The organism is Prevotella sp. HUN102 (genome assembly GCF_000688375.1).
GTDB lineage: Bacteria > Bacteroidota > Bacteroidia > Bacteroidales > Bacteroidaceae > Prevotella.
In genome coordinates, this window is sequence record NZ_JIAF01000004.1 from 1,670,173 (window position 1) to 1,785,515 (window position 115,343).

The following is a 115,343-nucleotide window of genomic DNA, read 5'->3' on the forward strand; positions in this document are numbered from 1 at the left end:
TGCGCTGGAGTTCACTTTGAGTAAGGCCAGAAGAATCGGCTCTATACTCACGAACTCGTCGCCCATCTTCTGAGAAATATCCATCGTTTCCTGCATTACCTTATTCGCTTCGTTGGAGAAGTAAGGCTGTCCGCCGGAAACCTTTGGTAAATGATGGATTTCATTCTGAACGGCAGTTTCCAAAATCTGCGCATTCATTCCGAGTTTCTGAAAAACGTAGTTTACCACGTCCTTTCCCTTATCCATTACCCCGGCCAATATATGAACCGGTTCGATGGCCTGCTGTCCGTTGCGCTGAACAAGGTTTACCGCGCTCTGAACAGCCTCTTGTGCCTTGATTGTAAATTTGTCGAATGTCATAATTAAATCTCCTTTCTTAGTCTCCTTGTCGCTCTGTCATCGGTAAGAGCTGCTCGGAGGTTATGTATTTTATGTTCTGATAGCTATTAGTCAAAGGGTGTGCCTCATACGTAAATTTGACAAAATGGCATAATTGCAAGACAATTTGTCTTACGTTTGCGATTCTTGAATGATTTCTCCATCCGTCCATTGTCTTTTAAAGTTCATTCATCGAACTGAATTTATAGGATGCTGAAAACAATTAAGTTGTATTTATAACACTCTAAAATACATTAAGCTCTATGAGCTGTATAATTAACTGATAATCAGTTGGTAAAAGATTGGTTTTCAAATGTGCGAAGAATGCGTTCCATTCTTCGCAAGAATGCAGCGCAAACGTGCGAAGATTGTTCTGCATTCTTCGGTTATTTGCAAATAGTGTTTCCGCCAGCCTGCAATGTGATAGTTTTTCAGCTAAGTTAATGCTGCTGTTTTTTGCATAAATAAGCGAAAATTGTGAGAGAGAAAACTAACAGGCAGAATTAATTCATTCAAATCAGGTTGTTTAAATCTTTTTTTCTATCTTTGTAATCAGCATATTATAAATGAATTGAGGAGAGAATGATATGTATGAAGGAAAAGCCAAATGCGAAGTACTGAAAAGTATTCGGCAGAAGATTGCCGACAGTAACGGAATCCGATACACACCTTGTGAATGTCGCCACGAGGGCGATTGTCCGGGCAGTTGCCCTGCCTGCGAACAGGAGATTCGCTACATAGAGAATGAATTGAGAACACGCAGAAAGCAAGGCAAACTGCTGAAGATTGCAGGTGTGGCAGCCGGAGTTACGGCTATCCTTTCACCGATTAGCATACACGCGCAAAATGTAGGGCAACCAAGTCCATTAACACCGGTTTTGCGTTCACAATTAGAGACTCTGAAAGTTGTGGATTTCTCCAACGGAAGCGAAGATGCAGTTGTGGTTCGGGGATTGGTGTTGTTTGCATCTGATAGTTTGCCTGTGGCAGGTGCTTCCATTATCTATGATAAAACTAAAGGTGTAGCGACAAATATCGATGGGCTGTTTGCAATCAAAGTGCCTCACGATGCAGAACTGCTGTTCAAGTATATCGGCTGTGCAGATAAAACTTTAAAGGTAAATGAGCTGAAGAATCTGGATTCGACAGTTGTTTATATAGATGAACTTGAGTCTGTTTTATGTGGCGAGGTAGTTGTTGTTAAAAATTACGATGATATATATTATCGGAATATGAACAGCAAACCTAAATCTCATAAAGAGAAAAACAAGGACGAATGAAAGCCCCACTTATCGGCATAAATCGGCATAGACTGGCGACGGATGGAGTGGGAGTAACCACGCTTGTGGCTTTCCACGGTTGTCCGTTGCAGTGCAGATATTGCCTGAATCCTCGATGTTTACAGGCTGACGGCATTTGGCGCACCATCACTCCCGAAGAATTATATGGCGAAGTGGAAATAGACGATATTTATTTTGTGGCAACAGGTGGCGGCATCTGTTTCGGAGGTGGCGAGCCTTTGCTGTACGCCGACTTCATAGAGGCATTCTTTCGGCTTATGAATCCTGAATGGAAACTTGCAATCGAAACTTCGCTAAATGTTCCTCTCTCATTCCTCAGACGTGTTTCCGCACTTGTGGAAACTTTTATCATAGACGTGAAAGATATGAATGAGGATATTTACAAGGCATATACGGGAATTGCGAATTGTAGAGTGATTGACAATCTTAAATGGATGGTTGCAAACAATATGGCAGACCGTTGTATAATTCGTCTTCCGCTGATTCCCAGTTACAATTCTGATGAAGACAGAAATGCAAGCGAGGCAGTATTAAAGGATATGGGATTCAAATATTTCGATAGGTTCAATTACGTCAAATCCACGTTTGTTCTTTAGATAATCGAAGCAAAAGGGAGGTTGTCTGCAAGGAATGCAAGATACTGACCATAGCAGAATGTTGTGTAAAATGGATAGAATTTTCTACTGTTGTAATGAGATAGATCTGGAAAGTTGAGCAGCAAATAATTCTAAAATATCACAATATTTATTTTGTTTTTTTTTCAAATTCAACTATCTTTGCACATATTTGTATATGGTGTGGAAGGACTTTTAGGAGTTTTCGGCACATAGAACTCTTGACGAAAGAATAAAATGAGAAAACATATTGTACACATCCTTTGGGGAATACTGATTTTTGTTGTGGGTTTTACCAGTATCTTCTTTATCTCAGTATGGAACGGATGGATTGGCTATATGCCGGATATGGAGGAATTGTCGAACCCTATCGACAAATTCGCCTCACAGGTGTATTCTGCCGACGGCAAGCATATTGGCACTTGGAATCAAGACAATGCCAATCGCATTGCTATTGATTACAACAATCTTTCTCCTCACTTGGTTCACGCATTGGTGTCTACGGAAGATGAACGGTTCTATGAGCATTCAGGAATCGACTTCATTGCCTTGGGACGTGCCGTGGTAAAGCGTGGCGTGATGCGTCAGGCGAGTGCAGGTGGTGGCTCTACCATCACGCAACAGTTGGCGAAGCAGGTTTATTCCGAGAAAGCACACAGTACGCTTGAGCGTTTATTGCAGAAACCTATTGAGTGGATTATTGCCATTAAGTTGGAGCGTTACTTTACCAAGGAGGAGATTCTTGCGATGTATTTCAACTACTTCGATTTCCTTCATAATGCTGTCGGAATCAAGCGGGCAGCTAATATTTACTTCGATAAGGAACCACGGGAACTTACCGTGACGGAAGCTGCGACGCTTGTTGGGCTTTGTAAGAATCCATCTATGTTTAATCCACTTCGCTATGAAGACCGTTGCCGCAACCGTCGCAATGTGGTTCTTTCGCAGATGCTGAAATGTGGCTACATTGCTCGTGAGGAATACAATGAATTGGTTCAGCGTCCATTGGGTATCAAGTACACGAAAGCTAAGCCGGTTGATGGTTCCGGAGATTATTTTCAGGCATTTCTCCGTCAGTATATGATGGCAAAGAAGCCTGAAAAGGAAAATTATCCGGAATGGCGCAACCGTGAATTTGTAATAGATTCCGTGGCTTGGGAACAAGATCCGCTTTACGGATGGTGCAACAAGAATCAGAAGCGTAACGGCGAGAACTACAATGTGAACACGGATGGTCTGCGAATCTACACTACCATTGACACACGTATGCAGCAATATGCCGAACAGGCAGTTAGAAAGCACGTTGGTGGTTATTTGCAGGGAGAGTTCAACAAGGCCAACCGATACAAGAAGAATGCACCGTTCTCTTCAAATATCTCCAGAGAAACCATCAAGGCTATCTTGAATAGGTCGTGTAAGCTGAGTACTCGTTATCTGACGTTGAAAGCACAGGGCGCAACCCCAGAGGAAATTCAAAAGAGTTTCCGTACGCCACACGAAATGACATTGTTTACCTATCACGGAAATGTAGACACGGTAATGACACCGATTGACTCCATCAGATATTACAAGTCGTTTCTCCGTTCGGGATTTATGAGTATGGAAGTTCATACGGGTGCTGTGAAAGCCTATGTTGGCGGTATTGATTACGAGCATTTCAAATACGATATGGTAATGAGTGGTCGGCGTCAGGTCGGCTCTACCATCAAGCCATACCTTTATGCACTTGCAATGCAGAATGGTATGACACCTTGCAGTACTGCTCCTAACGTGCAGCGCACTTATGGCGGATGGACACCAAGAAACGGTTCACGCGCAAGATATGGCCAGAACGTGCCTCTGCGATGGGGATTGCAGCAGTCAAACAACTGGATTTCAGCCTACCTTATTAATTTGTTAGGTCCATCGCAGTTTGTGAATATTCTGCACGACTTCGGATTCAACAATCCTGACATCGACAAAAATACTTCACCTGTTCTCTGTCTCGGTCCATCTGAACTGTCAATCGGAGAAATGTGTAGTGCCTACACAACTTTTGGTAATGATGGTGTAAGATGTGCGCCGATGTTTGTAACGAAGATTGAAGACAGCCACGGCAATGTTATCGCAAAGTTCCAACCATTGATGAACGAAGTTATCTCTTCTGAAAGTTCGTATAAAATGCTTGATATGCTTCAGGCGGTGGTTGATGGTGGTACTGGTAGCAGGCTCCGTACACGCCACGGACTGAAGGGACAGATTGCCGGTAAGACTGGTACAACCAATAACAACTCTGACGGTTGGTTTATGGGACTAACTCCTGAACTTGTTAATGGTGTATGGATTGGAGGAGAAGACCGTGATATCCATTTTGATAACAATGCAATAGGGCAGGGAGCTACATTGGCACTCCCTATTTGGGGATATTATATGAATCTTGTCTACGATGACAAGACGCTGCATTATAATCCAAATGCGAAGTTTGAAATACCAAAGGACTTTGATTCGTGTGAATCTGTGGATTCAATATCTATCAACGGCATTCAAGAAATATACTTCTAATGCTGTATTTTACCTTCTCATTATGAAAAAGTGTATAAGATAGTGAAAATTAGAGAATATGATAAATTAAGATACAAGACAAATTATTAATAAGATAAAAGATATATACTGAACCTTTTAATGCTAATATCAAACAATAAAAACATCAATAATTTTCTCAAAACAACTAATCTTTACAGACAGGCTCGTGAGAGTCTGTCTGTTTTTATCCCAAATCGGTCATTAGAATTTTTGATAGAAAAATGTCATAATATGCTAACAGAATCGCGCGAAATACAGTATAGCCGTTAACCATGGTGCGCATATTCTACTGGTTCCGTTGCAAAAAGAAAGTGGTTTTTAAAATGACCGATTTGGGTTTATAGTATTTAAGGAATGAGGATGGTAGCTTGTATGAAGAAATTGTGTTTAAAATCCTTGCAATTCATTTATACGCATATCTTTGATTTATGGTAAAAACTGCTTTTAGGCGTAATGGACATTTGGTAGGCTGAAACCTTTGAAATGTCCTTTATTTATTACCTTTGCAGCATTTGAAAACTTATGAATAAAAAAACTGTATATTCTGTAACGGCTCAAATGTTAAAAAGAACGGTCATCGGCGCGGCTTCCAAATGTACAGTTGTCGGGACTGTGGTAAACAATTCCAAGGGGGAAAACGCATTAAAGACATAACCCTTTGGAACGAATATCTGACTGATAAACGGACCGTTTCAGAGCTGGCCATTATCCACAAATGTTCAGAGCGGGCAATACGCCGCCATCTGGGATTGGTAGCGGACAGTTACAGTCCTGTCTATCCCGAGTCAGCCGTCATCATCATTGATACGACATACTTCTCCCGCAGCTTTGGTGTTATGTTGTTTATGGATGCGGAATCCGGAAAGATACTTCATCGCAAGTATGTCAGGAACGAAACGGACAGGGATTATCTTGGCGGACTCAACCATATAGAAGAGTTTGGAACAGAAATAAAGGCAGTCGTATGTGACGGGCACACAGGACTCCTGCAAGCTGTAAACTCCTATCCTGCACAGATGTGCCAGTTCCATCAGTTGCAGATAATAAGGAGGTTACTCACGAAAGCCCCACATCTGACTGCCGGTATAGAGTTGCTGAAATTAGTACAGAGTATGTTCCCGATGAAGAAAAATGAGTTTATATCGCTGTTTAACAAATGGTGTGAGGCCAGGGAGGATTTTCTCAATGAAAGAACGGTGTTGGTATCCGGGAAAAACACCTATACGCACAGAAGGCTAAGAACGGCAAGAGGCTCTATAAGAATGCATCTCAAATGGCTTTTCATCTATGGGGAACATCCTGAATTGAACATTCCTAATACGACAAACCGCTTGGAAGGATTTAACGCACAAATCAAAAGGGCACTACTAAATCACAACGGGCTGAATGAAAGAAATAAGAAGAAATTTATTGACGGGTTTCTCAATACGAAAAAGTAGGCTGGATTATCCAGCCTACCAAATGTCCATTACGCCTGCTTTTATTGTGGCTCAAAATCGGTTATAAAATGTGGTTACCTGAATGGTGACGCCCGTTGGTATTCTGAATGCTGCCTAACGCAGATAAATGAGGTGTATTTATTTTTATCCATCGAAGTTTATCAGGTTATAAATGTACCATTGGGGTAATAGGATTACTAAAACGACAGCCCACTTCAGATATTAAAAGAGGCTGTCGTTATTTTTAGTCAATATGTATAATCATTGCCGTCCACTAAAAATCGCTAAGCGTTCTTTGAAATATTTGAAATATAGTTAGTTACAGAGATTTTCAAGGTGCGACGATTTGATTTAGTATCTTTGCAGTCCAAACAGATGACTGCATATGAACAAGCCCAAATACGTTTTCTCCCAATTGGTCGCTTTTATGGATTCAGACAAGTTCCGTCACATCGTTGATAAGTATGGCGGTAACCGCTATGTGAAGCACTTCACATGTTGGAACCAGCTCCTTACACTCATGTTTGGCCAGTTGAGCAATCGTGAGAGCATGCGAGACTTGATTGTCGCCATAGAGGCACATCACCAGAAGTGCTATTATCTCGGACTTGGCAAGCACGTGACCAGAAGTAATCTGGCTAAAGCCAATACAAATCGTGCCTGTCGCATCTTCGAGCAGTATGCCTACTACCTTGTGAGTAAGGCCAGGCGCAAACGGGCTGCGAATATCTTCAAACTTGACGGTAATGTCTATGCTTTCGATTCCACGACCATCTCGCTATGCCTGAATGTGTTTTGGCGGGCCAAGTTCCGCAAGCATAAGGGCGGTATCAAGATACATACCCTATATGACCTGGAGACTCAGATTCCCGCCTTCTTTCATATCACCACAGCATCAGTGCATGACTCCAAGGCGATGGGGGAAATCCCCATTGAGACTGGTGCTTACCACATCTTTGACCGTGGCTACAACAACTTCAATGAGCTCTATCGCATACATCGTGCAGAGTCGTTCTTCGTTGTCAGGGCCAAGACCAATTTGCAGTACAAGTGCATCAAGTGGAGACGCAGGCTGCCCGGGGGAATAATGACAGATGCTGAGATAGAGCTGACCATCTATGGCAGTCAGAAAGGCTATCCAGAACATCTTAGGCTTGTACGATTCTTCGATGAGGAGCAAGGCCGTGAGCTCATGTTCCTGACTAACGCAATGGAACTGACCGCACTGCAGGTTTCCGACCTCTACAAGAATCGTTGGCAGATAGAGCTTTTCTTCAAGTGGCTCAAGCAGCACCTCAAAATCAAGAAATTTTGGGGAACAACTGAGAATGCTGTCAGAATACAGATTTACTCCGCCATCTGTGCCTACTGCCTCGTTGCCATTGTGCAATATGATATGCGATTGGATAGAAGCACTTATGAGGTGCTGCAAATCCTCAGCATGTCACTTACAGACACAACAAATCTCAGAGTTCTCTTCGACAAAACTATATTCAAAAATGACAAAGACCGAAGTGGTTCAGGTGAACCTAATTTATTTAATTTTTAAACTCGTCTGTTTTTAGTGGACACTAGTGATGTATAATTTCAATTAAGAAAAATCTTCCATCTGATGAGGCTCCCAATTCTTGATTTCTACATTTAGTTTCTGTATTTTATTTCTTTTGAAATCAACAGGATTCTTTACGGTAACACTATACTCATAATAAGTATCTGAAACTGTTTCTGTTTTGAATGTAACAACAAATCCATTAATAGTTTGAGCAGGCATCACAACATAGTATGCAGTTCCTTCCGTGAAGGGAGCACCATATTCTTTTTTTACTATTATGCTACTCTCGCCATTTGTGTCAATAACACAATTGCCATCTGGTCCGATTACAGCCTCACCAGCAATTTTATTTTCACGTTTGGTGCTCGCTATGCTTATTTGTGTTATTTTTTTTCTATTTTCCTGGCTCAAACCTGCTGCATATTTGAAAGTAATCTTCAGCATACTGCAAGCATTTTTGAATTGCAGATTATTATCTGTTAAAGAAAGGTTGGCATTCGTCAATGTAGCAACGGCAATGCTTGCTTCATCTACCATATTGTTATCTTTTACAACTTGATAGGAGGATAAGTTGGTATGAAACTTCCCGTCAGAATAGGTAGCATATTCATTATAGGGAAACAATGCTCGATATGTTGTAGCCTAGGTGGTACTTCCTGAAAATATAGAGGAGTGGCCTGCATTCTGTGCTATAAACTTATCAGGGTTGTCTTGTTGTCCTTCTGGAAAGATGGCAATGGCATCATCGGCTAACCAGCCTACGGAGAAGCCGTCGTCTTGCAGCGTGGTGCGTGTGTTCTTTTTAGTAATTTTACTGTTTGTTTCTATTTTATCTTGTACAGCTGTAAATTGCATTGGAACTTTTGAATTTGCAATATCTTCAGTCTCATCGTTGTTGCACGAGATAGTAAGTATCGATGCTGCTAAAGCCAAGACAAGAAACTTGCTATTAGATTTTATTTTCATATTCATAATGTTTATTTTGATTTTATTCTATGTATAGTTAAAATTGGTCAATTAAACCTTGATTTTGTTTTTGCTAATACTGTAAAGGGTGTTCAAATTAGCCTTTAATAAAATTACACCATAGACCCTTCCTCAAAAAAAGCACCCTCTTCAGCCTGCAAATCTTCCCCTTCTTCCCAAGTTTCAGTGTTTCCACGTGGTGGTGATCCTGTTAATACTTGTGTTGAACTCTCAACCGAAATAATATTTATTTCGGGATTTGAATACTTCTTCTTTTTCATTTTCTAAAATTTAATTAGCCAGAACTCTTATAAGTTTGGTAGGCTTTGTTGAGTCAATATATACGCCAGTTCGGGATAATAAATCTTAAAAAAGTTCCAGTTGTCTTTTATCTTCCAAATATACTGACAGCCCATCCGGTTTATTTTCAAAGAAACAATACGCCGCCAATGCCGAGCATAAGTTCATGATGAAATTATGTATCGACCTGTGTCTTGAATGTACAAGGTTTGCCTTGTTTTTCAATAACTCATTTATACACTCTATTATATATCTCTTTCGTAGTATGATTTTATCATACACAGGCATAAGTTTGTTTTTCATCTTTGCTTTCAGTCCGTGTACAAGATGTATTCCCTGCTCAAAGAGTCCCTCAAAGAGTTCCCGCTTGATATATCCCCTGTCTGCGAATACTTTTCCATAGAGTACTTTTGTAAAAACAGACCATACCCTTTGAGCTCTGTCGTCCACGTTGGCAGGTGTAAGACAGAATGAGACCTCTGCAAAAGTCCTTTTGCAGAAGACTTTGAAATATATAACTTATTGATAATCAAATATGACGTTTTTGAGCACATGGGGTTTTGCGGAGGTCTCAGAATGTTATGATCTCTCCTGTGTCATTGCAAAGCAGATGCAGTTTGAAGCCATGGCACCATCCCATTGTACCCTTTCCGCTCTTGGCAAAGCCCTCAAAAACCCTATTGAAATATCTTCTTACATTATGGCATACAGGCATCATAGTACTATCGACAAAGCTGATTCCCGTGCATTTGCCAAAGGCGTAAAGCTTCATAAAAGTAAGCATTGTAAAGAACTCTCGAGGCATAAGTTCCACAAAGCGATTGTAGGATACTGCGGTGGGAAAACATCGGGCAAGATGAATTTTCACAAAGAACAGATAATAATGTTTGAAGTTTCGGAAAGTCCCAAAATGGCAGCATAGCAAAATGGTCATAATCTCACTTTCACACATACGCTCCTTACGGTGTCTGACATGTCTGTAGCCTTCGTCTGTGGGAGCTATTTGAAGGTTTTTATTCAATTCTGCGCCTAAATTCTTGCAAAACTCATCAATAACACAGAAAATTTCTATAACTTTGTCTTCGGTAATCATCGCTTATATTGTTTGTAATTAATTGATGTTCAACTGTAAAGTTACAAAAAATAAGCGAGATTACCAACATTTTCAACAACTTTCTTATCCCGAACTGGCGTATATATAATATCTAAATGGGGATACAAAGATAGACGGAGTAAATAAAACACCCAAATTGTTTTATTTATTTTAACGTTACGGGGGGAATTAATAAATATTCGTTATATTTTATTGATGATTTATCTATAATGATAATTAGCATCTGTCTCTGGTATGGCTAGCTAACTCTGAAACTTGTCTGCAAAGAAAATGAAAAATTAAGGAAACCACAATTTAATAGATTTATCTGTATAATTATACGTATGGTTGAATAATTTATCATTTTGTAATCTATTGGGAATCAAATGTTTATAAATGATTTTATTTGTGCGACAAATGCTCTGCAATCTTCGGATAAATGATTTGCATTTGTCGAACAAATACAAGCTATTTGTCGCACAATTTGAAAGCAACGGTATGTGCTCTGTTTTCTTGAATAAAAATGTATAAAGATGCACGGAGCAATAAGTGGTTGAAGAACGAACTCATAAACCAGAATTCAGGATAAGATGATAAGGAAATCTCTTTCGGCGAAATGCCGCTTTGCTAAAAATGTTCTTTAGATTCGATTGGCAAGATTTGCTATCAAGACGGCAGATAATCCCGCGGTTTCTGTGCGTAGTCTGCTTTTCCCCAACGTTACGCTTTCGTATCCGTTTTCGATAGCTTTCCTTACTTCGCTGATGGAAAAATCTCCTTCCGGACCTACAAGGACTGTAATGTCGCCTTGAAAATCTTTCTTTGTCAGTTCTGTGAAGAAGTCTTTGCGCTCAATTTCGTTATAGCAATGACAGATATACTTGCTGCCCTTCAACTCTTTCGTTATAAAAGCATCGAAGCTGAGCATTTCATTCACAATCGGTTTCCAAGCTTTTCGGCTTTGCTTCATTGCTGAAACCACGATACGCTCGACTCTTTCAGCTTTCAGCACCTTTCGTTCTGAGAACTGACAGTTGAGAAATGATATTTCGTTGAATCCCACTTCTGTGACCTTTTCCACCATCCATTCCATTCTTCCCATATCTTTCGTGGGGGCAATGGCAAGATGGATATGTCCTTTCCAAGTTGGTTCTTGTGGAAGCTGCTGCTTGATTTCGTAAAGACAGTGCTTGGAAGACGTCAAACTGACTTCTGCCTGAAAGAAATTGCCCACTCCGTCCATCAGAAATATTTCATCCTGTGGCTGAAGGCGCAGCACCTTTATTGCGTGTCTGGCTTCGTCTTCAGGAAGTTCATTTGACGAACCTGCGTTCGGAACGTAGAAATATCTGGCTTCTTTCATCGGATTCTCTGTTTTTAATCTTGTTTGTTGTCGTTTTTCTTGCGTTTTTGCAACTCGTCGCGAAGGTTTGATGCCAATTCGTAATTCTCGTCTTCGATGGCTTTTTCCAACGCATTCTCAAGCATTGCAGAACTCAAGGCATTGACCGGGAGTGCCACTCGTGTCTTGCCTGATTCGTATGGAACGCTCTGCCGTCCGAAAAGTTTCTCTTCCATATAGATGTCCAACTGTGCGATAGATGCCAGAAGGATTCCGTCCGAAGCTCTGATTTTGGTCATTTCAAGCGTGTTTTTGTTAAGAAGAACAGCCTGATATTGTCCGTCGAGGATGGAAGTGAAGAAGACTTCGTAATGTTCTGCATCCATATCCGGGTTTATCCAGCAGAGCACTTCGGGGAGCAACCGATGCGTGATGGGTGCTTTACCAATGCGCAGGCTGAATTCGTATTCGGTATGTCTGTCGCAGATAATGGCAATCTGCTTTGTTTCAGCTTCATCAGTTAGCACGAGGAGACCCATCTCTGAGCCTCCTACAATTTCTGTAATGCCTTTGAATATGATTTTTATCTTGTTCATTGAGCTTTCTTTGGACGGAAGATTAGTGCAAAGCTAACTCCAACTACCATTGCATAGCTGGCGAAGATAAACCAACAGGACTGCCAATCAACAACGGAGATACTCTCTCCACCCACTTCTTGAATTTGTGTAAAGTGATTGACAATCCATTGTGCCAAAAGCGTACCTGCCGTTGCACCAATACCGTTTGTCATCAACATAAACAGGCCTTGCGCCGACGAGCGGATGGACTCGTCTGTACTCTTATCCACGAACAAAGACCCCGATACATTAAAGAAGTCGAACGCCACTCCGTAGACAAGCATCGAAAGGATGAAGAGAAGAACACCCGGCATACCCGGATTTCCTAAGCCGAACAGTCCGAAACGAAGCACCCAAGCAAACATTGCAATGAGCATTACGTTCTTGATACCATAACGGCGCATAAAGAATGGAATGAGCAATATGCAGCAGGTTTCGCTGATTTGCGACAGACTGATGAGAATATTTGCGTGCTGAACGGCAAATGAGTTGGCGTATTCAGGATTAGAGCCGAAACTGAACAGGAACGGATTGGCGAATGAATTGGTAATCTGCAAGCTCACTCCCAACAACATTGAGAAGATAAAGAAGATAGCCATCTTCTTTTCCTTGAACAATGCGAATGCCTTCAAACCAAATGCGTCTACGAGGCTCTTCTTTTCTTTGGAATGAGATATGGGGCAGTTGGGCAAAGTAAATGAATAGAAAAAGAGAATTATACTTACAATACCAGATGTTACGAACTGGAACTGATTGCTCTGGAACCCCAAAAGGTCTACCAACCACATTGTTATAATAAAGCCGATAGTACCGAATACGCGGATTGGTGGGAAGTCTTTAACTGTATCCATACCTGCTTTAGTAAGTCCTGTGTAGGCAACGGAGTTGGTCAAAGCCAATGTAGGCATATAGAAAGCTACGGATAAAGAATAAAGCGTGAAGATGATGGAAAATTCAACTCCTGTTTCTGCTGCACTTGTGCCATACCACGCCGTGGCAAACATAAACAGACCTGCCAATAAATGGCAAATTCCCAAAACTTGCTGTGCAGGAATCCATCTGTCTGCCACAATACCCATCAGGGCTGGCATAAAAATAGAAACGAATCCTTGCATAGAATAGAACAAACCGATGTTTTCGTTGAAACCAATGTGGCCAAGATAGCGTCCCATTGACGTAAGGTATGCACCCCAAACTGCGAACTCAAGGAAGTTCATCAGTGCTAAACGTACTTTTAAATTCATATTTTTAGTTTCTTTTATTTTGGACAAAATTACTGAAATTCTAAGAAACTACCAAAAATAGGGAAAGGAATATTGGCAAATGCTGAATGAAGTGAAAAGCATATATAAAAAAATTGATTGTCTCACGACAACCAATCTTTATTAACCTTAATAATCTAATACCATGAAAAACACGTTGCAAAGTTACGGAATTCATCCGAATTTGCAAAAGTTACAAAGAATAATGGTGTAAAATTAACTCTCTTTAAAAGAGAATCCATCCCATTTAAACTTTCTTTGTTTTATGATGGCTTTTAGCCTGTCTTTTTCTGCCTTGTTCAACAAGAGAAAACTGTAATCCGCCAATACGCTGTTATCAGTCGGGTTTAGTTGTATTGTTCTTAGTTTTATGTCTCCAAGTTGTTGAAGTTCGTTGAATTTTTCTATTGACATCGTGTCCGGCTTCTCTATGGTTGGCTTCAAATTATCTTCAAAAGCCAATTTCTTCCATTCCTTATCATATAATTCCAGTTCGTTCTCAGCCTCCGGGCTAAACCACGTTTTGACAACTGCAATTGTTGAAGCATCCAAGAGTTTTATCTCAAGTGCTGAAGCATTGCTGAGTTTCGCCTTGATGTAATTATCCGTCAGTAAGCTGATACGGGTTGTGTCTCCTATAAGATTTCTTACTTCCGATTTCATATTCATCCCAACATAGTCTGCCAGTTCAGTACGCAAACTTCTGTTCAGATAAGGGACGATGGAGTCGGGCATATTGATCCACACTTCTCTCATATTCTGTGCGTATGCAGCCAATGAGGTTATGCTGACGAATAATATTAATAATGTCTTCTTCATTTCAAATTATAAAAAGCGTAATACTGCTATCGGAATGCAATATTACGCTTTTTTTATGGATTGACCAAAGATTGGGTATTAAAAGACCTTATATATTAAACGAGATAAGCAAGGAAAGATGGAAAAAACACATGTTAATTCCTGAATGCCTGTTTGAAAGGTCTACCAATCAGACGAAATCTTAGAATGGACCAAAGGTCATATCGCAGCGATTTTTGTACGCTGCAATGGTAAATAATCTGGCACCATCCTTGTCGTAACCCACAATGAATTTACCATCGTCAGGGTCTTCGGATGCAGTGATCTTGTAAATAGCTCCATACTTCTTGCCCAAGGCATTCATTCTGGCCACACTTTTCTTGCTGTCACCGCAATAAGATTTCAAACGCATAATATACATTCTTCCTTTTGAATCAAACTGAAAGTCAGCCTCATTGTATGATTCTCCGTCAATTGCAATGTTTTTGTAAACAATCTTGTCGTTTGTAGTGGAGACTGGTTCTCCAAACTTTGTTTTTAGCAATTCAACAGCTTGTTCCTGAGCAATCATAAACTGAATACCATCAATGGAACGTTGTGCGTGTACGTTCATTGCAAACACAATCAGGATCATTAGTCCAAATAATTTTCTCGTCATCTTGTAAAAAAAAGTAAATTTAAAATGTAGTGCAAAGATACATCATTTTTTATATTAAATGACAATAAAAGCTTCTTTTCTGGAAAATAAATAAACTCGCTTGTATTATGAAATGATACAAACGAGTTTATTGGCAGATTAGCTTATCTTCACAAGTTCTTGGAGATTATCGGGAACTGCAAAGCTTTACCCATATTATGATTGCTATAAAATATTCTCTATGATTAAAGAGCTTCCTTGCCGTTTTTGATTTTCTCAACATAGGCATCAATGACTGCAACGGCAGTAATGTTTACAATATCGCGAACCGAACTCTCAAAGTCAGTGAAGTGGATTGGTTTGTTGAGTCCCATCTGGATAGGACCGATGACCTCTGTTTCAGGACTTAATGCTTGTAAGAGCTTGTAACCACTATTGGCAGAAGAGAGGTCAGGGAATATCAATGTGTTTACATCCTTGCCTTTCAGACGAGTGAATGGATATTTCTCATCACGGAGTTTTCTGTCCAAAGCAAAATTAACCTGCATTTCTCCGTCGATAGCTAAGTCTGGATATTTTTCCTGCATCATATTTACTGCCTCGTGGACATACTTGCAGGAACCAGTTGAGTCTGCACCGAAGTTTGAATAGGAAAGCATTGCAATGACTGGTTCTTCGTTGAAGAATTTCACGGCTTCGCTCGATAGTTTTGCTATGTCGGCCAAAACCTCTGCATTTGGATTCCTGTTGATGAGTGTATCGCCGATATAGTAAACGTCACGTTTGGTATTGAGGATGTGCATTGTGCCGAAATGCCTGAACTCAGGACGAATACCGATTACCTCTTTGGCAACCTTGATGGTGTTGCTGTATTTCGTATATACTCCGGTTATGAACGCATCGGCATCGCCATTCTCTACCATCGACATACCAAAGTAGTTGCGTTCATACATCTTGTCGTATGCTTCATCGAAAGTATAACCTTCCCGTGCACGTTTTTCAGCCAAGTGTTTAGCGTAAATAGCCCGACGTCCCTGTTCGCTGTCGGCACGCATATCAATGATTTCAATGCCCGACAAATCGAGTTTCAGACGGTTTGCCACACGATTCAAGCGGTCTGGATTGCCTAAAAGGATAGGATAGCAGATACCTTCCTGTTTTGCCTGAACGGCAGCTTTCATCATTGTCTGATGAGCACCTTCTGCAAACACAACTCTTTGTGGGTGCTGGGCAGCCGTTGCGTGAATATGGCGTGTCAGTTTGGTTTCCTGTCCGAGCATCTGACGCAGGTTTTCCTTGTATTCCTCAAAGTTCCTGATAGGAATGCGTGCTACACCACTGTCCATAGCAGCCTTGGCCACGGCGGCACTCACTTCTGTGATGAGGCGTGGATCGACTGGTTTCGGAATGAAATATTGAGGGCCGAAAGTAAGGTCGTTCACATTGTAAACCTCATTTACAACATCGGGCACCGGTTGTTTAGCGAGTTCGGCAATAGCGAGCACGGCTGCCATTTTCATTTCCTCGTTGATTGCCTTTGCGTGTACATCGAGCGCACCACGGAAAATGTATGGAAAACCAATAACATTGTTGATTTGATTTGGATAATCTGAACGTCCGGTAGCCATCAGTACGTCAGGCCAGGCTTCAATTGCCTCTTCAAATGAAATCTCTGGTACGGGGTTGGCAAGGGCAAACACGATAGGATTCTCATTCATTGAACGGACCATATCCTGAGAAAGGATGTTGCCTTTGGACAGACCTACGAATACGTCGGCACCCTTGACGGCTTCTTCCAACGTATGGATATTGCGACGGTCAGTTGCGAACAGTGCTTTCTGTCCGGAAAGGTTAGGACGGTCAGAGGCAATGACGCCCTTTGAGTCGAGCATTACGATGTTTTCACGTTTTACTCCTAATGCCATATACAGCTTGGTGCAAGAAATAGCTGCTGCACCTGCGCCATTTACTACGAGTTTTACATTTTCAATGTCCTTTCCTGCAACTTCCAATGCATTCTTCAGACCGGCTGCCGAGATGATGGCAGTGCCGTGTTGGTCGTCGTGCATAACAGGAATGTCGAGCGTGCGCTTCAAACGTTCTTCAATAATGAAACATTCTGGAGCCTTAATGTCTTCAAGATTGATTCCACCGAATGTGGGTGCAATCTTCTCTACGGCCTCACAGAATTTGTCGGGGTCCTTTTCGTCTATCTCAATATCGAAAACATCGACACCACCATAGATTTTAAAGAGAAGCCCCTTGCCTTCCATTACAGGCTTGCCGCTCATTGCGCCGATGTTGCCAAGTCCGAGAACGGCGGTGCCGTTGCTGATTACGGCTACAAGGTTTCCCTTGTCTGTATATTTATAAACTTCGTCTGGGTTCTGCTGAATTTCAAGACAAGGATAAGCAACGCCGGGCGAATAAGCCAGACTCAAGTCAGTCTGAGTGCTGTATGATTTTGTTGGTGTTACTTCTATCTTGCCGGGACGGCCATTATTATGATATTCTAATGCTGCCTCTTTTGTGATTTTTACCATTTTCTTACGTATAAATCTATTCTTATTTCCTATGCACAAAAGCATAAAGTATGTGCAAAGTTACTAAATATAACTTTAATTTAAGTGATATTTTGAAAGATATTTCGTAAATTTGTCTACAAATTATTAAACCAGTTGCAAGATGCACGTAGAGAATATATATAGACAGGAATTAAAGGATAAAATACTTCAATCTGCTACATTGATGTTCTATAATAATGGAATCCGTAAGGTAAAGATGGATGACATTGCCAACAACTTGAAAATCTCAAAAAGAACCTTGTATGAAATTTACGAAAAGAAAGAAGACTTGCTTTTTGAGGTTTTGCAGCGTGTTGAGAAGATAAACATTCAGCGATTGGAGGAATTTGACAAACCGGGTACTAACGTTATCGACATTATAATTGAGGCACTTCGTCTGAAATCCGAGGAGTTCAGTAAAGTTAATCCGGAGTTTTTACAGGATATGGAGAAATATCCAAAACTCATAGAATATATAAAGGCAAAGCATAATCGTCAGGGCTTACAGGCTATCGACTTTCTGAATCGCGGCATAAAGGAAGGCTATTTTCTGTCAAATGTAAACTTTGAAATCGTGAATATTCTTGCAGATGCAGGAGGACATTATATAATGAGTAACTTCCTTTACAACAAGTACAGCTTCAAGGAAATATTTAAAACTTTCGTTATGCTCTATGTTCGTGGTATATGTACGGCAAAGGGAGTGGAACTTTTGGATAAATCTATCGATAAGTTGTAGAGCATTATACAATAAAAGAGGCTTTCGTCATAGCTGACGAAAGCCTCTTTTTGTTTCTTGTGGGTTCGCTATGTGCTCAAAATCAGGGCTGCAAAATCGGAAGTTAAATATTCGTTGGTGGAATTAATGTTTTGCCTGCACGCCTTTAAGTCCTTATGCTTTTCACTCATATTTTCAATGGAATTACATCATTTCTGCACATAAGAAACAGTAATGAGTGCAAGCAAATGAAAACACGATTTACAAGTAACCGAAGATTGCACGGCATTCTTCGCACAATTAGCGTGTATTCTTGCGAAGAACGGAATGCAATCTTCGCAAGAGTGAATGACGGCTGTTTATCCTTTGATTTTCAATAATTTACAAACGTTATCAGAATCGGCTTTTTACGGAGTTTGAAATGCAGCCTGATCCTGATTTTCCTTTACTTGCTAAGTTTCTCTTTTGCTTCGGCAAGTGCTTTTACCCAATCGGTATCGAGGGAGAACTGTGTGAGATAATCTTCGCGGTTGAAGTAGGCAAGCACAAGTTCCTTGTCGTTGTCATTGTATAATGGATGATTGACGCTGGCATCACGGAAAATCTTCATCACTCTGTTTTGCCCTTTCAGCGTGGTCGCCTTTGAATACTCTTTCGTGAAAAGATTCACGTAGTCATACATATAATACGCCATTGAGTCCAGTTGGTTGTTCAGGTGTCGGACATCCTCTGCACTATGCTTTGCAGTGGAATCTGAAAGTTCCGCCAATGTCCGGGAAACCAGATACGTGATTGCGTCTACCTTGAAAGCTGCCAGTTTTCTTACACCTGTTTCCTCCGAAGGATTGGATGCTGTCTTATAGGAACTATTGTAGATTTGTTCGTGAACTCTCTGAGATTGAGCGTTAATTCCCATCAGACATACGAATGAGAATGCTATTGCTAATACAATTTTCTTCATACTTTTTTTTATTGTTTGTTTTTATTTTTTGAGTTTATGTTCAATATGACGATGATTGCCCGTCATTGTTTAATACTGCTTAATTTAATCTTCCAATAAACTTTTCAGCTTGATTGGCAACGTGCTGACGATTGTTATTTACCTTCGTGAAATCTACTTGCTGATTCTTGATTTATTTTTCAATGCAAAATCTTTCCACGAACTGAAACGCTTGGCGTCGGTTTCGGGTCTGCTCGATTGGAGATAATGGCAATAGGCTGCACCGAGTGCGTCTGTTGCATCCATAAACTGCGGCATATCGTTGTCTTTCAGATTCAAGAGTCTTTGCAGCATATCGGAAACCTGTTCCTTCGATGCACTTCCGTTACCAGTTATTGCCATCTTGATCTTCAATGGAGCATACTCGTGTATGGGAACATCTCTCTGAATGGCAGCCGCTATGGCTACACCCTGCGCTCTTCCGAGCTTCAGCATTGACTGAATATTCTTGCCGAAGAAGGGGGCTTCAATAGCCATTTCGTCGGGCAGAAACTCCTCTATTATGCCAGTTACGCGTTCAAAGATTTTGCCCAGTCGGAGATAAACGTCCTTTTCCTTGCGCATATCTATGACACCCATCACGACGAGTTCTGCCTTGTTGCCGACAACACGGATTATTCCATAGCCCATCACGTTCGTACCCGGGTCTATTCCCAAGATTATTTTTGACGGTATGTTCTGCATTCTCAGCGGTCCATATAAGGATTATGAGCCAGTTCAAAGCCTAAAGTAGTCTGTGGCCCGTGCCCGGAATAGAGAATTGTTTCGTCAGGTAACTGAGAAAGCTCTCGTAAACTACTGATAAGCTGGAACATATTGCCGCCCGGAAGGTCGGTTCTTCCCACACTTCCTCTGAACAATGTATCGCCGGTAAAAGCTATCTTTTCCTCTTCACAATAGAAGGTTACGCCTCCGCGAGTGTGTCCCGGAGTTTCTATAACTTGAAGTTCGTGTGTTCCGAACTTTATCTTTTCCTTTGTTTGGAAGTAATGTTTTACCTCTGGAAAAGCATAGCCTACGGTCAGTTGCAGCAAATCCATAGCCTGCTGTGGAAGACTATTCATCAGGTCGGCATCCTTCTGCGATACTTCCGGAGACAATCCGAACTCATCATAAATGGTGTTGATGCCAAAATGGTGGTCGATATGTCCGTGAGTGCCCAGAAGGTGGACTGGTTTCAATCCTCCTTCCTTAATGAACTTCACGATTGCTTCCCGTTCCACATCGTAGTATGCACCGCAATCTATGATAACACATTCTTTTGTTTCATCCCAAAGGAGATAACAGTTCTCCTCGAGCATATTGCAAGAAAATCTTTTAACTTCTACCATTTCTATTAGTTGAGGGTTGAAAAATGAGAGCTTTTAAGGCAATACCTATTGAGTTAGATTCTCATTTTCAATAATGTTTGAGACTGTCAAACTGAGATATAGGAACTTTATGCATTCAACTCTCAACCGTTTCATCCCGGAATATAAATCAAATATTTCTCCTTGAACCACTCTTCGTCAAACCATTGAGAAAGCTCGCTGATTTCTGCTATCTTGTGGAACGGCTTCACTTCCTCGGTCAGGTTTCCACCTTTAAGCACAATCACACCATTGGCAAGAGCGTTGTGTTCGTCTTTTGCAATGTTTTTCTTAACGATTTTCATCAGGTCGGGCAGAGGCATAACAGCTCTCGACACGATAAAATCAAACTTGCCTTTTTCTTCTTCGCCACGCTTGTGCTGTGCAAGAACATTCTCCAGACCAATGGCTTCTGCCACTTCGTTCACTACTTTAATCTTCTTTCCTGTGCCATCTATCATCTTGAAGTTGGCATCTGGAAACATAATGGCTAACGGAATACCCGGGAATCCGCCACCTGTGCCGAAATCAAGCACGTTGGTATCACGCTTGAAATTGATAAACTTTGCAATGGAGAGCGAATGCAGTATATGATGTTCGTAAAGATTCTCAATGTCTTTTCTTGAAATCACATTGATTTTGGAGTTCCAATCCATATAGAGTTCATACAAGGCATCGAACTGTTTGTGCTGCTCTATTGTGAGATTGGGAAAATATTTGGCAATAATATCTGTCATATTTCTTATAGTTCAAGTGTAACTTTTGTTTCATCCACATTGATTTCGCCGGGATTATAAATAAACGTTACGGAGTCGTCATATAGAATGAAGTTTTTGGTAGGGTAGGCATCTATGTCTACAAAATATCCTTTTGCTTTGAGGCTGTCCTTTTCCGTATCAATATTCTTTGCTATCTGCTCAAGAATATCATCGGTCAGGTCTTTCAGGTCGTTGCCGAACTCATCGCTGAGCGACACTCGTTTACCAGTTTTCAAATCAACATTGTTTGCCAACGTGTATTTATTCGTTACGTCGCCGGTCTTTATCGTGATGTCCGATAGATAAACAATGTTTTCTCCCTTGCCTGCAATAAGTCTTGTCTTAATATCCAACGCCCAATCCAATTGACTGTATTCCTTTTCCCGTTCGTCAATATACTTAGCCATTTCTATATATTCAGTGGCATATCTGCTTACCAATTCGGGAATAGCCTGTTCGGGAGACAAAGGTTCGTAGCTGACGGCAAAGTAGTTGGGTTGAACTGTTCCCATACGCAAGAGCGAATCATTCACGGTCTGATATTGTTTACCCTTCAGATAGGTAAAATCAACGCTGATTCTGCATTGCGCTCCATCCTTGAACGGCACAATACTGTCAATGACTATGTGCCCAAGAGGAATAGATAATTCCTTTGGTTTATCCTGTTTCTTGCCACAACTGAATACAGTTGCAATGGCGAGAAGGAATGTAAAATACGCTAAATACTTTTTAATCATTTTATTTCGTCGCAAAGTTACTAACTTTTTTTGTAACTTTGCCCACCAATTAGGAATTAATAAGGAAATGATTAAAGCGTGTTTGTTTGATTTGGACGGCGTAGTGTTCGATACCGAACCTTTATATACCATATATTGGGGACAGATTGGACGAAAGTATCATCCCGAAATAGAAGGTTTTGAATACAAGATAAAAGGTCAGACGTTGGTTCAAATCTATGAGAAATACTTCCCGGGAGAAGACGCCGTGCAGACGGAAATAACAAAAGGACTGGATGAATACGAAAAGAATATGAGCTACATCTATGTCGATGGTTTTGAGAAGTTTGTTCGTGAACTGAAAAAACAAGGCATAAAAACAGCCATTGTAACCAGTTCCAATCTTGCAAAGATGGAGATAGTCTATCATCATCATCCTGAACTGAAGTCTTATTTCGACCACATTTTTACGTCAGAGGATTTCAAGGCGAGCAAACCCGATCCGGACTGCTATCTCACAGGTGCCGCGGCTTTCGGATATAAACCGAGCGAGTGCGTCGTTTTTGAAGACAGTTTCAACGGTTTGAAATCCGGATTGGCGGCAGGCGCACGTGTGATAGGGCTAAGCACCACCAATTCAGAGGCTTCGATAAGGGAATATACTCAGGAAGTAATACCGAATTTCATTGGTTTTAGCCTGAATCAATAAGGCATTTTCCCCGAGCATCACAGCTTAATAGAATCATAGTCTACAAAATATTATTACTATAAATGGGATATTTATCAACAGATAAAAAGAAGATAACTGCAAATATTTTCTTGCAGATGAAGGCGGCAGGCGAGAAGATAGCGCAAATGACAGCCTACGATTATACTACTGCAAAGATTCTTGATCAAGCCGGAATAGACAGTATCCTGATTGGCGACTCTGCATCCAACGTAATGGCAGGCAACGAAGACACGCTTCCAATTACCTTGGAGCAGATAATTTACCACGCGCGCTCCGTGGCACGTGCGTGTTCGCATTGCCTTGTAGTCTGCGATATGCCATTCGGAAGCTATCAGGTAAGCAAGGAAGAAGCCATTCGCAATGCCATCCGTATAATGAAAGAGAGTGGAGCGGACGCTTTGAAGCTGGAAGGCGGCGTGGAAATAGCAGATACTATAAAGGGAATTATCAATGCAGGCATTCCCGTTGTAGGCCATCTTGGACTGACTCCACAGAGCATTCACAAGTTTGGAGGCTACGGGCTTCGTGCAAAAGAATCATCAGAAGCCGAAAAACTGATACAGGATGCACTGGCATTGGATACCGCGGGAGTATTTGCAATAACGCTTGAAAAAGTACCTGCCGAATTGGCAAGCAGAGTTACAAAGATGGTAAAGGCTGCAACGATAGGTATTGGCGCAGGCTCCGGAACCGACGGACAAGTTCTCGTATATGCCGATGCCTTGGGAATGACGCAGGATTTCAAACCAAAATTCCTTCGATATTTTGCCGATGTGAAGACTTGTATGACAAATGGTGTTCAAGACTACGTGAAATCTGTGAAAGATTCTACCTTTCCCAACGAGTCTGAATCATATTAATGTCTGTTGTTAATAATCAGACAGAGGGCTGAACGCCTGAGTTATTTCAATCATTAAACCACTTCTTAAATCATTTATCTGCCAGGTTCTTACTCATTCAGGAGAAAGTTGGCGAACGATTTTGAAAAAGTTGGCGAGCAATCTTGAAATTGCTCGCCAACTTTTTTATGATTGCTCGGTATCTTTTTCCCCATTATTACAATAGGTGCAAAGCCGACTTAGCTGCAGCTACTTCTTCAAAGTAATGAGAATAGAGCTGCTGCCGTCCTTTCCTTTCTCCACACGCATTTCCTTGATGGTGTTTGGGTCAATCTTGTTTAGCTCTTCCTTTGCCACCTTTTTGCCGTCAATGAATATATTGTCGGGCATTTTTCCATTTACCTTTGCTGATGTGGAGGGAACAAATTTCTTGACAGGCGCAACCTCTTTTTTGTCGGAATTGTCTTTCTTCATCATCACTTTGAATGGCTTTCCATTCGCAGGGACCAAGACTATTTCCGACGCATAGCCGATGTAAGATAGTTCAAGTTTGTCGGATGGCTTGACTCCTGACAATTCAAAATCGCCATCTACGTCTGCAACGGCACCTTTACCGTTGCCAATTATCCTTATAGTGGTGCCCACAAGTGGCAGACCGTCTGCTGCATCATATACAGTTCCTTTCACATCAACGGTTTTGTCGTCTTCGGTCTTGGCTTTCATCGTTATCACAACAACACCATTTGCCCCCTTTTCGCCATATATGGCAGTAGCTGATTCCCCTTTCAGCACATTGACAGATGCAATGTCATCGGGATTGATGTCGTCAATGGATTTTACTTCAACACCGTCTACAATGTAAAGAGGTGTCTTCTTGTCGTCTTGCTGACTTTGCTCCACGGCACTCGTTTCGTCGATGATGGCTTTGGCTTCTTCAGTGGTAGTTGCCTGTGGTGCTTCAGCCTTTATGCTTTGCTTTACTTCTTTTGCATTACTCTCTTCATTTGCAGGTAGATAGGTAATGTTGGTCACTGTGCGTGCATTAACCATCAACGCAAGTGCAACGATTGGGAGAACGAACAACGCCTTGTATGTCCGTTTATCGGAAGATTTAGATTTTAACATCATAGTAATTCTGTTTTTAAGGGTACTGTGATTGAAACTGTTGGCAGCGGAGTACCCACCGATGCCAGTAGCTTTTCGGATTAATAGATATTGATATTGACGCGCATTAATCCCTTTAGAGAGCACAGCCTCGTCAGCTTGGTATTCGTGTATGGCACGTAAGTCGAGCCGGAGCATCCAGATGGCTGGATTGAACCATTGAAAAGCTGTGAGAATGTCGGTAAGCACCACGTCCACCGTGTGCCGATGGGCGATATGGCCTCGTTCGTGTGCGAGAATTGCAGCATCGTTTTCCTCGTAATCCTTGCGTGAAAGAATAACGGTTTTATACCAACTTGACGGTGGTATGGGCTTGTCGGCCACGGCTATTCGCGTACCGTCAGCCTGATGATGCAGTTCGCTTTCAGATATAAGACGACGAACTTGATAGATTGAATACAACGTGCGACCTAAAACGAAAGCAAATCCAGTCCAATAGAGGATGGTGCCGACCGTAATCCACCAAGGAGTTGATGGGATTTCTGCAACTTCTGCTGTTGAAACTGCTGCCACAGTCTTAACCGTGGGGGCTGCCATCTCGATATTTTCGTGGAAAGTAATGATGCAGAAAGGCAGAACAAAGGAAAGCACAGCCGTAGCGAGCAGCACGATTCTGTTAAGCCGATGGAATGTTTCCTTCTGCAACAGGAGGCGGTAGAACATATAGAAAAGTGCAGTCCATCCTCCAACTTTCAGTATATAGATCAGGAATATTGTCATTTATTCATTCTGATTTGATTCTATTTGCACTATGAGTTCCTTCAGTTCTTCGACGGATATCTTTTCCTCTTTAACAAACGAAGACACAGCATTGAGATAAGAGTTGTCGAAGTAGCTCTTTATAACGCCCGCAATACTTGTCTTGCCGTATTCCTCTTCGGTAACGGCAGCAAAATACTGGTAGGTGTTGCCATATTGCTTGTGGTCAAGGAAACCTTTCTTCTCGAGCATACGCACGATGGTGGAAAGCGTATTGATGTGTGGGCGTGGTTCGTTGTAGAACTCTTGCAGTTCGCGCACGAACATTGCCCCCTTTTGCCAATACAAATCCATAATCTCGCGTTCCTTGTTTGTCAGTTTCTTCATTTTGTCTGCGTTTAAATTAAAACTTAAAATTCGCTAATTATCAATGCGTCGTCAAATATCACTGCAAATATAACTATAAAAACAAACAGGTGCAACTAAAACTATTAGTTATTGTAAATTATTAACGATTAAAGACTAATTGCCAATTGTCTCGCTAATCAGTGAAACAGGCAGTTAGTCTTTAAATCACGGATAATCCTATCAGTTTTCACGGAAACCCACAATCAGGAAGAAAAGGGCAGGGAAAGCCCTCTGCTATTCTTCAATTTCCATCTTGTCTTTATACATTTCCTCCAGATTTATCGGCGCAACGGTCTTTTGTTTCTGCTTGTCCTTCTGTGGATGGTTGTCGATGGGTACGCCCGGTTTCTTATTTTTGTCTGAAACAGGTTGGCCGGATATGACAACTGTTTGAATCTTTGCAGAATCATTCTGCGCCATCGGCTTTGATTTCACGGCTGACGAATCCGAAACTCTGCTGCCGTGCAATGAGTCTGAAACGGCAACTGGAGGCAGATTCGGCGTGTTGATGATAATGGAGTCGAGCGAAATCTTACTCGTTATTCGGCGCAGACTATCTTCTTGCGCCTTGGCTAAGCGCAAACTGTCGGCACGCAGCTTGGCATCTATCTTTGCCTGACACCCTGCCCGCATTCGTTGCACCTGTGCCAGACGTGCCTCTACGTCGTCAATGTTTCTGTACTTACGGTAATAATCTTCCGAAAGCGCATAGAAGTCGCGCGCTTTCTCCCAATTTTCAGCAAACATATAGCAGAAACCGAGCCGATAATATATCTCGGCTTTCTCGCGGTCGTAGCATACTTGCAGCGCATTCTCGTAATGTGGAATCGCAGCCTTGTACTGTTTCAGATTGAAATGACTTTCGCCGGCTGCAAAAAAATAGACCGAACGCTCGTGGGGAGCCAGCATCGAGAGCTTTGGAATCACTTCGTCGAGATATTTCGCCGCCGCTTTATAGTCCCATTCGTGGTAATAGCACAAACCGATGTATGCCCTGAACCTGTCGTTCAGCTTATACTGCTTGTCCAAACGCTGAAAAATCAGCAATGCCTCCTGATACTTTGCCGATGTGAAATATTCAAGAGCCTTGTCCAATTGCACCGGATCCGGGTCTTTCGACTGAGCACGCAGAGAGAGGGAAAGGGAAAAGAACAACACAAGCAACAGTCCTCTGGCTATATTTTTGTTTAATAGAGTGGGAGAGAACGTGCGCATTTGCTGCTGGAACAACTGCAAAAAACGCTTTCTATTCCTTTGCACACCTATTATATATGATAGTTCATCACTCATAATTCTCTAATTTGCTTAAAAAACAATACACAATATATCTCTTGCTGAATACATTCACACCTCTTGTGATTATAGAGGAGTGAAAGGAACAGGTTTCTTGATGATTTCTTCGCCCAAACTCAGCAAGTCAATGTCAATCAGTACGATAGCCTTTTGGTGGTTTTCGTGCGAATCGCCCATCTTTCGTTCGATTTCCTTGAACATACGTTTCAATTCCTCTTTTGTAAGTTCGGTATCGAAAATGCCGAGGCAATTCAGAAACTTGTCTGAAACCACTCCGACAGGCTCGGTCCATTGCGCTTCGGTAAAAGATATTCCGTGCAGCAATCCTTGCAGTATTTCCTTTGCCTTGGCAATGTTTTCCACTTGATTAATGTTTGATCCTAAAGAAATGATAGCCTTCATCATACTGCAAATATAGAAAATTTCTTCCAATTATTGGTCAGTTACGATAAAAACCTAAATACTTTACGGGTAAATTTTTCGCTTGCTATCTCGTATCTCTGTGTTTGAGGTCAGCTCGAACTAAAAGATTTTGTGCATTGTTTTGTAAAAATTGAATACCCGAAAAACGTACCTCAAAGATTGTTGTTTTAGAAAAAATCAAGGATTGATTCTGTTGTTGGAATTGCATTTTGGGAGGATAGGATTTCATTTGTCCGAAGATAGCTTTGCATTCTTCGGACAAATGAATTGTGTTCTTGCTATAAACGTATCGTGTTTATCGTAAGAATGGGAGCAAAATATGTGAAGTATAATGAAGAAAATATATCAACAAGTCGGATATATTGTTCTAATCGTAACGCTTTAAAGAGTTTTGTAATGCACAAAACCATTGATAAGTTTGTAAAATGCTTATAATAAACCTATTATCATTGCACGCTCATAACTCGCATATTTGAAAAATAAAAATCATTTGCCGAAAATAATCGAATTTTGAAAGGCGTTTTGTAAATATTATTCATATCTCTAATGAATATATTTTGCAAAACTGTTTGATGATTTTTGCAAAAACTAAGGACTATTAGATTTGTATTAGTCTTAATTGCTTTTAAAACTTATTTTTATCGCCACCTTAACTATAATGGCAATAAAGATAGATTAATGTGAGAAGTAAAAGAACGGCTATGAATCCTTTGCCTATCCGGACGGCCTTTCTGCCGAATATGTCGATAAACATTTGCGTGGGGTCGCTGCTTCTACTGGGCAGAAGCGTCCATTTCCAATCAAAAATCAGTCCTATGATATAGAGGACAACCAGAAATATGGCAACAAGGAGTCCATATTGTGGGTGTTCTTGAAGATAGGAGAATAGTTTTCCGAAGAAGTCATTCAGTTGTTCCATAGTCTTTGAAGGGTTAAGGAGGAGCGTTCATTTGCTCTTTAAAGAAAAATAAACGCTCCTGTCTTTCAGTATTATCAATATTTTAGTCTGTCTCTTGATTCAAATATCAGGAACGAAATCAGATATTGGCAATGCTCATAATGTTTGAGAAGACGCCGGCGGCAGTTACAGATGCGCCTGCGCCATAGCCTTGAATGAGCATAGGATATTCCTTGTAACGCTCGGTTGTTAAGAGTATGATATTGTTTGAGCCTGCGAGATTATAAAAAGGATGCGAGGCGGCTACTTCCTGTAAAGCCACTTTGGTGTTGCCGTGCTCCATTGTAGCCACGAATCTCCATCTTTTATTGTCTTTTGCAAGCATCTGGCGTTTCTTTTCAAACTCTTCGTCAAGTTCAGGGAGTTTCAGCCAGAACTCATCCACACTTCCTTCAAAAAATTCGTTGGGCACGAATAGTTGCTTCTCTACGTCTTCCTGTTCTACGCAGTAGCCTGCTTCGCGGGCCAAGATAACCAGTTTTCGGATAACATCTTTACCGCTAAGGTCGATACGTGGGTCTGGTTCGCTGTATCCTTGTTCTTTGGCGTGCTTCACAGTTTGGGAGAATGGCACTCCGGCATCAACTTCATTGAATATGAAATTGAGTGTTCCAGACAATACGGCCTCGATTTTCTGGATACGGTCGCCTGAAATTCTAAGATCGTTGATAGTGCCGATGATGGGAAGACCTGCACCTACATTTGTTTCAAACAGGAATTTAACGCCACGCTGTAAGGCAGTGGATTTCAGATTTTTGTAATTAGCGAACTTGCTTGAGGCTGCAATCTTGTTTGCCGTAACCACGGAGATGTTGTGTTCGAGGAAACTGTGATAGAGTTCGGCTACATTCTCGGCTGCCGTGCAATCCACGAATACGGCATTGAAGATGTTCATTGACAGGATTTTGTCTCTGAGGATTTCCGGAGTGGAGGGTTCGCTCTTTTCCAGTTCTTCGTGGAAGTTCTCCAAATCAAGCCCGTCTCTGTTGAAAATGGCGTGCTTTGACGATGCAATACCCACGACATTGAGCTTGAGGTTAGACCGTTCTTTCAGTTCTTCGTATTGATTCTTAATCTGTTCGATGAGTTTTCCTCCAACTGTTCCTACGCCACAGATGAACAGGTTGAGGACCTTATATTCCGAGAGGAAGAATGAATCGTGGAGCACATTCAGTGCCTTGCGCAATGACTGACCTTCAACAACGAAGGAAATGTTTGTTTCGGCAGCACCTTGCGCACAAGCTATGACGCTGATACCTGAACGGCCGAGCGTGCCGAACAGTTTGCCGGCAACACCCGGTGCGTGTTTCATATTCTCGCCAACGATAGCCACGGTGGCCAATCCACTTTCAGCAATCATCGGGAACATACGTCCATCTTCTATTTCAAGCTTGAACTCTTCGTTCAGCACACGAACGGCTTTTGCGGCATCTTCATCTTTCACACCGATGGATGTATTGTTTTCGGATGAAGCCTGAGAAACGAGGAACACACTGATGCCGTTGTCTGCCAATGAAGTGAATATGCGCCTGTTCACGCCCACTACACCCACCATTGAAAGACCGGTTACGGTTATCAATGTGGTGTCCTTGATGGAAGAAATTCCCTTGATGGGCTTCTGGTCGTTCGCTATCTTGTTCTTGATAACCGTTCCTTCATTGTCAGGATTAAAGGTATTCTTTACTCTTACTGGAATATCCTTCACGCAGACAGGGTAAATGGTTGGTGGATAAATGACCTTTGCACCAAAATTGCAAAGTTCCATAGCTTCCGTATACGAAAGTTCGTTAATCGTATATGCACTTTTGATGACGTGGGGATCGGCTGTCATAAATCCGTCCACGTCTGTCCATATCTCCAATACCTCAGCATTGAGAGCAGCGGCAAGGATAGAGGCTGTGTAATCACTTCCTCCACGCCCCAAGTTGGTAATGTCGCCCGATTCTCTGTCTTTGGCTATGAATCCCGGAACAAGCGAAATGCGGGGAAGTTCCTTGAAAGTTTCAACAACGAGCTGGTTGGTAAGCTCTGAATCCAGACTGCGTTTGCCCTGAATTTCTTCTGTCTTGATAAACTCGCGTGAGTCAAACCATTTTGCACCTCTTATTAGCGTTGCAACGATGTTTGAACTAAGGCGTTCGCCATAGCTGACGATTGTGTCTTGAGTTTTCTTGCTTAAATCGTGAATCAGGAAAACACCATAATATATTGATTGTAATTGTTCGAATAAGGAATCAACAATGCTGAACAATTTTTCTCTGTCGTCTCTGTCGGTAATGATGGTGTCAATGAGCTTATGATGGCGTTCCATCATCTTTTCATATTCTGTTTTCCATTCTTCATTACCGTTTAAGGCCAATTGTGAGGTGGCAATCAATTGATCCGTAATTCCACCCAAAGCGCTCACAACAACAATAATGGACTGTTTCTTCGCCTCCTTCTCTACAATGCTTTTTAGACTTAAAATACTCTCTACGGAACCTACGGACGTTCCGCCAAATTTCATTACCTTCATTCTATATAATTATTTGTTATTATCCCATTTCCCCCATAACAATTGGGGTGAAACAAAACTTGGTTGCAAAAATACTAAGAAATATCGCAAGTGTCAACGGAATGTGAATATATTTGAGTAAATTTGTAGCAAAAGAATAATTAAAAAAAGGATTACAAAGAAGGGTATGGAAATTTGAAATGACAGGCTTTCGTTTACGGTTAAATAATAGCTGTGCAAGGCTGTTTTGTGTTAAATGGAAACCTTGTTTTGGCTTGGAGAATAATGCTCTGCCTGCTCTTGTTTGTCAGTCTCTTGACACTTATAATTAACTATGATACAGGAATATCAGATTCGGGTAGTGCCACAGGTGGCAGTGAATGAAGAAAATATAAAGGAATACCTCGCAGAGGAAAAAGGCATTGATGCAAGAACTATTAATTGTGTGCGCACCTTGAAGCGTTCAATCGACGCCAGACATCGCGATATCTATGTAAATCTGAAAGTACGTGTGTATATTAATGAACTTCCACAGGATGATGCTTTCGTAAAAACTGAATATCCTGATGTTAGTTCTGCGCCACGGGTTATTGTTGTAGGTGCAGGGCCGGGAGGTCTTTTTGCGGCTTTGAAACTTGTGGAATTGGGACTTCGCCCGATTGTTCTGGAACGTGGTAAAGATGTAAGGGAGCGCAAGAAGGACTTGGCGATGATTACTCATACGCAGAAAGTTGATTCGGAATCGAATTACTGCTTCGGCGAGGGTGGGGCAGGTGCATATTCAGATGGTAAACTTTATACCCGGAGCAAGAAACGTGGTTCGGTAGATAAGATATTGAACGTATTCTGTCAGCACGGCGCATCAACGAGCATTCTTGCCGATGCGCATCCTCATATTGGTACGGACAAGCTCCCTCGGGTAATTGAGAATATGCGTAACACTATTCGTTCGTGTGGAGGAGAAGTGCATTTCCGCACCAAAATGATTTCCCTTATTCTTGATGGAGATAGAGTTGTCGGAGTTAATGCCTTGTCTACGTTTGAAAGTAACGAACCGATACAGAAAACTTTCAATGGTCCTGTCATTTTGGCAACTGGTCATTCAGCTCGTGATGTGTATCGTCATTTCGCCGATGCACAAATAGAAATGGAGGCAAAAGGTATTGCCGTCGGCGTTCGGTTGGAGCATCCCTCTGAATTGATAGACCAAATACAGTATCACAATAAGAACGGACGGGGTAAATATCTTCCGGCTGCTGAATATTCATTTGTAACACAGGCAGAAGGGCGTGGTGTTTATTCATTCTGTATGTGTCCCGGTGGTTTTGTTATTCCGTCAGCTACTGGTCCTGAACAGATTGTTACGAATGGAATGAGTCCTGCTAACCGAGGAACAAAATGGTCTAATTCGGGAATGGTCGTTCAGATTAATCCGGAAGATATTGAGGGAGATGACTTGTTGCGTATGATGGCATTCCAAGAAAGTTTGGAACGTGATACTTGGCAGCAGGGAAATATGAAACAGACGGCTCCCGCTCAGCGTATGGCAGACTTCGTAAACAAACGCTTGTCTTACGATTTGCCTGCCTCCAGCTATGCGCCCGGCCTAATCTCGAGTCCGCTTCATTTCTGGATGCCAGAGTTCATCACTTCTCGTCTGCAACAGGCCTTCAAGACTTTTGGGAAACAGGCCCACGGTTTTCTTACTAACGAAGCTGTGATGATTGGCACGGAGACCCGCACAAGCTCTCCTGTTCGCATTCTCCGCAATCGCGAAACCTTTATGCACGTTCGCCTTCAAGGCCTTTTCCCTTGTGGCGAAGGCGCAGGGTATGCTGGGGGAATTGTAAGCGCAGGCATTGATGGAGAAAAATGCGCAGAAATGGCATCTGAATATATCTCAATTTGTAATTGAGCAAAAGCTACTGTGTAGCTTCAAAATCTCAGTATCTTTTATCGGAATTACGTAGTATCTTTTTCGTCATAATCCACAGATTTGAGAAAATCTTATGAACGAATGTTTCGATGCAACAGAATGAAATCAATGAGCCGTATAATACAAAAGGGATACACAAATGTGTATCCCCTTTTGTTCATTTTTAAGAGAATTTATTCCTCTCCGTCTATTTTCTTTACACGGCGTTCGTGGCGTCCACCTTCAAAACTTGCTTTGAAGAACTCATCCATAATCTTTTCTGCTGCCTTGTTGTCAACAAAACGACCGGGAAGAACGAGTACATTGGCATCGTTGTGCTGTCTTGTGAGTTGGGCAATGTCTTTGTTCCAAGCCAATCCAGCTCTGACACCCTTGTGCTTGTTGAGTGTAATCGCCATACCCTGTCCACTTCCACAAATAGCGATAGCTGGATAAACCTCACCACTTACGACAGCTTCTGCCAATGGATGAGCGTAGTCAGGATAATCACAACTAAGGTCGCTGTTACAACCAAAATCCTTATAAGAGATGTTATGTTCTTCAAGATACTGAATAACAAATTGCTTCAATGGGAAGCCTGCGTGATCGCAAGCAACACCTACTGTTTTAATTTCCATAAGCGTTTAGGTATTAATGAGTCCCTGACCATACACGGTCAAGGACTCAGGTTAAACTATCGTACTAAAAAATCTTTTACTTGCTTGTATACATTCTCTGCTGTGAAGCCGAGTTTTTCATCGAGTACCTTGTATGGTGCAGAGAAACCGAAGCTGTTGAAGCCATATACCATACCATTTGCTCCAACAAGTCCTTGGAGTGTGATAGGAAGACCGGCTGTCAAACCGAAAATCTTTGCATCCTTTGGAAGTACTTCTTCTTGGTATTCTTTTGATTGACGGCGAAACAAACCTTCAGATGGAGCACTTACAACCCTCACTTTAATATTGTCTGCCTTCAAAAGCTCTGCACCTGCAACGCAGGTAGACACTTCGGAACCACTTGCTACAAGAATCACATCGTATTCTGTTTCAGAACCTGCAACAATGTATGCCCCCTTTCTTGCATTTTCATATTCATTGTCCTGTGGGAGATTTTGTATATTCTGGCGAGAGAGAATCAATGCAGTTGGAGTTTCCATATTTTCCATTGCCATCTTCCAGCAAACTGTTGTCTCTTCTGCATCAGCAGGGCGGAATACACGTACAGAATCCTGTCCGGAATGGTTCTGGAGTTTTTCCATCAGGCGAATCTGAGCTTCCTGTTCAACAGGTTCGTGAGTTGGTCCGTCTTCTCCAACACGGAAAGCGTCGTGGCTCCAGATGAACTTGACAGGAGTCTTCATCAATGCTGCCATACGGACAGCAGGTTTCATATAGTCTGAGAATACGAAGAAAGTGCCCATTGCTGTGATTACTCCTCCGTGAAGCATCATACCGATACACATACAAGCCATAGTAAGCTCACTTACTCCTGCTTGGAAGAATGCGCCGGAGAAATCTCCATTAACGATGCTCTTTGTCTTATTGAGGAAGCCGTCTGTCTTGTCAGAGTTTGAAAGGTCGGCAGATGAACAAATCATATTAGGAACTTGCTCTGCGAGGATACCAAGGCAAGCAGCACTTGCACCACGTGTAGCAATATCTACCTTTTGAGTTAGACCAGACCAATCAATCTTAGGTGCTTCTTTGCTGAACCATTCTTTGAGCTGTTGAGCCTTTTCCAGATTAGCCTTTGCCCATTCTGCTTCAGCTTCGTGACGCTTAGCCACAATCTGTTCAAGTTCTTTCTTGCGTTTAGCGTAGAGTTCTTCCACTTCAGGGAATACTACGAATGGATATTCGGGATTACCACCGAGGTTCTTGATAGTGTTATTATAAGCATCGCCACCGAGTGGAGCACCGTGTGTCTTAATGCAATGTTCGTAGCTTGTGCCGTCTTCCTTCAATGCTCCCTTGCCCATTACTGTATTTCCAATGATGAGGGTAGGGCGATTCTTTTCTGTTAGGGCTGCATCCAAAGCTTTTCGGATATCGTCTGCATCGTTTCCATCACAAGTAAGGACATTCCAACCCCAAGCCTTGTACTTAGCTTCAGTATCTTCGTTCATCACGACACCACATTCTGTTGAAAGTTGAATATCGTTAGAATCGTAGAACATAATAAGGTTGTTCAAGCCAAGATTGCCTGCGATGCGTCCTACACCCTGAGAAATTTCTTCTTGAATGCCACCATCAGAAATATAGGCATAAATCTTGTGTTGCATAACCTCGTGTCCGAGTCTTGCCTCTAAGAACTTTTCAGCTACTGCGGCACCAGCGGCAAACGTATGTCCCTGCCCGAGTGGTCCGGAAGTATTTTCAATACCTCTAACAACATCACGTTCTGGATGACCGGGAGTAGGGGATTCCCACTGACGGAATTGCTTTAACTCATCGATTGTGAATTTGCCTTGCAATGCCAAAGCCGAATAAAGCATTGGCGACATGTGACCAGGGTCGAGATAGAAACGGTCTCTGCCTGTCCATTCTGGTTGATTTGGATCGTATACTAAATATTCAGAGAAAAGCACGTTAATAAAATCCGCACCACCCATAGCTCCACCAGGATGACCTGATTTGGCCTTTTCAACCATTGAGGCTGCCAGGATTCGAATATTATCCGCTGCGCGATTCATTAGCTTTTTGTCGTTCATATATATTCTTTAGGTTAAATTATTATTTTACAATTGCAAATATAATAATAAAATAGGAGAAGGCAAAAAATAAATGATAAATTATTTTTATTTTTTGTCTTCTCCCTATCTATATTATATTAAATGTGTAAAAACCAGTTTATCTTCGTGATATTTATTTTAAATTAAATTTAGGAGCCTCTCTGTATGCTTTCAGGTTGAAGCGATAGAGTGCAGCACCTCTTTTGCTCGTAAGCTTATCAATCAGTTCTGTCTTTTCGATATAGTCTATCTGTTTGATTCGTTTTCTGAAGTTACGTTTGTCGATATCCTCTCCAAGCACCGCCTCGTGAACGTGCTGAAGTTGCGTGAGCGTAAACAAATCGGGAAGCAATTTGAAACTTAGAGGTTTGACAGAGATTTGTTCTCTTAATTGATTCAATGCCTTCTGAACCATTTCAATATGGTCGCCGTACAATGGTGGAAGACGGTCGAGTTCAGCCCACATCAGTCCGTATCTGTCCATCAGTGAGGCATCATAATCTCCTACATTGATAAGCGCACAATAGGCAACAGATATTACTCGGTCTCCCGGATCACGGTCAATCTTTCCGAATGCTCCAACTTGTTGCATATATATGTTGTCTATACCTGTGCATTCGTATAAAACTCTATTAGCAGCATCTTTCAGGTTTTCGTCTGCTCTCACAAATCCACCATATAAAGACCATTCTCCAACTCCCGGCTCACCCTTTCGCTTGCCGATGAGAAGTTTTAGTTTGTTGTCTTGAAAGCCGAATATGATACAATCGACAGAAACCAAGAGTTTCTCTGCTCCTTGATAAAATTTATTCATTTGCTATCTGAGGTTTTTAATTATGGCGTAAATTTACAATTATTTTCTATAATACAGATATATAAGTTATTTACAGATAATATCCGTAGGAAAAAGTTTCTACGGATATTTATGAATATTAGATTCTTATTTAGCAAACATTATGTGTGCCTCGACTGATAACGACCAGATAGATTTCAGATGCGTATCCACATTAAGTCAGAATTTTCTCAACAACACCTTCGTGAATTGATTGTAAACTTCATCTTTTAAAAGATTAATGGTGCATCCATCAAAGCCATCACCCATAATGCGTGAGCCGGCAATACCATTTTCCTTAATCAAATCGTTGAGGAAATGAAGTTCCTCGCAGCTTACTCTGTATTCCTTGCTCAAGCCATTGTGGATTTATAAAGTAAATTGCTTTTGGCTGATAAATTCAGTATGGACAAATCCATCTTTGTCCATACTGAATGTGTTTTTTATTCAACAGGAATATCCTTATTGACATTCTTGCTTCCTGCAACTGCGTAGAAGCACATATATGCAATACAAACGAATGGTACGATGTATGAAATGAGGTAGCCTGCCTGATCAGCAACGAAATTCTGGAACAACGGGATGATGCCACCACCTACTACCATCATCATAAAGATGCCCGAAGCCGACGCGGTGTACTTGCCGAGTCCTTCCGTTGCAAGATTGAAGATACTTGCCCACATAATACTTGTGCAAAGACCACAAAGAACAAGCAGAAGGGCACAAACCGGAACAATCTGCATCTCGAAACTGGAGCCGGTAAATACTGGCATTGAAACCGTTGTTTCCTTTCCGAGAACCATTGCAAGTGCGATAAGAACCATTGCAATAGAGGTTGTGCACGTCATCAGGGCCTTGCTGGAAATCTTATCGGCAATGAAGCCGCCAATGAATCGTCCCACAAGCATCAAGAACCAGTAAGTAGCAGCAACAGAACCTGCGATAGCCGTAGCAGTCTTTGCATCCAAGCCGCCACCCTTGCCGGTTACGTCTGAAAGGTAATAAATCAAAGTGCCGGGGATTCCGACTTCAACGCCTACATATACGAAAATGGCAATGACGCCTAACTTGAAATGGCGGAAAGTCCAAGGGGAATGCTCGTAAACAGTATCAGCACCGGTCTTACCCATTTCCGGGTCCTGAATAGGAATGAAACTCAAAATAATAAATGCAAGTGCGAATACACCCATAGCAATGTATAGCACCGGGTTTACCGATACCATAGACGTGTTTTTTGTAACTTCGCCGATAAGCGCACCTACAAAGAGAGGAGTAAGCGTACCAGACAAGGAATTCAATGTGCCGCCCACAAGGTTCAACTGATTGCCACGGTTGCCGCCACCACCAAGAAGGTTCAGCATAGGATTAACCACGGTGTTCAGCATACATACGCAGAAGCCTGAGATGAATGCACCGAGAAGATAGATAACGAAACCCGTAATCTTGGCATCGGTGAAGAAACCCGAACAGAACTGTGTGAGTACGCCGATAAAGCCTATTCCAATACCGATGAGGGCAGTTTTCTTGTAGCCCACCTTTGACAGCATTTTGCCGGCAGGAATACCCATAAAGAGATAGGCGAGGAAGTTCATCATATTACCAAGCATACCCACTGTGTTTGCATTGTCACCTTCAAAGGCACTCTTCCAGATAACTCCGATAGGAGCGGCAAGGTTCGTTACGAACGAAATCATTGCATAGAGGAACATCATTGTGATGATGGCAATGATGCTTCCATTTTGTTTAGTGTTACTCATTATTTAAATCTTATTTTCTTGTTATTACTTTTCTGATAACTCTCACGAAGTTTTTATTTCTCTACGCCAAACTTATAGACCGTTTTCTGTGTGTATTCTCTGTCTGGCTCTATGATAACGGATGGGAAGTAAGGATGATTCGGCGAATCGGGGAAGTGCTGACACTCAAAACAGATAGCACTGCGGCGTGGGAATGTTGCTCCGTGCTGACCGGCATAGCCGTCCGCCCAGTTGTGCGTATATACCTGAACGCCGGGTTCTGTTGTGTAAACCTCCATCGTTCGCCCACTCTTAGGTTCGAGAATCCTTGCAGCAAACGAAAATTCGCCCTCCTCTTTCTTGTTCAACACGAAACAATGGTCGTAGCCGTTTCCTATTCTCAGCTGCTCATTGTCGGAATCAATGTCCCGACCCACCGGTTTTGGCCGACGGAAGTCGAATGGCGTTCCTGCCACTTTCAGTATTTCTCCTGTCGGGATGGAAGTCTCGTCGATAGGCAGATAATAATCTGCATTTACTTCGCAAATAAGGTCGTGAACGTCGGGTGTAGGATTAGCAATGCCCGCCAGTGAGAAGAATCCGTGACTTGTAAGGTTGAGGATAGTTCTCTTGTTCGTCTTCGCCTGATACTTTATAACAAACTCGTTGTCGTTCGTCAGCGTATAAGCCACCCAAACCTCCAGTTCGCCCGTGAATCCACCTTCTCCGTAGGGCGAGGTGTATTTCAGTACAACTGCGTGCTCGCTTACCTGTGTAGCATCCCACACGCGTGCATTGAATGCGCTGTCGCTTCCGTGCAGACTGTTCGGTCCATTGTTGATTGCGAGAATATACTCCTTGCCATTGAGTTGGAAACGTCCTTTGGCAATACGGTTGCCATAGCGTCCAATCAGTGTGGAGAGATAAGGCTCTGGAGAATTGATAACGTCTTGAATGTTATCGTGTCCCTGAATGACATTGGCAAAGTTTCCTTCCTTATCGGGAACCATAATTGCAACTATGGCCCCGCCATAGTTAGTTATAGCCACTTCGCAACCCTGATTATTCTTTAAAATGTAAAGGTCGGTATCCTTACCGTCAATCTTTGTTTGGAAATCCTCACGTTTCAGACCGCACAAATATTGTGCATCTTCGGTATTTGTCATAAAGATCGTTTTTAGTATAATGTATCAAATATCTGCAAAGTAAATAAAAATAAACGATATTAACAAGTACTGAAGCGAAATTGTTCGCCAAAGAGTGTGTTAAAAACAATTAAGTGAAAAGAAGAACGGGAAATAATAAAGTAATCTTGCTGTAATTGGAGGTGTTTAAAATTAAGCGTATCTACTTTACTGTTTATTTGTATCCTAAGCATACAACAATTTTCGCACCTTTTCAGCTAATTTTATTTATCAACCTGCTCATTTGCAACTTCGTATTTCTAAGTTTAATTTCATCTCAATCGGATATTGAATTAACTCGAAATCAATTCCACTTTACAAATGACCGAAGAATGCAGAACAATCTTCGCACAAATGCAATACAATCTTGCGAAGAATGGAGTGCATTCTTCGTAAAAATGGAAATAGATGTGTTGTCAGTTGATTTACAGACACTTACAAGGTGTAAGATGATAGGGTGGAGTTTGACTAAGAATTTAATATTGTGATAAAATTCCTGAATGTCTGCATTGCCTATTTGGTTGTTTTTACTTTCAGCGAATCGGGGTTTATTTTTGTCTTCTTCTTTACCAGATCACTGTTCAGATGCTTGACGATGATTTGCTGACTGCCCTTATAGAAACTTATTTCGTATCTACCGTTAATGCTGTCTTGCTTGATATAAGAGAATAAGTGTGTTGTGATTTTCCAACAGGTATCATTTGCCGCCTTCTCGTTCACGGATGTGTAGAAGTCTTTTCCCGGAATGCTGTCTAACAGGAGCATTGCAGAATAGTTTCCGCCCATTACCGTTTCCTCGTCTGCCGAAATACTGATGCTGTCCGGAATGATGGGTTCTTCTGATTGTATCTTGTAATTTGGAAAAACAAGTCCTGTCACTTTCGCCAAATCAATCTGAACAATCGTATCATTATGAATGGGTTTGAACTTCTCGGCAGCTACGGTGTCGCCTGTTGGTGGGGCATAGGCTTTTCTGTTGGAACAGGAACATATTATGCCAATGAAAAGAAGGCTGATGAATGCCAATGGATAGATGTATGGTTTCGTGTAAAGCATCGTTCTAAATCTTGTTATTAAAATGAATATCGGTCAGGAATCCTTTTGCTTGCTGAGTTTCTTCAGGCGTTTTGATGCGATTGGGTGGTCGGGATATAGTTCGAGTGCCTTTGTGTAGTTATTGACTGCGGCACTTTTCATTCCCTCCTTTTCGCATTCTTTTCCCATCATAACGTATTCTGTTGAGAGTTTTTTAAGGAAATCCTCTCTTTCATCTCTTTCCTTTTTAAGGAGTTCATAGTCTTTTTTCAGGGAGTTTATGATGCCTAATTTCCGTCTGATAAGTCTTTTTACAGAGGGTTTCTCTATATCATACCGGCTATGGATGGCAAGGAAGAAATTGCTGAGAAACTTATCGAAATTGCCGGAATCGAAGGCTTTCACGGCATCATAATACTCTTTGTCGGCTTTGCTCTGATGCAATACTTTCCTGATGGTGTTGTCGTCGTTGTATCGTTTGGCAAAGTTTACCACTTCTGCTTTTACGAATATGTCTTTTCTGCGTATGGGTTCTCGAAGATTGATTCCCTCAAGGCTCGTGCATCTTGAAAGAGCCACGTAGGTTTGGCCTCCGGCGAATACGCCACCGGAAAAGTCTATATCTACATTCTTGAATGTCAGTCCCTGACTTTTATGAATGGTAATAGCCCAAGCAAGTTTGATAGGGTATTGAACATACGTACCTATCAGATTCTCTTCGATTCTCTGTTCGATTTCGTTGAATGAATAGATGATGTTCTCCCAAGTTTCTCTCTGCACTTGCAGGTCAATACCGTCTTCCGTATGCACGTATATGATTCCTTCTTCCTCGTCTATTCCTATTATAATGCCAAGCGTTCCGTTTACCCATTGATGTTCTATGTCGTTCTTAATGAACATAATGTGTGCTCCTACCTTGATTGAAAGTTCAATGGGAGTGGGAAGAGAGCTTTCCAGAAACTCGCCTTTTATGTTTCCGTAGAGTGTGATTGTGTCGCCCGGAAGTTTTTCGAGTTCTTGATTGTTTATCCAATCAACAGAATCTCTTCTTGTTGATAGTGTAATGGATAGATCAGCGTCCGAGTCAATGGTATGCGCTCCGACCTGATTGTTCAGCAATCTCAGTTCATCGTCATAGATTTCATTTGTTCGGATATGGTCAAGTATGGAAATGAATTTTTCATCGTGCTGACGATAAACCTTTTTCAGTTCGATGCTGACAAGATGATAGTTCTGAAATACCTTTGCGTGGAAGAAGAAACCACTCGGGTAATAAGGTTCGAGAAGTCTTCGGTCTTCCTCCTTTATCACGGGTTCCAACTGATAGATATCGCCTACAAAAAGTATCTGCTTCCCTCCGAAAGGCTCGCGCATATTCCTGTTGTATATTCGCAAAACCTTATCAATGAAGTCGATGATATCGGCACGAACCATACTTATCTCATCAATGATAATGAGTTCTACTTCGCGAAGCAGCTTGCATTTTTCGCTGTTGTATTTCAGCGTGCCACGAATGTTGCGTGCCGAATAGCGAACGTCATTGGGTATTAAGGGATGAAAGGGGATTTTGAAAAAGCTATGAAGCGTGGATCCTCCGGCATTTATGGCGGCAATGCCGGTAGGTGCGAGGATAATGTGTTTCTTCTTTGTCGTAGAAGCGATATAATGCAGGAAAGTAGACTTACCTGTGCCAGCCTTTCCTGTCAGGAACAAGGAGTTATGAGTGAATTGGATAATCTGAAGAGCTTGCTGAAACTCTTGATTATCCAAGTCAATCTTTTGTATGTCAATACCTTTTACGGCCATTAATTTCTGATTCTAATCTCTTCTATCTGAGGTCTGTTTATCGGAGGCGTATTGTGTTGTGGCTCTATTGGGACACCGTCTTGTGGATTTTCACTCTGTGGAACCTCCACGTTTCCGTCTTCCTCTAAGCCTTCTTCTATTTGTTCTTCGCCTTCAGCAGGGTTGTTTTCCTCTTCATTGTAAATATCCAAACTGTCAATTTCCGGTTGATAATGGCGTACTTGCTCACACTGGTACATTGAAGGATCGATATCAACATTGGGATTCAATTCCCATTTCGCCTTGTATTTCTTGAAATTCTTGTCTCTCATCAGCGCATAGAGGAACTCTCCACAGATGGGCAATGCGGTTTTAGAGCCTTGTCCTAATGCACCTGTCCGGAAGTGAATGCTTCGATATTCGCCGCCTACCCAAGCTCCGACAACGAGTTTCGGACTTACTGCCATAAACCAAGCGTCGGAATGGTTGTTGGTCGTACCGGTTTTTCCACCCCAGTCTGTATCATTGAAGGTGTATTGCGACAAGGCTTGACTCGTGCCGTGGGCCTCATTCTTGCTTGCTTTCAAAAGTTCTTGCATAAAGAAGGCACTCTTGTATGGCAGAACGTCTTCCGTTTCGTTAGGCCCAAGATATACTTCGTTTCCTTTTTGGTCGAGAATCCTTGTTACTACAACTGGTTCGTGCATCTCACCATTATTGGCAACGGTGCAATATGCGTTTGTCATTTCGAGCAAATTCACATCGCTGCTTCCCAATGCAAGTGAGGGTTCGTCTTCAAGTGGGCTCTTGATTCCCATATCCTGAGCAGTTCGGATAATGTTTTTGATTCCCATTTCCTGTCCCAGACGCACGGCAACTGTATTTACACTCTGTGCAAATGCTGTCTTCAATAATAAAGAATCTCCTGAGAATCTGCCGTTTGCATTGCCCGGAGTCCAAGTATTCACTTGTCCTGTCCGTTTGTCAGGAACCTGCATTGAGATATATTCGTCTCTTCGTTTGTCGCAAGGCGTAAGTCCTTGATTCATTGCCTCAGCATAGACAAAGAGCTTGAACGTTGAACCGGGTTGTCTTTGGGCAGTAACTTTATCATATTTCCAAGTCTTGAAGTCTATATCGCCCACCCAAGCTCTGACAGCACCGGTATGTGGTTCCATTGCAACCATTGAGCAATGCATAAACTTTACCATATATCGTATGGAATCGAGAGAAGACATTTCTTTCTCTATCGTTCCCTTTTCGTAATCAAAGAGCTTAACTCTGTGAGGTTTGTTAAGATAATAGTCGATGCTGTCCTGATTATTGGGGAATCGCTGCTCCAACGCTTTGTAGAATGGTTGGCGTTTTGCAATGTCTTCAATAAAGTTTGGAACAAGATTGCCTTTTTCATCGCGCCAAGGTTCTTGACTTCCCCAATGCCTGTTGAAGTCATTTTGGATTCTCTTCATTTGTTTTGCAGCAGCTTGTTCTGCATATTTCTGCATACGTGTGTCGATGGTTGTATAGATTTTTAATCCGCTGCTGTATAAATCATAATGATTATTCTTCGCCCAATCTTTCAGATAATCAGCTACATATTGTCTGAAGTATTGTGCCTGTCCATCATAATTTTCTTCCATATGAACATCCAACTTAATTGGAATCTGTGATAAAGAATCGTATTCCTCTTGTTCCAGTTTGTTGTGTGTCAGCATATTATAGAGAACCGTATTTCGTCTTCCGAGAGAGTTCTTTGGATTGGAAATAGGATTGTAATAGGTAGTAGCTTTCAGCATACCTACAAGCGTTGCTATCTGTTCGGTAGTCAGTTCTTTAGGCGTTGTATTGAAATACGTTTTGGCAGCAGTTTTTATTCCGTATGCATTGTTGCCAAAGTCTACCGTATTTGCATACATCGTGAGAATTTCCTCTTTGGTATAGATGCGCTCAATCTTCAATGAAATTATCCATTCCTTGGTTTTCATAATAAGCATCTTCACTCCGGGAATACGTCCGAGCAAACCGGAACTGCTGCTGCGTACCTGAAACATATTCTTTGCCAACTGCTGCGTGATGGTTGATGCACCACGGGCACCATTCTTTGTAACAGCGTCCTTTACAGCACCTGCAAGTCCTTCAGGATCAACGCCTATATGGTTATAGAAACGTTCATCCTCGGTGCTGATTAAGGCATCCCAAAACTTAGGATTTACTTCTTTATATTTGATAGGTGTTCTGTTTTCCTTGAAGAATTTTCCTATCAGCACAGAGTCCGCACTGTATATTTCGGATGCAGCAAATGTAGGAGGGGTTGCTATTTCGCTGAAACCGGGCGAACTTCCAAACAGCCAAAGGAAGTTCATATCCACCATTCCGAAGTATATGAAGATAGAAAGAATGAAGGATACGAACCCAATAGCTGATTTAGTGTACCAAGCTCTTCCTTTGTATAGATTCTTATACCAAGGGAAGAAGCCCCAGATGCGTCTAAAAGTTTTCTTTATGAATTTAATCATTTGCTATTCTGTAATTCTAATTGATTTAAGAGATAACGCAAAATTATCAAATTATTCTATTCTTGCAGATTTGAACTGATATAATTTAATATTTCTTCAATATTGTTTGGATTGAACCATTTTACGTCCTGATCTTTCTTGTACCAAGTCATTTGTTTTCGAGCGTATCTTCTCGTGCTGCTCTGTATTTTAAAGATTGCTTCTTCAAGAGTTGTTAATCCGTCAAGATACTCGAATATTTCTTTGTAACCAACTGTGTTAAGAGAGTTTAGATGCTTATATTCATATACGTTCAATGCTTCTTGAATCATTCCTTCGTCTATCATATTCAATACACGTTGGTTGATTCTGTCGTATAATTCCTCACGTGGACGCTCCAATCCAATCTTAATTGTGTTGAACGGTCTTTCTTTTTTGGTGTTTTTACGGAATGACGTATAGGTTTTATCAGTCTGATGGCATATCTCCAATGCGTGAACAACACGGCGGGGATTGTTTCTGTCTACGATATTCCAATGTTCGGGGTCAAGCTCTTTCAGTTCATTGCAAAGGGATTCCAAGCCCTCATCCTGAAGTCTTTTCATCATCTTCTCCCTTACATCATCCCTAATCGTAGGCATATCATCTATTCCGTTGCAGACAGCATCAATATACATCATTGAACCACCTGAAAGAAGGTAGAGTGGGGAAGCGTTGTCTTCAATGATTTTCAACACCTGAGCCTCGTACATACTTGCAGAAAAGTAGTCATCGATATGATGACTACCTACAAAATAATGCTTGATCTCTGCTTGTTGTTCCTTTGTCGGTGCAGCCGTACCTATCGGTAATTCCTCAAAAATCTGACGTGAATCCGCATTGATGACAGGAATATCGAATTTCCTTGCGATAGTCAGCGTTATTTCGGTTTTACCAATTCCGGTTGGTCCGACAACAACAATTAATGTTGGCTTGCTTGACACTGGTTTTACTTGATGATTCCTCGTTTTGAAGCCTGAACAAAGTCGATGATATGCTGAATTTCAGGAATAATTTCCATTGTATCCTTAATCTTCTGGATATTCTCCTCTCTTGTTCCCTCTCCGTAAAGAATACGGTATGCTTCGTGAATCTTGTCTATTGTCTCGTTTGAGAATCCCTTACGACGCAGACCAATAATATTGATACCTGCATAGCGGATTGGTTCTTTCCCTGCTATTATATAAGGTGGAATATCCTGCGAGAAACGACTGCCGCCCTGAATCATTACATTGCCACCGATATTGCAGAATTGATGGCAAAGAACTGATGCTGAGATAATGGCAAAGTCCTCAACAGTAACCTCGCCTGCAAGCTTTGTTGAATTGCCGATAATGATATTTGAACCAATCACGCAGTCGTGGGCTATGTGCATATTCTCCATAAGGAGGTTATTGCTACCGACAATAGTAGTGCCCTTTGAGGCTGTTCCTCTTGAAATCGTTACGTTTTCGCGAATAGAATTGTTGTTTCCGATTTCACAGAGGCTCTCTTCGCCCACGAATTTCAAGTCTTGAGGCTTGGTAGAAATGCTTGAACCGGGGAAAAACTCATTGCTGTCTCCAATTCGTGCTCCCGTATGGATGGTTACGCTATTCAAGAGATGGTTATTGTTGCCAATTACCGTATTATCATCAATATAGCAGAACGGGCCTATTATATTGTTGTCGCCAAGTTTTGCATTTGGATGAACAAATGCCAATGGACTGATTTGATTCATAATATCTAAGGTTTTATTTATTCTTTATAATCTGAGCAGTAAACGTTGCTTCCGAAACCACGTTGTCGCCGACAAACATATAGCCCTTCATTGAGCTGATGCCGTGGCGCACTGGCCCGAGAAGTTCTACTCGGAACAACAATGTATCGCCCGGTACTACTTTCTGACGGAACTTCACATCGTCAATCTTCAGGAAGTATGTAGACCAACGTTCAGGCTCCTCCACTTGCGATAGTACGAGCAAGCCACCACATTGAGCCATTGCTTCAATCTGAAGAACGCCCGGCATAACAGGTTCTTGTGGGAAGTGTCCTTGGAAGAAAGGCTCGTTTGAAGTAATGTTCTTCACGCCGACAATATTTGTTGCGCCCATTGCAATGACTTTATCTACCAACTGCATTGGATAGCGATGGGGAAGCAGCTCACGGATGCGTATGTTATCCATAAGTGGTTCTTCGTTCGGATCGTACATCGGAGCTTGAATCTCGTGTTTACGGATGTCCTTGCGAATCATACGGGCAAACTTGTTGTTTACAGTATGACCCGGACGTGTTGCTACGATTCTGCCTTTTAGTGGCTTGCCAATCAAGGCAACATCGCCAATAATATCCAAGAGCTTATGGCGTGTGCATTCGTTGTCCCACATCAAAGGCTTGTGCTGAATGTAACCGATGTTATTTGCGTCCATATAAGGGACTTTGAGCAAATCTGCAAGCTGGTCCAACGTTGTTTGTTCAACCTGACGCTCGTATATGACAATGGCATTATCCAAATCGCCTCCCTTAATAAGGTTAGCCTGCAACAATGGCATTATGTCTCTTACAAAGACGAATGTTCGTGCAGGTGCAATTTCCTTGGCATAATCCTCAATACGGTCGAGGGTGGCAAACTGGCTGCTGATGAACTTGGAATCAAAGGAACACATCGCCGTAATGGAAAATTCATCGTCGGGAAGGATTGTAATCACAGAACCTTTTCCGTCCTTGAACTCCATCTTCTTGCGAATGATGTAATAGTCCTTTGGTGCAGACTGGTCTACGATTCCTACTTCATTGATTTTATCAACATACATCGTTGCCGAACCGTCGAGAATAGGAAATTCCGGACCATTTACCTGAATCAGACAGTTGTCGATGCCCATAGCATAAAGAGCCGACATACCGTGTTCAATAGTGCTGACTCTCGCATCGCCTTTTGCCAAGACCGTGCCGCGTTGCGTATCTATAACGTTTTCTGCCACAGCATCGATGACGGGCTGACCTTCGAGGTCAATACGCTGAATCTTGTATCCGTGATTGTCCGGTGCCGGATTGAATGTAACAGTCAGACTTAAACCTGTATGTAAACCGACGCCGAAAAGAGAAAAACTTCCTTTAAGCGTCTTCTGCTTTGTTGTCTCCATATATGTTATTTGTTCTTTTTCAGTTCTTCGATTTCTTTTTGCAAAGCATTCAGTTGCTTGTACATTTCGGGCAGTCTCTGGAATATAGCCTGCGACCTGAAGTAAGGGCGCGACTCCATAGGAGGAGTGCCGATAAGGCTCTGATTGCTTTCAAGACTGCTTGGCACGCCTGACTGCGCACCGAGGAACACCTTATCGCCGATTGTGATATGTCCGGATATGCCTACCTGACCACCAAACATACACCATTGGCCAACCTTCGTAGAGCCGGCGATTCCAACCTGAGCACTCATTACCGTGTTTTCGCCAATATCGTTGTTGTGTGCTATCTGGACAAGATTGTCGAGCTTCACGCCTTTACGAATATAGGTGCTGCCCATTGTAGAACGGTCGATACAGGTGTTTGCGCCAATCTCAACATCGTCTTCAATAGTTACGATACCAATCTGCGGAATCTTGTCGTAGCTGTTGGTCTCAGGATTTGGTGCAAAACCGAAACCATCGGCCCCGATTACGCTTCCTGAATGAATGATATTGTTATTCCCAAGTTTGCAATCGTGATAGATACTTACGTTTGGATAGATGATGCAGTTGCTGCCCAGCTTCACGTTTTCCATAATAGTGGCGTGAGGATAAATCTGGCAGCCGTCGCCGATTTCCACACCGTCTGCAATGTATGCAAATGCGCCGATATAAACATTGTTTCCAATTTTTGCCTTGGGAGAAATAAAAGCCAAAGAATCAACGCCTTGCTTCTTAGGCTTCATACTTTCATACATCTGCAGGAGTTTTGCCACGCAGTCACGTGCATTCTTCACACGGATAAGGGTAGCCTTGGCAGGCTTCTCTACTTTAATACTTTCGTCTACAAGCACTACGGAACATTCCGTATCTGCAAGATAATGAGTATATTTTTCATTCGCAAGAAAAGAGATTGCTCCCTTTTTTCCTTCTTCTATCTTTGCAAAGGTATTGACAACGGCGTTTTCATCTCCGTCAATAGTACCTTGTACTAACTGTGCAATTTGCTTAGCAGTAAATTCCATTCTTTATTTATATGGTTACTTATTTTTGCAAAGATAGCAAAAGTTTGTCATATTCGATGATAACAAAAGTAATATTTACAGATTTTTTTGCTTAGGAGTTCAACGTTCAGAATCTCTGACGCCTCGGTAATATCCCTTAAAGTACCGTCTTTGGAAAGGATGCTTATCTGGTCGTCGTGTATGTCGTACATATCTTTTTGGATGGTGTTCACACTCATCAGGTAGTGGGCATCCTCAAAATTGATGTTCAGCTTTTCGCTGATTTTCTGCTTGTAATCGTTGATGGAATCTTCGGAAACAGGACTATCATAAATCTCAACCTTGAAGAGTTTTCTGTTTATAAGGTCCTGAGCCAGTATGGAAAGTATCTTGTCTTCGTGATTCTGCCACACCTTTATGGCACTCCATATATCGTTGTCGTCCAACTGAATGTAATGCTCCAGTGCTTCCGGGTGTGAATTAAAGAAGTCTGAATCTACTTCATTCTCAAGAAAATATGCAAAAGAGGGCGAGGCAAAGAGCTTATGTCCTTTCTTTATCAAATCCTTTGCACGCAGAAGGGTATTGACGAGTATCTTTTCATAGCCTACTGCTGTCTTGTGGAGATACACTTGCCAATACATCAGCCTTCGGGATGTGAGATAGTTTTCTATGGAATAGATGCCTTTTGACTCTACCACCAGCGAATCGTCCACCACGTTGAGCATCTTGATGATTCGTGCTGAACCGATGTTCCCCTCCGTTACTCCCGTGAAGAAACTGTCGCGCCGCAGATAGTCCAGTCTGTCCATATCGAGCTGGCTGCTGATGAGCTGATGAAGGAATTTCTTGGGATACTCGTTCTTGAAAATCTTGATGGCAAGGTTCAGTTCGCCGTTCATATCGCGATTTATCTGATCCATCATCAACAGGGAGATTTCTTCGTGGGAAATGCCTTTTATCAATGTGTTTTCAAGTACGTGAGAGAATGGTCCGTGCCCGATGTCGTGCATCAGGATTGCTGCCTGTACGGCTTCCACTTCACTATCGAATATGAAGACTCCTTTCTGCTGAAGCGACAGCACAGCCTCGCTCATTAGATGAAATGCACCCAGTGAATGTTGGAACCTTGTGTGCTGCGCACCGGGATATACTACCGGAGCCATTCCTAATTGCTTGATGCGTGTAAGTCGTTGCATCAGAGGATGCTTTACAATATTTAGGAGCAGACCGGTGGGTATCTTGATGAATCCGAACACCGGGTCGTTTATTATCTTACATTCATTCATTTGTGAAAAAGTTTACAACCATATTCTATTCCCTGCAACTCACGATGCTTGGTGCAGTAGGCATTTAAATTCCGTTCAGTACATTAAGCTCAAAAAATATTCCAATTATTCTTCGTTCGTAAATCGCTGTAAATCAGATGATAAATTATCCGCTTACATTCTTGCGAAGATTGCGTTCCATTCTTCGCAAGAATGCGATGCAAACGTGCGAAGATTGTCTGCCGTTCTTCGCACATTTGTAAATCGTATGTTTTATGCGTTGATTGTGGGCATTGTTTCGCTGAATTAATGATACAGTTTCGTTGCACGGATTAAGGAAGTATATCAGAACATTGTGCGAAGAGGATTACTCTCATCAGCAAGTATATAATAAAGGTGTAAGGTGTAAATACGTGTTGGAGACGAATTATTTTCGTCTCCAATAGAGTTAATATGTGAACGTTTTAGAGTTTCGCAAGTTCGGCTGCCATTTCTTCTTGCAGTTCCTTTGCCTTGATGCCAGCCGCTTCGGCAAAGTTTTCTTCATTGCTTGCATAGATGATGCCTCGTGAGGAATTGACCAACAGGCCGCAATCCTTGATGATGCCATACTTGCAGACTTCCTGAAGGCTGCCGCCCTGTGCGCCGACGCCGGGCACGAGCAGGAAACTTTCAGGAGCAAGTTTGCGAATGTCTTCAAACATACGTCCTTGTGTTGCGCCTACTACATATATCAGGTTCTCTGGAGTTCCCCATTCCTGAGATTTGGCCAGCACTCGTTCAAAAAGGCGTGTTCCGTCCTTGTCTTCAAAGAATTGGAAGTCCTGACTGCCCTTGTTGCTTGTGAGAGCCAACAGAACCACCCACTTGTTTTCGTATTCGAGGAATGGCGTTATGCTGTCTTCGCCCATATACGGAGCCACGGTAACTGCGTCCAAATCGTATTCCTTGAAGAATGTGTGGGCATACATCTTTGAAGTGTTGCCAATGTCGCCACGCTTGGCATCGGCTATGATGAAGTGCTTGGGATAATTTTCTTTCAGATAAGTTACCGTGTCTTCAAAAGCCTTGATGCCTTTCAGTCCATAGCATTCGTAGAAGGCGAGATTGGGCTTGTAGGCCACGCAGTAGGGTGCCGTAGCATCGATGATGGCCTTGTTGAAAGCGAAGATAGGGTTTTCCTCTTTTAAAAGGTGCTTGGGCACTTTGTTCAGGTCGGTGTCAAGACCTACGCAGAGAAAACTCTTCTTTGCGAATATTTGTTCGATTAATTGTTTACGGTTCATAAAGATTTTATTTTAGGAGTGAAGGTATTGAGACAAAAAGCGATGGGGATGGAAGAATGAAGACAATAACTTGTTGTGGTATGAACCATTCAGTAATATGATTCAGATAAAGCTTTGTTCTCATTCTTGCGTCCCCATTACTTCTCTGTGCTATAATTCGTTTTCTTTCATCTTCTCGGCATTCTCGGCAACGATCAGTGCATCGATCATATCTTGGATTTCTCCGTTCATAAAGCCGGGAAGGTCGTGGGTGGTAAATCCGATACGGTGGTCGGTTACACGTCCTTGAGGATAGTTGTAGGTGCGGATTTTTGCCGAACGGTCGCCAGTGGAAACCAAGCTCTTGCGGCGGTTTGCAATGTCGTCTACATATTTTTGGTGTTCCCTGTCGTAGATGAAAGTGCGCAGTCGCGAGAGTGCGCGCTCCTTGTTTTTGGGCTGGTCGCGCGTTTCCGTACATTCAATGAGAATTTCCTCCACCTCGCCGGTATTGGGATTCTTCCAAGGATAACGCAGGCGCACACCGGATTCCACCTTGTTCACGTTCTGACCACCTGCGCCACTTGAACGGAAAGTATCCCACTTGATGTCGCCCTCGTTGATGTTTACCTCGAACTTGTCGGCTTCGGGGAGTACGGCAACGGTGGCAGCCGATGTCTGCATACGGCCTTGCGTGTCGGTTGAAGGCACGCGCTGAACGCGGTGAACGCCCGATTCGTATTTCAGGATGCCATAAACGCCGTCGCCCGATACGGCGAAGTCTATCTGCTTGAAACCACCCACGGCACCTTCTGATACCGACGTGATGGAGAGCGTCCAACCTTTCTTGTCGCAATATCTCTTGTACATATTGAAGATGTCGCCTGCAAAGAGGGCGGCTTCGTCGCCACCGGTTCCGGCGCGCACTTCCATCTGCACGTTCTTGTCGTCTTCAGGATCTTTCGGCACGAGCAGCAGCTTTATTTCTTCTTCCAACTTGGGTTGGAGTTCTTCGTTTTCGCTCAGTTCCATACGAGCCATTTCCTTCATATCGGGGTCGCTCTCGTTTGTCAATATATCCTTTGCCTCACTGATAGTCGTGATGCAGTTGATATAACGCTTTCGGGCATTCATAATGTCGCCAAGGTCTTTATATTCCTTCGTGAGCTTGACGTATCTTTGCTGGTCGCTTATAACATCAGGGTCGGTGATGAGTGTTGAAACTTCTTCAAATCGGGCTTCAAGACCATCAAGTTTCTCTAATATACTGTTATTCTCTGCCATTAATTATGTTTGTTTGTTGTTTTTTAAATCGAATCTTCCTCGTTGAAAGGAATGTGATGTGCCTCACGATAATTCTTTCAGCTTGTTGCCTGTATTGGGAATCCTATTGCAAATGCCCTGTAAGACGTTCTTTGATATTTCGGGAATTTCTCGGAAATGCTCTGCAAAGCATTCTTTGACATATCCCTTTCGGAAGTGCCGAATTAATATTCAAAGGTTCCAAATTCAGAATTGATGGTAAGGCTCTTCGGTCCTTCTTCTATGTGGCCGATTACCTGCGCATCAATGTTGAACGACTTGCTGATTGCGATAATCCTGTCGGCAACTTCAGGACGCACGTAGATTTCCATACGGTGTCCCATATTGAACACCTGATACATTTCCTTCCAATCGGTGCCGCTGCATTCCTTGATGGCTTGGAAGAGTGGGGGAACTGGGAACATATTATCCTTTATCACTCTGCAATTCTCGTTTACGAAATGCAGCACTTTGGTCTGTGCGCCACCGGTGCAATGTACCATTCCGTGGATTTCAGGGCGAAGCTCGTCGAGGATGCGCTTGATGACGGGAGCATAAGTGCGGGTAGGGGAGAGAACAAGCTCTCCGGCATTGAGAGGACTGTTTTCCACCTTGTCGTCCAAACGGTACTTGCCGCTGTAAACCAATTCGTTCGGCACGGCGTGGTCGAAACTCTCCGGATATTTTTCTGCCAGATACTTGGCGAACACATCGTGGCGGGCACTGGTCAGTCCGTTGCTTCCCATACCACCGTTGTATTTCTTCTCGTAGGTAGCCTGACCAGTGGAACTCAGACCCACGATGACGTCGCCGGGACGGATGTTGGCATTGTCTATCACGTCCTTGCGCTTCATACGGCAGGTTACGGTGGAGTCTACGATGATGGTACGCACAAGGTCGCCCACGTCGGCTGTTTCTCCTCCTGTCGGATAGATGCCGATACCCATTTCGCGCATTTCGGCCAGCAGTTCATCGGTGCCGTTGATGATGGCAGAGATTACTTCGCCGGGAATGAGCATCTTGTTGCGCCCGATGGTGGAAGACACTAGGATATTATCAACGGCACCTACACACAGCAGGTCGTCGGTATTCATCACGATGGCATCCTGTGCGATGCCTCTCCACACGTCTAAGTTGCCGGTTTCCTTCCAGTACATATAGGCAAGCGACGATTTTGTGCCTGCACCGTCGGCGTGCATAATGTTGCAATACTCTGGGTCTCCCCCGAGAATGTCGGGAATGATCTTGCAAAAAGCCTGCGGATAGAGACCCTTGTCGATATTCTTGATGGCATTATGCACATCTTCCTTGGCAGCACTTACGCCGCGCATCATATATCTGTTGTCCATATTCTAATTAATTGACGAGTGAACGGGTTGTTTGCTCTCCCGTGCAGCGTCTGCCCAAACGTGAGAGGACAGACGCTCCATCGGCGACCGTGCCGCTTACTGCCTGAAACTTAATGGCAGGCGATACAAAGCCTTCACTTTCTTGCCCTTCGATTCGCCCGGTTTCCAATTCGGCATCAGACGGATAAGGCGCACGCCCTCCTTGGCAAAAGCAAGAATACATTCTTTCTTCAGCTTTTCCTGCTGTTCGACGGTCAATTTGTCGAAAAACTTTTTATCGTAGCTCGAGATGGTGCAATCCTTGGCAGTAATGTCCGTGATGCTTCCATCCTTGTCGATGGCGAAGCTCATCAGTACCCGCCCTTGCACGCCAGCCTCCATAGCCTTCGTGGGGTATTGAATGTTCTTTGAGAGAAACTGAAGCAATGCTTGCTCGCCACCGGGAAAGGAGGGCATCTTGTCGGCATCGCAACTGGTTTCAGCCTTGGTGCTGCCTGTTGCCCGAACGGTCTGTGCCATACTGTTTACGGTCATAGACACGATAAACAGAAGCAGGATAAATGTTTTTTGCTTCATAAGATATAATTTTGATTTTGCGCTGCAAAGGTAGTATATATTTGTTGATTTTGAGCCGAATACAGAGATAAAATTTCCTTTTGCCCGCCTGATTTGGACAACTATAAACTGGTGGTCGGGAAATATCACGTAATATTTAGGGAAATATCACGTGATATTTGAGCAAATATTACGTGATATTTGGACGAATATCACGTGATATTCTTTTAAAAAACACGTGATAAAATTTGTTTTTATGAAAAATAATGCCGATATTAGCAGCAGAATAGAATATTGGCTGCCTGTATGAATGAACCCCCGCGAGGGCAGCTTTATCGGGGAAACTAAATTTATTACGCTTATGGCAAACAGACCATTGGCCTATACGCTGACCTCACAGAAGGCTACGGTAGGCAAATTCAAGGACAAGAAAGTATTCAGAGCACGCCCGACAGGACGCAAGCGCGTTGACTACCGTTCGTTCTGCGACGAGGTTGCCAATGCCACGACCTTCAAGGGTGCAGAGGTGGAAGCTGTGCTCCGGCTCGCTGCCGAGATTGCAAAGAAGCACGTTGAGAACGGAGACATTGTGGAGTATGGCGACCTTGGCACGCTCTCGCCGTCGTTCCAGAGTAAGATGGTGGAGAAAAAGGAGGATTTCAATCCCCGCGTTCACATCACGAAGCCAGTCGTGAAGCTCGCTCCGTCGAAACGCTACTTCACGCTGGAGGGTGTTACCTATGAGCGTGTGGAGAGCGTGAAGCCGTCCGGGGAAGGTGGCTCTTCATCGGAAGAAGAAAGTATGGATCCATAATGATGATTCTGCTTTATCGTAAACATTGACGAGGGCAGCCGACTGATTTCGGCTGCCCTCGCTTTTCTTTTGCCGGAATTTGGCAACAGGGTCGGATAAAATTTGTGTATTGATATTCTTTGATTCAGAGTTGCATCTTACCGTTCTTCTCTCCCGTTCCAAAATTCCCAACTTGCGAATGCCTGAAGGAGAAGCATTTCGAGTCCGTTCTTTACGGTTGCTCCGTGTTTGCGCCCCTTTTTCATAAAGAGCGTTTCGTCGGGATTGTATATCAGGTCGTATAATAGATTGTGGCTGTCCATAGCTTCGTAGGGAAGGTTCGGACATTGGTCCACCTTGGGATACATTCCCAACGGCGTGCAGTTTATGATTACATTGAACTTCCTGATAATCTTCGGCGACAGGTCGTCGTAGGTAAGTCCGTTGAGAACCTTTTCCCTTGAAACGAACTTCGTTTCCAGTCCGAGTGATTTCAGTCCGTAGTCTACTGCCTTTGCGGCACCACCGGTTCCGAGTATGAGTGCTCTCTTATGGTAACGCTCCAATAGGGGTTCAATGCTGCGAGTGAATCCTATCGCATCGCTGTTGAAGCCCTTCAGGGTAGTTTTGCTTCCGTTGTGCTCCACACGGATAACGTTCACCGCGCCTATTGCCTTGGCTTCCGGAGACATAGAGTCAAGATACTTTATCACTTGTTCCTTGTAGGGAATCGTTACGTTGAGCCCCTTCAGTTCAGGATTCGTGTTCAGAATCTCGCGTAAATTATCAATGGCAGGTATCTCAAAGTTGATGTATTCTGCATCGATGTTCTCGTTCTGGAATTTCTCGTTGAAATAATCTATTGAGAATGAATGTCCCAACGAAACTCCTATGAGTCCATATTTATCCATAAGCGTCTGTATTAAACTTTAGTTCGATGAATTATCTCGGATTTTCAGGCTCGTGTTTATTGTTACTTCTCGGCAATGTACATCGTGCAGATGCCGAATGTAAGTCGCTTGAAATATGTCTTCCCGAAACCTGCATTCTTGAATATCGTCATCATCTGCTCGCCCTGAGGAAATGCCGCTATCGTCTTGTTAAGATAGTCGTATGCGCTCCTGTCTTTCGATATGAGGCGACCGTAAGTGGGGAGCACCACCTTTGAATAGAGCTTAAACAGTTGCTTCATCGGGAAACTGACCGGCGTGGTAAGCTCTATGATGCAGAGGTGTCCGCCTTTCTTCAATACTCTGCACATCTCACTTAGTCCTTTGTCAAGGTCTTGGAAATTCCGTATGCCAAAGGCGGCAGTTACTCCGTCGAAGGTCTCTGATGGGAAGGTAAGGTTCAGGCAGTCTTCTTTCTGGAAAGCAATGATGTGCTCAAGTTTCTCAGCCTTTACCTTCTTTCTTCCGATTTCCATCATTCCTTCCGAAATGTCGGCACCAACGAGTGTCTTGGGATTGAGCATCTTTGCCAGCTGGATGGCGAAATCTCCCGTGCCCGTAGCCACATCAAGTATTGTGTCGGGCTTGAAAGGACTCAATTCCTTGATAGCTTTCCTCCGCCAGTACTTGTCTATGTTCCAAGAGAGGCGATGGTTCAGCGTGTCGTAGGTGGGAGCGATGTTGTCGAACATCTCTTCCACGAGTTTTCCTTTTTCGCCCTTACCCTCGTAAGGCTTGATCTTTTCTTGATTGTACACTTGAATGTTGGTTGTTTGGCTTAGGGATATATCCTGTGCATATCTGTTGGAAATCAAGATATGAAAACGGACGATATGCGCAGAATACATCCCTGTCTGTTTGTTTGTAAAGGCCGAAACCTTCCGTGATTATTTTCTTGAAGCGAGATATTCGCTCACGTTCTTTTCGATGCGCGCAGCAAGGTCGGACTCGATGCTCGCTTTGTCGAACTTCTCACCGGTAATATGTTCGTATAGTTCGATGTAACGCTCGCTCACGCTTTCTGCATATTCGTCGGTAATCTCGGGCATAGTCTGTCCCGGTTCGTTCATAAAGTCGTGCTCTATCAGCCATTGGCGCACGAACTCCTTTGAAAGCTGCTTCTGTGGTTCTCCCTTTGCAAGTTTCTCCTCGTAGCCTTCAGCATAGAAGTATCGGCTTGAGTCCGGTGTGTGAATCTCGTCGATAAGGTAGCACTGACCATCGCGCTTGCCAAATTCATACTTTGTATCTACGAGAATAAGACCGTGCTTGGCAGCAATTTCCTGACCACGGGCGAAAATTCTGCGTGTCCAGTCCTCGATGATGTTGTAATCTTCTTCCGAAACAATTCCCTGACGGATGATTTCTTCCTTTGAAATATTCAGGTCGTGGCCTTCGTCAGCCTTTGTTGTAGGTGTGATGATAGGCTCGGGGAATCGCTCGTTCTCCTTCATTCCGTCGGGAAGCTTCACGCCGCAGATCTCGCGGCAGCCGTTCTTGTAGTCTCTCCACGCCGAACCTGTGAGGATGGAACGGATAATCATTTCCACACGGAATCCTTCGCATTTAAGACCTACCGTAACCATCGGGTCTGGAGTTGCGAGTTTCCAGTTAGGACAAATGTCTGTTGTCTGATCCAGAAACTTTGCAGCAATCTGATTCAATACTTGCCCCTTGAATGGAATACCTTTTGGCAATACTACGTCGAACGCTGAAATACGGTCGGTAGCCACCATCACGATGAGGTCGTCGTTGATATCATACACATCACGAACTTTACCGTGGTAAACACTCTTTTGTCCATCAAAATGGAAATCGGTCTTTGTTAATGCTTTCATCATAGTTCTATAATTAATAAGAGTCTTTCTTCTCTGCCTGTGCCTTGTCGTAGGACTCGTATGCGTTTACGATGCGCGTAACGAGCTTATGGCGCACGATGTCTTTCTGGTCAAGATTCACCACTCCGATTCCCTCCGTGCCCGACAAGATGCTGAGGGCTTCCTTCAATCCACTCTTCTGATTGAGGGGAAGGTCTATCTGCGTCATATCACCCGTTATTATCATTTTCGAGTTCCATCCCAATCTGGTAAGAAACATTCTGATCTGTGCCGTGGTGGTGTTCTGCGCCTCGTCGAGAATCACGATGGCGTCGCTTAGCGTTCGTCCTCGCATAAATGCCAGCGGAGCAATCTGAATCTGATGTTTGTCCATCATATCCTGAAGCTTCACGGCGGGAATCATATCTTCCAGCGCATCGTAGAGCGGTTGAAGATACGGGTCAATCTTCTCTTTCATATCGCCGGGAAGAAATCCGAGTTTCTCGCCTGCTTCTACTGCGGGACGCGAAAGTATGATTTTCTTCACGGTCTTTTCCTTCAGAGCCTTTACGGCCAACGCAATGCTCAAGTACGTTTTACCGGTACCGGCAGGGCCAACGGCGAACACCATATCATTCTTTTCAAAAGCATCTATGAGTTCCTGTTGGTTCTTGGAACGGCTCTTAATAGGCTTTCCTGATACAGAATAGACAAGGACATCTTTTGCGGCATCGGCTTTCGCCTGACGTCCGTTCACGATGTCCAGTATATCTTCTGAATTGACAGTATTGTATTTCACGATGTGCTTGCAGATTCTGTCGATGTTTTCTTCTATCTTTGCCATCTCCTCTTCGTCTCCAAGCACGCGCACGACATTGTCTCGTGCCACTATTCGCAACTTAGGATAAAGAGATTTTATCATTTGCAAGTGCACATTATTAACCCCGTAAAAAGCAACAGGGTCTATATCTTCGAGGATAATATGCTTCTCAGTCAAAATTGTTTTTGCCTAATAAAAATTATTAGGTGCAAAGTTAATATAAATTTGAGAACCGAGCAAATTATTCTTATTTCTTATCCTCATTAATTAAGAAAATATTTTTACCTTTGCGCCAATGAAGATTAAGTTCAAAATAACGAAGAATAGTTTTCTCAAAGGTTTTATGGTCGTAACGGCGTTCCTCGCTTTGGTGCGCCTTATCTTTCCATCTGTTGCGAAAGATACGGTGTCCCTTGCAGATTCCCTATTGAAAGCAGACACGGCAGACGTTGAAGTGCCCGACTCCATAAAGCTCCTGAAGCAATCCGTGGTGCCGAAAAGCGAGATAACCAAATTTTATAAAGCCGACGGCAATCCTATAAAGAACAAGATTTTCGGCGTCATTGACTACGATGCTTCTTTCCCTGATTCGCAAATGGTGCAACTTGCTACTGCCCAGAAATATGGTGTGAAAGCAGTAGCCGACCGTGAGGATGCAGAAGCCCGTAAGAAAGAATTAGTATATATCGGCAGCAATCCATATTTCGATGTCAAACGACTTTCAAACAGCGTGCCTTATCTTGTGCCTCGTGCTACGATTCTGCTTCAGGATATTGGCAGAAACTTTATGGACAGTCTTCAAGTTAAGGGCTTGCCATTGAACAAAATCATTGTTACCAGCGTGCTCAGAACCAAGGAAGATGTGGAGAAACTGAGACGACACAACGGCAATGCAACCGAAAACAGTTGCCATCTTTACGGCACAACCTTCGATATAGCCTACAACAAATACAATCCGGTAGAGAAAGAAGCTCCGGGCGACAAGCTGAAATATATTCTCTGCGAAGTGCTTGATGATTTGCGAAAACAAGGACGCTGCTATATAAAATACGAAAAAATGCAGGGCTGTTTTCATATTACCGTGCGATAATTCATTGTTGAAATTCTTATCAGGATGACATTAAAGAATTTGTTTAATAAAATTGATGTAAGCGCATTTGAAGAATATACGTTAGCGCATATTTCAGATGACAAGAATTTGATGCTCGAAGTGCTAAGTATTTATCAGTATTTGAGTACGCTCCAACCTACTTTTGCCTATGCAGGAGCACGAATCATTCTAAAGGAGATTCGTGATGGCGATAAGCATAAAATCGTAGTCTACAACACGCACCTCGGTAGTGCCAGCGATTTGCTCAGTATGCAAATCGAACTTCAAACCATTTCCACACTCTCCGACACCGATATCCTCTTCTCTATTCTTTCCGAACTTGCATTCCGTATGCACGATGACGAGAGGAACGAAGAAGAATGGGACAGGATTATGGATATGCAGAAAGCCAAGTGGGGATGAAGGCTCTGGCAAGAATATAGACGTATTCTTAACTTTCTAATTGTCTTTCTGTTCTTATAAATGTACTGCTGATAAAGGAAAAAACAGTAGAGTCGGGCTTTAATCTAATTGGCTATCATTTTGATTAACATCTAAAAAGGCTGAATATCAAGAAAGAAATTCAGCCTTAATTATTGTTTAACAAAAAGGTCTATCGGACAACAGTAATGCTTTGTCTGCTGTCTTATCCGACATCACTCGCATTTTTGTAGGTTTCTTCCCATATTAATCTTCCATCAACTTGCGATAACGTCCCTTCTTGATCTCCTCATTGCCGAGACGCATTGCCTTGTTGATTTCGTATTCAGAGTAAGTTCCTTCAAAGTAAACCACTTCGCCATTGCCTTCGAATGCAAGGATGTGAGTACAGATTCGGTCGAGGAACCAACGGTCGTGGCTGATAACGACTGCGCAACCGGCAAACGACTCCAATCCTTCTTCGAGCGCACGGAGTGTGTTCACGTCGATATCGTTCGTTGGCTCATCGAGGAGAAGCACGTTGCCTTCCTGTTTCAGAGCCATAGCCAACTGCAATCGGTTTCGCTCACCACCCGAAAGTACGCCACAAAGTTTGCTCTGGTCTGTTCCCGAGAAGTTGAAACGGGAGAGATATGCACGTGAATTTACGTCGCGTCCACCCATTCTGATGGTCTCGTTTCCTTGCGCTACCACATCATACACGCTTTTCTTCGGGTCGATATCCTTGTGCTGCTGGTCCACATAAGCGAGTTTTACGGTTTCGCCCACCTCAAATGTACCTGCATCGGCATTTTCCAACTCCATTATAAGTCGGAAGAGTGTAGTCTTTCCGGCACCATTTGGCCCAATTACGCCCACGATACCGTTAGGTGGAAGCATAAAGTTGAGGTCGTTGAAGAGCACCTTGTCGCCGAAAGCCTTCTTCACGTGCTGTGCTTCTATAACCTTGTTTCCCAAGCGTGGTCCGTTAGGAATGAAGATTTCGAGTTTTTCCTCGCGTTCCTTCTGCTCCTGATTGAGCATCTGTTCGTAGGAATTCAGACGAGCCTTGCCCTTAGCCTGACGGGCCTTTGGCGCAAGACGAACCCACTCCAGCTCTCGTTCCAACGTCTTGCGACGCTTCGAAGCACTCTTCTCTTCCTGTTCCATACGCTTTGTTTTCTGGTCGAGCCAAGAAGAATAGTTGCCCTTCCAAGGAATACCTTCGCCTCGGTCGAGTTCAAGAATCCACTCACTCACGTCGTCAAGGAAGTATCGGTCGTGGGTAACGGCAATTACCGTGCCTTCATACTGCTGCAAATGCTGCTCCAACCAGTCGATGCTTTCTGCGTCAAGGTGGTTGGTAGGTTCATCCAGAAGGAGCACGTCGGGTTTCTGCAACAGTAATCGGCAAAGTGCGATACGGCGACGCTCACCACCCGAAAGATTGGTTACCGGAAGGTCGCCTGCCGGACAGCGCAGTGCATCCATTGCACGCTCGAGTTTAGAATCCATATTCCAAGCATCGGTAGAATCGATGATATCCTGAACCTCCGCCTGACGCTGCATCAGTTTGTCCATTTTGTCAGGGTCGCCGTAATACTCCTCCATTCCGAACTTCACGTTGATTTCGTCGTACTCCTTCAGCGCATCGTAAACGTGTTTTACGCCTTCCTGCACGTTTTCCTTCACAGTCTTTGTCTCATCGAGAGGCGGATCCTGTGGAAGATAGCCTACGGAATAGCCGGGACTGAACACCACTTCGCCCTGAGTGGGTTGTTCAATGCCTGCGATAATCTTCATCAAGGTAGACTTACCTGCACCGTTCAGACCGATGATACCAATCTTTGCACCATAGAAAAACGACAGATAAATATTCTTGAGAATGTATTTCTGGTTTTGAGGAATGATTTTCGACACTCCCACCATCGAGAAGATAATCTTCTTGTCATCTACTGTTGCCATACAATTATGTTCTGTTTTTTATATTATAATTTTGTATTAATCTACTTTAAAGCCCTAATCTGGCGTTTAAGTTACATCATAGTGCAAAGATAGTAATTTCTTTTTGCAAACAAGAAATTTATCCATCACACAGAGAAACTTATATCAATAACTTCTTCAAAAGTGCCTACTTTTTATTCACATATTATATTAATATCATTTTTTTTGCGTAAGTTTGTACCTGAAATAAATATTCAACACAATGTTACGTAGAAGTTTACTTGCCTTGTCAGCACTTATTGTTTCCTCTACGATGAGTGCGCAAATCAACTCGGGCATCCAGTCTCAATCCACATCAGAGAATGACTTCGTGAAAAGTTATTCTGATTCTATGGTCGTTGCCAAAGAGAAAATATACAGTTCTGATTTTAAAGTAGCGAATAAGAAGAAAAGTTCTCTGAAATCTACAAGACTGTTCTTGCCTCTTACCTATTATAAAGATGTTGTTCACAATTCCTTCAGTCTGGACAGCTATAACAGCAATCCTAATCTGCTCACGAGGATTTATCTGGAAAGTCCATCGCTGGTAAAAAATACCGAAAAGGATCTCATAGAACAGCAGGCGACGCTCGTAGAAGTGGAAGAACCTATTCTGCATCAGGTTGAGATTGTGGACAAGGTGGCACCAATTCCTGTGGAAGCAAATGCTGCGCCGGTTGAGGTAATGGTGTTGAAACCCAACTTCTGGTCGTATAAAGGCGACTTTGCGCTGCAAGTGCTTCAAAACTATGTATCGGGAAACTGGTACAAGGGTGGCGAAAGCAACTACTCAGCACTTGCATCTGCGCTGATGGAAGCAAACTACAACAACAAGCAGAAAGTGAAATGGGAAAACCGTTTGGAATTGAAATTCGGTATGCAAAGTTCAAAATCAGACTCATTGCATAGCTACAAAACCACGGAAGACCTTATTCGCCTCACTTCAAAACTTGGATTGCAGGCTACAAAGAAATGGTACTACACCGTACAACTCGTTGGCTACACGCAGTTCACGCATTCCTATCGTTCCAATGACCCAGTTCTGTACGCAGACTTCCTCGCGCCTCTGAACCTGAACCTCTCTGTCGGTATGGATTATTCGGTAGACTGGCTGAACCATAAGCTCAAGGGAAATATTCATCTGGCTCCTTTGGCCTACAATATGAAATATACCCGTCTCGTGAATCTCGCAGGCAGACTCGGTATCGACGAAGGAAAGCACACCAAGCACGACATCGGTTCGGAATTTACCGTGGATTTGGAATGGAAACTGATGGACGCTCTTACTTGGAAAACCCGTCTGTATGGCTATACTGCCTACAAGCGTGCAGAACTGGAATGGGAAAATACATTTATCTTGCAGTTCAACAAATACATCGGTGCACAGCTCTTCATCTATCCAAGATTTGATGATGGTGTAACACCCGATGGTCATCACGGCTATTGGCAATTAAAGGAATTTGCATCCATCGGTTTCAGATTAGCATTGTCCACAGACAAGTAAAACGCTTTCTGTAAAATTTAATTACCAAAAACGCTCATTATTTTTTCGTAATATAGAGAATGCCAAACTATTCTCAAATAGGTAAACTCTGAATTTCGGAAACACACGATACAAGTGTGCGAAGAATGCCAAACAATCTTCGCAAGAATGCCTTGCATTTTTGCGAAGAATACATTGCATTCTTCGCACGTTTGAAAATGAATGAATTATCACTTGATTTTCAGCTATTTAAGAAGGTATTATTGCAGATGTTTAAATAGCATCTATTCTAATTTACTATGATTTATTCGGGTATCGGATACGATTTGTTAGAATCGTTGGAATTGCTTGAAATTTGAAGTTATTAAATAAAAAAGAACGGTTGCTACCACAGCAACCGTTCTTTGGTTATATATGCTTTATCCAAGCTAAAGACAAGTTGTGAATATATAAGGTAATGAGTTAATAGTTGAATTTGTCCGTAATTATCTCATTTCAACCTTTTCTTTTCATCATTCTATGAGCCAATAAGGCGATTTACTCCGTCTCCTTGTTTACTCGTAGCCTTGTCTGCTCTTTATCCGTCCAGCATTATTTGAAGGTCAGCGATTCGGCATTTGGATTCTTTCCGATTGAAATTGTGTCTCCGGGACTGACATTGCCCGAGAGAATGAGTTCGCTCAAGCCGTCTTCAATATAGTTCTGAATGGCACGCTTTAAAGGACGGGCACCAAACTGTACATCGTAACCCTTTGTTGCAACGAACTCCTTTGCCTTGTCGGTAATGGTAAGTTCAAATCCGAGATTCTTAACTCGCTTGAAGAGGCCGCGCAACTCTATGTCGATAATCTTCTTGATGGCCTCTAAGTCCAACTGGTCGAAGGTGATGATTTCATCAAGACGATTGAGAAATTCCGGTGCAAACTGCTTGCTCAGGCTTTTTTGTATGATGGAACGGGCGCGCTCCTTATCCTGTTCGTTCTGCGAAAGTCCGTTCAGGTTAGCAGCATTGAAGCCGATGCCTTGTCCGAACTCCTTCAATTGCCTTGTACCGGTATTGGAGGTCATAATAATAATTGTGTTTCGGAAGTCTACCAAACGACCATTTCCATCTGTGAGACGGCCTTCGTCGAGCACCTGAAGAAGCATATTGAATACGTTTCCGTGTGCCTTTTCTATTTCGTCTAAAAGAACGATGGAGTAGGGATGGCGGCGAACGCGCTCCGTAAGCTGTCCTCCTTCTTCATATCCTACGTATCCCGGAGGTGCTCCGATGAGTCGAGAGGTGTTGAAACTCTCTGTATATTCGCTCATATCGATTCGGATGAGAGATTCCGGAGAGCCAAACATTATCTCTGCCAACTTCTTGGCAAGATAGGTCTTGCCGACTCCGGTAGGGCCGAGGAACATAAACGCTCCGATAGGATGGTTAGGATCCTTGAGTCCTACACGGTTGCGCTGGATGGTTTTTACCATCTTTTCTATCGCCTTGTCCTGTGCTATGACTTCCGACTTCAGTTTGTCGCCCATAGTCTTCAATCGGACACCTTCACCTTCCTGCATACGCTGGACGGGGACGCCGGTCATCATTGAGATAATGTCGGCAACATTGTCTTCGGTAATCTCCACCTTGTCGTTGGTTTCGCCTTTTTCCCATTGTTCCTGAGCCTCTTTCAGCTTCTTTTCGAGTTCCATCTGGCGGTCGCGATAGCTGGCTGCGAGTTCAAAGTTCTGATTCCTTACTGCCGACTGCTTTTTTTCCTGTGCAACTTCTATCTCCTTCTGAATGTCTACGATGGCTTTGGGAACTTCAGCGTTCTGCAAATGAACTCTTGAACCTACTTCGTCCATTGCGTCGATGGCTTTATCGGGGAAGGAACGGTCGGTAACGTATCTGTCTGTCAGTTTCACACAGGCTTCAATGGCTCCGTCGGTATATTTCACGTGATGGTGGGCTTCGTAGCGGTCCTTGATGTTGTGAAGTATTTGCAAAGTCTCCTCCACGTTGGTTGGTTCAACCAAAACTTTCTGGAATCTGCGTTCCAATGCGCCGTCTTTCTCGATGGAATTACGATATTCATCAAGTGTTGTCGCACCGATGCACTGGATAGTGCCACGTGCCAAAGCCGGTTTCAGAATGTTTGCTGCATCCATTGAGCCGGGAGTAGAGCCTGCACCGATGAGCGTATGAATCTCGTCGATGAAGATGATAAGGTCGGGATTTTGTTCGATTTCCTTGATCAGGGCACGGATGCGTTCTTCAAACTGTCCACGATATTTTGTACCTGCGACAACGGCCGTGAGGTCGAGGGTAATCACACGCTTGTTGAAGAGGATAGGGGAAGTAAGTTTCTTCACAATCAGCTGCGCCAATCCTTCTACGATGGCACTCTTTCCCACTCCCGGTTCTCCAATCAAGATAGGATTGTTTTTCTTTCTGCGTCCCAGAATTTCGCTTACACGGAGAATTTCCTTTTCACGTCCGACTACTGGGTCGAGCTTCCCTTCTGTTGCAGCAAGCGTCAGGTCGGTTCCGAAATTATCGAGAACGGGAGTCTTCGACTTTGTTTTGGTGGCTTGTGAAGTGCGGGAGGCATTTGCTGAATTTGAAGAAGAACTTAGCATTGGGTCTTCTTCCTCTTCGCTTGGCATATCGATGCCGTCCTGAACTTGTCCGGCCTTCTGCTGCAAGTGGGTAAGGGCAAGTTCATAGTTCAAGTCGTTTTCTTCTAAGACCTCTTTTGCACCATTATTTACGTTGTCGTGTAGGATTGCAAGAAGAATATGCTGTGTGTCTACCATCTGCGTTCTTTGACTTCTGGCTTCAAGCACGGCGAGTTTGAGGATGTTGTTGGCTTTTTCGTTTAGCAACATATCGGTTGAAACCAGCATTTTTCCACTGTTTTCATTGCGCACCTTGTTTTCCAGTTCGCTCTTGAGATTTTCGAGATTAAGATGTAATCTTGAAAACATATCGAATATAGGACCAGATTTCTCTCTGAGCATTGCAAGAAGAATGTGCTCAGGACCTACTGACATACTTGCCAGTCTCTCTGCTTCTTCTCTGCTATATGACAGAACTTCTGATACTTTGGGTGAAAATTGATTCATCATTGTCCTTAATACCTTTCTTTATATTGTCCCAATATTGAATTTAATGGGTTATATTATAAATGCAAATGGTATGCCAAAAAGAAAACAGGAAGACAATTGTCCTCCTGTTTTTGCTTTTATAAAGACTCGTCTTCAGGCTTGCTGACTTGCCTTTGAGGTAGAGTTGTCTTAGAAATATATTTCTTTTTCTTACGAAGCCATTCCGCTTTTTTTGCTTCATATTCTTCGTAATGTTTCTCTAAAAAATTATCGGCCATTGAATTTACTGTAAATTACTGACATCTTTATTTTCTGAGAATTGTTCTTGCCCACGAGTTTCACACTGGAAAGTCCCATCAGATGGGAAATCTTTGTGATGATTACTTGCTTGTCTTCATTGGTTCTCGTACCTACTTCAACAGGAACTAAGACAACTTTCCCCCAGTTAGGATTGCCTGAAGCCGTTGTCCTGGATTTTGCATACAGATTCACGATTCCAGAGATATTGTTGAACATATAGCTGTTTGTTGAAGAATTATATTGCGCCAAGAACGAAGTCTTATTGTCGATAATCTTATTCTTTGCAAAGAAAGATTCGAGGCTGTCTGCTGCTACCATTACAATATTCTGTGGAATATCAATGCTGTAAGAGGACTGTACTGAATTATTAACTCTGAACAGTTCTATTTTTGCAGAATTGATACTGTCGTTTGTATGGCCATTGAGAACCTTGTTGATTGGCAATGACAATTCTGTGAACAAGCCTGCCGGGGTTTTCAAATACGTGTAATCATTACTGTTTGCTAATTGCTGTAATTGATTACTGTCCATATTGAAATTCGTCATCTGGAGGACTTCCTCGGTGCTTGCAAAACTCGTTGTTACGGTCTTAATTTCCCCTTTATCAGTTTGATGCTGGAAATAAAGTGTAATCTGGGCTGTCTGAATCTGCGCAATAGATCCCAGTCCACCTATGACTTTGAAATAAAATCCGGGACAGATGTTGTGAAGAAAATTATATGTATTACGGAATGTTGTTGGATTCTCATAATATTTTCTCATCAGATAGGTACCGAAATTATTGTATACGTTTCCTGCCTTGTCTGTGTATGGATCGTTTAACTTGAATACGATGTTCGGGGTATAGTCAGATTTTTTCTTAACACTGTCTGCTTCGGTTTGGTCGGACAGGGTATAGGTTCTGTTTGCCGACAATCCGTTTGTTCGGATATAGCCTTCTGTCTCGGGATTGAAGTCGGAATAGTAGGTGGTTCCTTCTTTTACGGGCTTATCCATTTCGAGCATATTTACCTTAATCTGAGCCAATGAATCCCCATCAAAATTACGATAAAAAAGACGAACCTCACAAGAATCCACAATCACGTTGTCATTAGCATCTCTGCTCTTGACAGAACTGATTGAAGGCATTTCGTATTTGTTCAATACGTGGAACTGCGTAAGGTAATTTCCCGTAACTACTAAACCTGTTTCAGGATCGAGCATACTTCCAAGATACCCCTTTGATGCTCGCGTAACAATATCTTTGGCAAGAATGGTGTTTGACTGAACGTCGAAAGTATCGGCTGAAACATTCAGCTCGTCCGAACTGCCGATTAGCGATCCGCCAATCATTTCCGTTGTATCATCACAAGAGGTTAGGAAAAGTCCCATCAGAACTGCCCCTAAAGCGAAAATCTTTGTTTTCATCCAATTATTTTGTTATAAAACTCTCCGTATTGAGCTTTGACTTCACTGTCTGCCGGGTGTTCAAGAATAGCCTTTTTGCTGTCGCTTGCATATTTCATCAAGTCTGCATTTACGTTCTTGCTGGTTTCAACAATGCCGTCGGAATAGTCGATAGCCAACTTTCCAAGTTCCATAAAGTCGAAATTATCACCGTATTTTTTCAGCATACTGGCCTTGGCATTTCTAAATTCAAGACAACGCTTGAAGTTGCTGCCTAAGTCATCGTGCGGCTGTTCTGAGAAGAGTGATGTAATTACTTTTGAGTTTGCAAATTGCGGTTCGTCGTGATAAGCCGTTTTGACATAGAATGGGATTACAGCCGACATCCAACCTTGACAATGAATAATGTCAGGTGTCCAACGTAATTTCTTCACGGTTTCGAGCACGCCACGCGCAAAGAAGATAGCACGTTCTCCATTGTCAGGATAATCGTTGCCGAGTTCATCCTTAGTCATTGCCGAACGCTTCTGGAAATAATCTTCATTGTCTATGAAATAAACCTGAATGCGTGTCTGTGGAATACTTGCAACCTTAATAATCAATGGGTGGTCTGTATCATCAATGATAAGGTTCATACCCGAAAGACGGATTACTTCGTGTAATTGTCCACGGCGTTCATTAATAGCCCCCCACTTAGGCATAAAAGTACGGATCTCAAATCCTGCTTCCTGCATACTGTTTGGCATATCACTACCAAAGTTTGCCATTTCAGATTCTGGCACGTAAGGCGTGATTTCCTGGTTGATGAACAAAACTTTTTTTCCCATCTATTTATAGTTTTATTTTTGCAAAGGTAGGCAAAAAACTTGAAAATCAGTCCTAAATTGTGCGAAAACACGTGAAATGCGCCTAATATTCGTATATTTTTAGAGTATTATTAGAGTTTTAAATAAAATTGTTGTTACTTTGCACCGAGAAAAAGTTTATATTCAAATGAAAATATTTGAAAAGATCGTAGATCTGCAAAACGAACTTTTTAACGTTCGCAAGGAAAGAAAAGAGATAGGATTGGTGCCGACTATGGGTGCATTACACGAAGGACACGCATCTTTGGTAAGGCAGAGTGTGAAAGAAAATTCAGTAACTGTTGTTTCTGTTTTCCTGAATCCTACCCAGTTTAACGATAAAAGTGATTTAGAACGCTATCCACGTGATTTAGAGGCCGATTGCAAACTTCTTGAAGCGTGTGGTGCTGACTATGTTTTGGCACCATCCGTAGAGGAAATGTACCCGACTGAAGATAAGAGACAGTTTGAATTTTATCCTCAGAGCACGGTAATGGAGGGGGCTAAACGCCCGGGACATTTCAACGGTGTGTGCCAAGTTGTCAGCAGGTTGTTCTATATCGTCTGCCCAGACAGAGCTTACTTTGGAGAAAAAGACTGGCAGCAGATTGCTGTTGTGAAGCGTTTGGTGGATTATATCAATATGGATATCAAAATCGTGGAGTGCCCGATTGTGAGAGAAAACGACGGACTTGCTATGAGTTCGAGAAATATGCTTTTGTCTTCTGACGAACGTCAGCTTGCACCCAATATTTATAAGGTGCTGAACGAAAGCAAAAAGTGGATAGACACGCTGACCGTTCAGGAGTTGCACGACAAAGTTATGGCAGAAATCAATAAAACAGAGGGACTGGAAGTGGAATATTTCGACATTGTGGAAGGAAACACTTTGCTGCCAGTTGGTAATTGGAACGCCAGCCATTACGTAGTTGGTTGCATTACGGTTTATTGTGGTAAGACTCCAATCAGGTTGATTGACCATATTAAATATAAAGGATAACAATGTTGATAGAAGTTTTAAAGAGCAAATTGCATTGCGTAAAGGTAACGGAAGCAAATCTGAACTACATCGGTAGTATCACTATCGACGAAGATTTATTGGATGCAGCCAATATGATAGCCGGTGAAAAAGTTCAGATTGTAAACAATAACAACGGTGAAAGATTTGAAACATATATAATAAAAGGTAAGCGTGGTTCAGGATGTATCTGCCTGAATGGTGCGGCAGCGAGAAAAGTTCAGGTGGGCGATGTTGTAATCATTATCAGTTATGCGCTGATGGATTTTGAAGAAGCAAAGTCTTTCAAACCGTCTGTGGTTTTCCCAAACGAGAACAATTCTCTCTGATTCGTTTTTGAAAGTACTGACAGAGAAAGTTTTACTAATTTGCTATAACTTTGAAGATATAGTTTTCTACTTTATTGATAGGGAAAAGTCTTTATGCCATTTTAGCTTTATGGTGGTTAAAGTTTCAAATAGCTTTGTCTGGAAATAATTAATGGACATTTGGGAAGGCAAGCCTCTCAAATGTCCATTAATAGTATATTTTATAAAAGTCCTTAGAATTTATAACCGAATCCAAGATTCAGATAGATAGGGTACATATTGAAAGTGATTGTTTTAAAGTCGCTTTCAAAGATGTCGTTGAAGCCCCAAGTCAAATCGGCGTTTATTGAAAAATTTCTATATGCGTGCCAACTACCACCTATTTGTGCACCATAGTGTACGTGGCGGAGATTGGAACTGAAATCATAGGTTGCTGTTTTACCACCCTCAAACAGGAGTTTTTCGCCCGTTGGATCATTTTCCCGAAGATACCCGTCTGCAACGTGTCCAGAAAACTCGCCATCGAGTCTTACGGAAGCATACAATCCTGCGCGCATTTTCCATCGATCGTTGAAACGGTAATTTGCCATTACGGGGATGGTTAGCAGAGTGCTGTTGTATTTTGTCTTCACGTAACCGGTCCAATAACCTGCAACTCTGCTTCCGTCATTGATGATTTCCATACTGTAAGCCTTGGTTTTAGCACCAGTTATCATTCCTTTCTCTTCAACTTTCAGCCCTACTGAGATACCCCAATTCTGTTCTTTTCCCAACCATTTCGTAACAACGCCTTCAAGAGAACCATTCAATCGTGGGCTATAACTTTCGATACTTCTGATTTCAACAGGCAAAGGAAGTGGAGAAACCCCGCCAATATTGATCCCTGCACGCACCTCATACTCCCAACTGGACTGCGCTGATGCAAAAACTGACACAAAAAGGAAAAGAAACAAGAGTTTAAATCCTTGTTTTTCACCATTAAATCTCGACGAAAACACATTCTTTATTGTGTTTATTTTACTGATATCATTGGATTTCATATTGATTCCTTGAACTTTAATTTTGATTTTTTATGTTGAATTTAACGAATGAGTGAATTACTTTTTCTTGTTTTCTATATAAGTATAATTTCAATTTATTCGTAAAATAATTCCATCTCGTCCACGTACAGCGTGCTGCCAACAGCTCCGTTGAAGTTAGCACCATCCTTGCTTGACGACATAATAATGGCCAAATTGTATTTTCCGTCCTTTAGTTTCTGTGCATCAATCTTGCGCCCGTTCACCGCTTCGAATGGAATATTAAATCGAGTCCATTCATCGGTCTCCTTCTTGTCTGTCAGTCGAGCCAACAAAACAATATTATCGCTTGTCAAAGAGTTGGTGCCGTCCAAGTATGGAACATCAGCCGTAACTTCATAGAATACGGCATAAATGTCAAACTCATCCTTTTTCTCTGGAACTACGGCATTTTTTTTGTCAGTATACTTCTCGCCTGCCTTATACTTATAATACCCTACAAGAGCTTGTGGCATCTTACGGAAAGGTTGTCCGAAGTGAGTTGATTTAGCCATATTCAGCAAATTGACCTCAAATGTGCCCAAGAATAAGTTTCCGGCAGCCAATGGTGCGCCAAACCCTGCTCCAAGCGCACCGGTACTGACCGTGGTAAGTTTTACGCACTTACCCACAAAGCCATCTTCAGACTGACTGGTTGGATAACTTTCAGCCGGTGCGCTACTGTTTGTAATCATATAGCCTGCATTTCCGCTTCCCCATTCCATATCCGTACCTTCGATAGTCGTGTCGTAGAAGATGTGGAAGAGTTTCTGAGGTTCGGCAGAAGGTTTCCATTTATTCGTATATTCATACCATTTCATATTCTCAAAATGGTAATTTGTGGCAATATCCTCTGAAATAAACGAAACAGTATAGGTCTTCTTCCACTGTCCATCTTGCGACGTTACAGTATATGTCTGCGGTGTTGTGAAATCACGAACCGTCCCACTGGCAGGTTCTATCGTAGCTCCGTCAGTAATTTCAAATACAGGTGCAACACGTGTAACGTCATCCCATCCATTAACATACAGTCGTATCTCGTTGTTCGTAATTACAGGATTGCGAATCAGCAGGTCGCCTTCCACTGTACACGATACGATATCAGCCTCAGTATTTTGCGCTTCATCTTTGATACAAGACGAAAATACGAAAGCCGATAATAGAATCAGCACAAAAATTCTTACTAATTTGAAGTTTGCCATAGTTGTATTTCTAGCGTTTAAAGAGTTTATAACCTGTAAATATTATGCAAAGTTACAAAAAAACACGAGTTTATGAAGATAATTTATTGTTTTTTTTCCCACACCCATTGATGATAGATTCTTTTAATCTGTTACTTCCTTTAGCGAAGTCCTTTCCAAGAAGGTTTCGTTGGCAGATATTACTCCAATCTTTCTTTTATATTTTCATCTATATTACATCAAATCCTATGACAATACATTTACCGTTATCTACACGAAACTTAACGTCCTTGCCTGCAAAAGGCATACCGTAGATGCGAGTTGCATCGTGTTGGTATTGTGGACGAGGGTCTTGTTCAAGCACTGCTTTGAGTGCCTTGAGCTGCTCTTCATCAAAAGATTGCGAGAGTGTGTCAGGAAGAATCACCTCCAACGGTTTCCACTCTCTATTGTCGGTAAATCCTCCACGTGCTTCCGGATGCGAATCAACATAGGGAAGATAAGGTTTAATGTCATAGATTGGAGTGCCGTCCATCAGGTCAGCTCCCAATACGTGTATTTCTCCATTTCCTATTTTGTTAATCTTTACGGAGGAAAGACCTAAATCATTTGGTCGGAATGGCGACCGTGTGGCAAAGACGCCAACTCTCTCGTTGCCACCGAGGCGTGGAGGGCGAACCATAAGGCTATCGCTTTCTTGCCAAGCCTCAGGGCGATTGGCTGAGAAACCCCAAATCAACCACAAGTAATCAAAGCCCTCCATACCACGCAGAGCCTCAACGCGACGAAACTTTGGCTCGAAAACTATTTTTCCACGCAGTTCATCAATGATGCCACTCTGACGTGGAATCCCAAACTTAGAAGTGAATGGAGAATGAAAATATGCAATTGGTTCTATCTCTTTCATAAAGAAAATTTATCATTTGATATGGAATAAAATGCAATCGGAGTGAATTGCTCCTTAGTGGATAATATTGACTTTATGCTAATTAATAACAATGTTTCATTTCCCAATGCAGAAGCATTAAAAAATGTTCTTACTTGGGGATAAGTAGCTGATAATTAGTCAGGACTAATTTCAGCCATCAACCAGTAGGGCGGCTTTTGGTAACCACTTGAGCATTTTATTCGGCTAACCATTGATAAAGATACGCATTTATTTTGATATAAACAAGAGTCAGACACTCGTTGAGAGGTTGTCGAAGATATGACGTAAAACAGATTGCGATGCTTCTTCGTATCGGCCAGTGGCAGAAGGTTCCTTCAACGTGTTTACTAAGCTGTTTTTTATATGATTTTGTCATAATCTTGATTGAATTTTCGAAAATTTTGGGGCAAAGGTAAATTGATGTAGTCTCAAATCATAGGACAAGCTCAAGAGAAATGATTATTTTCTGGGATTATTTTAATTTTACTACTTGAATTGTTTCCTTCTTGATTCACTTGAATCTGGACGGGGATGCGTTCCTGTAACTCTTCTACATGGCTAATGATACCGACATGTCGACCTGCCTTTGAATGTAAAGAGCGAAGGGTTTCTACTGCTTTCTGGAGTGGTTCGCCACTAAGTGTGCCGAAACCCTCATCGATAAAGAGAGTATCAACTTGCCATTGCTGCCCGATATCACTCAAAGCTAATGCCAAAGAGAGGGAAACAAGGAAACTTTCGCCACCAGAGATGGTGCTGGCAGCACGACTGACAAAGCCTTGATATGCATCTTCCAATGAGATAACGAATGTTCCTGGAGTTACCTTTAATGTGTAGCGATCAGTCAGCGTCTTCATATAGCTGTTTGCTGAGTGTATAAGGCTTGTCAATACGTAACTTTGGGCAATCTTACGGAAAGTGCTACCTGTGGAATTGCCAATTAACTGATTCAATCGTGCCCACTTTTGATAGACAACCTTCTTGTCATCAGCCTCCTTTATGAGAGTTCCAAGTCGTTCTCGGCTCTCTTTATCCGTTTTAAGTTCCTGATTGATTGCACCCTTTTTCTCGCCAATCTCAGTAAGCTGCTTTTCGATGTTTTCAATTCGTTCGTTGAGTGCATCGAGGGTGTCGTTTTCTGCAAATTCAGGCTTTTTTGTCTGATGTTCAGCAATGAGCTTTTCGGCATTGTGGAAGAGAGTATTCTTTGCAACAACAGCCTCACGAGCAGCCTTGAGTGATTCATTTTCGCGCGTAATATCACTGGATGTATAGGCGTTCAGAGTCTTCAAACTATCCTTGCTAAGATTTGTATGCTCAGTAAGGAAAGTATTGAGTTTTGTCTGATTTGTATTCAGGTCTTCTTCTGCTGTCTTCAATTTGCTGAGAGCGGTAGCCACAGATGTGTTGAGGGTATTTGCTTCGGTAAGCAGGTTCTCAACTTTGGCAATAGCTGTTGGCTCAAAATCCTTCCACGAAGGTATAGCTAAAAGGATTGTATTCAGCACATCCTGAACAATCTTCACATTAGACTTTGCAGTACCGAGTTTGTTAGAAAGCATCTGCTTGTCCTGAACTTTCTCATTGTATTTCTTTGCAGAAGAGGTGAGGATAGAGGCAAATTCCTTTGGTAATTCCATCCAATCCAACTGCCACCTACCAACAACTAATGATGCAACCGTATTTTCGGCACTCTTAACCTCGCCAGCTTTTGTCTTCACGAGTGTTTCTGCGATAGAGATTCTGCTCCTACATTCATTAACGGCTTTCTCAGCTTCAGAAACTTTTGCTGCCAAGGTATCAACATCTTTACGATTAGTTTCCAAAGTCTTTCGAAGTGCCTTAACCTCCGATTCCTTCTTCTCGCCATCCTTGATTTGGACATCCAATTCTTTGAAGGTTTTGGTCGTAGATTCTTCAAGAGTATTTAAAGTAGAAAGGGTATTATCATCCAGTTTTTCTATTCCACAAACCTTGTAGACATCCAATGCTTTCTGTTCCGCATTAGCTACAGATTTGTCTTCATCAAATGCTTTAGCATCTTGTTCATAAGCCTTTGACTCTGTTTTTATTTCAGCATCAAGTTTAAGTTTTGCGTCAACCAAGGCTTTATGTTCCTTTTCTGATTCGTCAAATGCTTTCTTCAAACTAGCAACAAGAGCAGCCAGATCTTCCTCATATGGGAGTACCGACTTGATTTCCTGGCGGCAAACAGGGCAGATGTCGCCCACCTGAAGCTTCAGCCTTAGGGTAGAAGCGAATTTGTGGACAGTATCACTTTGCTTATCTAAATCTTCCTTGCGAACATCCATCTTGATTTTGGCGTCATGAATAGGGGCATCCATTGCAGCAGACGCTTCTATTTTCTTGTCAAGAGATGCCTTTCTTTCCGCAAGGTTCTTTCGGGATTTTTCGTATTCTGACTTTACAGAAGCAAGAATCTCGATACGTTCTTTTGCGGTTGCAATCTTTCCCAGCAGATCCTTTGTAATATCACGCTTTTCACGCAGTTCTGAGAGATTAAGATTTGCTACAGCTTCTTCCTTAACCATTACGTCCGATTCTTCTTTCTTGAAATCATCCTTTGCTTTCTGAGCTTCATCTTTTGCTTTCTCATAAGCAGGAGTAAGTTCTTCCGTCAGTTTCTTGTTCTCCGACTCTGTAGCTGCCTGGCTCTTCTTGATAGCTTTACGCCCCTCATCGATTGAATTTAAAAGTCCAACGATTATCTGGGCATTCTCATACACACTTGTCTTATCGATTTCCCCTGAGATGTAGGTTTCAATCTCATTGATTTCTGCTTCTAACTTTTCAATCTTGGTTTCTGCATATTTCTGTCCACCCAACAAGTTTGAGTAAGTCATTGCCAAGCCATCAAGAATATTCTTCTGCTCAGTTTGAGTGTCTGAGGCTTTCTTTGTCTCAGTCAGCCAGAGACGTGCATCGATAGTTGCATTCCAGTTATTAACGGTTTGTTCCTTTTGCTTGAAGGCCTCGCCATCAACGACTTCATTTGCGGTTCGCAGGGCATCAGCAGCATCGTTCATACCCTTGGTCAGTTCCTGATCTTTATTCAGCCAGTCTCGCTTCGCCAGATCCTTGTCGCTTCCTGTCTTAATTTCCTTAAATTGGTTATCAAGAATGGATAACTTTTCCAGCCTTTCAGCAATTTCTTCTTCCGAGAGTGTTCGAGTTCCTTCTACAATACGTTTTGCATCTTCCCAATCCTTTTTCTTTTGGTCGGTCAGTTCATATACCTTGGCACCAATCTTTGAATACACATCAACGCCTGTAATCTTCTCCAGAATCTGAGCCTTCTCATCATCCTTACTATTTAAGAATCTGGTGAACTCGCCTTGAGCAAGCATAGTGGTACGACAGAACTGATTGAAATCTAAACCTACTGCGGCTCGTATTTCATTTTTAATTTCTGTGTCCTTGGTCAAGGTAACATCTGTGTCAAGGTTCTTCAGTTCCCAGGTTTTTGTCTTTATGGAACCACTGACTTTCTTGTAGGCACGAGTTACAGCCCATGTGGCTTCATAGTTCACGCCATTACTACCAACAAATGTAAGCGATACATAGGCTTCTACTGTGTTTCGACGCAGCAGTTGGCGTGGATCATCAATCTTAACCTCTTTGTCCGCATCCATTGTTGCACCTTGCATCTTGGTGCTATAAAAGCGTGGCGTGTTTGCATAAAGAGCAAGACAGATGGCATCAAGAATTGTTGACTTGCCCGCACCGGTCTTTCCTGTAATCAGGAAAACTTCGCAATCAGCCAGTGGCTGTGCCTCAAAGTCGATAATTGCATCCTCAATAGATGCGATATTGTGTATCGTGAGCTTCTGGAATTCCATAGTGCTTTACTTTTTACTGATTCTACATTCTTTCCTCATCTTTGAGTGCTGAGAGCGTCTCATTGAAGAGTTCCTTCATGTCGTTATCGAACTCTATGCCCAGATCTTCGGCATACCGTTCGGCTATTTCGATAGGTTCTTCCGTTTTAAACTCTTGTACGGACATTACCTTTGCCTCTCTATGGTTCTTTTTCAGTCGTTGTGAATTGATGACGCAGAATCTGCATTTCTTGTCTTCACATATCATAAGTGCTTCTGCATTTGCCTCTACTGGTAGGAAATCATCAACCTCTACATTAAGTCTGATGTAGGCTTCAATATCATTTGGATAGTTTGCCAGCAGTTCTTTTGCATCTTCCCAAGTCGCCACTCCTTCTATTGGAAGAGTAACCAAAGGACGATGTGGGTTAATCTCAATCTCTTGGACTATGGGCTTCTCTCTATGTTCGGTAATCTCTACGATAGAAACAGAGTGCTTGTAGTTTTCATCGAAGGAAATAGGGATTGGTGTACCGCAATATCTGACATTATGTTTGCCCGAATGTATAAATTGTCCATGGTGTATGTGGCCGAGTGCCAGATAATCATATCCAGTACCCATGTCATCTAGATTATATGAATCAATGCCTCCTACTGCATATTCTGATGCGTTTTTATGTCCTACAAAGTCACAACCTCTGACTGTTGTGTGGGCAGTCATGACGACAGGTAGATTGTCGACATTTCTTGCTTCAACAATATCAAGCAAATCCTGGAATAGTCCTTTAGGCATATTTCTTTCGTTGACATATGGAATGGCTATTACATAGCCTTTTTCAGGTACCTCAATAATCATATCTTCCTTTTGGTTGGCATCTATGCTACCAATGGTGTAAACCTTTAGAGCCTTCCAAGGAGTACGGAAAATGTCGTGCTTAGTGCCGCTATCATGATTACCTGCTGTTATAATAATGGCCATCTCTGGGTTGGCCTTGTGTATCTCTACTAAAGCATTTGTAAACATCGTTTGTACGGCAGCTGACGGCTGAGGAGTGTGGTACACATCACCACAGAGCAAGAATACATCAGGCTTTTCTTGCTTGACGATATTAACCATTTGAAGTAGCATTACGATTTGTTCTTCAGTTCTATCGAAGTTATAAAGCGTATGACCCAGATGCCAGTCACTTGTATGGAGTATCTTCATAGTCAATCTATTTATTAACAAAATTTAAATTTGATGCAAAGGTAAGATAGGGTAGTCTCAAATTATGAGACAAGGTGTTGTTATTTTAATCTTCTATGTATTTTTCTTTAGACTAACAACATTTCTTACTTGTTGCAAAGCAAATTTTCTAACTATTGAAATATATTCGTTATAAATACGTATAATTTGAATTTATGATGCGCAAAAATACTAAAAAATCGTGAGAAAATTGCAAAATATGCAATAAAACGCATAGAACGTAAGATTAATCGCATCAAGGTTATGGCATTTAATTACTTTCCTGGACAACGTATTACCGTGAAGGACGAAAAATTCCTTATCGAAATAAGTTGTGCCAAATGATAAAAATGGCACAGTACTCAAGGTCTTGGCATCAGCGAGCTTGTCAAGTCTATTTCCCGATGCAAAAATGCTTAAAGATATTATGAAGAGTTTCTTTGCTATTAATCTGTGTACCAGTTATTTTACCTAATTCGTCAATGACTATTTTTAAATCTTCAGCTACGAGGTCGCCACTTAATTCCATATTAAGGGCATCAACGACACAAGAAAGACCATTGTGAGCCTTGGCAAGCGCATCATAATGGCGTGCATTCGTTACGATTACGGAATTTTCGGTAAGTTCAGGAATATCGGCAGCATCATAGATGAGCTGTTCGAGTACAGTAATGCCATAGCCCAACTTAGCTGAAATAGAAACTTCAACGACTTTTAAATCTTTCTCGAATGATTCAATGACAGGAATATTGCTTGTGGGCAATTCGGCGTTTGAATATTCTTTTGAGCTACTATGAGGCGTAGAATCTATGTTGATTCTAACAGAAGCAATATTTTCCGTTTCAAAAGACACATTTTTTTTATTAGAAGGAATTGCAGGTGTCGTGAGAGTTTGGTTGCCGTGTAAATCTGTTTTGTTTCTCACTATGATGAGTTTTTTATCTTTGCATCGATTTTGCATTTCTGATTTTTCATCTTCTGTGCAGTCTGTGTCAATTACCCAGAGGACGATTTGTGCCTGCCCCATCTTTTCGTATGCACGTTCGATACCGATTTGCTCAATACGGTCATTGGTTTGGCGAAGCCCGGCAGTATCTATGAAGAGAAAATCAACCCCTTTTATATTCATTGTATCTTCAATCACATCACGTGTTGTTCCGTGGATATCGCTGACAATAGCACGGTTGTCGCACAGAAGTTGATTGAGAAGGGTAGATTTACCTACATTTGTTTTCCCGACGATGGCAACAGGAATACCTTTTTTCAGAGCTTGTCCGGTTTTGAAAGAATGCGCAAGGGAAAGCACCTTTCTGTCTATGGTCTCTGCAAGAGTTTTCAGTTCAGTTCTATCTGCGAATTCAAGTTCTTCGTGGTCAGAAAAATCAAGTTCCAATTCCAAAAGGGAAGTCATTTTCAGAAGTTGCTCGCGAAGAGTTGCAAGTTCATTTGAAAAATGTCCTTTTAATTGTGAAAGTGCTATCTTATAGGAAGCCTTGTTAGTGGAAGAAATAAGGTCGGCAACAGCCTCTGCTTGTGATAAATCCATCTTTCCGTTAAAGTAAGCCCTTTGTGTAAATTCTCCGGGGTTAGCTTGACGGCATCCGACTTCAGTAAGTCGATGAAGAACCTGTTCGAGAATGTAGGCAGAGCCGTGGCAGGATATTTCAACGGCATCCTCCCCGGTATATGAATGTGGAGCACGCCAAAGAGAAACGATAACCTCGTCTATGGTTTTCCCCTCATTGTCGAGAATCTCCCCATAGTGAATAGTATTGGCTGGACTATTAGCAAGAGTTTTGGAGAAGACAGCATCGGCTATGGATATTGCATTGTTTCCTGAAATTCTTACGATGCCTATTGCGCCACCCGGTTGAGTGGCAAGTGCGCATATTGTATCAGCAGATATGAGTGAAGATGAGGACATTTCTTTTCGAGGAAGATGGATGTTTGTGAGTGACAATACAAAATCAAATAGAATTACCTTGGCAAAGAAATCCCCCTCTTGGAAAGGAGAGGGGGAAGGAGTTTAGATTCTTTCCAACACCTTGGTTATAAGACCATCAATAGTGTTCTTATAGCTTGGGTTCATTTCCTTTTCCAGACGGTTGGCAATTACCATACAGCAGGTAAGAGCTTTATGCCCCATAAGTTTTGAAAGACCGGATACTGCTGAGGATTCCATCTCGAAGTTGGTAATTTTCAATCCTTTATATGAGAACGATTCAATCTTTTCGTTAAGTTGTGGGTCAGCCAAAGGAACTCTGAGTCTGCGTCCCTGTGGGCCAAAGAAACCACCACAGGCGATGGTTGCACCACGCACCATATCGTCTTCTGCAATCTTTTCCAACAGTTCGTTGTCTGCATCTACCACGTATGGATTTCCAAGCTGTGGATTCCAATTTACGTGAGACTTGAACTGCTGTTCAAAATCCAAGTCGCAAGCCTCATTGCGTCCTGCGTAGAAGTTGAGAAGGCCGTCAAAACCGATGCTCTTCTGCGAAGCAACGTATGTTCCGATAGGCGTATTTTCTTGCAGACCACCACAAGTACCAATACGCACAAAGGTAAGCTGTCGCAGTTCTTCCTTTTCTTTTCTTGTCTCGAAATCAATGTTTGCCAAAGCATCCATTTCATTCAATACTATATCAACATTATCACATCCGATACCTGTGCTCTGAATTGTGATGCGCTTTTTGCGATAAGTTCCGGTAATAGTCCTGAACTCTCTGTTGCTAACTTCGCATTCAACGTTGTCAAAGTGTGAAGCCACTAATGCCACACGACCCGGATCGCCTACAAGGATAATCTTGTCGGCCAAATCCTTAGGTTTCAGATGAAGATGGAATACACTACCGTCATCATTGATTATCAGTTCGGATGGTGCAAAAAAGTTTTGTGCCATAAATATAAAGATTTGGTAATTATAAACTATGTATGTTATGAATAGCAAAGTTAGTGTTTTTTTTCAACTTAATGAAGAAAAGTTGAAGGTTTTTGTTTTGATTTTGCTTATTTTTCAAGATTAGAAGCATATCATCTAAAATAATTTTCTAATTTACTTTTTATTTCCTCTATTTTACTGGAAGAATTGTCATACATTTTTTTACGTTTAGCTCTCTTTATAATTTCTTCGATTAATTCTGTTTGATTATTCAAGTAACAAACTGCTAAAATATATGCCATCGGATATCCATAATTATCAGGATATTCTATAATATCATCAATTAAAGTCATTGAATTTGATAGGAAATTTTGGATTCTTGGTAGATATAACTCATTTACTTTTTCAATAATTTCGATGCATTTATTTTCAATATTATCTTCTTCATTGAAACTTACAGTTCCTTTTGAATAAAAATTATGGGATTAGTAATATAATGAAGTAAAGCCAAAATAACAATCAGGTAAATTTGCTTTTGCCTTATATGATAGATTCAGATTATCTATAAGTTTTGTTATTCTTAATGCACCTTTCATTTCTTGCCCAAAACGACAAGAAATATACATTCCTAATTGAGATCCGAAATCAGCAAATTTACTTGAAACAAAAGTATATCCTAAATATCCAATTTCATCTTTTGATGATATAAAAGTTATTGAATTGTCTTTATATTTTGTTTCTATACCATTAAATTGCATTTTCATACTATGCAATTTTAATTCTTTTTGAATCTGTTTTCTTAAATTATTCATTTTATAGTATTGCTATATATCCTTACTGTTTATTTCCAAATATTAACGCTCGGACAATCATTTCAGGCAGATAAATACGCGGCTTTGCAAGTAACCAAAGAATGAAGAACATTCTTCGCAAGAATACAATACAAACGTGCGAAGATTGCACTGCATTCTTCGCACGTTTAGAATCAGAAATATTATCTGTTGATTTTCAGTTGTTTGCAACGCATATCACAATTGAAACATTGTATAATCTTGAATAGCAGTAAGATGAAAAACAACGATATGTGCAAAATTGCCCGTTATCAGGTATTTTATGACTTTAATTTTGCAGTAAATCCTGAGTCATATTCGCTGCTGCCCTTCGTCCATCGCCCATAGCGAGGATTACGGTTGCACCACCTCTGGCAATGTCGCCACCTGCATAGATGTCAGATTTTGAGCTTCGCTGTTCTTCGTCTACAATAATCCAGTTTTTCTTTCCCAGTTCAAGACCTTCGATAGACTTAGGCAGGAGAGGATTGGGCGATACACCTACTGCAACTATTACCTGATCGCACTCAATAGTAATGGTTTTTCCTGTCGTTTTCGGACTTCTACGACCACTTTCATCAGGCTCGCCAAGCTCCATAATATCAAGTACAACGGCTCTTACGCGTCCATCCTGATCGGAAAGATATTCTTTCGGATTGTGAAGAGTCATAAACTTTACCCCTTCTTCCTTGATGAGCTTTCGCTCTTCAAAGCAAGCGGGCATTTCCTCTTCCGAACGACGATAGACCAAGGTAACCTCAGCACCTAATCTTCGAGCCGTGGCGCAAGAGTCCATTGCTGTGTTTCCACCTCCCACAACTACCACTCGTCTACCAAGTTTGATAGGTGTTTCCGTGTCAGGACGGTCTGCATCCATTAGGTTCACACGCATCAGATATTCATTCGCCGAATAAATGTTGAGCAAATTCTCTCCGGGAATATTCATAAAGTTAGGTGTGCCGGCTCCTGTTCCAATGAAGAAAGCCTTGAAACCTTCTTTTCGGAGTTCATCTATCGTGATGGTTTTTCCAACTATGCAATCCGTGTGGAATTTAACGTCCAAAGCCCTGAGCTTGTCAATCTCAAACTCCACAACACGGCTCGGAAGTCTGAATTCAGGAATACCATATTTCAGCACACCACCCAATTCGTGCAATGCTTCAAAGATATGGACTTCAAATCCATTCTTAGCCATATCAGCAGCAAAGCTGAGTCCGGCAGGACCTGAACCGATTGCCGCTACCTTTATTCCATTTGAAGGAGCTTTCTCAGGATTCTTATAGAGATTATTCTCGCGCTCGTAGTCAGCAACGAATCTTTCCAGACTTCCGATGGCAACAGCCGGACGATTCATCTTGAGATGGATGCAACTTCCTTCGCATTGTTCTTCCTGTGGGCACACACGTCCACATACTGCCGGGAGAGAGGTGGTAGACCTCAAGACCTCAGCAGCTGCAAGAAACTCTCCACGTTCAATGTTTTTGATGAATGAAGGGATATTATTGCCTGCTGGACAGCCTATTACGCAAGTAGGCTTAGCACAGTCGAGACATCTTTTAGCTTCCATCATAGCCATTTCTTTGGTAAATCCGGTTGTAACCTCGTTGATTCTTGTCGTGATACGGTAATCCGGATCCAGAGTAGGCATCGGTGTGCGTTCCAAAGCCATTCGTTCCTTTGGTTTTATGGCGGCACGGAGTTCTTTACGCCATTCAGAATCCCTGTTGGTAAGTTCTTCAAGCGTTTCTGAATTAAATTCGTGTTCGGAAGTTTCAACGCTGATAAGTGAAGAATCTGTAACATCTTCTTTTATCGGATGAGTGTCTTTTACCAGTTTGGTTCTGTCCGTTCTTCTTATCACTTCTTCCCAATCAACAAGACTTCCGTCGAAACTCGGACCGTCAATGCAGGAGAATTTCATTTTCCCGTTGATGGTAAGTCTGCAAGCTCCGCAAATGCCAGTACCGTCAAGCATCGTGGAATACAATGAGATTGTGGTAGGAATATTCTTGTTCTTGGCCTCTTCACAGCACGCCTGCATAAGCTTCGGCGATGCAATGATGTAGATTTTATCTATTTTTTCTTTCTTGCTGAAGTATTCAATAGAATCTTCTATACTTGCTTTTATGCCAAGACTGCCATCCTCGGTTATGATTAATGTCTCATTGCTTACCTGTTTCGCTTCTTCGGCGAGAATTAAAGACTTTTCTGAATGTGCATAGATACAGGTAAGCACCTTGTTGTCAGCTTCTTTCAATGCCTTTATGGTAGGCATCAAAGCAGCTATACCCGATTCATCACCGATACATAGTATATTGCAGTTCTTCTCTAAAGAGACCGGAGTACCTAAAGGACCGAGTGCATCTGCAATGGTATCTCCTTCCTTCATAGCAATGATGGAAGAAAAGTCCTTGTTCGTACTTGTTGAAATCAGTGTTACGCAGCCTTTTGCGTGATCTACGTCGTAGATTGGCAAGGGAACGCGTTCACTTTTTTCGTTGATACGGATAATAACAAAGTTGCCGGGTCTTGTGTTTCTTGCAACTATCGGTGCTTCTAATTCTATGAAGCAAATGTCATTAGAAATTCGGTTTATGCCTATAATCTTGTTCATAAGCCATAAGGGTTAACTTAATAATTATTTCATATTTATTTGATAAGATTCTTGATCAGTATTGATTGTTTAAGACTAATCGCAATCTTTATTTTTGTTCACAGTCAGATTTTTCATAATTGTTTTCATTTAAGTTAAGTATTAAGGGTTTTATGTTTCGATATATTCCCGTTGGCTTTGAACCAACGGGAAATGTATCTTAGAAATTCTTATCGTCGAGCATTTCAAAACCGCAGTATGGTACGAGTGCCTTTGGGACTCTGATGCCTTCCGGGGTCTGATTGTTCTCAATGATTGCTGCTACTATACGTGGCAATGCCAGCGCAGAACCGTTCAATGTATGGCAGAGTTCAATCTTCTTGTCGTCTGAATGACGGAAACGACAATGCAGACGATTTGCCTGATAGCTTTCAAAATTGGATACCGAACTTACTTCCAACCATCTTTCCTGTGCTGCACTCCATACCTCGAAGTCGTAGCAGATAGATGAAGTGAAACTCATATCGCCACCACAGAGCAGGAGAATGTGGTAGGGGAGTTCAAGTTTCTTGAGAAGTCCTTCTACGTGCTCTAACATTTCTTTGAGGGAATCATAGGAGTGCTGAGGAGTATCGATACGGACGATTTCCACCTTATCGAACTGATGCAGACGATTGAGTCCGCGAACGTCCTTTCCATAGCTTCCCGCTTCGCGACGGAAACAAGATGAATAGGCGCAACGCTTGATTGGAAGAGCTTTTTCGTCGAGAATTTCATCACGGAAGATGTTTGTAACCGGGACTTCTGCCGTAGGGATGAGGTATAAATCATCGAGTTGGGCGTGATACATCTGTCCTTCTTTGTCGGGAAGCTGACCTGTGCCTAATCCTGATGCTTGATTAACAAGCAATGGAGGCTGAACCTCAAGGTAGCCGCTCTTACGTGCTTCTTCGAGGAAAAAAGCCTCCAAAGCACGCTGGAAACGTGCCATCTTGCCAATATAGATAGGGAATCCGGCACCGGTAATCTTTACGCCTAAATCGAAATCAACGAGGTTGTATTTCTTGCAAAAATCCCAATGACAGAGTGCTTCGCCTTCCAAGGCAGGCTTTTCTCCACCTTCGCGTATCACAACATTCTGACTGGCATCTTTTCCTTCGGGTACGTTTTCGTTTGCTATATTAGGAATCGTGAGCAGAATTTCGGTCATATCCTGCTGTGCCTTGTCCATTTCTTCTTGGAAAGTCTTGTCGGCAATCTTCAATTCAGCAACCTGATTCTTGATTTCGTTTGCTTCATCCTTCTTGCCCTCTTTCATCAAGCTTCCAATCTGCTTTGAAAGTTGATTCTGTTGCTGTTTGTTATTGTCGAGCTTCTGTTGGCATTCACGTCGAGTCTTATCAAAATCCAATACTTTTTCGATAGCCTCGCGAGCACCGGCAAAATGCTTCTTCTCGAGTCCTTTAATTACACGTTCAGTTTCTTCACTGATGAGCTTTAATGTAAGCATACGTCTTTACAATTTTTTATATCTATATTTGACAACAAAGTTACAAAAAAAAATAGAATATGAATTAAAAGTACAAAGTATTTTGTTTCAGAAATGATTATGTGTGCTATAATTGGAAGGAGAAAAAATAATTTAGGGAATGCCATTGAGTGAAATTAGTTTCTCCATAGGAATTACCCCATCTCTATTTCTCGCTCATATCTTCAATGAAATTGTACCATTTTGACCCAACAGAATGGTTATAATAACAGATTGATAGAAACACAATTTATAAATGACCGAAGAATGGCGAGTAATCTTCGCAAGATTGCCTTGCATTCTTGCGAAAAATGAAATGCAATCTTCGCACGTTTGGAAAGAAAGAAAAACTCTGTTGATTTTCAACTATTTAGGATATGCTCGGCATTTGAAGATTGATACAGCTTCAAATTACAATCTGATGGTTATATTGAAACATAGAATGCTCGTTGTCAGCATTCTGTGGATTTAATCTATACAAAAGATTTATGCACTGCTTATTTGAGTTTGCAGATTGTATGTTTATTGAAAGCATAAATCCCAAATCTCGAATGGAGAATTGGGATTATGTTGTTTGTTTGGAATAGTTTTTTATTTGCTTAAGCTTCTGGTGTTACGTGCTTAGCTGCGTAAGCCTCCTCAGAAAGTACAGAGACTGTGCTCTTGTTGTACTTACCTCTGTGGAAAGATACGATACCGTCTGCAAGTGCATAGAGTGTATCATCCTTACCTTGAGCTACATTCTCACCAGGATAGTGCTGATTACCACGCTGGCGAACGATAATGTTGCCTGCAATAATCTTCTGACCACCACCGATTTTAACACCTAAACGCTTTGAATGTGATTCGCGACCGTTCTTAGAACTACCGACACCTTTTTTATGAGCCATTTCTTGTCCTCCTAAATTTTAAGCGTTAATTGTTTTAATCTCAACCTGAGTGTACTGTGCGCGATGACCATTCTTCTTGCGATAGTCCTTACGACGCTTCATCTTGAAGACGATGATCTTTTCGCCCTTCACGAGTGGATTAACCACCTCAGCTACTACTTTCGCACCACTGACAGTAGGTGCGCCAACTGTGACTGTTCCATCGTTGTCTACGAGGAGAACCTTGTCAAACTCAACAGTCTTGCCTTCTTCCGCATCCTTGATGTGGTTTACGAAAAGCTTCTTTCCTTCCTCAGCCTTGAACTGCTGACCGTTAATTTCTACAATTGCGTACATTTTATTTATTGTAAACGGTTTCACCGATAGGCGACAGAGCATCTTTCCTGTACTTACACGAGCCTAATCGGCATAAAACGGATGCAAAGTTACAAAAAATCAACGGACTATATTTCCAATATTTGGTTCATAGCAATATGTTTAGCATTAATTAACGAATAATGTGAGTAGATGGATTCCATTGTATATTCAAATTAAATAATTACTTTTACACACGTTAACAACACCAAGGTGTGGAATAAGGCCGAAATTCCATTTGTCATAAGACAGTTGCTTATGTTCCGCCCCCACACCTTTACATCCGAAACCGGACAGTTCATTGGGCTTTAACCCTGCATTTGCAATGATGGTTCCACGATGTCTGGGATGTTGCATTATACATTAAATCGTTACAGTTATGACTTACATTGGAATTGACGTCAGCAAGGACACTTTCGTGGTGGCTTACTCGCCGGAGAAGACCCGCGAGACGAGAACGTTCAAGAACACCACCAAGGGTATTCACGAGTTCATCCAAACTATCTCCAAGGACGAGCACCATTGCGTCATGGAGGCCACGGGCAACTACAGTGCATCTGCTTTCCGAGGCAGGCATCACCACCAGTTTGGAGAATCCGCTCAAGGTGCAGAACTTCGCCCGTGTCATGCTCTCCGCCGTCAAGACGGATGAGACAGACGCCCGCCTGATTGCCCTCTATGGGGAGAAGATGAATCCTGCGCCATACAAGCTGCGCAGTGATGCCATCCTTACCCTGAAGCAGAAACGCACGGTTATCCGCCAGCTCAAGAAGCAGCTCATTGCCACAAAGAACCTCAAGGGTTCCATGGAAGTGCTGCCGTTCTTTGATTCCAAGTGTAGGAAGTCCATTGAGCAGACCATCGCCTTCCTTGAAAAGCAGATTAAACACCTCGAAGAGGATCTTTCCGTATTGGCCAAGAGCGAGTACAAGAAGCAGATGGATTTGCTCACTTCCGTCAAGGGCATCGGTGTTACCCTCGCTGCCGCGCTCATCATGGCTACCGGCGGGTTCACCTACTTTGACAATGCCAAGCAGCTCACCCGTTATCTGGGTCTGTCGCCGACTTATCAGCAGTCCGGTACCTCTGTCAATTTCAAAGGTCACATCAACCGAAACGGAGACTCTTCATTGAGGAGCCAGCTCTACGTGGCGGCATTCTCCTCGCTAAGGTGCAATGCCGAGTGAAAAGCCTGTTACGACCGTCTGCGGTCTAACGGAAAGCCAGGGAAGGTCGCTGTCATTGCCGTGGCAAACAAACTCGTCCGGCAGGCTTTTGCCGTAGTCGCGCAGGAGAAACCTTATGTTGACGGCTATGTCTCCACATTGAGGTTGGCTCCTGCATCCTCGGAAACAGGTAAAGGATAAAATCCAATACCTGAAAACACCGAGGGGATTGGGGGCGAGCAGCCCTCATGGGAAGGGGTTCGTGTTAAAAACACTTAATCATATTCAGTTTTCTTATTACAGTTCATAAGCATTTGTAAAGTCATAATGTTTGTACATTAGTAATTTCATTAATGTTATAAATATAGATTCCTTGTAGAAAGATTAGAGTGAACAATAAAGAAAAAAGGCGTGCTAAGATTATTCTTGCACACCTAATTTTTCAATATCTTTATAATGAATTATCCGTTCATAGACAAGAGAAATTCATCATTGTCTTGGGTACGTGTCATTCTGTCGTGAATAGAATTCATTGCTTCAATAGGATTCATATCGGCAATGTACTTGCGCAAAATCCACATACGATCCATTGTTGTCTTATCCTGCAAGAGGTCGTCGCGACGTGTACTTGAAGCAACAAGATTGACAGATGGGAATATTCGCTTGTTGCTGAGAGAACGATCTAATTGGAGTTCCATATTACCGGTACCCTTGAATTCTTCAAAGATAACCTCATCCATCTTTGAACCTGTGTCAATCAATGCCGTAGCAATGATGGTAAGCGAACCTCCGCCTTCAATATTACGGGCAGCACCGAAGAAACGCTTAGGTTTCTGCAATGCATTTGCATCCACACCACCGGTAAGCACCTTGCCGGAAGCAGGAGCTACCGTATTGTATGCACGTGCAAGGCGTGTGATAGAATCGAGGAAGATAACTACATCGTGTCCACATTCCACCATTCGTTTTGCCTTCTCCAATACGATACCTGCAATTTTTACGTGGCGTTCGGCCGGTTCGTCAAATGTTGATGCAATCACTTCGGCATTTACCGTGCGAGCCATATCCGTTACTTCTTCTGGACGCTCGTCAATAAGGAGCATCATCAGGTAGGCTTCAGGATGATTTGCAGCAATTGCGTTTGCAATGTCTTTCATCAATATGGTTTTACCGGTCTTTGGCTGGGCAACAATCAACGCACGCTGACCCTTACCGATAGGAGAGAAAAGGTCTACGATACGCGTAGAAAGATTGGTTGTTTTAGAATCTCCACACAACGAGAATTTTTCTTCAGGGAAAAGTGGTGTGAGGTGTTCAAAGGAAACTCTGTCGCGCACCTGTGAGGGTTCACGACCATTTATCTTGTCGATGCTTGTAAGTGGGAAATACTTTTCGCCCTCGTGTGGAGGACGAACGTGGCATTCCACAACATCGCCAGTCTTCAAGCCATAATGTTTTACCTGATTTGCAGATACATAAACATCGTCTGGAGAAGAAAGGTAGTTGTAATCGCTTGAACGGAGGAATCCATATCCATCGGGCATCACTTCCAATACGCCGTTTGCCTTTACAATATCTGTGAAATCAAATAAAGGTGCAGTTGATTGTGGCGCAGATGCCTGCTGATAGTTTTGTGCAGGGGCAGCAGGAGCTTGGTAGGAAGATGCAATAGGACGGTCGAACATGTCAAAGTTTGGCACGGCACCCTGATCTTCGATAGGAATATCAACAACTGTGATAAAGTCTGTTCCGTCTCCTGGGTCGCCAGCCCATACACCATCGGCTATTGCTTGGAGATTTTCTTCTGAATGTTCATTATTGTGAGCATTGACTTTAGCTTGAAGTTGAGACAGCAAATCCTCATTGTTGCCTTCTTCCATTGAAATTCCAGAAGCAAACTGAGCCTCTGGGATGAAATCGTCGCTTATTTGTTCTTGAGAGATATTCTCTTCAATAGTTTCTTCTTGTGGTTGTATCGTGTCGATAACGTCCTGTGGCGAGTCTTCCATAGGAGTTTCCATAATCTGCTCTTCCATAACGGCGGACTCTTCTACTTTAACTTTTGGCTTGCGTCCACGTTTCTTGGGGGCAGGAGTTTCTTCTTCCTTCTTTTCTTCTGCAACAGGTTCCGCCGGCATATCCTTGAAAAGTGCAGGCTGTGGACTATTTCCGGCAGGTTTATTGTTCTGTACATCAAAGTTCTCACCATCTTTGCCGTGTACGGTATAAACCTTATCGGTATCCTTTCTCGTGATACGTGTACGCTTGCGTTTTGTGGTTTCAAGCGGGTGTGTTGCTCCGGCATCTACTGCCTGTCTGTCCAAGATTGCATATATTATAGAGTCCTTATCATCGCCTTTCTTGTATTCAGCTTGAATGTCTTTTGCGATAATTTCCAATTCGGCAATATCTTTGCCTAACAGTTCTTCTTTACTTAACATATAGTAATATGTGTACGAATTATATATAAATGTGAGAAATAGTGTTTCCGGAATGGAAACATAATGTGTTTAAAACTTCTGCAAAGTTAATTGATTTATTTTATTTCTCCAAGAGAAAATTATATTTTTTATTCCAATTCGGCTAATTCTAACCATCTCATCTCTTTTTCGTCGAGTTCATCTTTTAATTTTGGAAGGATTTTGCTTTTTTCAGTAAGTTCCTCTACATTCAGACTGCCCGAACAGAGTTGATCTTCCATTGTCCTGATGGTTTGTTCTAATTCTTTTATCTCCTTACTGAGCTGTTCGTATTCACGTTTTTCCTTATAGCTCATCTTCTTTCGCGTATCGTTGCGATAGTCTTTTGATGAACCAGAGCCTTTTACCACCGTTTTTTGTTTTGCAGTTTCTTCTTCACTCTTGAGTGATTGGAAATCACGGAATTGCGTATAGTTGCCCGGAAAGTCCTTTAGTTCGCCTTCTCCTTTGAAAACGAGAAGATGGTCTACCACCTTGTCCATAAAATAACGGTCGTGGGAAACGACTATTACGCAGCCCGGGAAGTCCTGAAGATATTCTTCCAAAACCTGTAATGTTTGAATGTCAAGGTCGTTTGTAGGTTCGTCGAGAATGAGAAAGTTTGGATTCTTCATCAATACCGTGCAGAGATAAAGTTTTCTTCTTTCTCCTCCTGACAGTTTTGCCACATAGTTGTGTTGCTGTTCTGGTGGAAAAAGGAAATGATTCAGGAATTGAGAAGCTGTCATGTACCTTCCTCCTCCCAAATCTATATAATCAGCTATGTCGGTAATGATGTCTATTACCTTTTGGTCTTCACGGAATTTCAATCCGTCCTGAGAGAAATAACCAAACTTTACGGTCTCGCCGATGTCAAATCTTCCACTGTCTGGAGCAACAAGGCCGAGCAGCATCTTTATAAACGTAGATTTCCCCGTACCATTATTTCCCACAATACCCATTTTCTCGAAACGGGCAAAGTTGTAATAGAAATCTTTCAGAATGACTTTCTCGTCAAAAGCCTTCGAAACATATTGAGACTCAAATATCTTGCTGCCTATATATACATTTGAAGATTTCAAACGAATCTGTCGTTCTTCTATCTTCTGCTTCGCTTTCGCTTCCAAGTCATAGAATGCTTTTTCCCTGTAACGAGCCTTGTGTCCACGAGCCTGTGGCTGCCGTCTCATCCATTCCAACTCGGTTCGGTAGAGATTGTTTGCACGTGCAATTTCAGCACGAGCATTGGCTATGCGCTCCTGACGCTTCTCAAGATAATAGGAGTAATTGCCTCGGTAAGTATAGATGGTTTTGTCGTCGAGTTCCAAAATGAGATTACAAACATTATCGAGAAAATAACGATCGTGCGTAACCATCAGTAAAGTCTTGGTTCCTCGCGAAAGATATCCTTCCAACCATTCTATCATATCAAGGTCAAGATGATTGGTAGGTTCGTCAAGAATCAATAAGTCGGGTTCAAGAATCAATACATTCGCCAATGCAACGCGCTTTTGCTGACCACCACTCAACTGACTCATCAATTGTTCCAAATTGGTAATCTTCAGCATTGTGAGAATCTGCTTTGCCTTCAACATCTTTTCAGCATCGCCTTCGTGATTGAAACAGGCATCGAGCACGGTGTCTGTCGGTTCAAAATAGGGATTCTGTTCCAGACAGGCCACGCGAAGATCGTTCTTATAGATTATAGCCCCCGATTCGTAGCCCTCTTTTCCGGTGAGGATAGACAGGAGTGTACTCTTTCCCGTACCGTTCTGAGCTATAAGCCCAACGTGCTGACCTTCAGCAATGGAGAAAGATATATTATTGAAAAGTACCTGTGAGCCAAAGCGTTTGGTCAATTTCTGTACGTCAAGATATGGAATCACCGCCATTGAATATCAGTTCGTTTAAAGTGATTATTCAGATACTACCTCTGTAATCTCTTCCTTGGAGTCTTCGTAGAGAGAGGCATTGATTTCATCAATATAGTCCAATACTTCATCACGCCCTAATTTTGTCTCTGCTGATGTGAGGAAATAGGGTGGGAGCATTTCCCATCTGTCTTTCAAGGCGTTCATCCATTGCAAGGCATTGGTCTTTGCACGGCCAGCAGTCAGCTTATCGGCTTTGGTGAAGATGATGGAGAAGGGCACATTGCTTTCGCCCAACCAATCAATAAACTCCCTGTCAATTTTCTGCTGCTCGTGTCTTATATCAATCAGGACAAAAAGATTTATCAGTTGCTTTCGTTGGAGAATATATTGTGTAATCATCTGTTCCAACTTATTGCGCATCGTCTTTGAATTTTTGGCATAGCCATATCCCGGAAGGTCTACCAGATACCATTCATTATTGATAATGAAATGATTGATGAGCAAGGTCTTTCCGGGTTTTGAAGAAGTCTTTGCCAGTCCCTTGTGATTGCAAAGCATATTGATGAGACTGGACTTCCCCACGTTGGAACGTCCGATAAACGCATATTCTGGTTTGGTATCGTTGGGGCATTTCGACACAGTAGGTGCAGAAATGGTAAATTCTGACTTTTTGATAATCATAATAATGAATGGTAATGTTTGTGTATGGATAGAGCCTGTCAGACATAATGAATAGTTAACACATTGTCTATCCTCGTGCAAAGATACTAAAAAGTTGGTAGTTACCTATGCGACTTAATAGTTTTTTTGTAATTTTGCAGAAAAGATGAGCAATGAAAGAAATTAATTGGGGCTTTATCGGATGTGGGGAAGTAACGGACCTGAAATCAGGTCCGGCATTCAATCTTGTGCAAGGTTCGCATGTTGAGGCTGTCTTCAGCCGAAGCGGGGAGAAAGCAAAATCGTATGCTTCCCGCCATAATATAAAGAGGTGGTACACGGATGCGCAACTTTTGATAGACAATCCCAAAGTCAATGCCGTTTATATCGCAACTCCCCCTTCCGTTCACGCCACATACGCGATAATGGCATTGCGTGCAGGCAAGCCCTGCTATATAGAGAAGCCGTTGGCAGCCTCTTACGAGGATTGTGTGCGCATCAACCGTGTGGCGGAAGAAACGGGAGTGCCCTGTTTCGTGGCTTATTACCGACGCTATCTGCCTTATTTTGAGAAAGTAAAGGAAATTGTGGAGAGTGGCAAGATTGGCAAAATCCTTACAGTTCAGGTAAGATTTGCCGTGCCTCCTCGCGACCTTGACTATAAACAGAACGAACAGTTGCCTTGGAGACTTCAGTCTCATATCTCCGGTGGAGGCTACTTCTATGATTTGGCTCCACATCAATTAGACTTGCTTCAGAATTTCTTTGGCGTTATCGTAAAGGCACACGGTTATACCGCAAACAGGGCAGGGCTATACAATGTAGAAGATACCGTAAATGCTATATTTACGTTTGAAAATGGTCTGAACGGAAGTGGAGCGTGGTGTTTTGCCTCTCACGAAAGTGGGCGCGAAGACCGTATTGAAATTTTCGGAAAAGAGGGACGCGTGGCATTCTCTGTTTACAACTATGCTCCCATACATCTTTATACTAGTGCAGGGAGACAAGACATCGTGGTTCCTAATCCTGATCACGTGCAGTTGCCTATAATAAAGTCAGTGATTGAAGACTTGCAGGGATTTGGCAAGTGTGAATGTACGAGTATCAGTGCCACGCCCACCAACTGGGTGATGGACCGTATTCTTGGCAAGATTTAAATGGACAGATTGGATTTTTCCAGATACATATTTCAAAGGCTGTTTGCAGGTATTTTCTTTTTTATGCTTGCGAACCAGCTTGTCTTTTCCAAAACTTCATTTGTAGGACTTGTCCCTGACAGTGTGAAATGGATGCGCGTGGACACCACAAAGAACTGGTATCACAGGAAATTGCGCAATGCGGAAAAGGTGGTTCATAGATTCAATGAGATTGACACGAGCTACATTGAACCACAGCATTACAACTTTACCGTAATGCTTCAGAACACCAATACCTACGAGGTGTATAGGCTCAACAGTAAGAGTGGACAGAGCATTACCTTTGCTCCTGAAGCCAATATAAGAATCGGACCTTACTTTGGTTGGAGATGGATATTCCTTGGATACACGCTCGACATTAAACACTTGGATTTGACACACAGCGACCGTCAGCGTCAGGAATACGACCTGAGCCTTTACAGTTCTATGCTTGGTCTGGATTTGTATTACCGAAAGACTGGAAACGACTATAAGATTCGCCAGATGGATCTTGGCAAGGATATTGATACAGACCCCGTCATAGGTGCGGGCTTCGGAGGCTTAACGTCTACTATCAAGGGCTTCAACATCTATTATATCTTCAACCATCGTCGTTTCTCTTATCCTGCTGCGTTCAGTCAAAGCACCGTTCAGCGCATTTCAGCCGGAAGTCCTCTTTTGGGAATAGGCTATACAAAACATACATTGTCTGTGGACTGGGCTTCGCTTGACAAACTTGTGAATGAACGGATTGGCATAAACAGAAAAAATATCGGCATCGACAGTACGCTGATGTTCGGAACGGTAGAATATACGGATATTTCCCTCAGTGGAGGATATGCCTATAACTGGGTTTTTGCCCGGAACTGGTTGCTTGCAGCATCTGTTTCCGTTGGCTTGGCATATAAGCGAAGCAAGGGAGACGTGGAGAATAAAGGCTTTTCATTCCGTGAATTTTCGTTCAAAAACATCAACATTGACGGCATTGGCAGGTTCGGCCTTGTATGGAACAATACGAAGTGGTATGCAGGATTGAGTTCTGTTCTCCACGCCTACAATTATCGGAGAAGCCAATTCTCTACCAATAATTTCTTCGGAAATGTGAGCTTGTATGCAGGTTTCAATTTCGGAAGCAAGAACAAGAAGAAAAAGAAAAACAAAAATAAGGATTGACAATGAATAAGATTTATGCTTTAATTGTCGGAGTAGCATTTCTGACTTCGTGCTCGGTAAAGGCGGGGAAAAACGAAGGAAATGAATTGCAAAAAGGAGAATCCACTCAGACGGAAATGACGCTTGCTGGAGAAAAGGATAGTGCTGAATACGAAATTCAGGCTTCACAGGAAGACAAGAGAAGAGTAGAGCAGTTGCTGAAAGAGCTTGTTCCGCTGCGAAACCAACTCTCTTCTGAAGAACTTATATTAAAGGTGGCCCGAAAGTTTATCGGCATTCCCTATGTGGCACATACTCTGGACAAGAATACGAGCGAGAAACTCGTTGTGAATCTTCGGGAAATGGACTGCACCACCTATCTTGAAAATGTTGTGGCACTTTGTCTTTGTGTGAACGACAACACAACGGATTTCGACGATTTTGCCACACGGCTGATGCAGATTCGTTACCGTGGTGGAGAGTTGAGCTATGAAAATCGCCTGCACTACTATCAATGGTGGGTGAGTGACAATGAGGCTATGGGCTTCGTGAAGGAAATCAATGCTCCCAACCCTCCTTTTACTGGTGTTCAGACATTGAAAATCAACTATATGAGCACCAATTACGGTTCGTATGATATGCTGAAGAATAATCCTTCCCGAGTGAAACAGCTCAAGGCTATTGAAGACAAAACCAACGGAACCAAAGTCAATTATATTCCCAAGGCTCAACTGAAGAATACAAATTTGCTTCGCGAGATTATTCACGATGGCGACCTGATAGCACTCACAACCAACAAGAAGAATCTCGATACCACTCATTTGGGTATAGCCGTGTGGCATAAGGACGGACTCTATCTCCTCAATGCCTCAAGTTTGAAGAAGAACGGCAAGAGCGTGGTAGAACCTGACGAAACACTCTACACCTATTTGTCTTCCAGAGACTATAATCCCGGCATCCGTGTTGCACGAATCCAGTTGCCGTATATAGGCAAGTAAGAGTATTTGGGTATATATTTTCAAGATAAAAACCTTGAGATTGATGCTTAAATGAAACTCCACCATTGCAAATCTGCGATGGTGGAGTTTTCTTATATCAATAAATTAAGATTTTAATTTGAATGAATTTTCGATGCTTGAGATTTCGGCGGTAAAACCTTTGTCAATCTGTAATCGTTTCTCTACCTGTGAGCAACTGTGAATAACCGTACTGTGGTCGCGGTTGCCTACCAGTTTGCCTATTCTGCTTGCCGGCATTTTGGTAAACTTCTGAGCGAGATACATACTTACCTGACGGGCAATTACGATATCCTGCTTGCGAGACCGTGAATTGACTGCTGTTGCTGACACATTAAAATGTGTGCATACTTTCTCTACGATGTCATCAACCGTCAGAGGCTCATCATCAATCTTCACGGCACGCTTTATCACTCGTTCTGCCAGACGCATATCAATGTTGCTGTTATACACAACGCTGTAAGCTAAAAGGGAATTGATGACGCCCTGAAGGTCTCTGACGCTGCCGTTGGCAGTCTCTGCAATAAACTGAATAACGTCGTCAGGAATTGTCAATCCATCGCGCTTAATCTTCGCTTTGAGAATGTCCACACACAGCTGTACGTTTGGCTTCTCCAACTCTGCAATCAGACCACAGGCAAAACGAGTGAGCAAACGGTCGTTCATACCCTTGAGCTCAACCGGAGGACGGTCGGATGCAAGGATAATGCGCTTGTTGTTTCTGAACAAGTGGTTGAAGATGTGGAAGAATGTGTCCTGAGTTTTGGTTGCAGTCATCCACTCCTGAATGTCATCCACAATCAGAACGTCGATGGCCTGATAGAAATTGATGAAATCATTCGTGGTGTTATTCAAGACTGAATTGGTGTATTGTACCTGAAACAGGCGTGCCGAGATATACAATACTCGTTTCTGTGGATACAGGTGCTTGATATGCAGGCCTATCGCATTGATAAGGTGGGTCTTGCCGCAGCCTGACGGACCGTAGATGAACATCGGATTGAACTGCGATGTGTTCGGATGCTCGGCTATTGACAATCCGATAGAACGCGGCAGTTTGTTGCTGTCGCCCTCAATATAGTTGTTGAATGACTTGTGTGGGTCGAGCTGAGTGTCAATATCCTGCGGAGCAACATCTAATGGAGTAGGACTTTGGTTGCCACGCTGCGTAGGACGTTGCGATGCAATCTGCTCAACGGGTTCTGACTGAATATCTTGGGTAAGGTTGTGAGCCTTATCGGTCAATACACGATAAGTCAGTCTGATTCTGCGCTCAAAGACACGGGTAAGCGTCTTGCTCATAAGTGAAACATAGTTCTCTTCCAAATACTCATAGACGAATGAGCTTGGAACCTGTACCAACAAAGTACTTGACTCCTCGTCAAAGGACTCAAATACTATTGGCTTGAACCACGTTTTAAATTGCTGCTCCGTAACATTCTCTTTTATAAGTAAAAGAGTTTGATTCCAGAGAGCATTGGGCTGAACATTCATACTTACTTTAAAATATATAATATGTCTTTCGACCGTATTATTGACTTTCAACAAATTTTCATTTGCAGTGCAAAGATACTAAAAAAGCACCAATGAGAAAAATACTCCGGAAGATAGATTTTTTTTATTGAAACTTCTAACTATACTATTTCTACACACTTTAGATGGATTTGTGAAAAATAGTGGATGCTGAAGTGTTGTGTATATCCAACCTGCTATTTTTCAGATTGTTACAAACCTATTTCAACTGTTTCACGTATAAGTCTGAAAGTGATTTTAAGTGAGTGAAAGCAGTTGATATTCAATCACGTTGCAATTATCATTTAAAGTGTGAAACGCTGATTTTACTATTTAGACTTATTTTAAATAGAAAGTGTCTTTGCTTGTCAGTCATTATGTAAAAGAAAGATAGGGGAGTTGTATTATATAAGATGATGTGTTTTAAATTAAACGTACACATTTCACGTCTTTTCTTTCGAGACTCCTGTTTCTTCCACCAGCCAGTCAGTCTGTTATGTTCCTTGCTTCAAAATGTCGGATGGCTTGAAAGACGGACATAAATACTATCATCCAAACGCAGTTGTAAGTATTTGAAAATCAATGGTTAAATATCTTGCTTCCAAACGTGCGAAGATTGCATTCCATTCTTCGCACGTTTACATTGCGTTTTTGCGAAGAACGGAATGCAATCTTCGGTTATTTGAAAAAAGTATGTAGCACCATTATTTTCTCTCTGTTTTAATCCTTGAGTTCCAGTTCCTTTTGCAGTCGGACGATTTCGTCGCGATACTGGGCGGCTTGCAGGAAATCGAGGTCGGCGGCGGCCTGCTTCATCAGAGCCGTTGTGTTCTGAATGCTCTTCTCAAGCTGCTTTCTCGTCATACGAACAATGATAGGGTCGGCTGCAAATGCGACGTCATTATTCACAGGTTCGGCATAGACAGATTGGCTGGACTTCGGGGCAATGGCTTGCCCGGTGGTGTTATCGCCCGTCGGGAGCGTGCCCTTGATGGTTCTGACAATCTGTGTCGGCGTAATGCCGTGCTCAATATTATACTTCATCTGCTTTTCGCGCCTCCGTGCCGTTTCGTCAATGGTCTTCTGCATACTTTCAGTAATGCTGTCGGCATACATAATAACCTTTCCGTTCACGTTACGCGCAGCGCGTCCGGCAGTTTGCGTAAGACTTCTGTGGCTGCGCAGAAAACCCTCCTTATCGGCATCGAGTATGGCTACGAGCGAAACTTCGGGCAGGTCGAGTCCTTCACGCAGAAGGTTTACACCCACAAGTACGTCGTAAATCCCTGCACGGAGGTCGTTGAGAATCTTCACACGGTCGAGACTTGCCACGTCGCTGTGGATGTAGGCAGTTCTAATATCGTGGTTCAAGAGATATTCCGTGAGTTCCTCTGCCATACGTTTCGTGAGGGTAGTGATGAGCACGCGTTCTTCCTTTTCGGCTCTGACGAGAATCTCTTCCACAAGGTCGTCAATCTGATTTTCCGAAGGTCGGATTTCAATTTCGGGGTCGAGCAGTCCCGTAGGACGGATTACCTGTTCTACAACCACGCCCTCAGCCTCTTCCAACTCAAAGTTTGCAGGTGTGGCTGAAACGTAAATGATTTGCCTGATTAGGCTGTGAAATTCCTCAAACTTGAGTGGACGGTTGTCGAAAGCTGCCGGCAGACGGAAACCAAATTCAACCAGATTGGTCTTGCGTGCCCTGTCTCCGCCATACATCGCCGAGATTTGTGGTACGCTGACGTGGCTTTCATCTATTATTATAAGGAAGTCTTCGGGGAAGAAGTCGAGCAGACAATAGGGTCTCTGTCCCGGTTCGCGTCCATCGAAATAGCGGGAATAGTTTTCGATGCCCGAGCAATGCCCAAGCTCTTTTATCATTTCCATATCATATTCCACTCTTTCCTTAATGCGCTGAGCTTTAATGCTGTCTCCGATTTCGTTAAAGAAATTCACCTGCTTAACTAAATCGTCTTGAATCATTCGGATAGCACCTTCCGTCTGTTCCTTGGAAGTAACGAAAAGGTTAGCCGGATAAATCTCGTATTGTTCGAAGGAGGCAAGCCGATGGTAGGAGATAGAGTCTACTTCCTCGATGGAATCTATTTCATCATCCCACCACGTGATTCTTAGAACATTGTCGCTATATGCCATCGCAATATCAACAGTATCGCCTTTTACACGGAAATTTCCACGCTGAAGGTCGATGTCGTTTCGCACATAGAGGGCATTTACAAGCCGTCGGAGGAACTCATTCCGGTCGAGTACCTCGCCTTTCTTGATTCGGATCACACTATCCTTCATTGCAACAGGTCCTCCCATACCGTAAATGCACGATACGGATGACACCACAATTACATCTTTTCTGCCGGACAACAGAGAAGAAACAGCCGAGAGACGGAGTTTGTCTATCTCGTCGTTGATAGCCAAGTCCTTCTCTATATATGTATCGGTGGAAGGCATGTAGGCTTCCGGCTGATAATAGTCATAATAAGACACGTAGTACTCAACGGCATTGTTGGGAAAGAATCCTTTCATCTCTTCATAGAGCTGGGCGGCGAGCGTCTTGTTGTGAGAGAGAATGAGCGTAGGTTTGTTCACGTTTGCAATGGTGTTGGCCATTGTGAACGTTTTTCCTGAACCGGTTACACCGAGCAGAACCTGACTTTTGTCGCCCCGTTCAAGTCCCTCGGTCAGTTCCTTTATAGCCTCCGGCTGATCGCCCGTAGGTTTGTATTTTGATGTTAATTGGAAATTCATATTTAGCAAAGTTACTAAAAAAGCTCTTAATGCACTTATTTAATGGTAATTTTTTGCTAAAAAACATATAGCCTTTTGGCTTTTTATAGAATAATGTTTAACTTTGCATTTCAAAATAGAATTATGAAGAAGAATATTCTTATAACAATTCTTGTGGCATTGCTTTTTACAAGCTGTGCGCACGAGTATAATCAGGTCTATAAGAGCACAAATTATTCATACAAATACGAATTTGCAAAAGAATGTTTTGCAAAGGGAAAATTTGGATATGCTGTTCCTCTCTTGCAAGAATTGGTAACCATTATGAAGGGAACCGACAATGCACAGGAGTGTCTTTATATGTTGGCTATGTCCGAATACGGCTTGGATGACTACGAGGCTGCCTCTGAAACATTCAAGAAGTATGTTCAGACCTATCCTCACGGCGACTTTGCCGAAATGTCCTCGTTCTATATAGGGCAGAGTCTTTATGCAGGGACACCTGAACCTCGCCTTGACCAGACTCCCACTGTGGCTGCCATTGCTGCTTTTCAGGATTATCTCGACCGATATCCACAAGGAAAAATGAAGGGAACTGCCGAGCAACGCTTGTTTGAATTGCAGGATAAACTGATTCGTAAGGAATATTTGAATGCGAAGCTGTATTATAACCTTGGTTCATATTTCGGCAACTGCACGAGTGGCGGCAACAACTATGAGGCTTGTATCATCACGGCTGAAAATGCGCTCAACGATTTCCCATATACGCCACTGCGTGAGGAATTTGCCATCTTGCTGATGAAAAGCAAGTATGAATTGGCTCAGATGAGCGTTGAATCAAAGAAAATACAACGCTATCAGGATGCGGAAGACGAATGCTATGGCTTCATCAATGAATATCCAGACTCAAAGGAGCGTGCTACTGCCGAGAGATTCATTGAGAAATGCAAGGAGTTTACCAAGAATTAAGGAAAGAAATTTAAATTTTAAGATATAATAATGGATTACAAGAAGTCAAAATCACCTGTTAATACAGTAACTCGCGATGTGTTGGAACTTTGGAAGGATACTGACAATATCTATGAGAGTGTAGCAATCATCGCAAAGCGTGCTAATCAGATTTCAATCGAAATCAAACAGGATCTCAGCAAGAAACTGGCAGAGTTTGCATCTTACAACGATTCCTTGGAGGAAGTCTTTGAGAATCGTGAGCAGATTGAGATTAGCCGTTACTACGAGAAATTGCCAAAACCAACCTTGCTCGCTACACAGGAGTTTCTTGAAGGCAATGTTTATTGGCGTGATCCTTCAAAGGACAACTTGGAGGAAGAAGACTTCTAAGCGCAATGATACAAAGAAAGCAAAGCATCTTCCTTTTCCTTTCACTGATTGCAGGTATTGCCTGCCTTTGTTTGCCAATCGGTTTGTTTGAACCTGAAGCAATGGGAAAAGAAAGTATAATGATGAATTTGTGGATTCAGAGTGGGGAAGGGGTAAAGGATTTCAGAGTCTGCCCATTGTTTGCCATTCTTTTGGTCTCACTTCCGATACAACTGTTTGCAATCTTCGATTTCCATAAGCGCAAGCGTCAGATAAGTCTCTGCACTCTTTCTATGGTATTAATGCTCGCTTGGTATGCGGCTTATGCTTATTTTGCATTGGCAGTACCCAAGAAAATGACGTTTGGAGTAGGATTCGCAGCTTGTCTGCCACTCGTATCAATCATTCTGTTGTTCTTGGCTAAACAGGGAATAAAGTCAGACGAGGCTTTGGTCAGAGCAGCAGACAGAATCAGGTAAAACTAATTTATTCTATACAAAAAAGCTCGCTGTCATTTGACAGCGAGCTTTTTCTATTATTCTGTTGTAAAGGATTAGAGACCTAAACCTTTAGTTACTTTGCCTGCCGCATCGCTTGCCGCATTGGTAATCTTTTCCTTAGCACTATTAACAGCCTCATTTGCCTTTGCATTAGCAGCTTCCTTTGCGCTATTAACTGCTTCGTTAGCCTTCTCTTCGAGCTTGCCACCGGCATTCTTTACTGCATCTTCAGCACCGTTAGCTGCTGCTTTAGCATCTGCTGCTGCATCGCCAACAGTCTTAGCTGCGTCTGTAGAAATACCTGTAAGTGAGCTTACGAAGCCATCAAGCTTGTCTGCTGATGCTGATGTGATAGCTTCAACGATTTTTTCGCTTCCGGGAATCTTTGCAACGGCATCCTTGTTGGCACCAATCCATTCCTGTACCTTCTTGAAATATTCCTTTGCTGTTTCAGGATTCTTTGCATAGAGTTCGGCAATCTTAGCCTGAGCACCTGCCAACAACTGGCTAACGCCTGCATTGTCATTTGCCTTCAATTTCTCTGTGAGCTGTGCAGCAATAGCTTCAGCGTCTTCAGGGATTGCTGTTGAGTCACTTGCAACTGCTGTTGTGTCTGTACCTTCAGTTGTTTTTGCTTCCTTGTTCGAGTTGCAGCTTGTAAATGTCAAAGCTGCTACGGCCATAGCCATAAAAAATACTTTCTTCATAATCTTTCTCTATTTTAATTAATAGTCGACTCAAAGGTAGTGATTAAATCTATTCACACATAATTTGTTAGTGAAATTTAACTAATATAAAATAGAAATCGTAATTATAAGCTCATCATAGCTCTACGGTTCTTGATTGTGGGTAAGAGGAAGCAGATACAGTTCTGAAATGTCTGAACCTTTTTAGTGCAATACCTTTTCTGCAACAGAGCACTATTATTTTCTTGAAACCGTGAAATATGTCCCGATTTTATAATACCTTTGTGCCCGATTTATTTTATAGTGTTTTAAACTAAATTTAATATTGATAGATAACAATGCAATACTTAGGTGAACTGATAGCTCTTGGAGTGGCTTTTTCGTGGACCATTGCGGCTATGTCTTGCGAGGTAGCAAGTAAACAGTTGGGAGTAGTTGTAACGAATGTATGGCGAATGGGACTTGCGCTGCTGCTTTCACTCGCAATGATGTGGTGGTTTACGGGCGAGGCTTTCCCGGTTCACGCACAGTTCGAGAGTTGGATGTGGCTGCTGCTGTCGGGTATGGTCGGCTATTTCTTCGGCGATTGGTGCTTGTTCAACAGTTACCTCACGATAGGTTCACGCTATGGTCAGCTCTTTATGACGCTTGCTCCGATGTTCACGGCTATTTCAGCTTGGGCAATGATGGGGCAGGTAATGAGCCTGAATAGCTTGATTGCGATGACGGTAACAATGTCGGGTATAGGGATTTCGGTGCTCAGCAAGGGTGAGGGCAAGCACAAGGTGTCATTGCAGTTGCCATTGAAGGGCGTGTTGTATGGAATCGGTGCCGGACTGGGACAGGGTTTGGGTTATGTGCTGAGCCTTATCGGTCAGGAACATTACAGAGCTGACGTACAGGCAGCCGTATCGGCTGAAGTTTGGAAAGGAATGGAGGGTTACACATCGTTCAGTGCCAACCTTATCCGTTGCATTGCTGGATTGGCTTGCTATTCTGTTTGGCTTGTTCTGAAAGGCGACAGCAAACGTTGGGCGCAAAGCATACACAATAAGAAAGGTATGTGGGCATTGATAATCGCCGTGTTCTCCGGACCATTCCTCGGCGTAAGTTTCTCGCTGATGGCAGGTCAATACACCGACGCAGGCATTGCGAGTACGCTGATGGCTACAAGTCCGATAATGATTCTGCTGCCTGCCTACTATTTCTTCCACGAAAAGATTACGCTGAAGGGAATCATCGGTGCAGTAATATCGGTTATCGGCGTGTCGCTTTTCTTTTTATGAGTGGATGAGAGAACAAGTATAGAAGTGGATAAGTTTACAAGTAGACAAGTGAACGAGTCTACAAGTATATCACTTCGATATATAGAAGAATAAGGAAAATGCAATGCTGAAATGGTATGGCTGTGCAGAAATCTCCCTGTCCACTTGTCTACTCGTTCTCTTATAACATAAAAATCCCTGAATGCACGTGAGCATTCAGGGATTTTTATGTTTTAGAGTCTATGCTCCATTGGAAAACAATATCTTCCAACGCAGGCAAGAGCGTCCAAAGATTTGTATTTACAGTTCAATCTTTATGCCTGCAATCATCCAAATGCCGGGCTGTGCAACGTTTCCGTAGTCCACATAATTCCGGTCAAGGATGTTGTTGCCCTCTAAGTATGCACTCCATTTCGCTTCGTTCCAACTGAGACGGGCATCAAGAATGCCGTAACTGGCATAGGTATGCCGATTGTTGGCTGTATCGAGGTAGCTGCCCATACGGTGTTGGAAACGATAGTTGAGACCAAGGTCGAGCTGCTTCCATATATTGAGCTGAAGATTGGCTACGAACTTGTTCTTCAGATATTCCAAAGCATACTTACTCACAATGTTCTTGTGTTCCTGTTCGCTCTGATTAAGGTAGCAGTAGGCAAGTCCGAACTTCTTGAGAATGTGCTGCGAGGGAAGAATATTGAGGATATTAAAGTCCAGCGAGGCCTCGACGCCCATTGTGTTTATCTCTCCGAAGTTCACACTCTTCCAGAGAATAGCTCCGTTCTCATCCAGCGTCCCATCGGAAATCCAGTCGATGAGGTTTCTGTGATGATTGTAGAAGACGCTTGCCTTACCATTTACATACCGGGTGTTGTATTTCACGCCTGTTTCTATTGCCGAAAGTTCCTCGGGACGGAGATGCTTGTCGGCCTTGTGCCCCCCTACGGAGTAAAAGAGTTCTGTGATGGACGGCATACGGAGCGAGGTGTTATAGGAGGCATACATTTTCCACGCGTTGCCAATACGATAGCTTGCATCGATTCCCGGATAGACACGCATATTCATATCTGCCTGACTGTTCTTCACGGCAATGATTCCGGCAGAGAGCGTGAGGCGGCCAAGGATGACGTTGTGCTCCAAAACAAACTGGACGTTGGTACGGTTGAGTCCGTTTGTGTAGTTTCTGTCGGTTCCGTGAATGGGGCGAGGACGATTGAGAGGCTCTCCGAGATTACCGCTCACGAGATCTTCGTGGCGCAGCTCGGCACCGAAAGCCGTGCGACCGAGTTCCCAGTCAAAGTAAGCATTGAGATTAACGCCGTACACATCCGTGCGATGATAGTTGAAGGCATACTTCTCCGGTGCATCGCGGAAAAGCTCGAATCGGTCCATACTCCGGTTCCAGTAGATGGACGGACGGATGCGAAAACGTCCTTGCCTGTTTTCGGCTTGAACGGCTGTGAACGTTTTGAAGGTATGCTCAAACTGGTCGTCGTACTTTGCTCCGTAGAATGTGTTTGAACCAAAGTCCTTGAGGCTCATACCTGCGTGCCAGTTCACGGCAATCTGCTCGTCGTTGTAGTTGCCCTGATAGAATGCCTTGCCCGTCTTGAAGTCTGCATTCAGTTTCCCTGCCTTGTTGCGCAGGTAGCCGTCGCTGCGTGTATAAGAGCCTGATAGCTGATTGTTCCATTTTCCCCGTGCGAGATTGGCACGTGATCCGGCACGCAGATAGCCGTATGAACCACCTTCGACGTGGGCAGAAAGAGAAGTTTGTGGTGGAGTTTTAGTAACGATGTTTACGGCACCTAATAATGAAGACGTACCATAAACTCTTCCGGCAGGACCTTCCAACACTTCAATCCGTTCAATCTCGCTGATGTCTACGGGGAAGTCGAAGGCATTGTGGCCTGTTTGTGCATCGCCGATGTTGATTCCGTTCAGCAATACTGTGATCTGTTCAGAGTTTCCTCCCCGTATGCTCACGTCGGTAAGTGCTCCGAGAGGGCCTTTCTGGCGCATGTCCACGCCTACGGCATACTTCAACAGATCATTAACACTTTGTACTGGCGCGGCCTGAATGTCCTCGCGGCTCAGTACAGTTACCATTCTCGCTTGCTGACTGGTGGTCAGCGGTGCGCGTGTGCCCGTTACGTTCACTTCGCCCAACGCTATGTTCTTATTGATGGCTGTAGAGTCGCTGCTCGTCAGTTCTGCTTCGATGCAACTGTTGTGGGCAGTGGCATTCTGCAATGTAGCGACACTCAGTACACCAATAATAACCTCCTTGCCGAGAACGGCGAAGAGCGAATAGCTGCGGTTGGAGAAGTGTGTGAACTTCAGCACGTTGCGCTTGTTCAAAATTGGTTTGTACATAAATAATTGTTTGTTAATAATTTCCCGTCTGCACGCTCAGCATTGAGGCGCAGTGGGTTTCCAGGGTGCAAAAGTACATATAATTATCCTTATTTTTATTCTATTTTCAAGTTTTTCTTTTCTCTTTTGATGGGAGAGAATATGAAGGATGCAGAAAGTTGGTGAACTTTTTGCCAAAAGCTGGCGAACTTTTTACTAAAAGTTGGCGAGCTTTTTATTGAAAGTCCACGCTCAACTATCAGCGGAAAGGGCATTAGGGCGAGTATTGAAGGTAAGTAAATGGAAATGAGATGGATTTGCAGTGTTTCTCTATGTTTTACACAGAGGATAAAAGTGCAGAAGATGTGGATTTGTGCAGAAGTTCCGTTACCAAATCGTTAGCCCATTTTCCGAGTGGTAACGAGGAGGTAGGAGAAGGTAACCGACAGAAGAGTGTTCGGTAACTATCTTTTCTTTCATTATGGTGCTGATGCATTGTGACACAATGTTTTGCATAGCTGAGAACGCTTCGGTAACGGGTAACTTTGCCCATAAAAACAGAAGCGTATGCAAACAGACAAATTTAAGGTGTTGCTCTACCTGAAAAAGAGCGGATTGGACAAGTCGGGGCAAGCTCCGATAATGGGGCGTATAACTTATGGTCGAACCATCGCCCAATTCAGTTGTAAACTCTCGTGCGACCCGAAGTTGTGGAATGCTCGTGAGAGCAGACTGAACGGCAAGAGCCGTGAAGCGGTGGCAACGAATGGCAAGTTGGAACGCTTGCTTCTCTCGGTACAGTCGGCTTATCGACTTCTTTGCGAGCGAGGTGCGGTATTTACGGCAACAGACATTAAGGAGCAGTTTCAAGGAAGTATGCAAAGTCAAACAACCTTCTTGGCGTGCTATGACCTGATGTTGGAAGAGCTAGAGATGCGTGTCGGGATTGAGCTAAAGCCTGTATCAATGAGAATTTATCGTTCGGTTCGTCGGCACTTGGAGGAGTTTGTCCACCGACAATTCAGAACAGATGATATAACATTCAGTCAAATCACAGAGGATTTTCTTCTTCTCTTTGAGCAGTATATCAAGGGCGAATTAGGTCTTTCGCAAAGCTATTTCCATACCCTCTCCATCTGTTTGAAGAAGGCTTGTCGTTTGGCATATCGTAAAGGCTTTGCCGATAGGCTTATTTTTGAGAACAATAAGGTGGAACGGGGGAATAAGAAATTGCCTCGTGCCTTGGACAGAGCTTCATTGGATAAGTTGCAGAACCTGACTTTTGAGCCGTATGAGGTAGAGTTGGAAACCGCTCGCAATCTCTTTCTATTTTCTTGTTATACGGGTGTAGCTTATTGCGATATGGTCGCTCTGAATCGGGAACATCTCTTTACGGACGATAGGGGAGCTTTGTGGCTGAAATTCCGCAGACAGAAGACCGATACCCTTTGCCGTGTGAAACTCTTGCCTGAAGCGGTGCGTTTGATAGAGCGGTATCAATCAGACGAACGAACCACGCTCTTTGCACCCATTGCCTATTCGGCTTATCTCGTTCAGCTCAAAGCCCTGCAACTCCGGGTAGGTCTTTCCATTCCCCTTTCGGCACACGTTGGTCGCCACACCTTTGCGACCTTGATTACTTTGGAACGAGGTGTTCCCATCGAAACGGTCAGTCGAATGTTGGGACACAACAACATCCAAACGACCGAGCGATACGCCCACGTTACCCCGAAGAAACTCTTTGATGAGTTCGGACGATTTCTCTCTTTCACTGAAAACCTAACCTTAACCTTGTAAGACCTATGCGTAGTACATTCAAAATCTTATTCTATATCAATAAGAACAAGACCAAAGCAGACGGAACAACAGCAATCCTTTGTCGTATCACCATTGACGGAGCGAACGTGGTGATAACCACAGGCGAAAACGTTGCTCCTAACGATTGGAGTGTGAAGCGAGGGGAAACAACGGACAAGAAGATAAACCAACGCCTGCAAGCCTTTCGGGAGGAAATCGAACAGGGGTACAATACCTTGCTCTACAAATATGGAGCGGTGAGTGCCGAACTTCTGAAGAACTACTTACAAGGCATCGGGAGAACTCCAATGACACTTCTTGCCCTTAGTGCGAAAGAACTCAAAGCCCAACAAGAAAGCAAGAGCGAGGGAACGTATAGCAACAATCGAAGTTCCGATAAACAGCTTGATGCTTTTGTGCGAAGTCGTGGCGAAGAGGATATTCTTTTAACAGCTCTTACGATGGATTTCTTTGATGATTATCGGTTTCATTTGAAGAAAGAGGGCTATGCTCCTGCCACGATAAACAAGCATCTCTGTTGGCTGAGCCGATTGATGTATAGAGCCGTCAGTCAGGGGACAATACGCTTCAATCCGTTTGAAGAAGCGAAGTATGAAGCCGTGGAGCGCAAACCTCGGTTTCTGAGTAAAGGCGACGTAGCAAAACTCTTGGCATTTCCCTTGCAAGACGAAGGAGCAGAACTAAGCCGAAGAATGTTTCTTTTCTCTGTCTTTACGGGTTTGTCATTTGCCGACTTGCAGAGCCTGCGAGCTTCGCAAATCGAAACGAACAGCGAGGGGAAGCTGTATATCCGCAAGGCAAGGCAGAAAACGGAGGTCGAGAGTTTGATACCCCTGCATCCGATAGCGGAGCAGATACTTTCGCTTTACACGAAAGAGAAAAGCAAGGGGGATTACAAGATATTCCCCGATACGATAAGCAAGGGGAAATTACTTACCCATCTCAAAGCCATGGGGTTGGCGTGTGGTATTCGTACTCCGCTAACCTACCATGTCGCCCGGCATAGCTTCGGTACACTGACTTTGGAGGCAGGTGTCCCAATAGAGAGTATTGCCAAGATGATGGGACACTCGTCCATTGCCAGCACACAAATCTACGCTCAAATCACCGACCAAAAGATTTCAAGGGATATGGATAGGATACTATGATAAGAAAGTATGGGCTGAAAAAGGCGTTAGAAGGTCGCCAAGAATCTCTCCATGCACGAATATTACCACAGCCGTATCACAGGTGAACATTGGCTCTCTTTGGTAAGGGAGACGGAGGCACGGTGCATTCTCATTGAGAAGGTGGAGCAAACCAAGCAGGAACTTGCATGCATCAAGGTAGAAACAAAGATAGTGGAACTGAAAGAGTGCATTGAACTAATGTGTACAGACATGTGAAAAATGAAAGACAATCACACAACAGACCAATTGTGGGTAATAAGTTCTTATCGAGAGCCACAATAGAGGGTACGGATGTAGCCCGTTTTTGGATATGGTGGAGTAAACGCCCCCTTATTCCTCTGAAGAGCCGAAAAGGAACTTACCAAATGCTGTCTTTTTATAAGATGCCAGATATGGTGATGGCGATAAGAAATCAAAGACGGACAGTCCGCAATATTCTTTTATCTGGAATCCTTCATACGAAGACAGGAAATCATTTGTATTGTACTTGTAAATAACTGTTTTCTCCAAAATCTCATGCAGTTCCTGCTTCGATTTTTCGGAGAGTGTCGTGTGGACAAGGTAAGATTCCAAGTCATAGAAGACTTCTTCCTCTTTGCATCTGTGAAGTTGTTGGGTGTTGGCTATGTCTGTCCTTAACCCTGTAATGTTCTCGATTTTCGTGAAAAAATCAAAAAGCTCATGGGTATGACTGGTTTGATAGACTGCTACTGCACAGGAATTATAGGGAACAGGGGATTTTTTTACATGACTTGCGTATCGTTGCGCAAAGGACAATGCACCCTCTCTGTCTGCAAGGCTTCCTATTCCTTGTCTGTACAAAGGCAAGAAGCCCGGGGAAAGGAGTTCTGTGGACGATGCTATGATGAAGTCGCATATATCATGGAATTGGTAGAGGCATTCAATCCCTCCCATATTGCAAGACTCAAAGACTATGGTTTTGTAACGGAGACGACCGACAGTCTCATGAAGTTCCTGCAACGAGATTTCCGTATAGTCGTCCACAATGGCAGAGCGGCTCTTTATCCGCTTGGGAGGATACCAGCCCGTCGCATGCGAGAAAACAATAAGGCTGACATTCGTAGGGTGTACGGAAGATATGTACGAGACTGCCTTTTCAAGATTTTCCTTGAACGGTTTCTCGTGTGTAACTGCCAATGTGTCTGTCCCGTTCAAGGTTCTGTGAAGAAACACGCATCCCTCATCTATGGAGGTTTCTTTCAATACGAAAAGCTCTTTGCCTCTCGGCAGTGAATGGAGTATGGCGGTTGCTTTCGTTTCGCCTTCCTTCTGCAAATCACCATTGGCTGCTACGACAAAGAAGAAAGTCTCCTTTGTGTTCTCTCGCTCCAATGGAAATTCGGATTCGGTGCTACAACTACAGAAAAAAGATAAAAGCAATAATAAGATATGGATACCTTTCATATGGAACTAATATAATACTCCTTGACAAAGGAATTAAGGGATTGCCAAGGAGTATTAAAGCCAAACGCCACTTTGGTTTAGAATTTAAGTTGTACAGAAAGTTCTTTACCGCTTTCCAATGTGATGACGAGATAATAGTCTCCATCCTCTTTTATGGTATGGCTTATGGAGAAATATTCACGAAGCCATTTCAAATCATGAGTTGACAGTTCGGAAATCCTCTTCCGAACAATCTTTTCGTTCATATCTGAATACTTCGACAATATAACATTGGAGCAGTCTACAAATCCAATCATGGCAGATTCTGAAATATCGATTTTCTGTCCTTGTTTCAAAAGAAAAACTTTCATTTGAGAAATACCATAGGGTTGGGAATAAGGAGGCTGTGTTGTCCAGAACTCTTTTTCTCCTGTTTCCCCATACTCCGTTGAAAGTTTTAGATACTCTGTCGGGTTGTTTGCTTTTGTTGTTTTTTCTTTGCTATCCAAGTAGATTTCATTGCTTCCATTCCTTGAATGGGAAGAGAGCTGTATGCTCTGAGGTACAAAATAAGAAGACAAGTAATATCTAACTTTAAACGATCCTGTTATTATTTCTTTTTCTTCTTTTGAACAAGATAAAATACCAAGTATTATTACTATGCAGGAAAAAATACAAATTAACCTTCTCATATTTTGGGCTTTTTATGGGTGAATGTGTAGAATATTTCTAATCTTATATTGAAAATATCCTTCTTTGTTGTTTTCTATCAAAGAAATGGAACGGGTATAAGGATCTGATAACATAGGAGAATGGGAATCAAAGACACCAGGATTAAAGTAACCGTTATATGAACCATTCCACCCCCAATTACAATGCAATAATATTCTCGATTCTGTTTTTGTTTCAACAACAGCATTCGTTTTTTTGAGAATCTTCTTCACGGTTCGCTCTTGTCTTAAAAAGCCATCGACAATCCAATCATGTCCACTACTATATACATCCCTTTTAAAGATAAACCATCCTTTTTTTCGATGCTCAGAATACCCTTCCAATATAGCTGGTCTATTTTGGGCGATACTGGAGATTATACCATCTGTGTCATAAGAGGTTATTCCGGGAGTATGTCGATATCCCATTTCTCTTAGAAGTCCGGGAATCCGTTCTGTTCTTGCCCCAGTCCCCTCTAATCCCCATGAATTTCCTATTTTGTCACCTATCTTTCTTAGTAATGCGGCAACCTGCTTTGAATAAACCTTGTATTCCTCTCCACTATAACTGTAGTATTTAGAATATTTTGTCAACAAGTCCCAGTCGAATGCTATCCCCTCATATGACAAAGGATATTTGAAAGCGGTGAGTAGTTGAGCCGTTGCCGTTGCGACACAGCCAGCCAATGCATGCTGGTTATCAATAAGAGGAGCTTCATCGTTGAATGGGTGTCTTTGTCGCCAAGTTACAGGAACAAGAACTGGAGATTTTGATACTTCACTCCAATCAGAGTATTCATATCTATATCTTGCTGGTCTTGGACGACGTCTTCTCCTATATGTTAAAGGCTCATCATCCTCTGTTGCTTGTTCAAGTGCTTCCAAAGAATCAAGCCTTGCATAAAATTCATCAAGCGTAGATTGATAGTAGGCAGGAAGACGGCTCAAGAAGACGGAAAAACCAGAGTTGTCATCAACATTGTCTTTATCCAGATGACCTTCAAGAGAATGACCAAGCAGGTCAGGCAGTCGCTTGTCGCCCGAAATGATAAAGAAACCGTTGTTATCTTTTCGGTTTAGCACATACAGCATCGTATCTACGGCTACTATCTCGTTAGAATTCGTTGAGTAAGTCTTGGGCGTTTTATCTGCTAAGACAACATCTATCTCGAAATCATTGGAGAACTGAGATTTTGCCATGGAATTAGAACGGGTACTTGTCGTCGAAAATTGTCTTGCAATAGCTAACGCCTCATCCTTGGAACGCTGTGGGGAGGATGATATGGCAAGGAGTTCGTCCAAGTTGTTCTCCGATACAAATTCCTTTTTCTCAGAAATTAAAACGTCCGCATCTTGAGTGCAAGATGTAAGTTGGAATAAGGAGAGTGCAAGAAACACCCAGATAAATTGTACTTTCATAAGATTTAATTTTTAATTTGTAACAACATTGCAAATGTCGCCGTTTTTTACATTCAATACAATACTCAATAATGGGTATTTTTACATGTTTTGCACAGATTTCAACAAGATGAAAGTTTTGAATTCTCTAAAACATCAAATTATATTCGCTTGAATGAAGAATTCTCTATGCATACAAAACAAGTCAGGGCATAGCAAATAGAACGATTGTCAATTCGTTACCTGAAAATCAGCCAATCAAACAGAAAACCCTTGTACAAAAAATCTTTGCTATTTGAATATTGCTCGATATCTTTTGGATTACCATTTAGAAAGTTCTTTTTGTATGAGTGCTAAATGGAAATAAAATACCTCTTGCAAATGCTTTTATCTCCGATAATTCTCCTGTAGCAGTCTGTTGATGTCGGAGAGCTTGTAGAGTATCTTTCCTGCGATTTGGGTGTAGGGGATAATGCCCTTGTCCCGATAATCCTGCAAGGTGCGAGGGCTGACGAAAAGCCGTTCGCAGACTTCTCGCCCCGTAAGATAGATTTCTCCTCCGAACAGTGGACGGTGCGTTTGGGCAATCTCCCGAAGGCGTTTACTCACTTCTCTGATGCCTGAGATGAGTTGTTTCATCTCGGGCGTTTCTTTGTTTACGATTTCGTGTTCCATAGTCATTGTATTTTTCGGTTCGACTTTTTGAGGAGTGCTTCCACATCCTCACGTTTGTAATA

General features: G+C 42.6%; 97 protein-coding genes and 4 pseudogenes (2 of these 101 only partly in view). 26 read left to right on the plus strand and 75 right to left on the minus strand.

Translation table 11 applies throughout. The features are described 5' to 3' along the window. Positions 1-360, minus strand: the 5' end (the start) of a protein-coding gene (clpB, locus tag P150_RS0112385) for an ATP-dependent chaperone ClpB (RefSeq protein ID WP_028897958.1). 2,229 nt of this gene lie to the left of the window's left edge; only the first 360 of its 2,589 coding nucleotides appear in the window; it begins with the start codon at positions 358-360; its stop codon lies off the left edge, out of view. A gap of 605 nt (positions 361-965) precedes the next feature. On the opposite strand from clpB, the gene P150_RS0112395 reads away from it, so the two are divergent. The 5 genes from P150_RS0112395 to P150_RS0112415 all read left to right on the plus strand — a co-directional run bounded on the left by P150_RS0112395 (position 966) and on the right by P150_RS0112415 (position 7,843). Continuing rightward, positions 966-1,658, plus strand: coding sequence for a carboxypeptidase-like regulatory domain-containing protein (locus tag P150_RS0112395; protein ID WP_028897959.1), 693 nt, complete (start codon positions 966-968; stop codon positions 1,656-1,658). After that, a complete protein-coding gene (locus tag P150_RS0112400) occupies positions 1,655-2,275 on the plus strand; it encodes a radical SAM protein (protein ID WP_028897960.1) in 621 nt (206 codons plus the stop codon). Before P150_RS0112395 ends, P150_RS0112400 begins: the two co-directional genes overlap by 4 nt. A 255-nt stretch (positions 2,276-2,530) precedes the next feature. After that, complete coding sequence (locus P150_RS0112405; protein ID WP_028897961.1) at positions 2,531-4,834, plus strand: transglycosylase domain-containing protein; 2,304 nt, start codon at positions 2,531-2,533, stop codon at positions 4,832-4,834. Positions 4,835-5,448: 614 nt separating this feature from the next. Further along, positions 5,449-6,294 carry a transposase gene (locus tag P150_RS0112410; RefSeq protein ID WP_028897962.1) on the plus strand — a complete coding sequence of 282 codons (846 nt, stop codon included), beginning with the start codon at positions 5,449-5,451 and terminating at the stop codon, positions 6,292-6,294. 385 nt (positions 6,295-6,679) lie between these two features. Further along, positions 6,680-7,843, plus strand: coding sequence for an IS4 family transposase (locus P150_RS0112415; RefSeq protein ID WP_028897963.1), 1,164 nt, complete (start codon positions 6,680-6,682; stop codon positions 7,841-7,843). Positions 7,844-7,885: 42 nt separating this feature from the next. Here P150_RS0112415 and P150_RS0112420 read toward each other — a convergent pair whose 3' ends face one another. The 11 genes and pseudogenes from P150_RS0112420 to P150_RS0112465 form a co-directional block, all read right to left on the minus strand. Further along, entirely contained in the window at positions 7,886-8,383 is a 498-nt protein-coding gene (locus P150_RS0112420) for a fimbrillin family protein (RefSeq protein ID WP_155953012.1), read from the minus strand. Between the two features lie 105 nt (positions 8,384-8,488). Further along, positions 8,489-8,818 carry a hypothetical protein gene (locus P150_RS0112425; RefSeq protein WP_028897965.1) on the minus strand — a complete coding sequence of 110 codons (330 nt, stop codon included), beginning with the start codon at positions 8,816-8,818 and terminating at the stop codon, positions 8,489-8,491. Between the two features lie 107 nt (positions 8,819-8,925). Next, positions 8,926-9,093: a hypothetical protein gene (locus P150_RS17845; RefSeq protein WP_197018090.1), complete on the minus strand. Its 168-nt coding sequence runs from the start codon at positions 9,091-9,093 to the stop codon at positions 8,926-8,928. Between the two features lie 85 nt (positions 9,094-9,178). Then, a pseudogene (locus P150_RS16505) lies at positions 9,179-9,583 on the minus strand (transposase); the annotation flags it as partial. A 106-nt stretch (positions 9,584-9,689) separates the two neighbouring features. Continuing rightward, positions 9,690-10,205, minus strand: a pseudogene (locus P150_RS16510) (transposase); the annotation flags it as partial. A 640-nt stretch (positions 10,206-10,845) separates the two neighbouring features. After that, a complete protein-coding gene (locus P150_RS0112440; protein WP_028897966.1) occupies positions 10,846-11,568 on the minus strand; it encodes a 16S rRNA (uracil(1498)-N(3))-methyltransferase in 723 nt (240 codons plus the stop codon). A 14-nt stretch (positions 11,569-11,582) separates the two neighbouring features. Then, entirely contained in the window at positions 11,583-12,143 is a 561-nt protein-coding gene (locus P150_RS0112445) for a UvrB/UvrC motif-containing protein (protein WP_028897967.1), read from the minus strand. Then, positions 12,140-13,408, minus strand: coding sequence for a nucleoside permease (locus tag P150_RS0112450; RefSeq protein WP_028897968.1), 1,269 nt, complete (start codon positions 13,406-13,408; stop codon positions 12,140-12,142). Before P150_RS0112450 ends, P150_RS0112445 begins: the two co-directional genes overlap by 4 nt. A gap of 234 nt (positions 13,409-13,642) precedes the next feature. After that, positions 13,643-14,245, minus strand: coding sequence for a DUF3256 family protein (locus P150_RS0112455; protein WP_028897969.1), 603 nt, complete (start codon positions 14,243-14,245; stop codon positions 13,643-13,645). Between the two features lie 181 nt (positions 14,246-14,426). Continuing rightward, the gene (locus P150_RS0112460) at positions 14,427-14,882 is read right to left on the minus strand and encodes a hypothetical protein (RefSeq protein WP_028897970.1); all 456 of its coding nucleotides are present in this window, start codon (positions 14,880-14,882) and stop codon (positions 14,427-14,429) included. 224 nt (positions 14,883-15,106) lie between these two features. Continuing rightward, the gene (locus tag P150_RS0112465) at positions 15,107-17,404 is read right to left on the minus strand and encodes an NADP-dependent malic enzyme (protein ID WP_028897971.1); all 2,298 of its coding nucleotides are present in this window, start codon (positions 17,402-17,404) and stop codon (positions 15,107-15,109) included. A 142-nt stretch (positions 17,405-17,546) separates the two neighbouring features. On the opposite strand from P150_RS0112465, the gene P150_RS0112470 reads away from it, so the two are divergent. After that, entirely contained in the window at positions 17,547-18,164 is a 618-nt protein-coding gene (locus P150_RS0112470) for a TetR/AcrR family transcriptional regulator (RefSeq protein WP_028897972.1), read from the plus strand. A gap of 424 nt (positions 18,165-18,588) precedes the next feature. Here P150_RS0112470 and P150_RS0112475 read toward each other — a convergent pair whose 3' ends face one another. The 5 genes from P150_RS0112475 to P150_RS0112495 all read right to left on the minus strand — a co-directional run bounded on the left by P150_RS0112475 (position 18,589) and on the right by P150_RS0112495 (position 21,987). Next, positions 18,589-19,104 (minus strand): hypothetical protein, encoded by a 516-nt coding sequence (locus P150_RS0112475; protein WP_028897973.1) that lies wholly within the window; start codon positions 19,102-19,104, stop codon positions 18,589-18,591. Positions 19,105-19,257: 153 nt separating this feature from the next. Continuing rightward, positions 19,258-19,827 (minus strand): crossover junction endodeoxyribonuclease RuvC, encoded by a 570-nt coding sequence (ruvC, locus tag P150_RS0112480; protein WP_028897974.1) that lies wholly within the window; start codon positions 19,825-19,827, stop codon positions 19,258-19,260. 2 nt (positions 19,828-19,829) lie between these two features. Beyond that, positions 19,830-20,474, minus strand: a complete 645-nt coding sequence (locus tag P150_RS0112485; protein WP_028897975.1) for an MBL fold metallo-hydrolase — start codon at positions 20,472-20,474, stop codon at positions 19,830-19,832. Positions 20,475-20,605: 131 nt separating this feature from the next. Continuing rightward, complete coding sequence (gene rsmG, locus P150_RS0112490; protein ID WP_028897976.1) at positions 20,606-21,229, minus strand: 16S rRNA (guanine(527)-N(7))-methyltransferase RsmG; 624 nt, start codon at positions 21,227-21,229, stop codon at positions 20,606-20,608. A gap of 5 nt (positions 21,230-21,234) precedes the next feature. Further along, positions 21,235-21,987, minus strand: coding sequence for a DUF3298 domain-containing protein (locus P150_RS0112495; protein ID WP_028897977.1), 753 nt, complete (start codon positions 21,985-21,987; stop codon positions 21,235-21,237). Between the two features lie 67 nt (positions 21,988-22,054). Here P150_RS0112495 and P150_RS0112500 point away from each other — a divergent pair, with 67 nt between their 5' ends. Both P150_RS0112500 and panB read left to right on the plus strand, forming a co-directional pair. Continuing rightward, positions 22,055-22,675, plus strand: coding sequence for an HAD family phosphatase (locus tag P150_RS0112500; protein ID WP_028897978.1), 621 nt, complete (start codon positions 22,055-22,057; stop codon positions 22,673-22,675). 62 nt (positions 22,676-22,737) lie between these two features. Beyond that, positions 22,738-23,556 carry a 3-methyl-2-oxobutanoate hydroxymethyltransferase gene (panB, locus tag P150_RS0112505; protein ID WP_028897979.1) on the plus strand — a complete coding sequence of 273 codons (819 nt, stop codon included), beginning with the start codon at positions 22,738-22,740 and terminating at the stop codon, positions 23,554-23,556. Between the two features lie 228 nt (positions 23,557-23,784). Here panB and P150_RS16515 read toward each other — a convergent pair whose 3' ends face one another. The 6 genes from P150_RS16515 to thrA all read right to left on the minus strand — a co-directional run bounded on the left by P150_RS16515 (position 23,785) and on the right by thrA (position 30,995). Next, entirely contained in the window at positions 23,785-25,419 is a 1,635-nt protein-coding gene (locus P150_RS16515) for a M56 family metallopeptidase (RefSeq protein ID WP_051617634.1), read from the minus strand. After that, on the minus strand, positions 25,420-25,785 hold the full coding sequence (locus P150_RS0112520; RefSeq protein ID WP_028897980.1) for a BlaI/MecI/CopY family transcriptional regulator: 366 nt from the start codon (positions 25,783-25,785) through the stop codon (positions 25,420-25,422). Positions 25,786-26,040: 255 nt separating this feature from the next. After that, positions 26,041-27,096: a M48 family metallopeptidase gene (locus P150_RS0112525; RefSeq protein ID WP_231477608.1), complete on the minus strand. Its 1,056-nt coding sequence runs from the start codon at positions 27,094-27,096 to the stop codon at positions 26,041-26,043. Positions 27,097-27,165: 69 nt separating this feature from the next. Further along, positions 27,166-27,504: a 2-amino-4-hydroxy-6-hydroxymethyldihydropteridine diphosphokinase gene (locus P150_RS0112530; RefSeq protein ID WP_369793324.1), complete on the minus strand. Its 339-nt coding sequence runs from the start codon at positions 27,502-27,504 to the stop codon at positions 27,166-27,168. A gap of 667 nt (positions 27,505-28,171) precedes the next feature. Further along, the gene (locus tag P150_RS0112535) at positions 28,172-28,441 is read right to left on the minus strand and encodes an immunity 17 family protein (RefSeq protein ID WP_028897983.1); all 270 of its coding nucleotides are present in this window, start codon (positions 28,439-28,441) and stop codon (positions 28,172-28,174) included. Positions 28,442-28,559: 118 nt separating this feature from the next. Beyond that, positions 28,560-30,995, minus strand: coding sequence for a bifunctional aspartate kinase/homoserine dehydrogenase I (gene thrA, locus P150_RS0112540; protein ID WP_028897984.1), 2,436 nt, complete (start codon positions 30,993-30,995; stop codon positions 28,560-28,562). 313 nt (positions 30,996-31,308) lie between these two features. Here thrA and P150_RS0112545 point away from each other — a divergent pair, with 313 nt between their 5' ends. Continuing rightward, positions 31,309-32,889 carry an NAD(P)/FAD-dependent oxidoreductase gene (locus tag P150_RS0112545; RefSeq protein WP_028897985.1) on the plus strand — a complete coding sequence of 527 codons (1,581 nt, stop codon included), beginning with the start codon at positions 31,309-31,311 and terminating at the stop codon, positions 32,887-32,889. Between the two features lie 194 nt (positions 32,890-33,083). On the opposite strand, the gene rpiB is transcribed toward P150_RS0112545, so the two are convergent. From rpiB to P150_RS0112640, 18 genes and pseudogenes are all read right to left on the minus strand, one after another. After that, positions 33,084-33,527, minus strand: coding sequence for a ribose 5-phosphate isomerase B (gene rpiB, locus P150_RS0112550; RefSeq protein ID WP_028897986.1), 444 nt, complete (start codon positions 33,525-33,527; stop codon positions 33,084-33,086). 56 nt (positions 33,528-33,583) lie between these two features. Next, on the minus strand, positions 33,584-35,602 hold the full coding sequence (locus tag P150_RS0112555) for a transketolase (RefSeq protein WP_028897987.1): 2,019 nt from the start codon (positions 35,600-35,602) through the stop codon (positions 33,584-33,586). A 154-nt stretch (positions 35,603-35,756) separates the two neighbouring features. Further along, positions 35,757-36,437 (minus strand): NUDIX domain-containing protein, encoded by a 681-nt coding sequence (locus tag P150_RS0112560; RefSeq protein ID WP_028897988.1) that lies wholly within the window; start codon positions 36,435-36,437, stop codon positions 35,757-35,759. A 130-nt stretch (positions 36,438-36,567) separates the two neighbouring features. Further along, positions 36,568-36,821: pseudogene (locus tag P150_RS17695) on the minus strand (galactokinase); the annotation flags it as partial. Between the two features lie 77 nt (positions 36,822-36,898). Continuing rightward, positions 36,899-38,212 (minus strand): MFS transporter, encoded by a 1,314-nt coding sequence (locus P150_RS0112570; protein ID WP_028897989.1) that lies wholly within the window; start codon positions 38,210-38,212, stop codon positions 36,899-36,901. 53 nt (positions 38,213-38,265) lie between these two features. Next, positions 38,266-39,357: an aldose epimerase family protein gene (locus P150_RS0112575; protein WP_028897990.1), complete on the minus strand. Its 1,092-nt coding sequence runs from the start codon at positions 39,355-39,357 to the stop codon at positions 38,266-38,268. A 531-nt stretch (positions 39,358-39,888) separates the two neighbouring features. After that, positions 39,889-40,431 (minus strand): hypothetical protein, encoded by a 543-nt coding sequence (locus tag P150_RS16520; protein ID WP_051617635.1) that lies wholly within the window; start codon positions 40,429-40,431, stop codon positions 39,889-39,891. Between the two features lie 33 nt (positions 40,432-40,464). Continuing rightward, positions 40,465-42,216 (minus strand): ATP-dependent RecD-like DNA helicase, encoded by a 1,752-nt coding sequence (locus tag P150_RS0112585; RefSeq protein ID WP_028897991.1) that lies wholly within the window; start codon positions 42,214-42,216, stop codon positions 40,465-40,467. Further along, positions 42,216-44,711, minus strand: coding sequence for a transglycosylase domain-containing protein (locus P150_RS0112590; RefSeq protein ID WP_028897992.1), 2,496 nt, complete (start codon positions 44,709-44,711; stop codon positions 42,216-42,218). Before P150_RS0112590 ends, P150_RS0112585 begins: the two co-directional genes overlap by 1 nt. A gap of 56 nt (positions 44,712-44,767) precedes the next feature. Continuing rightward, positions 44,768-45,673: a tRNA (adenosine(37)-N6)-dimethylallyltransferase MiaA gene (miaA, locus tag P150_RS0112595; protein WP_028897993.1), complete on the minus strand. Its 906-nt coding sequence runs from the start codon at positions 45,671-45,673 to the stop codon at positions 44,768-44,770. 5 nt (positions 45,674-45,678) lie between these two features. After that, positions 45,679-46,449: an acyl-ACP--UDP-N-acetylglucosamine O-acyltransferase gene (gene lpxA / locus P150_RS0112600; RefSeq protein ID WP_028897994.1), complete on the minus strand. Its 771-nt coding sequence runs from the start codon at positions 46,447-46,449 to the stop codon at positions 45,679-45,681. Between the two features lie 13 nt (positions 46,450-46,462). Continuing rightward, the gene (locus P150_RS0112605; protein ID WP_028897995.1) at positions 46,463-47,851 is read right to left on the minus strand and encodes a bifunctional UDP-3-O-[3-hydroxymyristoyl] N-acetylglucosamine deacetylase/3-hydroxyacyl-ACP dehydratase; all 1,389 of its coding nucleotides are present in this window, start codon (positions 47,849-47,851) and stop codon (positions 46,463-46,465) included. A gap of 5 nt (positions 47,852-47,856) precedes the next feature. After that, positions 47,857-48,897: a UDP-3-O-(3-hydroxymyristoyl)glucosamine N-acyltransferase gene (gene lpxD, locus P150_RS0112610; protein WP_028897996.1), complete on the minus strand. Its 1,041-nt coding sequence runs from the start codon at positions 48,895-48,897 to the stop codon at positions 47,857-47,859. 47 nt (positions 48,898-48,944) lie between these two features. Continuing rightward, positions 48,945-50,165, minus strand: coding sequence for an HD domain-containing protein (locus P150_RS0112615; RefSeq protein ID WP_028897997.1), 1,221 nt, complete (start codon positions 50,163-50,165; stop codon positions 48,945-48,947). Between the two features lie 443 nt (positions 50,166-50,608). Further along, positions 50,609-51,430 (minus strand): orotidine-5'-phosphate decarboxylase, encoded by an 822-nt coding sequence (gene pyrF, locus P150_RS0112620; RefSeq protein WP_028897998.1) that lies wholly within the window; start codon positions 51,428-51,430, stop codon positions 50,609-50,611. A gap of 150 nt (positions 51,431-51,580) precedes the next feature. After that, on the minus strand, positions 51,581-52,693 hold the full coding sequence (gene prfA / locus P150_RS0112625; protein ID WP_028897999.1) for a peptide chain release factor 1: 1,113 nt from the start codon (positions 52,691-52,693) through the stop codon (positions 51,581-51,583). A 203-nt stretch (positions 52,694-52,896) separates the two neighbouring features. Continuing rightward, positions 52,897-54,060 (minus strand): AIR synthase-related protein, encoded by a 1,164-nt coding sequence (locus P150_RS0112635; protein ID WP_028898000.1) that lies wholly within the window; start codon positions 54,058-54,060, stop codon positions 52,897-52,899. Between the two features lie 96 nt (positions 54,061-54,156). Then, positions 54,157-54,636: an energy transducer TonB gene (locus P150_RS0112640; protein ID WP_028898001.1), complete on the minus strand. Its 480-nt coding sequence runs from the start codon at positions 54,634-54,636 to the stop codon at positions 54,157-54,159. Between the two features lie 340 nt (positions 54,637-54,976). On the opposite strand from P150_RS0112640, the gene P150_RS0112645 reads away from it, so the two are divergent. Continuing rightward, positions 54,977-55,429 (plus strand): histidinol phosphate phosphatase, encoded by a 453-nt coding sequence (locus tag P150_RS0112645; RefSeq protein ID WP_028898002.1) that lies wholly within the window; start codon positions 54,977-54,979, stop codon positions 55,427-55,429. 137 nt (positions 55,430-55,566) lie between these two features. Here P150_RS0112645 and P150_RS0112650 read toward each other — a convergent pair whose 3' ends face one another. The 4 genes from P150_RS0112650 to P150_RS0112665 form a co-directional block, all read right to left on the minus strand. Next, entirely contained in the window at positions 55,567-56,319 is a 753-nt protein-coding gene (locus P150_RS0112650; RefSeq protein ID WP_028898003.1) for a shikimate dehydrogenase, read from the minus strand. Positions 56,320-56,381: 62 nt separating this feature from the next. After that, positions 56,382-57,116 (minus strand): bifunctional demethylmenaquinone methyltransferase/2-methoxy-6-polyprenyl-1,4-benzoquinol methylase UbiE, encoded by a 735-nt coding sequence (gene ubiE, locus P150_RS0112655; RefSeq protein ID WP_028898004.1) that lies wholly within the window; start codon positions 57,114-57,116, stop codon positions 56,382-56,384. 129 nt (positions 57,117-57,245) lie between these two features. After that, entirely contained in the window at positions 57,246-58,196 is a 951-nt protein-coding gene (locus tag P150_RS0112660) for a phosphoribosylaminoimidazolesuccinocarboxamide synthase (RefSeq protein WP_028898005.1), read from the minus strand. Between the two features lie 13 nt (positions 58,197-58,209). Next, positions 58,210-59,172 carry a PhoH family protein gene (locus tag P150_RS0112665; protein WP_028898006.1) on the minus strand — a complete coding sequence of 321 codons (963 nt, stop codon included), beginning with the start codon at positions 59,170-59,172 and terminating at the stop codon, positions 58,210-58,212. Positions 59,173-59,290: 118 nt separating this feature from the next. Here P150_RS0112665 and P150_RS0112670 point away from each other — a divergent pair, with 118 nt between their 5' ends. Together P150_RS0112670 and P150_RS0112675 are read left to right on the plus strand one after the other, a co-directional pair. Next, the gene (locus P150_RS0112670; RefSeq protein ID WP_028898007.1) at positions 59,291-60,085 is read left to right on the plus strand and encodes a DUF5715 family protein; all 795 of its coding nucleotides are present in this window, start codon (positions 59,291-59,293) and stop codon (positions 60,083-60,085) included. A 39-nt stretch (positions 60,086-60,124) separates the two neighbouring features. Beyond that, positions 60,125-60,508 (plus strand): hypothetical protein, encoded by a 384-nt coding sequence (locus P150_RS0112675; RefSeq protein WP_155953013.1) that lies wholly within the window; start codon positions 60,125-60,127, stop codon positions 60,506-60,508. Between the two features lie 264 nt (positions 60,509-60,772). Here the strand turns inward: P150_RS0112675 and ettA are convergent, their stop codons facing one another. Further along, a complete protein-coding gene (ettA, locus tag P150_RS0112680) occupies positions 60,773-62,470 on the minus strand; it encodes an energy-dependent translational throttle protein EttA (protein WP_028898009.1) in 1,698 nt (565 codons plus the stop codon). Positions 62,471-62,711: 241 nt separating this feature from the next. Between ettA and P150_RS0112685 the strand changes: the two genes are divergently transcribed. Beyond that, on the plus strand, positions 62,712-63,992 hold the full coding sequence (locus tag P150_RS0112685; RefSeq protein WP_028898010.1) for a DUF3078 domain-containing protein: 1,281 nt from the start codon (positions 62,712-62,714) through the stop codon (positions 63,990-63,992). A 570-nt stretch (positions 63,993-64,562) separates the two neighbouring features. On the opposite strand, the gene P150_RS0112695 is transcribed toward P150_RS0112685, so the two are convergent. From P150_RS0112695 to P150_RS0112710, 4 genes are all read right to left on the minus strand, one after another. After that, positions 64,563-67,085, minus strand: a complete 2,523-nt coding sequence (locus P150_RS0112695; RefSeq protein ID WP_028898011.1) for an ATP-dependent Clp protease ATP-binding subunit — start codon at positions 67,083-67,085, stop codon at positions 64,563-64,565. A gap of 116 nt (positions 67,086-67,201) precedes the next feature. Beyond that, positions 67,202-67,342, minus strand: a complete 141-nt coding sequence (locus P150_RS0112700) for a hypothetical protein (RefSeq protein ID WP_028898012.1) — start codon at positions 67,340-67,342, stop codon at positions 67,202-67,204. Next, the gene (locus P150_RS0112705; RefSeq protein WP_028898013.1) at positions 67,332-68,771 is read right to left on the minus strand and encodes a DUF4270 domain-containing protein; all 1,440 of its coding nucleotides are present in this window, start codon (positions 68,769-68,771) and stop codon (positions 67,332-67,334) included. The genes P150_RS0112700 and P150_RS0112705 overlap by 11 nt, the downstream gene beginning before the upstream one ends. Then, entirely contained in the window at positions 68,768-69,577 is an 810-nt protein-coding gene (locus P150_RS0112710) for a glycogen/starch synthase (protein ID WP_028898014.1), read from the minus strand. Before P150_RS0112710 ends, P150_RS0112705 begins: the two co-directional genes overlap by 4 nt. Before the next feature lie 166 nt (positions 69,578-69,743). Here P150_RS0112710 and panC point away from each other — a divergent pair, with 166 nt between their 5' ends. Together panC and panD are read left to right on the plus strand one after the other, a co-directional pair. Then, positions 69,744-70,595 carry a pantoate--beta-alanine ligase gene (gene panC / locus P150_RS0112715; protein WP_028898015.1) on the plus strand — a complete coding sequence of 284 codons (852 nt, stop codon included), beginning with the start codon at positions 69,744-69,746 and terminating at the stop codon, positions 70,593-70,595. A 2-nt stretch (positions 70,596-70,597) separates the two neighbouring features. Beyond that, positions 70,598-70,942 (plus strand): aspartate 1-decarboxylase, encoded by a 345-nt coding sequence (gene panD / locus P150_RS0112720; protein WP_028898016.1) that lies wholly within the window; start codon positions 70,598-70,600, stop codon positions 70,940-70,942. Positions 70,943-71,154: 212 nt separating this feature from the next. Here the strand turns inward: panD and P150_RS0112725 are convergent, their stop codons facing one another. The 13 genes from P150_RS0112725 to rplU all read right to left on the minus strand — a co-directional run bounded on the left by P150_RS0112725 (position 71,155) and on the right by rplU (position 88,210). Beyond that, positions 71,155-71,856 (minus strand): porin family protein, encoded by a 702-nt coding sequence (locus tag P150_RS0112725; RefSeq protein ID WP_231477610.1) that lies wholly within the window; start codon positions 71,854-71,856, stop codon positions 71,155-71,157. A 200-nt stretch (positions 71,857-72,056) separates the two neighbouring features. Then, positions 72,057-73,181, minus strand: a complete 1,125-nt coding sequence (locus tag P150_RS0112730; protein ID WP_028898018.1) for a PCMD domain-containing protein — start codon at positions 73,179-73,181, stop codon at positions 72,057-72,059. A 208-nt stretch (positions 73,182-73,389) separates the two neighbouring features. Then, positions 73,390-74,067 (minus strand): tRNA (N6-threonylcarbamoyladenosine(37)-N6)-methyltransferase TrmO, encoded by a 678-nt coding sequence (gene tsaA, locus P150_RS0112735; RefSeq protein WP_028898019.1) that lies wholly within the window; start codon positions 74,065-74,067, stop codon positions 73,390-73,392. Between the two features lie 467 nt (positions 74,068-74,534). Next, positions 74,535-77,948 (minus strand): AAA family ATPase, encoded by a 3,414-nt coding sequence (locus P150_RS0112740; protein ID WP_028898020.1) that lies wholly within the window; start codon positions 77,946-77,948, stop codon positions 74,535-74,537. Between the two features lie 22 nt (positions 77,949-77,970). Then, entirely contained in the window at positions 77,971-79,134 is a 1,164-nt protein-coding gene (locus P150_RS0112745) for an exonuclease subunit SbcD (RefSeq protein WP_028898021.1), read from the minus strand. 412 nt (positions 79,135-79,546) lie between these two features. After that, the gene (gene mnmE / locus P150_RS0112750; RefSeq protein WP_028898022.1) at positions 79,547-81,076 is read right to left on the minus strand and encodes a tRNA uridine-5-carboxymethylaminomethyl(34) synthesis GTPase MnmE; all 1,530 of its coding nucleotides are present in this window, start codon (positions 81,074-81,076) and stop codon (positions 79,547-79,549) included. Positions 81,077-81,178: 102 nt separating this feature from the next. Further along, positions 81,179-82,054, minus strand: coding sequence for a nucleoside phosphorylase (locus P150_RS0112755; protein WP_028898023.1), 876 nt, complete (start codon positions 82,052-82,054; stop codon positions 81,179-81,181). Positions 82,055-82,185: 131 nt separating this feature from the next. Then, on the minus strand, positions 82,186-82,386 hold the full coding sequence (locus P150_RS17850) for a hypothetical protein (RefSeq protein WP_028898024.1): 201 nt from the start codon (positions 82,384-82,386) through the stop codon (positions 82,186-82,188). Positions 82,387-82,518: 132 nt separating this feature from the next. Next, on the minus strand, positions 82,519-82,845 hold the full coding sequence (locus P150_RS17855; protein ID WP_028898025.1) for a hypothetical protein: 327 nt from the start codon (positions 82,843-82,845) through the stop codon (positions 82,519-82,521). Between the two features lie 307 nt (positions 82,846-83,152). Further along, complete coding sequence (gene gltA / locus P150_RS0112780) at positions 83,153-85,477, minus strand: NADPH-dependent glutamate synthase (RefSeq protein WP_028898026.1); 2,325 nt, start codon at positions 85,475-85,477, stop codon at positions 83,153-83,155. A 199-nt stretch (positions 85,478-85,676) separates the two neighbouring features. Then, positions 85,677-86,966 (minus strand): serine--tRNA ligase, encoded by a 1,290-nt coding sequence (gene serS, locus P150_RS0112785; RefSeq protein WP_028898027.1) that lies wholly within the window; start codon positions 86,964-86,966, stop codon positions 85,677-85,679. A gap of 617 nt (positions 86,967-87,583) precedes the next feature. Beyond that, on the minus strand, positions 87,584-87,874 hold the full coding sequence (gene rpmA, locus P150_RS0112795; RefSeq protein ID WP_028898029.1) for a 50S ribosomal protein L27: 291 nt from the start codon (positions 87,872-87,874) through the stop codon (positions 87,584-87,586). An 18-nt stretch (positions 87,875-87,892) separates the two neighbouring features. Beyond that, complete coding sequence (gene rplU, locus P150_RS0112800; protein ID WP_028898030.1) at positions 87,893-88,210, minus strand: 50S ribosomal protein L21; 318 nt, start codon at positions 88,208-88,210, stop codon at positions 87,893-87,895. Positions 88,211-88,607: 397 nt separating this feature from the next. Between rplU and P150_RS16525 the strand changes: the two are divergent. Continuing rightward, positions 88,608-89,595 (plus strand): annotated as a pseudogene (locus P150_RS16525) (IS110 family transposase). A gap of 260 nt (positions 89,596-89,855) precedes the next feature. Here P150_RS16525 and rho read toward each other — a convergent pair. The 3 genes from rho to yihA all read right to left on the minus strand — a co-directional run bounded on the left by rho (position 89,856) and on the right by yihA (position 94,408). Further along, on the minus strand, positions 89,856-91,835 hold the full coding sequence (rho, locus tag P150_RS0112810) for a transcription termination factor Rho (protein ID WP_028898031.1): 1,980 nt from the start codon (positions 91,833-91,835) through the stop codon (positions 89,856-89,858). A 128-nt stretch (positions 91,836-91,963) separates the two neighbouring features. Continuing rightward, positions 91,964-93,745: an ABC-F family ATP-binding cassette domain-containing protein gene (locus P150_RS0112815; protein WP_028898032.1), complete on the minus strand. Its 1,782-nt coding sequence runs from the start codon at positions 93,743-93,745 to the stop codon at positions 91,964-91,966. A gap of 24 nt (positions 93,746-93,769) precedes the next feature. Next, a complete protein-coding gene (gene yihA / locus P150_RS0112820; protein WP_028898033.1) occupies positions 93,770-94,408 on the minus strand; it encodes a ribosome biogenesis GTP-binding protein YihA/YsxC in 639 nt (212 codons plus the stop codon). 152 nt (positions 94,409-94,560) lie between these two features. Here yihA and P150_RS0112825 point away from each other — a divergent pair, with 152 nt between their 5' ends. The 3 genes from P150_RS0112825 (at position 94,561) to P150_RS0112835 (ending at position 97,712) form a co-directional block, all read left to right on the plus strand. Then, entirely contained in the window at positions 94,561-95,544 is a 984-nt protein-coding gene (locus P150_RS0112825) for a Gfo/Idh/MocA family protein (RefSeq protein ID WP_028898034.1), read from the plus strand. 63 nt (positions 95,545-95,607) lie between these two features. After that, entirely contained in the window at positions 95,608-96,735 is a 1,128-nt protein-coding gene (locus P150_RS0112830; RefSeq protein WP_051617636.1) for a DUF4421 domain-containing protein, read from the plus strand. Positions 96,736-96,737: 2 nt separating this feature from the next. Beyond that, positions 96,738-97,712, plus strand: a complete 975-nt coding sequence (locus P150_RS0112835; protein ID WP_028898036.1) for an N-acetylmuramoyl-L-alanine amidase-like domain-containing protein — start codon at positions 96,738-96,740, stop codon at positions 97,710-97,712. Between the two features lie 105 nt (positions 97,713-97,817). On the opposite strand, the gene dnaA is transcribed toward P150_RS0112835, so the two are convergent. Then, complete coding sequence (gene dnaA, locus P150_RS0112840) at positions 97,818-99,224, minus strand: chromosomal replication initiator protein DnaA (RefSeq protein WP_028898037.1); 1,407 nt, start codon at positions 99,222-99,224, stop codon at positions 97,818-97,820. A gap of 738 nt (positions 99,225-99,962) precedes the next feature. Beyond that, a complete protein-coding gene (uvrB, locus tag P150_RS0112845; RefSeq protein ID WP_028898038.1) occupies positions 99,963-102,005 on the minus strand; it encodes an excinuclease ABC subunit UvrB in 2,043 nt (680 codons plus the stop codon). Positions 102,006-102,128: 123 nt separating this feature from the next. Here uvrB and P150_RS0112850 point away from each other — a divergent pair, with 123 nt between their 5' ends. The 3 genes from P150_RS0112850 to P150_RS0112860 are packed head-to-tail and all read left to right on the plus strand — an operon-like array spanning position 102,129 to position 103,783. Then, positions 102,129-102,953 (plus strand): outer membrane protein assembly factor BamD, encoded by an 825-nt coding sequence (locus P150_RS0112850; protein WP_028898039.1) that lies wholly within the window; start codon positions 102,129-102,131, stop codon positions 102,951-102,953. Between the two features lie 30 nt (positions 102,954-102,983). Continuing rightward, entirely contained in the window at positions 102,984-103,325 is a 342-nt protein-coding gene (locus tag P150_RS0112855) for a DNA-directed RNA polymerase subunit omega (protein ID WP_028898040.1), read from the plus strand. 5 nt (positions 103,326-103,330) lie between these two features. Next, positions 103,331-103,783: a DUF4293 domain-containing protein gene (locus P150_RS0112860; RefSeq protein WP_028898041.1), complete on the plus strand. Its 453-nt coding sequence runs from the start codon at positions 103,331-103,333 to the stop codon at positions 103,781-103,783. A gap of 74 nt (positions 103,784-103,857) precedes the next feature. Here P150_RS0112860 and P150_RS16530 read toward each other — a convergent pair whose 3' ends face one another. After that, a complete protein-coding gene (locus P150_RS16530) occupies positions 103,858-104,511 on the minus strand; it encodes a hypothetical protein (RefSeq protein ID WP_051617637.1) in 654 nt (217 codons plus the stop codon). Between the two features lie 317 nt (positions 104,512-104,828). Between P150_RS16530 and P150_RS0112870 the strand changes: the two genes are divergently transcribed. Beyond that, positions 104,829-105,776 (plus strand): DMT family transporter, encoded by a 948-nt coding sequence (locus P150_RS0112870; protein ID WP_028898042.1) that lies wholly within the window; start codon positions 104,829-104,831, stop codon positions 105,774-105,776. Between the two features lie 279 nt (positions 105,777-106,055). Here P150_RS0112870 and P150_RS0112875 read toward each other — a convergent pair whose 3' ends face one another. Continuing rightward, on the minus strand, positions 106,056-108,128 hold the full coding sequence (locus tag P150_RS0112875; protein WP_028898043.1) for a TonB-dependent receptor: 2,073 nt from the start codon (positions 108,126-108,128) through the stop codon (positions 106,056-106,058). A 546-nt stretch (positions 108,129-108,674) separates the two neighbouring features. On the opposite strand from P150_RS0112875, the gene P150_RS0112885 reads away from it, so the two are divergent. The 3 genes from P150_RS0112885 to P150_RS0112895 are packed head-to-tail and all read left to right on the plus strand — an operon-like array spanning position 108,675 to position 111,310. Continuing rightward, a complete protein-coding gene (locus tag P150_RS0112885; RefSeq protein WP_028898044.1) occupies positions 108,675-109,904 on the plus strand; it encodes a site-specific integrase in 1,230 nt (409 codons plus the stop codon). Between the two features lie 5 nt (positions 109,905-109,909). After that, positions 109,910-111,073 carry a site-specific integrase gene (locus tag P150_RS0112890; protein ID WP_028898045.1) on the plus strand — a complete coding sequence of 388 codons (1,164 nt, stop codon included), beginning with the start codon at positions 109,910-109,912 and terminating at the stop codon, positions 111,071-111,073. A gap of 51 nt (positions 111,074-111,124) precedes the next feature. Continuing rightward, positions 111,125-111,310: a hypothetical protein gene (locus P150_RS0112895; protein WP_028898046.1), complete on the plus strand. Its 186-nt coding sequence runs from the start codon at positions 111,125-111,127 to the stop codon at positions 111,308-111,310. 114 nt (positions 111,311-111,424) lie between these two features. On the opposite strand, the gene P150_RS0112900 is transcribed toward P150_RS0112895, so the two are convergent. The 5 genes from P150_RS0112900 to P150_RS0112920 form a co-directional block, all read right to left on the minus strand. Beyond that, on the minus strand, positions 111,425-112,447 hold the full coding sequence (locus P150_RS0112900; RefSeq protein WP_028898047.1) for a clostripain-related cysteine peptidase: 1,023 nt from the start codon (positions 112,445-112,447) through the stop codon (positions 111,425-111,427). 149 nt (positions 112,448-112,596) lie between these two features. Next, on the minus strand, positions 112,597-113,190 hold the full coding sequence (locus tag P150_RS0112905; RefSeq protein ID WP_028898048.1) for a hypothetical protein: 594 nt from the start codon (positions 113,188-113,190) through the stop codon (positions 112,597-112,599). 12 nt (positions 113,191-113,202) lie between these two features. Beyond that, the gene (locus P150_RS0112910) at positions 113,203-114,627 is read right to left on the minus strand and encodes a C10 family peptidase (RefSeq protein ID WP_028898049.1); all 1,425 of its coding nucleotides are present in this window, start codon (positions 114,625-114,627) and stop codon (positions 113,203-113,205) included. Positions 114,628-114,993: 366 nt separating this feature from the next. After that, entirely contained in the window at positions 114,994-115,281 is a 288-nt protein-coding gene (locus P150_RS0112915; RefSeq protein ID WP_028898050.1) for a helix-turn-helix domain-containing protein, read from the minus strand. Between the two features lie 2 nt (positions 115,282-115,283). Beyond that, on the minus strand, positions 115,284-115,343 hold the 3' portion of the coding sequence (locus P150_RS0112920; RefSeq protein ID WP_028898051.1) for a helix-turn-helix domain-containing protein. It continues 219 nt past the right edge of the window; only the last 60 of its 279 coding nucleotides appear in the window; the start codon falls outside the window, past its right edge — the gene reads right to left on this strand; it ends in the stop codon at positions 115,284-115,286.

Coding starts and splice junctions, on each gene's coding strand:
- P150_RS0112395 (WP_028897959.1), top strand. CDS start 966: ATGTATGAAGGAAAAGCCAAATGCGAAGTACTGAAAAGTATTCGGCAG.
- P150_RS0112400 (WP_028897960.1), top strand. CDS start 1,655: ATGAAAGCCCCACTTATCGGCATAAATCGGCATAGACTGGCGACGGAT.
- P150_RS0112405 (WP_028897961.1), top strand. CDS start 2,531: ATGAGAAAACATATTGTACACATCCTTTGGGGAATACTGATTTTTGTT.
- P150_RS0112410 (WP_028897962.1), top strand. CDS start 5,449: ATGTACAGTTGTCGGGACTGTGGTAAACAATTCCAAGGGGGAAAACGC.
- P150_RS0112415 (WP_028897963.1), top strand. CDS start 6,680: ATGAACAAGCCCAAATACGTTTTCTCCCAATTGGTCGCTTTTATGGAT.
- P150_RS0112420 (WP_155953012.1), bottom strand. CDS start 8,383: ATGGTAGATGAAGCAAGCATTGCCGTTGCTACATTGACGAATGCCAAC.
- P150_RS0112425 (WP_028897965.1), bottom strand. CDS start 8,818: ATGAATATGAAAATAAAATCTAATAGCAAGTTTCTTGTCTTGGCTTTA.
- P150_RS17845 (WP_197018090.1), bottom strand. CDS start 9,093: ATGAAAAAGAAGAAGTATTCAAATCCCGAAATAAATATTATTTCGGTT.
- P150_RS0112440 (WP_028897966.1), bottom strand. CDS start 11,568: ATGAAAGAAGCCAGATATTTCTACGTTCCGAACGCAGGTTCGTCAAAT.
- P150_RS0112445 (WP_028897967.1), bottom strand. CDS start 12,143: ATGAACAAGATAAAAATCATATTCAAAGGCATTACAGAAATTGTAGGA.
- P150_RS0112450 (WP_028897968.1), bottom strand. CDS start 13,408: ATGAATTTAAAAGTACGTTTAGCACTGATGAACTTCCTTGAGTTCGCA.
- P150_RS0112455 (WP_028897969.1), bottom strand. CDS start 14,245: ATGAAGAAGACATTATTAATATTATTCGTCAGCATAACCTCATTGGCT.
- P150_RS0112460 (WP_028897970.1), bottom strand. CDS start 14,882: ATGACGAGAAAATTATTTGGACTAATGATCCTGATTGTGTTTGCAATG.
- P150_RS0112465 (WP_028897971.1), bottom strand. CDS start 17,404: ATGGTAAAAATCACAAAAGAGGCAGCATTAGAATATCATAATAATGGC.
- P150_RS0112470 (WP_028897972.1), top strand. CDS start 17,547: ATGCACGTAGAGAATATATATAGACAGGAATTAAAGGATAAAATACTT.
- P150_RS0112475 (WP_028897973.1), bottom strand. CDS start 19,104: ATGAAGAAAATTGTATTAGCAATAGCATTCTCATTCGTATGTCTGATG.
- ruvC (WP_028897974.1), bottom strand. CDS start 19,827: ATGCAGAACATACCGTCAAAAATAATCTTGGGAATAGACCCGGGTACG.
- P150_RS0112485 (WP_028897975.1), bottom strand. CDS start 20,474: ATGGTAGAAGTTAAAAGATTTTCTTGCAATATGCTCGAGGAGAACTGT.
- rsmG (WP_028897976.1), bottom strand. CDS start 21,229: ATGACAGATATTATTGCCAAATATTTTCCCAATCTCACAATAGAGCAG.
- P150_RS0112495 (WP_028897977.1), bottom strand. CDS start 21,987: ATGATTAAAAAGTATTTAGCGTATTTTACATTCCTTCTCGCCATTGCA.
- P150_RS0112500 (WP_028897978.1), top strand. CDS start 22,055: ATGATTAAAGCGTGTTTGTTTGATTTGGACGGCGTAGTGTTCGATACC.
- panB (WP_028897979.1), top strand. CDS start 22,738: ATGGGATATTTATCAACAGATAAAAAGAAGATAACTGCAAATATTTTC.
- P150_RS16515 (WP_051617634.1), bottom strand. CDS start 25,419: ATGACAATATTCCTGATCTATATACTGAAAGTTGGAGGATGGACTGCA.
- P150_RS0112520 (WP_028897980.1), bottom strand. CDS start 25,785: ATGAAGAAACTGACAAACAAGGAACGCGAGATTATGGATTTGTATTGG.
- P150_RS0112525 (WP_231477608.1), bottom strand. CDS start 27,096: ATGAGTGATGAACTATCATATATAATAGGTGTGCAAAGGAATAGAAAG.
- P150_RS0112530 (WP_369793324.1), bottom strand. CDS start 27,504: ATGATGAAGGCTATCATTTCTTTAGGATCAAACATTAATCAAGTGGAA.
- P150_RS0112535 (WP_028897983.1), bottom strand. CDS start 28,441: ATGGAACAACTGAATGACTTCTTCGGAAAACTATTCTCCTATCTTCAA.
- thrA (WP_028897984.1), bottom strand. CDS start 30,995: ATGAAGGTAATGAAATTTGGCGGAACGTCCGTAGGTTCCGTAGAGAGT.
- P150_RS0112545 (WP_028897985.1), top strand. CDS start 31,309: ATGATACAGGAATATCAGATTCGGGTAGTGCCACAGGTGGCAGTGAAT.
- rpiB (WP_028897986.1), bottom strand. CDS start 33,527: ATGGAAATTAAAACAGTAGGTGTTGCTTGCGATCACGCAGGCTTCCCA.
- P150_RS0112555 (WP_028897987.1), bottom strand. CDS start 35,602: ATGAACGACAAAAAGCTAATGAATCGCGCAGCGGATAATATTCGAATC.
- P150_RS0112560 (WP_028897988.1), bottom strand. CDS start 36,437: ATGAATAAATTTTATCAAGGAGCAGAGAAACTCTTGGTTTCTGTCGAT.
- P150_RS0112570 (WP_028897989.1), bottom strand. CDS start 38,212: ATGAGTAACACTAAACAAAATGGAAGCATCATTGCCATCATCACAATG.
- P150_RS0112575 (WP_028897990.1), bottom strand. CDS start 39,357: ATGACAAATACCGAAGATGCACAATATTTGTGCGGTCTGAAACGTGAG.
- P150_RS16520 (WP_051617635.1), bottom strand. CDS start 40,431: ATGCTTTACACGAAACCATACATCTATCCATTGGCATTCATCAGCCTT.
- P150_RS0112585 (WP_028897991.1), bottom strand. CDS start 42,216: ATGGCCGTAAAAGGTATTGACATACAAAAGATTGACTTGGATAATCAA.
- P150_RS0112590 (WP_028897992.1), bottom strand. CDS start 44,711: ATGATTAAATTCATAAAGAAAACTTTTAGACGCATCTGGGGCTTCTTC.
- lpxA (WP_028897994.1), bottom strand. CDS start 46,449: ATGAATCAAATCAGTCCATTGGCATTTGTTCATCCAAATGCAAAACTT.
- P150_RS0112605 (WP_028897995.1), bottom strand. CDS start 47,851: ATGGAGACAACAAAGCAGAAGACGCTTAAAGGAAGTTTTTCTCTTTTC.
- lpxD (WP_028897996.1), bottom strand. CDS start 48,897: ATGGAATTTACTGCTAAGCAAATTGCACAGTTAGTACAAGGTACTATT.
- P150_RS0112615 (WP_028897997.1), bottom strand. CDS start 50,165: ATGAATGAATGTAAGATAATAAACGACCCGGTGTTCGGATTCATCAAG.
- pyrF (WP_028897998.1), bottom strand. CDS start 51,430: ATGAACCGTAAACAATTAATCGAACAAATATTCGCAAAGAAGAGTTTT.
- prfA (WP_028897999.1), bottom strand. CDS start 52,693: ATGGCAGAGAATAACAGTATATTAGAGAAACTTGATGGTCTTGAAGCC.
- P150_RS0112635 (WP_028898000.1), bottom strand. CDS start 54,060: ATGGACAACAGATATATGATGCGCGGCGTAAGTGCTGCCAAGGAAGAT.
- P150_RS0112640 (WP_028898001.1), bottom strand. CDS start 54,636: ATGAAGCAAAAAACATTTATCCTGCTTCTGTTTATCGTGTCTATGACC.
- P150_RS0112645 (WP_028898002.1), top strand. CDS start 54,977: ATGGCAAACAGACCATTGGCCTATACGCTGACCTCACAGAAGGCTACG.
- P150_RS0112650 (WP_028898003.1), bottom strand. CDS start 56,319: ATGGATAAATATGGACTCATAGGAGTTTCGTTGGGACATTCATTCTCA.
- P150_RS0112660 (WP_028898005.1), bottom strand. CDS start 58,196: ATGAAAGCATTAACAAAGACCGATTTCCATTTTGATGGACAAAAGAGT.
- P150_RS0112670 (WP_028898007.1), top strand. CDS start 59,291: ATGAAGATTAAGTTCAAAATAACGAAGAATAGTTTTCTCAAAGGTTTT.
- ettA (WP_028898009.1), bottom strand. CDS start 62,470: ATGGCAACAGTAGATGACAAGAAGATTATCTTCTCGATGGTGGGAGTG.
- P150_RS0112685 (WP_028898010.1), top strand. CDS start 62,712: ATGTTACGTAGAAGTTTACTTGCCTTGTCAGCACTTATTGTTTCCTCT.
- P150_RS0112695 (WP_028898011.1), bottom strand. CDS start 67,085: ATGATGAATCAATTTTCACCCAAAGTATCAGAAGTTCTGTCATATAGC.
- P150_RS0112700 (WP_028898012.1), bottom strand. CDS start 67,342: ATGGCCGATAATTTTTTAGAGAAACATTACGAAGAATATGAAGCAAAA.
- P150_RS0112705 (WP_028898013.1), bottom strand. CDS start 68,771: ATGAAAACAAAGATTTTCGCTTTAGGGGCAGTTCTGATGGGACTTTTC.
- P150_RS0112710 (WP_028898014.1), bottom strand. CDS start 69,577: ATGGGAAAAAAAGTTTTGTTCATCAACCAGGAAATCACGCCTTACGTG.
- panC (WP_028898015.1), top strand. CDS start 69,744: ATGAAAATATTTGAAAAGATCGTAGATCTGCAAAACGAACTTTTTAAC.
- panD (WP_028898016.1), top strand. CDS start 70,598: ATGTTGATAGAAGTTTTAAAGAGCAAATTGCATTGCGTAAAGGTAACG.
- P150_RS0112730 (WP_028898018.1), bottom strand. CDS start 73,181: ATGGCAAACTTCAAATTAGTAAGAATTTTTGTGCTGATTCTATTATCG.
- tsaA (WP_028898019.1), bottom strand. CDS start 74,067: ATGAAAGAGATAGAACCAATTGCATATTTTCATTCTCCATTCACTTCT.
- P150_RS0112740 (WP_028898020.1), bottom strand. CDS start 77,948: ATGGAATTCCAGAAGCTCACGATACACAATATCGCATCTATTGAGGAT.
- P150_RS0112745 (WP_028898021.1), bottom strand. CDS start 79,134: ATGAAGATACTCCATACAAGTGACTGGCATCTGGGTCATACGCTTTAT.
- mnmE (WP_028898022.1), bottom strand. CDS start 81,076: ATGTCCTCATCTTCACTCATATCTGCTGATACAATATGCGCACTTGCC.
- P150_RS0112755 (WP_028898023.1), bottom strand. CDS start 82,054: ATGGCACAAAACTTTTTTGCACCATCCGAACTGATAATCAATGATGAC.
- P150_RS17850 (WP_028898024.1), bottom strand. CDS start 82,386: ATGACTTTAATTGATGATATTATAGAATATCCTGATAATTATGGATAT.
- P150_RS17855 (WP_028898025.1), bottom strand. CDS start 82,845: ATGAATAATTTAAGAAAACAGATTCAAAAAGAATTAAAATTGCATAGT.
- gltA (WP_028898026.1), bottom strand. CDS start 85,477: ATGAACAAGATTATAGGCATAAACCGAATTTCTAATGACATTTGCTTC.
- serS (WP_028898027.1), bottom strand. CDS start 86,966: ATGCTTACATTAAAGCTCATCAGTGAAGAAACTGAACGTGTAATTAAA.
- rpmA (WP_028898029.1), bottom strand. CDS start 87,874: ATGGCTCATAAAAAAGGTGTCGGTAGTTCTAAGAACGGTCGCGAATCA.
- rplU (WP_028898030.1), bottom strand. CDS start 88,210: ATGTACGCAATTGTAGAAATTAACGGTCAGCAGTTCAAGGCTGAGGAA.
- rho (WP_028898031.1), bottom strand. CDS start 91,835: ATGTTAAGTAAAGAAGAACTGTTAGGCAAAGATATTGCCGAATTGGAA.
- P150_RS0112815 (WP_028898032.1), bottom strand. CDS start 93,745: ATGGCGGTGATTCCATATCTTGACGTACAGAAATTGACCAAACGCTTT.
- yihA (WP_028898033.1), bottom strand. CDS start 94,408: ATGATTATCAAAAAGTCAGAATTTACCATTTCTGCACCTACTGTGTCG.
- P150_RS0112825 (WP_028898034.1), top strand. CDS start 94,561: ATGAAAGAAATTAATTGGGGCTTTATCGGATGTGGGGAAGTAACGGAC.
- P150_RS0112830 (WP_051617636.1), top strand. CDS start 95,608: ATGCTTGCGAACCAGCTTGTCTTTTCCAAAACTTCATTTGTAGGACTT.
- P150_RS0112835 (WP_028898036.1), top strand. CDS start 96,738: ATGAATAAGATTTATGCTTTAATTGTCGGAGTAGCATTTCTGACTTCG.
- dnaA (WP_028898037.1), bottom strand. CDS start 99,224: ATGAATGTTCAGCCCAATGCTCTCTGGAATCAAACTCTTTTACTTATA.
- uvrB (WP_028898038.1), bottom strand. CDS start 102,005: ATGAATTTCCAATTAACATCAAAATACAAACCTACGGGCGATCAGCCG.
- P150_RS0112850 (WP_028898039.1), top strand. CDS start 102,129: ATGAAGAAGAATATTCTTATAACAATTCTTGTGGCATTGCTTTTTACA.
- P150_RS0112855 (WP_028898040.1), top strand. CDS start 102,984: ATGGATTACAAGAAGTCAAAATCACCTGTTAATACAGTAACTCGCGAT.
- P150_RS0112860 (WP_028898041.1), top strand. CDS start 103,331: ATGATACAAAGAAAGCAAAGCATCTTCCTTTTCCTTTCACTGATTGCA.
- P150_RS16530 (WP_051617637.1), bottom strand. CDS start 104,511: ATGAAGAAAGTATTTTTTATGGCTATGGCCGTAGCAGCTTTGACATTT.
- P150_RS0112870 (WP_028898042.1), top strand. CDS start 104,829: ATGCAATACTTAGGTGAACTGATAGCTCTTGGAGTGGCTTTTTCGTGG.
- P150_RS0112875 (WP_028898043.1), bottom strand. CDS start 108,128: ATGTACAAACCAATTTTGAACAAGCGCAACGTGCTGAAGTTCACACAC.
- P150_RS0112885 (WP_028898044.1), top strand. CDS start 108,675: ATGCAAACAGACAAATTTAAGGTGTTGCTCTACCTGAAAAAGAGCGGA.
- P150_RS0112890 (WP_028898045.1), top strand. CDS start 109,910: ATGCGTAGTACATTCAAAATCTTATTCTATATCAATAAGAACAAGACC.
- P150_RS0112895 (WP_028898046.1), top strand. CDS start 111,125: ATGCACGAATATTACCACAGCCGTATCACAGGTGAACATTGGCTCTCT.
- P150_RS0112905 (WP_028898048.1), bottom strand. CDS start 113,190: ATGAGAAGGTTAATTTGTATTTTTTCCTGCATAGTAATAATACTTGGT.
- P150_RS0112910 (WP_028898049.1), bottom strand. CDS start 114,627: ATGAAAGTACAATTTATCTGGGTGTTTCTTGCACTCTCCTTATTCCAA.
- P150_RS0112915 (WP_028898050.1), bottom strand. CDS start 115,281: ATGGAACACGAAATCGTAAACAAAGAAACGCCCGAGATGAAACAACTC.